This window comes from Bacteroides togonis (assembly GCF_900130135.1).
GTDB classification, from domain to species: domain Bacteria; phylum Bacteroidota; class Bacteroidia; order Bacteroidales; family Bacteroidaceae; genus Bacteroides; species Bacteroides pullorum.
Window position 1 is genome coordinate 2,613,255 of record NZ_LT670820.1, and the last position, 115,343, is coordinate 2,728,597.

Sequence of the window (115,343 nt, forward strand, 5' to 3'; positions counted from 1 at the left end):
CATTACTCCAGCCACGGATGTGCTGCACGAATTGTCCAAGCACAAGTCACTGGGCGTAATGACCGTGCAGTGTGAAGACGAAATTTCAGGCTGCGCCACCGCCATTGGAGCCTCGTTTGCCGGCGCACTGGCCGTAACCTCCACCTCAGGCCCCGGTGTATGTCTGAAGTCCGAAGCCATGAACCTAGCTGTCATCACCGAGCTGCCGCTCGTGGTGCTCGACGTACAGCGCGGCGGTCCTTCCACAGGTCTGCCTACCAAGTCGGAACAGACCGACCTGCTACAAGCCCTCTTCGGTCGTAACGGTGAAAGTCCCATGCCAGTCATCGCAGCCACATCGCCTACCAACTGTTTCGACGCCGCCTATATGGCCAGCAAGATTGCCCTGGAGCACATGACCCCCGTCGTGTTGCTAACCGACGGCTACGTAGCCAACGGCTCGGGTGCCTGGAAGTTACCCAAGCTAGCCGAGTACCCGGCCATCAACCCGCCTTATGCGCCCGCCGACATGAAAGACAACTATACACCCTACCGCCGCAATCCCGAAACCGGTGTCCGCTATTGGGCTATCCCCGGTCAAGAAGGCTACACGCACATCCTGGGTGGTCTGGAAAAAGACAGTAATACGGGTGCCATCTCCACCGACCCGGAGAACCATAACCTGATGTGTCACCTGCGCGCCGAGAAGGTAGCCAAGATTCCCGTGCCCGACGTTCAGGTACAAGGTTGTGCCGACGATGCCGACCTGCTTATCGTAGGTTTCGGCGGTACATACGGACACCTCTATTCGGCTATGGACGAAATGATCAAAGCCGGCAAAAAGGTAGCCTTGGCGCACTTCAGCTTCCTGAACCCGCTACCTAAGAACACAGAAGAGGTACTGAAACGCTACAAGAAAGTAGTGGTAGCCGAACAGAACTTGGGACAGTTTGCCGCCTATCTGCGTATGAAGGTAAACAATTTCACTCCTTACCAATTCAACGAAGTGAAAGGACAACCCTTCGTCGTAGCCGAACTGGTAAAGGCATTCAACGAAATCATTAACCAATAAAATCGAGGAGGACACAATTATGAACGAATATACAGCTAAAGACTTCAAGAAAGGACAACCCCGTTGGTGTCCGGGCTGCGGCGACCACTTCTTCCTGGCCTCCCTGCACAAGGCCATGGCCGAAATAGGCAAGGCTCCGTGGGAAACAGCCGTCATCTCGGGTATCGGATGTTCCAGCCGTCTGCCCTATTATATGAATACGTATGCCATGCAGACCATACACGGCCGTGCAGCTGCTATCTCGACCGGCGCCAAAGTCACCAATCCCAATCTGGCCGTCTGGCAGATTTCAGGCGACGGTGACGGACTGGCCATCGGCGGCAATCACTTCATCCACGCCGTACGCCGCAACATCGACCTGAACATGATTCTGCTGAACAACCGCATCTACGGTCTGACCAAGGGACAATACTCGCCGACATCGCCCCGCGGCTTTGTCAGCAAGTCATCGCCCTACGGCACCGTGGAGGATCCTTTTCATCCCGCTGAACTGTGCTTCGGCGCACGCGGACGTTTCTTCGCACGCGCCGTTGCCACCGATGCTGCCGGCACGGTAGAAATCCTGAAAGCAGCCTACAACCATAAAGGTGCCGCCGTCTGCGAAATCCTCCAGAACTGCGTCATCTTCAACAACGGTACGCACGACTCTGTTTACAACAAGGAAGGACGCGCCAAGAACGCCATCTATCTGGAACACGGCAAGCCGATGATTTTCGGTGAAAACCGCGAATATGGCTTGATGCAGGAAGGCTTCGGCCTGAAAGTGGTGAAGCTTGGCGAAAACGGAATCACCGAGAAAGACATTCTGGTGCACGACGCCCACTGCATGGACAACACCCTGCAGCTGAAACTCGCTCTGATGGAAGGGCCGGACTTCCCCATCGCCCTCGGTGTCATCCGCGATGTGGACGAGCCGACCTACGACGAAGCCGTACATGCCCAAATCGAGGAAGTGAGCGCCAAGAAGAACTATCACAACTTCGAGGAGCTGTTGATGACCAATGATACTTGGGAAGTGAAATAAAATAGCGATCCATTCTCTATTTCTCAGGCACGAACGCATATATGCAGTTCGTGCCTGATCTGTTTTCATGAGTGTGGAATATTTCCACATCAAAATCACCGTTTTCTACAATATCTATTATAAAAGCCAAGTTTTAGCATTACCATATCAATCTATATATCAACGAATTAGAAAACACAAGCATTATTTGGTACATGATTTGTTGTTACCCCTATATTCAACCATATCAACAACATATATGAAAAACCAAATAATCAAAAAAATCAGATGGGCAGCAGTAATTGTTGTGATTTCATCACTTCCCCTTCATCTGCCCGCACAGAGAGCCGCATCTTCACAAGCGGATGAATACACAGTACAAACTCCACCAGACGAGAACACTCCACCAGACGGTGTGAAAAAGAAAATCGAAGGAACCGTAACCGATGAACAAGGTATCCCCATCATCGGTGCCACAGTGAGTGTCAAAGGACATCCGGACATCGGCGTGACAACCGACATCAACGGTAAATTCGCACTGGAAGTGACTCCACGTACCATTCTGGTCATCGCCTACCTGGGATATAACACCCAAGAGACCAGAGTCGGACAACGAAATTCCACCTACAACATTATCCTGAAGGAAGACAACCAAATGTTGGAAGAAGTGGTAGTAGTGGGCTATGGCACCGTAAAGAAAAGCGACCTGACCGGATCGGTATCGACTGTAGGTTCCCGAAGCTTTGAAACCCAACCGGTAAAAAGTGTATCCCAGATTCTACAAGGAAGAACGGCCGGTGTAGAAGTGACAAACAGCAGCGGTATGCCCGGTGCCGGTGCAAAGGTACGCATCCGAGGCACCACCTCTATCAACAAAAGCAGTGATCCGCTTTACGTCATCGACGGTATCATCTCATCGAGCGGCCTTGACGGACTGAACCCACAAGACATTCAGTCTATGGAAGTATTGAAAGATGCATCCTCCACCGCCATCTACGGTTCGCGAGGAGCCAACGGTGTCATCCTCGTAACAACCCGTAACGGACAGGAAGGACGGGCCAAGGTGACCTTTGACGCTCAAATTGGACTGGCAGCCGTCAGAAAAGACTACGACCTGCTTAGCCCTTACGAATACGCACTGGCCCTGAATGACATCCGAGGATCACAAACCATCTCGGCCGCCGATCTGGAGGCCTATAAGAACGGAACGAAAGGAATCAATTGGGTGGACCTCATGACCCGTACGGCCCTGACCCAAGATTATAGTATAGGAATCTCGGGAGGTACGGAAAAGGTAAAATACCTCCTTTCGGGTAATGTACTCGACCAGGAGGCAGTCACCATCAACTCCAAATACAAGCGCTATGGTTTCCGTGCCAATATCAACGCAGACCTGCGCCCCTGGCTATCCATCTCAACCCGCTTGAATACGGCCATTATTCATCAAGAGAACGGAGCACCAAGCTGGTTCCACGTACTGAATTTCTCACCTACCATGGAGCTGCGCGATCCTGAGACTGGTATTTATAACAACGACCCCTACAATATCGGAACCGGTAACAACCCGTATGGCGTGGCAATGGAAAACTACAGCGACTCTTACAGCTATAACGTCAACGCCAACCTGACACTGCTCTTCAAGATTGCCAAGGGACTGACATTCTCCGTACAAGGCGGATACGACTACGACCATAGTCCTTCCTATTCGTTCAGTTCCAAGCTGGTAGCTCCGGGTGCCATCAACAGCATGAACAACAGCAGCAGCCTGCACCGCTACTGGCAGAACACCAACAACCTGAGCTACCAAGGAGAATTCGGTGATCATACCCTGTCGGCCACTGCCGTATGGGAAATCAGCCACAGCACCGACACGGGCCTCAGTGCCGGAGGTTCGAACCTGAATAACGAAAGCGTAGGCTACTGGAACATCGGCAATGCCGCTGTACGTACCGAAAGCAATTCATACGTCGAATCTTCCCTGGCATCGGGTATCTTCCGACTGGGCTACGACTATAAAAAGCGCTACTTTCTGACCGCCTCCCTTCGTGCCGACGGTTCGTCGAAATTCCAAAAGAACCACCGATGGGGTTGGTTCCCCTCGGCTGCAGTGGCATGGGATATCGCCCAAGAAAAATTCATGGAAAACCAACATATCCTGAAACAACTGAAACTGCGTGCCAGCTACGGTGTCACTGGTAACGAAGCCATTTCTGCCTACAGTACCTTGGGTATGCTTTCAAGTACCACCTATGGCTGGGGAACCACAACCGGATACACAGGTTACTGGGGAAATCAATTTGCGACTCCCGACCTTACATGGGAAAAAACTTATCAGTATGACGTAGGTCTCGACTTGAGTCTTTTCGGCGTGGACCTCACGGTGGACTGGTTCAAGAAGCGTACGGTCGATCTGCTCTTCCAAAAGCAAGTCCCCCGATACAACGGCGGTGGTACCTACTGGGTGAACCAGGGTAAGCTGAACAATACCGGTGTCGAATTCTCATTGAGTACTTTCCCGGTGAAAAGTACCGTCGTATGGGAAACCAGTTTCAACGCCGCCTATGTAAAGAATGAAGTCATAGACCTGGCCGGCAACGACTTTGTACTCAGTGCCAACTACAGCGATCTGGGCGGTGCCATGCAGATTATGAAACCCGGCTATCCGTTAGGCTCGTTCTATGTATATCAATGGAAAGGCTTTGATGAAAACGGCGCCAACCTCTACCAGAAAGCCGATGGTACACTGACCACCTCTCCCACCTCAGACGACCTTGTCATCAAGGGACAGGCCAGCCCCAAATGGACACTGGGATGGAACAACACCATCACGTGGAAGAACTGGACACTGAACTTGTTCTTCAATGCAGCTACCGGATATAACCGTCTGAACATAAGCCGTTTCACGACGGCCTCCATGAGCGGTGTGTCACGTTTTATCACTCTGCGCGATGCCTATTTCAAAGGATGGGACTACGTTACCGACAAATCCGAAGCCCTCTATCCCAGCATCAGCAATACCGATAACAAGAGTTATGCCAATTCCGACTTCTGGCTGGAAGACGCTTCGTTCATCAAACTGAAGAATATCAGTCTGTCCTACAACATTCCGCGTAAAGTGGCCAAATTCGCCGGCATACAATTGACGGTCAGTGCACAAGACTTGTTGACCATCACCAAGTACAAGGGTATGGATCCCGAAGTATATTCAAGCTACGACGGACTGGACTACGGTGCCTATCCCATACCACGAACATTCACCTTTGCCGTGAAACTCAGATTCTAACCACTCACTAAAAGAATAAGAACATGAAAACTCATCTGTATATCAAAAACATACTCCTGGCAGCCACAGTAGCTCTCAGCCTCTCGGCCTGCGAGGATTTCCTGACCGAAAAACCTTACGGACAATTGACGACCGAAGGTTTCTTCAGTAGTAAGGAAGACTTGGACGCATCGCTCAACGCTCTCTATTCCGTCGTAGCCACTTCACAGGGACAAAACAACTACTGCGGCACCAATTTCTTGGCCGGTGACGACATCTCCACCCATCCCGCCAGTAACAAGCAGCCTCTGCGCGAGCATGACCAATACAGCGTCAGCGACAACAACTCGTGGCTGGTAAGCATGTGGGAACAGCGATACAAGGTCATCAAGGCCGCCAACTTCATCATCAACAATGCCGAACGTACGCCCGACGTCAGTGCCGAGGACATCAAGCAGGCACTTGCACAAGCTCATTACTGGCGGGCCTACTCCTACTTCTATCTGGTAACTACTTGGGGTAAAGTACCTGTCATGCTGGAAGAGGAAATAGACTACAACGCTCCCCTGAAATCAATAGAAGAGGTGTACGAACTTATCCTTTCAGATCTGAAAATTGCCGAAGAAGGATGCCCTGCCATGTATAGTAGCGAACCCTACGCCCGCAATGGGATCAACATTGCCGTCAGCCAAGGAGCCGTTAAAGCCACCATGGCCTATATATATATGTGTATGGCCGGCTGGCCGCTCAACAAAGGAACGGAATACTACGACCTAGCCGCCCAAAAAGCTGAGGAAGTGATAGACGGAGCCGAAAACGGGACCTATTACTACAAACTGCTGGACCAGTACAGCCAAGTCTATTCAATGGCCTACAACGAAAACAATCCCGAAGTGCTGCTCGGTGTATATTATAACCGTGACCGTACCGCCCAAATGATTCCACTGACTGACTTCCTGCTTGACATGAAGCAAGGCGGATGGGGCGACACCAATGGCGAAATCAAGTTCTGGAAAGAATTCCCCGAAGGGCCGCGTAAAGATGCCACTTATTTCCCCAAAATAATGTTGGCCGACGGGGAACTGCACGACTGGTGGTACGACACAGATCCTCCTTCACGTGAAGTGGTGGCTCCTGTCTTTATGAAAACAGCCGAAAGCTCGGCAAGAGGTATGGAATTTGACTACACCGACCCGACACCTCTTTCAGCAAACGGTGAAAAAACCGTGCAAATCATCCGCCTATCGCAAGTATATTGCTGGTATGCCGAAGCAATAGGACGTTCGGGAAAAGTAACCGCCAAGGCAGTGGAGATGCTGAACCGTGTACGTAACCGCGCCGACGGAGAAGCTTCCAATATCTATTCAACCTCCATGACACCCGAACAATTGGCCGAAGCCGGATACAATGAACATGGATGGGAAATAGCCGGATATTATTGGGCCGGACTGGCCAGCCGCGCCCGCGACATGTTCCGCATGTACCGCTACAAGGAACATTTCGAATTCCGCAAGGAAAATCCCGAAATCGAGGTTGCACCGGGTATCTTCCGAAAAGAAGCCGTAGCGGTCAGTGGTACGTGGGACGACAGCCGTATGTATTCGCCCTACCCCTATGAAGATGCAATATTAAACCCGAACTTGAAACAATAACGTATTCTTAGGAAATAACAATTCCAGGAAATAACGGGTCACCCCATATTCCGTTATTTCCTGGAATTGTTTGCATACAGCAGAAACTATCCAAGGGAAATAGCTATATTTGCCTCATCATCCAACATCTGTATGCCATGAAACAAACATTTTCAGCACTCTACGCTCTTTCTATTTTCCTTCTGTCGGCCATCAGTGCCGATGCACAAACCATCCAACCCGTCGAACCACCAATCATGGGTTGGAGTTCGTGGAACACTTACCGCATCAACATCAACGAAAGCCTCATCAAACGGCAAGCCGAAGCCATGGTATCGCTCGGACTGAAAGATGTAGGCTATCGGTACATCAACATCGACGACGGCTTCTTCGGATACCGCAACGAAAAGGGGATACTGCAAACCCACCCCAAACGTTTCCCAAACGGCGTCAAGTGTGTAGCCGACCACATTCACCGCCTCGGACTGAAAGCCGGTATCTACTCCGATGCCGGAGCCAACACCTGCGGTTCACTTTGGGATGCCGATCCCAACGGGGTAGGCGTTGGTCTGTACGGCCACGAAAAGCAGGATGCCGACCTCTACTTCAACCAATGGGGCTTTGACTTCATCAAGATAGACTATTGCGGTGCCGGACAGCAACTCGATTTGGATGAACGTGAACGTTATACAGCCATCAGCAAAGCCATTCGAGAAGTGTGTCCACGTGACATCTCGGTCAACATCTGCCGATGGGCCTTTCCCGGCACCTGGGCACGCGGCCTGGCCCGTTCGTGGCGCATCAGCGGCGACATATCCCCCCACTGGAGTTCCGTGAAGTCCATCATCCGGAAAAACCTCTACCTCTCTGCTTATGCCAGAAACGGACACTACAACGACATGGATATGCTGGAAATAGGCCGAGGCCTTACACAAACGGAAGAGGAGGTACACTTCGGGATGTGGTGCCTCATGAGCTCTCCGCTACTCATCGGGTGTGACCTGACGACCATTCCCGATTCCTCCCTGAAACTACTGAAAAACGAGGAACTGATAGCGCTCAACCAGGATCCACTAGGTCTCCAGGCCTATGTAGTACAACACGAAGGCGAAGGATATGTATTGGTGAAAGACATCGAACAGCTACGCGGCAATGTGCGTGCCGCTGCCCTTTACAATCCGTCGGACAGCACATGTGCCTTCCATGTTCCGCTGGACCTACTTGAATTGGACGGGAAAGTGAAAGTACGCGACCTCGTGAAGCAAAAAGACGAAAAAGCAATCCGAGAATATCTGTCGTATACCTTACCGCCGCACAGTGTAAAAATTCTGCGCCTCGAGGCAGAACAACGCCTCGAACCCACCCGCTATGAAGCCGAATGGGCTTACCTTCCTCTCTACAATGACCTGGGCAAACAGAAACGCATCATCAGTCCCCAACCCTTTGAAGGAGTTTCGGGACGAATGATTGTAACCCACATCGGCGGAAGCAAAGACAACTACATGGAATGGAGCAACGTCCATAGCGACAAAGGGGGCAGCTACACACTGACCATCGCCTACCTGCCTCCCGAAGCGGGAAAACGCGAAGTGAACGACCGTCTCATCGAGGTAGAAGTAAATGGACACGCCTACGCTCCCATTAAGAAGTTGGCGAAAAACCGCTCCGAAGGTATCTGTACCGTCAGCTTACCCGTCCGATTGGAACCCGGCCGCAACACCATACGTCTGGGCAGCGCCTACACCTGGACACCGGACATCGACTGCATCACGCTCGAACCACAATCCTAAAGGATGATAATGAAAGAAGGCTGCGTTCGTAAACGCAGCCTTCTTTCATTATATCATCTGTCTTTCCATCAGGGCAATGTCACCTTGAACAACTCACTTGGGCGATGTTCCCGATGAATGATGTCCACCATCTGATTAACAATATCGGGATGTTGGGCAGCTAGGTCATGATCTTCGTGAATATCTGCAGCCAAGTCGTAGAGATGAGGTTTTCCTTTCTTCACAACCAGTTTCCAGTCACCCATACGCACACCAATCTGGTCTGTTTCATGGAATTCCCAATACAGGAAGTCATGCTTCTGCTGCTTGTCGTCCTGCCCCAGCATCGTCGGAGCGAACGAGATACCGTCGAAGCAATCGCCTTCCAGCTTCTTGTTCAGATACTTTTTAGGGAACTTCTTGTCGCCTATCAGCTCGCAGAACGTAGGCATCACGTCGTAAAAGGCCAGCTGGTGGTCGTTTACCGTACCGGCAGGTACATGTCCCGGCCAGCGTACGATGAAGGGAATGCGAATACCGCCTTCGTAGCACTGACGCTTTAAACCGCGCAACTTACCGTCGCGCCCGAAGAACTCTGGATCGGCACCACCTTCCTCGTGAGGACCATTGTCGCTGCTGAAGATTACCAATGTATTTTCGTCCAGCCCCTTCTCTTTCAACTTGGCCAAAATCTCGCCCACATAGGCATCCAGACGGGTAATCATGCCTGCAAACTCGGCATGTGTATGCACCACGGCATTATAACGCGAACCTTCATCTCCTCCCCAAGTCTTGTCCACGAAGAACTTCTTCTTATAAGCCTTTAGAATCGAATCATTAGGCTGAGCCAGTTCTGCATGAGGCAATGTATAGGTGAAGAAGCCATAAAAAGGTTGTTTGCCGTCCTGCTTGTCGAGCCAAGCCAAAGCCTCCTGATGAATCATGTCAGCCGAATATTGGGGACGCTTCTTGTACTCGTCGCCATACATCGGATATTGGATGTTTTCTTCCATCGTGATGCGAATAGTAGCCGTATCGCCTTTCGACTTGCTATAACGGTTCAGGAAGTTCGGATAGTATAGATGGGCCTGGAACTGGCAGATGAAGCCATAATACTCGTCGATGCCGCGCTTGTCGGGCGTAGAGCACGAACCTTCGTAGCCGCCCGCCCACTTGCCGAACATGCCGGTGGTATAACCGTTCTTCTTCATGATCTCAGGCAGAATAATGTGACCAGGATCGTAGGGTTCCTGTCCCACAACGGTATATTCATCATTGTCACCGTATTTCATCAAAGGAGCATTGGTCCAATATTCTTTGTTTCCACGCACATGCCCATGGCCTGAGTGCTGGCCAGTCATCAGTGAGGCACGTGACGGCGCACTAACAGGGCTTCCTGCATAAGCTTGCGTAAAAAGCATACCCTCGGCTGCCATACGATCCAAATTGCGAGTTTGAATATATTTCTGTCCGTAACAAGCCAAGTCACCGTAACCCATGTCGTCACAGAGAATGAAGATAATGTTCGGACGGTCCGAACTATTGCCTGACTTTTCTGCCGCCACAAGCGGCAACGCCATCGTCAGGAAAGAAGCGGAATACAAAAGAGGAAATACTGGATTAGATTTCATAAGGTCACTATTAATTAATAATTGAAAATAAAAGATTTAACATCACAAAAGTAACTTATAAAAAGTCACAAACAAAACTTTCTGCTACAGCATTGCATTTGGGTTAACATTCATTTAATACAACAACCGCCAAAGAAAGCGATCAAAATCGCAACAGAGTACTCACCGCCGCCTGATAAGCATCAAGCCTGGAAGCCTTATGGATGGCTTTGTGTGCCTTGCGATCACCTTCGGGCAACAGATATTCCCAAAAGCTCTTCATCTTCATCAGCAACTGACGGTCGCCTCCCTGCAACAGCTCGGCATAGCGACAAAAAACATCGGAATGCATCAACCTGATTCTCTCAAGTTTCTCTGCCTCGGAAAACTCACTGCCACGTGCATATTCCAAACCCAGAGCCGGATTGGCCAGCAAGCCACGCCCGACAACGACACCTGCCAAACGGGGAAAACGCTCGCGAACACGACTAATATCAGCAACCGTCAGCAGGTCGCCATTATAGAAAAGCGGCTTCTCACACCCTTCGTAAAACGCACTGAAAGCCTCCATATCCACCTCTCCCTTATACTGCTGCTTGCCAAGCCGCGGATGCAGGATAAGGTCCGACAAAGGCAAACGGTTGAGCAAAGGCAACAGAGCCAGGCATTCATCCGCCTGCTCCCATCCCAATCGCAACTTGACAGACAAACGCATCTGGGGGAACTTCTGACAGAGCGTAGTCAGCAGGTTTTCCACCTCCTCGGGATAGGGCAACATGCCTGCCCCGTTATGTCGTTTAGCCAGCAAGGGGAAAGGGCAACCCAAGTTCAAATCTGCCTCGCGATAGCCTCTCGATACAAACAGTTCGAGAACCCGCTCCGCCTTCTCCAGATCGGGAGCGATGAGCTGGGGCACCAACCGAAAGCCTTCGTTATTCTCAGGCTCGATATCGCGCACGTCTTTCCGCCTGATTTCACCATGTTCCACTCTGACAAACGGCGAATAATAGCACTCAACGCCGCCAAAGAAACATGCATGAGCCTGCCTGTAGATGGCGTCGGTATACCCCTGCAAGGGAGAAAAACGGATGGAAAATGTTGGTTGCATGGTTGTCAGTCGGTTGTTTCCGACAAATGTAAGGATATTCTTGGGCTTTTGCAAATGCCCCAGCGAAAAGCCTTCTTTCTGCTCATGAAAAACGAGGTAGCGACCTGCCAAAAGAAAGCTATGTTTTCGACTAAAGAAAACTATGTTTTAAGACAAGAAAAGCAATGCTTTCTATCAGAAGAAACTATGTTTTTCCACCCGTTAATTATACCGAAAAAGAAAAAAGAAGAACGAAAAGGACAAACAGTTCCTACAAATATACGTTACTTTTGTAGTAAAACCCACCTTAAACAAGAAAGGAGCAAGAATATGAAAAAGTCAATTTACACCGCCTTCCTAGCCTGCACACTGGCATCTGCCACTCCCATACAGGCACAGACGGACAAAGAGGCACAAAAGGCACGCACTGAACAGACCGTCAAGGAGGCACTCGAGGCCCGTCGCTACCGCATCGAAGTAAATTACATGACACCCATGCGCGGACGGAGCCGTGCCCTGACCGACAACTATTCGCTGACCATACATGGCGATTCCGTCCTCTCTTACCTGCCCTACGTAGGCGAAGCTTACAGTGCGCCTTATGGCGGCGGAAAGGGACTGAACTTCGACGCCCTTATCCAGACCTACGAAGCGAAGGACGGCAAAAAGGGGCGCAAGGAAATCCGATTTACGACTACAAACGACGAAGATTCCTACACGTACCATCTGACCATCTATCCCGACGGTACCACACAAATTCGCATCCAACCCACGCGACGCCAATCCATCTCCTTCAATGGAAAGATGGATACGGATGAGTGATTCTTTTCTCACCTTCTGAAGTGCGATGTACATCACCTGTTTTTGCTTTTCTATTGATATACAATAGTTTGCTAAAAACAGATGTACATCGCACTTTCTTGTATTCCCTCCCCATACCCGCTAACTTTGCCGCCGAAAAAAATAAATGCATGAAAAAAACTAAACTCTTCATACTCTTCATCTGCGCCTGCATGGCTCTGCCTGCCCAAGAGAAGGGAAAACGCTCGCTTTGGAAAGTAGAGCTGGCAGGCGCTCTCAACAATTACGACGCTTGGGAAGTGGAACCATCCGTCGCCTTCCTGCCATTGGATTATGTCGGAGCCAGTCTGGGGCTGATGTTCATCCGTCCCTATCACGACAATACGCCTGCAGGAACATCGCAGGACAAACAGCTCCGATGGAGCTATACAGACGATTATGCTCCCAGCTATTTGTTAGCCCTGCGGCCCGCCCTGCAACTGAATACGCCGAAATGGTGGGTGGGGCGTGATAAGGACTATGCACTCTACCTCAGCCTGTCACCTGGTCTTACTCTACCCTTGCCCGCCAACCGTGGTTTCAACATCGACTATTATCCCAACAAGCCAGGCATGTGGACTACCATCCGCCGCGAATACATCCAAAATCAAGGAGCCCGCACCGTCTATTACCACCTGCGCACGGCGCTCTCATTGGAGATAGACGGAGGATTCATTTTCTCGCTCGGCTATACCTGCTCGGATTTCGACCTCTATGGTGGTAGTCGTAACATCACCATCGAAGGACGGAAGCTGTCTTTGCCCGCTCACAAGCTGATGCACTCGATATCCATTGGCCTTGGATACCGGTTCTAACTGGAATCAGCCAACACAAAAACACGTCAACAAAGGACATTTTCCCTACAAATCATTGCAAAAAGTCAAAGTTTGTTTTACATTTGCACACACTATACATTGAAATTATTATCACTTAGAACGAAAAACATACTTACCATGGACACAAGCAAGATTGTAGGCGAGAAAATCAAATCGCTTCGCGAAAGCAAGAACATCAGCCGCGAAGAGCTGGCAGAACGCTCGGGCCTGGCCATCGAACAGATTGAACGAATCGAAAACAACATCGACCTGCCCTCGCTGGCACCGCTTATCAAAATAGCCCGCGTATTAGGTGTACGCCTCGGCACCTTCCTTGACGATCAGGACGAAATGGGACCCGCCATCTGCCGCAAGTCGGAAGCAAGCGACAGCATCAGCTTCTCAAACAATGCGATCCAAAGTCGCAAGCACATGGAATACCACTCCCTGTCCAAATCGAAGGCCGACCGCCACATGGAACCATTTATCATCGATGTAGCTCCGACAGACGACAACGAGTTCGTCCTCTCCTCACACGAAGGCGAAGAGTTTATTATGGTGATGCAAGGCACCATGGAAATCTGTTACGGAAAAAACACTTACCTGCTCGAGGAAGGCGACAGCATCTACTACGATTCCATTGTCCCTCACCACGTACACGCTTATCAAGGACAGGCTGCCAAAATACTGGCAGTAATCTACACCCCCGTATAACACATGCATCTACATAAACTCGTATCGGGCACGCTACTGCTTATGGCTGTGGCGTGTACACGTGTTTCCGCCCAAGACGCCGAGCTGACTCGCATCAAGCAGAATTTCAGCCAACTGATACTGCCGACGGAAACGGATGAATTTCATCTGAACGCTACGCTGTCATCCCTTTCGCGTACCGAGAGAGGGTCTGACCAGGTTGTGGTGGAACTGTTCCAACGCTATCCTTCAGATCCCGACATCATCCGCACCTTCCTAACCACACAAACTGCCGAAGGTACCTGGCCCGACATCAACTACCAGGACAAGAAGCGTTCGGGATGGGAACCACGCATACACACGGAACGTATCCTGGAGCTGGTGAAGCTTTACTCCACCCCAGGCAGCTCCTACTATCATTCTGCCGAGATGGAAAAAGTCATACACAAGGCACTCGGCTGGTGGTTTGCCACCAAGCCTGTCTGCCTGAACTGGTGGTACAACCAAATAGGTGTGCCCAAGACCCTGGGCAACGCCTTCCTGCTCTTCGAACCACAGATGACGGACGAAGAACGACGGGGAGCCATCGAAGTGATGGAACATGCCCGTTTCGGCATGACGGGACAAAACAAAGTGTGGCTGGCAGGCAACGTCCTGGTACGCGCATTGTTACAAAACGACATAGATTTGGTGCGTCAAGCACGCAACAGCATCGCTTCGGAAATCGTCACAGGACAGACCGAAGGCATCCAGCCCGACTGGAGCTTCCACCAGCACGGCACACAACAACAATTCGGCAACTACGGATTGTCCTTCCTGGCCAGCATGAGTTTCTACTCGGGCGTCTTCGCAGGGACCTCGCTGGCCTTCAGCGACGAGCAGCTGGAGATTGTCCGCCGCCTCACCGACGAAGGCTACCGCTGGATCCTATGGAAAGGCAAGATGGACATCAGCGCCCTGGGCCGGCAGTTCTTCCAGCAATCGCAAGTGCATAAAGGCCTGGGAACCGCCTTTGCCGCTACCGAACTGGGAGGCGGCGCGTCCGAATCCTGCAACGAAACGGCCCGCGCCCTGTGTCGCGAGAACTTCGGCCCCAACGCCACGAACGGACTGACGGGGAACAAACATTTCTTCTGCTCCAACTATACCGTGCACCGCCGCCCCACGTGGATGGCTACGGTGAAGATGGCTTCGCGGCAGGTCATCGGGACCGAAACGCTGAACGGCGACAACATGAAAGGCTTCTACTCGGCCGACGGAGCTACTTATCTCTATCGGGACGGACGCGAATACCTCGACATCTTCCCCTTGTGGGACTGGCGCAAGCTGCCGGGCGTGACAGCCTTCGCCACCGATGCTCCCATGCCAGTGGTCAAGGGCGACCGACCGCGCAACAGTAGCGACTTCGTGGGCGGACTGTCGGACGGAAAGCAGGGCATGACGGTGATGGACCTCGACCGCGCCGGCCTACGCGCCCGCAAGGCGTGGATCTTCACCGACCGCTTTATTCTCTGCCTGGGAGCAGGCATACAGGCTGACAGCAGTCTGGCCGTAACCACCGCCATCGAGCAGTGCCACCGCCACGGCGACCTCTTCGTCCTGCTGCCCGGCAAACACTGGAAAACAGCGGAAGGCACCGTAACAGCCAGTGGCAAAGAAGTACGCTTCCACCACAACGGCGTAGGCTACATCGCCTGGGGAGACGGCCTGAGGGCGACAGCCACCACCGAACGACGAACAGGCGACTGGCACGACGTGATGCAGATGTACCCCGAAGGTACGACCGTCAGCGGCAACGTGGTGCAGCTCTGTCTAAACCACGGCACGACTCCAAAGGATGCCTCCTACCGATACGTCATCCTGCCCGATGCCGACCGCGAACAAACCGCCGACTTCGACCTCGGCACCATCCGTGTGTTGCTCAACGACCGCACGGCGCAGGCCGTCCTGCTGGCCGACGGTAGCTGCTGGCTGGCCGCCAGCGAACCCGCCACACTGACCCTGCCCGACGGCACAGTAGTGAAAGCTACCACTCCCGGCATCTACCGCATAGCCAAGGGAACCGACGGAAACTACACCGCCCTGTGGACCTCGCCCTCGCGACAGCATACGCAAGCCGGACTGAGCATCGGCGTCCAAACCCTGAAACTGACAGATACCTACCATTATACAAACAACGAATAAAGGAAAAACGCTTATGTTATACGAACGCACCCTCGGCCAGTGGCTGGAACACTGGGCCGAAACGACACCCGACCGGGAATACATCGTCTACTCCGACCGCAACCTGCGCTTCACCTGGAGCCAATTCAACCGCCGTGTGGACGACATGGCCAAGGGCCTCATCGCCATCGGCGTGGAGCGCGGCACGCACGTGGGCATCTGGGCCGCCAATGTACCCGACTGGCTCACCCTGCTCTACGCCTGCGCCAAGATAGGCGCCGTCTACGTCACCGTGAACACCAACTACAAGCAGTCCGAGCTGGAATACCTCTGCCAGAACTCAGACATGCACACCTTGTGCATCGTCAACGGCGAAAAGGACAGTGACTTCGTACAGATGACCTACGCGATGCTGCCCGAGCTGCGCACTTGCCAGCGCGGACACCTCAGGAGCGAACGCTTCCCCTACATGCGGAACGTCATCTACGTCGGGCAGGAGAAGTACCGCGGCATGTACAACACCTCCGAAATCCTCCTGCTGGGCGACAACGTGGACGACAGCCGCCTGGACGAAATGAAGGCGAAGGTGACCTGCCACGACGTGGTGAACATGCAGTACACCAGCGGCACGACGGGCTTCCCCAAGGGCGTCATGCTGACCCACTACAACATCGCCAACAACGGCTTCCTCACCGGCGAGCACATGAAGTTCACGCAAGACGACAAGCTCTGCGTCTGCGTCCCCCTGTTCCACTGCTTCGGCGTCGTGCTGGCCACGATGAACTGCCTCACCCACGGCTGCACCGAGGTCATGGTGGAGCGTTTCGACCCGCTCGTCGTCCTGGCCTCCATCCATAAGGAACGCTGCACGGCGCTCTACGGCGTGCCCACCATGTTCATCGCCGAGCTGAACCACCCCATGTTCGACATGTTCGACATGTCCAGTCTGCGCACTGGCATCATGGCCGGCTCGCTCTGCCCCGTCGAGCTGATGAAGCAGGTGGAGGAGAAGATGTTCATGAAGGTGACCAGCGTCTACGGCCTGACCGAGGCCTCACCGGGCATGACTCACACGCGCATCGACGACCCCGCCGAAGTGCGCTACACCACCGTGGGCCGCGACTTCGAGCACACCGAAGTGCGCGTCATCGACCCCGAGACGGGCGAAGAGTGCCCCGTCGGCGTGCAGGGCGAAATGTGCAACCGCGGCTACAACACCATGAAGGGCTACTACAAGAACCCCGAAGCCACGGCCGAAGTGATAGACAAAGACGGCTTCCTCCACTCCGGCGACCTGGGCGTGAAGGACGAACAAGGCAATTACCGCATCACCGGCCGCATCAAGGACATGATTATCCGCGGCGGCGAGAACATCTACCCCCGCGAAATCGAGGAATTCCTCTACCAGCTACCCGGCGTGAAGGACGTGCAGGTGGCCGGCATCCCTTCGAAGAAGTACGGCGAAGCCGTGGGCGCCTTCATCATCCTCCACGAGGGCGTCACGATGGACGAGAGCGAGGTGCGCGACTTCTGCCTGGGCAAAATCTCGCGTTACAAGATACCCAAATACATCTTCTTCGTCAAGGAATTCCCCATGACGGGCAGCGGAAAGATACAGAAGTTCAAATTGAAAGATGTGGGCCTGCAACTGTGCAAGGAGCAGGGAATAGAAATAATCTGACGGGAAAGGAAAATCCCGGATAAATAGTTAGCCGACCTATGTCGGGAGCCTGTCCGAGGCCTAGGACGCTCAGCCGACATAGGTCGGCGGCATTTCTGAGCCCTCCGACAGCCAGCTGATATAGGTCGGCGGCATTTCCGAGCCCTCCGACGGCCAGCCGATATAGGTCGGCGGCATTTCCGAGCCCTCCGACAGCCAGCCGATATAGGTCGGCGGCATTTCCGAGCCCTCCGACAGCCAGCCGATATAGGTCGGCAGCATTTCCGAGCCCTCCGACGGCCAGCCGATATAGGTCGGCGGCATTTCCGAGCTCTCCGACGGCCAGCCGATATAGGTCGGCTGACTCCACACGGGAATTACTCCGCCTTCTCGGGATAGCGCATATTGGCGGCAGTCATGTGTTCCAGCACCTCGCACAGGTATTTGTCCGCCTCCCAGCGGGCCATGGGCAGGTCGTGGAGCAGCCAGTTGCCGCAGTCCTTCGGAGCGGCGCCGGGCACTTCGCCGTCATACTGGGCGATGAAGCGGAACGTGTCCTGCATGAGCAGCAGGATGTCCTGCGGCTCCAGGTTGCCGCGCATCAACAGGTAGTTGCCCGTCAGGCAGCCCATGGGGCCCCAATAGATGATGCGGTCTTTCCACTGCGGCTCGTTGCGCAGGTAGGTGGCCGCCAGGTGCTCGATGGTGTGCAGCGCACCCTGTCCGAGGGCAGGTTCGCGGTTGGGTTCCTTCATACGGATGTCGAAGGTGGTGATAATTTCGCCGTTCACCTCGTCCTTGCGTGAAACGTAGATGCCGCGCAACAGGCGGAGGTGGTCGATGGTAAAACTGGGAATCTTGTTCATATCGTTTCTTGAGTGGTTAATATTCATTTTTCAGGACGGATTATGATTTCAGGCGTTGCCAAGCCTTTCGAGGAACGCCCACGTCGTCTGGAACGACCGTTCGGCCATGGTGGCCCAGAAGTCGCGATACTGGGCGAAGTTGTCGTCGTGCGCCCCCGGTGTGTCGCTGACGATGCGGAAGCTGAGAAAGGGCACACCGTAGACGAAACACGTCTGGGCGATGGCAGCGGACTCCATGTCGACAGCCATCCCCTGGGGGAAGTGGCGCTTGATGGCGGCCAGCTCGGCGGCGTCCTCCACGAAGCGGTCGCCCGTGCAGATGAGTCCGCCGTGAATGCGGCTCTCCAGTCCGGCGCCTTCGTTCAGCTCCAGCGCGTGGCGCATCAACTGGGGAGAAGCCTCGTAGTAAAGGGGCATACCCTGCACCTGGCCGTAGCGGGTGCCATCGTTGCCGCAGTAGACGTCGTGATAGACCAACCGGTCGCTGGCCACTACATCGCCCACGCGCAGGCCTGCGTCGATACCTCCCGCCACGCCGGTGCTGACAATGCAGTCCGGCCGATGACGGCGGATAAGTTCGGCAGCTCCCACGGCGGCGTTCACCTTGCCGATACCACACTGGGTGAGCACGACGTCGTTGCGGCCCAAGATGCCTTCCACGTAGCGGAAACGGTCCTCGCCGCTCTCCTTCTTCTGCGACAGGCGGTCCGCCAGCTGGCGGTGCTCGCTGTCCATTGCACTGATGATGCCTATCTTCATATTCTGATTGATGCTTAAAAAATGTGTGCAAATGTACGACATTTCCCCGAAATACGTCTGCAGGGAGCGTGGAAAATGGGAGGAATGTGCTATCTTTGTCCGCATAAACAAGACCAAAGAATTATGACACTGAAAAGAATACTCCCCGACCTGGTGGCGATTGTCCTGTTCGCCCTGCTATCGTTCGTTTACTTCTTCCCGGCCGACACCGAAGGCCGCGTGCTCTTCCAGCACGACACGGCGGCAGGCGTTGGCATCGGACAGGAGGCCAAGGAATACTACGAGCAGACGGGCGAACGCACTCGCTGGACCAACTCCGTCTTCGGCGGCATGCCCACTTACCAGATTTCGCCCTCGTACGATTCCAGCCGACCGCTGCAATGGGTACAGAAGGCCTACCAGCTGTTCCTGCCGCAGTACGTACAGCTGACATTCATCCTCATGCTGGGCTTCTACATCCTGCTGCGTGCCTTCGGCCTGTCTGTGTGGCTGTCCATGCTGGGAGGCATCCTGTGGGCGTTCTCATCCTACTTCTTCATCCTCATCTCGGCGGGGCACATCTGGAAGTTCATCACCCTGGCCTACATCCCGCCCACGCTAGCGGGCATCGTGCTGGCCTACCGCGGACGCCTGCTGGCGGGCGGACTGGTGGCAGCAGTGTTCGTGGCCCTGCAAATCGCGTCGAACCACGTGCAGATGTCCTACTACTTCCTGTTCGTCATCCTCTTTATCGTGGGTGCCTACTTCGAACAGGCCTGGCGCGAGAAGACGCTGCCGCAGTTCTTCCGGGCCAGCGCCGTATTGGTAGTGGCAGCCCTCATCGGCGTGGCGGCCAACCTGTCGAACCTCTACCACACCTATACCTATAGCAAAGAAACCATGCGCGGCAAAAGCGAACTGGTGCAGACGGGCGAGGCGGCTAGGCAAGCCAGCAGCGGGCTGGACCGTGACTACATCACGCAGTGGAGCTACGGCATCGGCGAGACGTGGACGCTGCTTATCCCCAACTTCAAGGGCGGCGCTTCCGTGCCCCTGAGCCAAAGCGAAACGGCGATGGAGAAAGCCAACCCGATGTACAGCAGCCTCTACAGCCAGCTGACGCAGTACTTCGGCGACCAGCCCATGACAGCAGGCCCTGTCTACGTGGGTGCGTTTGTGCTGTTTCTCTTCCTGCTGGGTTGCTTCATAGTGAAGGGGCCGCTGAAGTGGGCTCTCATCGGCGCCACGCTGTTCTCCATCGTGCTGTCATGGGGCAAGAACTTCATGCCGCTGACCGACTTCTTCATCGACTACGTGCCAATGTACAACAAGTTCCGCGCCGTGTCGTCCATCCTCGTCATCGCCGAGTTCACCATCCCCCTGCTGGCCGTCTTCGCCCTGAAGAAGATACTGGAAGAGCCCACCGTACTGCGCGCCAACCTAAAGGCCCTAGGCATCAGCCTGCTGCTGACAGCCGGCGTGGCCCTGTGGTATGCCGTACCCTCGTCGGGCGGTTCCTATGTGCCTGCCCAAGAAGCGCAGATGCTGCAACAGGCCGTCGACGGAGGCATGATACCCGCCAGCGAGCTGAACGGCATCCTGGCCAATCTGGGTGAGATGCGCGCCGCACTGGTACAGGCCGATGCCCTGCGCAGCTTCCTCATCATCGCCATCGGCCTGCTGCTGCTCATGCTCTACACTACGGGCAAGCTGCGGCAGTCATTCACCATGGCCGGCATCGCTGTGCTCTGCCTGGTGGACATGTGGAACGTGAACAAACGCTACCTGAATGATGCCCAATTCGTGCCGAAGAGTATCCAGACTACTACCTTCAGCAAGACGCCTGCCGACGAGCTGATCCTGCAGGACACAACCCTGGACTACCGCGTGCTGAACCTGACAACGAGCACCTTCAACGAGAACAACACCTCCTACTGGCACAAGAGTGTGGGTGGCTACCATCCTGCCAAGCTGCGCCGCTACCAAGAGATGATCGAGCACCACATCGCCCCCGAAATGCAGGCTGTTTACTCCGCGATAGCCCGTGCAGGCGGCAAGATGGACAGTGTAGACGCCTCGAAGTTCCGCGTGCTGAACATGCTGAACACCCGCTACTTCATCCTGCCCGCTGGACAGCAGGGACAGACCGTGCCCATCCTGAACCCCTACGCCTACGGCAACGCGTGGTTTGTCGACCAGGTACAGTACGTGAACAATGCCAACGAAGAGATTGACGCCCTGGACACAGCCGATCCTGCCGTAACAGCCGTGGTAGACTCCCGCTTCAAAGATGCCCTGAAAGGCCTGGTCGAAAGCCACCGCGACAGCCTCTCCACCATCCGTCTAACCAGCTACGCACCCAATCGCTTGGTGTATGAAACCGACAACAGCGGCGACGCCGTAGCCGTCTTCTCCGAAATCTACTATCCCGACGGCTGGCAGGTGAGTATCGACGGGCAACCTGCACCGCTGGGCCGCGCCAACTACATCCTGCGCGCCCTCCACATTCCTGCCGGGAAACACACCGTAGAAATGCGTTTCGACCCGCAGAGTCTACACGTCACCGAAGGCATCGCCTATACGGCCCTGGCCCTGATGGTCATCGGCGTGATAGCAATCGTATGGAGAACGCAACGACAAAAGAAACAAAAAGAATAAAGAAAACCGTCCCTACCTTCACAGGTAAGGACGGCCCAAGTCAATAATACATGAAAAAACGCTATTTAGAGAGAGTTCTAACCCTTCATTAGGGTAGCGATGCAAATGTAAGGATGAATCGGGATGTAAAAAAATCAAATCGACCAAAAGGCCGATTTTACCGACGGATTTCAGATTAGCCTAGCAATCTTTTACTCAAATAACGCACTGGATACCAAACAGAAAGAGAACTTACAACAAGCACCGTCGCAAACACGAGCACCACGTCGGACACATGAACACTGACAGGATAAGCGGTAACAATAAAGTCGCCATTGCCTCCGCCCAAAGAAATAAATCCAAAGGTACGTTGAGCCCAACACAACAGTAACCCGGCTACAATACCGGCAACCGCTCCAAAAAGAGAAATCAGCCGGCCTTCAAACAAAAAGATGCGAACGATGAGAGAGTCGTCGGCTCCAAGATTGCGCAATGTCAACACATCCTCCCGCTTATCCAAAATGAGCATGGAAAGGGAGCCAATCACATTGAAGCACGAAACGACCAGAATGAACGTTAGAAAAAGATAAGAAATGAATTTCTCTATTTCCATAATACGGAATACGTCGGCCTGCTGTTCGTAACGGTTTTGTACAACAAACCGCTCACCCAGTAAAGAGACAATCTGTTGCCGGACAACTTCCGTATCTGCATCAGGCTTTAGCTTTAGCTCAATAGCAGAGACCTCGCGCCCGTAACCAAAGAGACGGCGAGCAAAATCCAGCGAGGTGACAATATAGTTAGAGTCGTATTTCTCCTGATTGACCACAAACACAGCACCGGGCGAAAACAGGTATTCACGATTAAAAGCTGCAGAAGGATTGGCCAGATTAACCCGTACATTGCGACGCGGTGCATAAACCTGTAAAGGGTCGACAAACTGAATACCTGTACCCAATCGTGACATCAACTCGATGCCTAAGAAACCATAGTCCACGATATTATCTTTCAGGATAAACCGCCCCGTACCGTAGAGCAAGCTGTCAATGGAGGTCAGTTGTTCGAAGTTGTCTTCCACCCCCTTGATGACAGCCATCACCTGACGATCCTTGTACTGCACCATAGCATTCTCCTCAAGCGTCTCCGTCCACACCTCTACCTCAGGCAAGGCACGAACCTGTCGGAAAGCTGGCTCGTCGGGTAGAAACACCTTTCCCTCGCGAACGGTTATCTTCAGCTGGGGATCGAAGGCAGTAAAAAAACCGGCCACCATGTCCTGAAAACCGTTAAATACCGACAGGGTGCACACCATTGCCAATGTTGCCAGCGCCACTCCGCAGACCGAAATGCCGGAAATGATGTTGACCGCATTGTGCTTCTTCCTAGAGAACAGGTAACGGCGGGCTATGTAGAACGACAGGTTCAAAGGATGACCTTATTTAAGCAATTCGTCAATGCGCTCCAGATAGTCTAGCGAATCGTCCAAGAAGAACTTCAGTTCAGGAATAATGCGAAGCTGAAAACGTACACGGGTACCCAATTCGTATCGGATGGACTTCATGTTGGCATTGATGTTTTTAATGAGTTCCTCACCCTTCTCAGAGGGGAAGATACTGAGATAGACACGAGCAATGCTCATGTCGGGGCTGATACGTACAGCACTGACCGAAACCAGCACGCCGTGCATGCTCTTGGTCTGCAACAAAAAAATGTCGCCCAGCTCCTTCTGGAGCAGGCGGGCTATCTTATTTTGACGGGTTGTTTCCATATTAAGCGTAATGGTTAATAATTATTTTCAAATTGTGGGATTTTCCGAATAAGAGTCAATCCATCTCGCAGAGGAAGAATAACTTTTTCCACCCGACGGTCACGAGCCACGAAGTCGTTGAACTCCTTGATACGAATAGTCTGCAGATCTGAACTGTGCGGATGTTCTTCCAACACATGACCATCCCATAGTGTATTGTCAGCAATGATATATCCACCGTCAGTCAAATACGTAAGTGCCATCTCGTAGTAATCCAAATACTTACGTTTGTCTGCATCTATAAAAACGAGGTCGAACATCAACCCCAGCTGTGGTACTCGTTCCAAAGCGTCGCCGATATAAAAGCGAATTTTATCAGCATACGGCGAACCTTCAAGCCAAGGACGAGTGAAATCTTCCTGCTCGTCGTTAATTTCGAAAGTGTGCAGCATGGCTCCCTCAGGCAATCCTTCAGCCATACAGAGAGCTGAATAGCCGCTGTAGGTACCTATCTCGAGTACCTGGTAGGGACAAATCATCCGTACGAACATCTTCAACATCCGCCCTTGCAGGTGCCCCGAAGCCATGCGAGGATACAGAAGCTTAAGGTGTGTGTCGCGGTAGAGTGCTCGTAAGTAATCACCCTCCGGATCGATATGCTGCAATATGTATTCGTCTAAATCCAATTGATAATTGAAAATTGATAATTAAAAATGAAAAAAAATGGATGAAATCACTGTCCATTCTACATTCTCAATTTTCGATTAATTTATAAATATCGGTTGCTATTGGGCAATACACTGTCTTCAGCATGTTTCAGGGCATCTTCGACCACGTTGATTTCGAGGAACGAAGTCTGCGTACCCTCCTTACCACTACTCAAATAACCCACCATATCAGTAGGTTGTAGCTTACCGTCTTTCAACAGACGACGCAGGGCAGCAAAATAATACTCCTGTCCGTTGGCCAGCTCGGGCATGTAAATAGCCTCCACTCCATAGGAAAGAGCCAAGTGGCGCATAGTCTTCTCCTTGTAACAAATAGCCAGCACGGGATACTTGCCGCGGAAAGCAGCCAAATTACGTGCTGTACGACCACTATAACTATCAGTAATGATAGCACGAATTTTCAACTTAGTAGTGGCCTTCACAGCCTGCTTGGCCAAAAAAGCCGTCACATCGTTGCTGTTCTCGTCCAACGGGATACGGATGTCATTCTCGGTCAACTTATCCTTTTCGGCCTGTGCGGCTACCTTGGCCATGGTCTTCACAGCCTCTACCGGATACTTGCCATAAGCCGTTTCACCACTCAACATCAAAGCGTCGGTACGATAATAGATGGCGTTGGCAATATCTGTCACCTCGGCACGAGTAGGACGAGGATTATTGATCATGGTATGCAGCATCTGTGTAGCCACAATTACCGGCTTCTTAGCCAGAATACACTTGCGAATGAGTACGCGCTGAATACCAGGAATGCGTTCCTGAGCTACCTCAATACCCAAATCACCACGAGCCACCATGATACCGTCAGCCACTTCCAGAATTTCGTCGATGTTATCCACACCCTCCTGATTTTCTATCTTGGCAATGATACGAATGTCGCTATGATGTTCATCCAATATAGCTTTAATATCAAGGATATCCTGCTTGTTGCGCACAAAAGAATGAGCAATAAAATCGATATCTTTTTCAATCGCATATAAAATATTATTACGATCTTTCTCAGTCAGCGATGGCAGATTGATGCGTACGCCAGGCACATTTACACTCTTACGGTTACCCAATGTGGCCTCGTTCTGTACTTCGCAATAAAGATAGTCGCCATCCTTTTCCACCACAACCAATTCCAAATCGCCGTCGTCAATCAAGATATGCCCACCGACATTCACATCGTTCACAAAATGAGAATAAGAAACGGAGATACATTCGCGTGTGGTCGGCTGTTCGGGATTTCCTGTCACCTTCACCTTGTCGCCTACCTTGAACGGGATGGGGTCGCTTGCCAAAGGAGTTGTACGCACCTCAGGACCTTTTGTATCCATCAATATAGCGATCCGGTTAGAGACCGTACGTACGTTGGCTATCAGCTTCTCGAAACCTTCGCGTCCAGCATGGGCGGTATTCATACGAACTACGTTCATACCTGCCTTAAACAGTTCTCTGATAAAGTCAACCTCACAACGTTGGTCAGAAATCGTTGCAACAATCTTCGTTTGTTTTAATAACATACTCTTATACCTTATTATATTTATATTACCTATTCTGTTTAATAACATCCGCCAAAGCTTCCAACGCCAGCCGATAGGAATTCAAACCGAATCCACAGATAACTCCCAGACAAGCGCAAGAAATCATTGAAACATGACGAAATGCCTCACGGGCATGCACATTAGATATATGAACCTCCACAACCGGTGACTTCACAGCACGAATAGCATCCTGCAAAGCAATAGAAGTATGTGTATAGGCTCCTGCATTCAGAATGATACCATCGGCATCGAATCCCACCTGCTGTATCTTGTCAATCAACTCCCCCTCAATATTAGACTGATAGTAATCAATCTGCACCTCAGGATACTTTGCACGAAGTTCCGCCAGATAATCCTCAAAAGAAACACTTCCATAAATGGAAGGTTCACGTTTACCCAACAGATTTATATTGGGGCCGTTTATTATTTGTATCCACATAATCGTTTTTTATTTATCTTTGCCGGCCAAAGAACATTTATTCAAGATGCAAAGGTAGAAAAAAGAAATGAAAACAGAAGAAAAATCGAGGAATAAGGAAAAACTGGCACTGATTATCAGGAAATACCAACAATACCTGCGACTGGAAAAAGCCCTTTCCCCCAACACACTCGATGCCTACCTGACCGACTTGGAGAAGCTATTACATTTCCTTGAGGGCGAAGAAATAGATATCCTAGACGTCACCCTCGACGACCTGCAACACTTCAGTGCCGGCCTGCACGATATTGGCATACATCCGCGCTCACAAGCACGAATACTGTCGGGCATCAAGTCGTTCTTTCATTTTCTCGTTCTGGCAGATTACCTCGAAGGTGATCCAAGCGAACTACTTGAAAGTCCCAAAATCGGATTTAAGCTACCAGAAGTTCTCACCGTGGCAGAAATCGACACGATCATTTCCACAATAGATCTGAGCAAGCCCGAAGGGCAACGCAACCGAGCCATCCTTGAAACGCTATACAGTTGTGGCCTACGTGTATCTGAACTTTGTACTCTAAAGTTGTCCGATCTCTATTTCGAGGAAGGATTTATCAAAGTAACAGGTAAAGGCAACAAACAAAGGCTTGTTCCCATTTCCCCTCGGGCTATCAAAGAGATTCGATACTGGCTGGAAGACCGTAAACGCTGGAAGATCAAACCAGGATTTGAGGACTATGTATTCCTTGCCAGATGGGGTAACGGAATATCACGCATTATGATTTTCCACCTCATCAAGGAACTCGCAGAACAAGCCGGCATTACCAAAAATATCAGCCCACATACATTTCGACATTCATTTGCTACTCACCTGCTGGAAGGAGGTGCCAACCTGCGGGCCATCCAATGCATGCTGGGGCATGAAAGCATTGCTACTACGGAAATCTATACTCACATCGACCGCCATATGCTCCGCAGTGAGATTATAGAACATCATCCACGCAATATAAAGTACCGCAAAGAGCAAGAAATTCATTAAATTATAATAAATATCCCCTTCCAGTTAACAAAATGTAGAAAGATTTAATAACTTTGCGACGCCGTATCCTGTGTTGAACAGAGTAGGTAAACATATAAAGAATAGGCAAATCAATTACAAACTATTAATTTATACCTAAAATGACTAAGAAACTGTATTTGCCATTATTAATGGCGTTAGTTGTTGCATTGTCATCATGCAGCAAGAAGATGGGCGAACTGTCATCTGACTATTTCACGGTGACTCCGCAGGTATTGGAAGCCGTAGGTGGTAAGGTTCCCGCTACAATCAACGGCAAATTCCCTGAAAAGTACTTCAACAAGAAGGCCGTAGTAGAAGTAACTCCTGTCCTGAAATGGGACGGTGGAGAAGCCAAAGGTCAGCCTAGCGTATTCCAAGGCGAAAAGGTAGAAGGTAACGACCAGACAATCTCTTACAAGATGGGTGGTAGCTATACCATGAAGACTTCTTTCGACTATGTACCCGAAATGGCGAAGTCTGAACTGTATCTGGAATTCAAAGCCACTATTGGCAAAAAGACAGTTGAAATTCCTGCTGTAAAAATTGCTGACGGCGTGATTTCTACTTCTGAGTTGGTTAAACAAACTGCAGGAAGCGCAAACACTGCTACAGGTGAAGATGCATTCCAGCGCATCATCAAAGAAAAGTATGACGCTAACATCATGTTCTTGATCCAACAAGCTAACGTTCGTTCTAGCGAATTGAAGACAGCCAAAGCCTTCAACGAAGAAGTGAAGAACATCAACGCTACCGAAAACAGAAAGATCTCTAACATCGAAGTTTCTGCATATGCTTCTCCCGATGGTGGTCTTGATTTGAACACGAAGTTGGCTGAAAACCGTCAGGACAACACAGCTAAAGTAATCAACAGAAACCTGAAGAAAGACAAGCTGGAAGTTAACGTTGACACCAAATATACAGCTGAAGACTGGGAAGGCTTCCAAGAACTGGTTAGCAAGTCAAGCATCCAGGATAAAGAACTCATTCTCCGCGTATTGTCTATGTACTCTGATCCTGAACAAAGAGAGCAAGAAATCAAGAACATCTCTTCTGTTTATAAGACACTGGCTGATGAAATCCTGCCTCAACTGCGTCGTTCTCGTCTGACTTTGAACTACGAAATCATCGGTAAGTCTGATGAAGAAATTGCTAATCTGGCTGCTACAGACGCTAAGCAACTCAACATCGAAGAACTGCTGTATGCTGCTACACTGACTGACGATGCTGCTAAACAAGAAGCTATCTACACCAAGGCTACTCAAATCTATCCTGAAGACTACCGTGCATACAACAACCTTGGCGAACTGGCTTATGAAGCCGGTAACCTGGACAAGGCTGAAAGCTACCTGAAGAAGTCTCTGTCTATTAAGAACTCTGCAGAAGCTAACATGAACATGGGTCTTATCTCATTGGTTAAGGGTGACAAGGCTGCTGCTGAAACTTACTTGGCTAAAGCATCTGGAGCTCCTGAGCTGAACGAAGCATTGGGTAACTTGTACGTAGCACAAGGCCAGTATGAAAAGGCAGTCAACGCATTCGGTGATACTAAGACAAACAGTGCTGCTTTGGCTCAGATCTTGGCTAAAGACTATAACAAAGCAAAAACTACATTGGCTGGTATTGCAAAACCCGACGCTTATACAAGCTATCTGAGCGCTGTATTGGGTGCAAGAACTAACAATGATTCAATGGTTATCAGCAGCCTGAAGGCAGCTGTAGCTAAAGACGCTACGCTGGGCAAGAAAGCCGCTACCGACCTGGAATTCGCTAAGTATTATACAAATGCTGACTTTATGAGCATTGCAAAATAAAAAAGCATTCATACACAAAAAAATGTCCGGCATAGAAATATGTCGGACATTTTTTTTTATTCACGCCAAAAAGAATTACATTCGCAGCCGAAGTTATAGAAAAAACGAGCAATGAAGAAACTATATCCACTACTATTTCTGGCAGCATGGCTGCTAGCCGCTTGCAGCAACCACGAAAAGGACATTGTCAGCATCAGTGGCATCATCAAAGGTCTTGGGAATGACACTCTCTATATATGCGGTACAGACAGATTGTATAACCGCCTGGATACACTGACCGTCAAAGAAGACAAAATCTCAACCCAGCTAGAAATAGACACACTGATTTCGGCATGGCTGCGGTTCTCCGACGGGACGGAAATACCCATCTACATGAACAAAGGAGAAAAAATTGAAATCAACGGATCGGCTACTTGCCTGGACTCGCTCTATATCAAAGGAAACACCGCCAACGAAAAGTTGTCACTCTTCCGCCAAAAGATAGAAAGAGATACTACCCTCACGGCTCAAGCACTCGAAGATTCAGCTAAAGTCTTCATCCAAAACAATCTGACCTCACCTGCATCGTTATATGTATTAGACAAATACCTGGTACAAAAAACGTCACCCGATTTTCCGGAAATCAAGAAATTGATAGAAGGAATGACCGGAGAACTTAAAGAGTACCTCTATGTAGAAAACCTTCTGAGGCAAATAGAAACAGCGGAAAAAGCAGAACCGGGAAAGATGGCTCCATATTTCCAACTACCCAGTAGTGAAGGCAAAGATCTTAAACGAACGGACTTCAAAGACAAATACTTGTTACTACATTTCTGGGCATCATGGGACGAAAAGTCCAAAGCGAGCAACCAGATGCTACGCAAGATTTATAAAGACAAGAAAAAACATAAGGATTTTGAAATACTCGGCATCTCACTCGATACTGATAAAGACTTATGGAAAAAAGCTATTGAAAACGACACACTGACATGGAAACAGGCTTGTGACTGCAAAGGCTGGAACAGTGACATTATCGAACAGTTCAACATTCAGGCGTTACCGACGAACATTCTGCTCACTCCGACGGGGAAGATTGAAGGACGCAACCTGACTCAGGAGCAACTGGAAGCAAAATTGAAAGAAATCGCCAAAGAGAAAAAACAAACTAAAAAATAATCCCGTGCTTGTCAAAGTTTTCGCAGCGGCTGTCCAAGGAATAGACGCCACGCTCATCACCATCGAAGTCAACAGTACACGCGGCTGCATGTTCTACCTCGTAGGACTGCCCGACTCGGCTGTCAAAGAAAGCCACCAGCGCATCATCTCCGCCTTGCAGGTGAACGGCTACAAGATGCCCACGAGCAACATCGTCATCAACATGGCTCCCGCCGACATCCGCAAAGAAGGTTCGGCTTACGACCTGCCGCTGGCCATCGGCATGCTGGCCGCCAACGAGACCATCCAATCTGATAAGCTGGACCGCTACCTGCTGATGGGCGAATTGAGCCTCGACGGCAGCCTTCAGCCCATCAAGGGCGCCCTGCCCATCGCCATCAAAGCGCGCGAACTCGGTTTCGAAGGCATGATCCTACCCCAGCAGAATGCTCGCGAAGCAGCCGTCGTGAATAATCTGACCGTCTACGGCGTGGAAAACCTACGGGAAGTAGTCGAATTCTTCAACGGTAACCAGGAGCTGGCTCCCACCATAGTCAATACCCGGGAGGAATTTTATGCCCGGCAAAATACATTCGACCTCGACTTCGCCGACGTCAAGGGACAGGAAAACGTGAAGCGCGCTCTCGAAGTAGCCGCCGCCGGAGGCCACAACGTGCTGCTCATCGGTTCGCCCGGCAGTGGCAAATCCATGCTGGCCAAGCGCCTGCCCTCCATCCTTCCGCCCCTTTTGCTGGGTGAAAGCCTCGAAACCACCAAGATACACTCCGTAGCCGGCAAGCTGGGCAAGGATGGCGGCCTCATCTCTATCCGCCCCTTTCGCGACCCGCATCACACCATCTCCAACGTCGCCATGACCGGAGGTGGAAGCTTCCCTCAGCCCGGCGAAATCAGCTTGGCACACAACGGTGTCCTCTTCCTGGACGAGCTGCCCGAGTTCAGCCGTAACGTCCTCGAAGTGCTCCGCCAGCCACTGGAAGACCGTAAAATCAGCATCTCGCGTGTGAAGTGCAATGTGGAATACCCCGCCAGTTTCATGCTCGTAGCCAGCATGAACCCCTGTCCCTGCGGCTACTACAACCACCCGACAAAGCCCTGCGTGTGCAGTCCCGGCCAAGTACAGAAATACCTGAACCGCATCTCCGGTCCGCTGCTCGACCGCGTCGACCTGCAGATTGAAGTAACGCCTGTCCCCTTCGAAAAGATGTCCGACATCCGCCCCGGCGAACCAAGCGTCGTTATCCGCGAACGCGTGGTACGTGCCCATCAACTACAACAGGAACGCTACGCCCAAGTACCCGGCGTCTACTGCAACGCGCAGATGAACAGCAAACTGTTATCCCTCTACGCGCGACCCGACGAGCGCGGCCTCGCCCTGCTGAAAGGCGCCATGACGCGCCTCAACCTCTCGGCCCGCGCCTACGACCGCATCCTGAAGGTAGCCCGCACCATTGCCGACCTGGAAGGCTGCGAATCTATCCAGTCCGCCCACCTGGCCGAAGCCATCGGCTACCGCAACCTAGATCGCGAGGACTGGGCGGGATAAACTTCGAACCCATCTACCAAAAATTCCCCAGTCAGCCGATTATTTTTTGTTGACTGGGGAATTTTTATTTCCTAACTGGGGAAAAATCCTTGAAAGGCTCCAGATGGATATAGCTCCCGTCACTGCTGCGTAACAGTGAAATACTGCCAGTTGCTCGTAGCCTGCTGCTTCATTTCGTCATCGAAAATGGCGCAATAATACTTTAAAGAGAATTTTCCTTTCCTCAGATGGAGTTCATCATAAGGCATGAAGAGAGTACTTGACATGGCAACGTCATCATAGCGGGGAGTGAACTGTTTACCAACAACCACACTACCATCATACGTACCATAACAGGGCACGCTGCTCTTGTTGTCGTCCTTTAGCGGCGTACCATCCTCAAAATAGAAATAAGCGTTCAAGTCACCCGTTTTGCCCTTCATGCCTTCTACGCTATAATTGACGATGATGTTCATCCCCTTTTGCCCGTTCTGCACCACGTTATGTTGGGTTTCCACCGATTTGATGACGATGCTCTTTTCCACTAAGACCGAGTCTATTTTTTCTTCGTCATCATCCGAATCGGAAGAGATAGACTTTTCAGATAAATTGGAGGAAGAACTGCCTTTTGTCAACAGTTTGCCGAAATGTTCATCTGATCCCAATTTTTTCTCTATATCATTCAATATCGCATTAACAGTAGCCGCCGAATTAAACTTATCAAACTTAAATTTAAGAACCTCTTTAAACCTATTTTCGCCTATCCAACAATATGCAACAGTTTTAATATCATAACTCCTTAACATGGAAGCAAGATGGGCTGATCGTTGTTCAGGGCTCCATTCAACAATCAAATCATTATCAGATATGCCACTATAACAATCACAACAAAGAATGTCCAAATTAACTATAAATGCCACATCATCATCATCAGCGAATTCACAATCAGTACTATCCCACAAGTCGTCAAAAAAGAATTTTTGACCATTAGAAAACTCAATCAACACAACTTCTTCATAACCCCAATCTACGTCTTCATTTTCATCAAATAATAAAGCTGTACTTGGAACAATAAAACCGAACGATAAATAATAATAATAAGTATTATACTCCATAACCATGTATTCCATATCAAAAGGAGTAACATTATTTCCCGAAACCTTAACAGGTGAATTCACCCTATACATATACCACGGATCATCTTTTTTTACCTCAAACGGATAAGGCTCCTTCTCCCAATCCTGTTTTCCATCGCCCCGCACCAGGGCCAAGATTCCGCATACTACCGCTACCAGCAGCAGACACATTACCACCATTCGTTTCATCGTCATACGCTCTTTAAAATCCAGCATGTATTTCTGCAACTCATGCCACTTGGGAACAAGGAACTGTTTTGCAAATTTCACCATGTATTTCTGTAATTCACGCAACTTGGGTACGAGGAACTGTTTTACAAATTCCACAACTGATTTCTGCAACTTGTACCACCTGGGTGCAAGAAACTGTTTGATTTGCTCGAGGACCGGATGCATAGCGTAAGTATTTTAAAGGACATCCAAATTTAATCAAAATGCGGCAGGAAAGGAAACACCCATCAACCTCTGCAAAGGACAAACGGACGGTAAGCCGCACCAAACGGCCGAAATAAAGGAATAAGCGGAACAAAAAAATACACGCCCGGCTCGAAAGATACGAAAAACATACGACCTTCTGATGCAAAAGAAGCAATGTTTCGCATCAGAAGGTCGTATGTTTTTAAAGGAATGGAAGTCACTGTCCACAAGCCCCCTTCAACCGTTGCAGGTGGCAGAAGAGGAGGTGACCGTCGCCGTCGTGCAGATGCATACCGTTACCCTCGCAATAGCGGAAGAAGGAACAGTCGGCACACACACCTTTTTTCATCCAGCGACGATTTCGGAAGGGCTGGAAGCGGTGTTGCCACACGTCCATGAAGTCGTCGCAGTAGATGTTGCCCTGGTGGTAGTCGGCACGGATGCTGGGGCAGGCGGAGATAGAGCCGTCCGCCAGAACGGAGGCGACACTGATGCCGGCGTTGCAGGTGTAGAAGCCATCGCGCACCTCGCCCTCGTAGCTACCGAGGAAACCTTCGCAGCCGTAGCTGACGCGCAGTTTGCCTTCGCGGCGGGTACGACGAATGAAGTCCATCAGATCCTTGAAGTCGCGGTCATCCAACTGGAACTCGGGATAGCGGGCAGCACGCCCGACGGGGAAAATGGTGAACAGGCGCCAGCGGCGAACGCCAGCCTCGTAGAGCGCGTCCTTCAGCTGCTCCAAACGGGCATAATTGCGGCGATTGACGCAGGTAACGACATCCCACTTCACGTCCCGCTCCTGTGCCAGCAGGCGGATGGCGTTCATCGCACGGTCGTAGCTGTCAGGATGGCCGCGCAGCCAGTTGTGGTCGTCGGCAAAGCCGTCGAGGCTGACGGTGATGGCATGGAGCCCCGCAGCCAGAAGGCTCTGCAGGCGTTCGGCGGTGAGGTAGAGGCCATTCGTCACCATGCCCCAGGGATAGCCGCGGCGGTAGAGGGCGAGGCCCACCTGCTCCAGGTCGTCGCGCACCAGCGGTTCGCCGCCGGTGATGATGATGTTCACTTCGTGCGGATCGACGTGAGGCGTCAGACTATCCACCACTCGCAGGAAGTCTTCGGCGGGCATGTCAGGGATTTCGGTCGTGCGCTTGCAGTCGCTGCCGCAATGCTTGCAGTGGACGTTACACCGCTGCGTGCACTCCCAGAAGAGCTGCTTCAGTGGATGCAAGGCCTTCTGGTTCTCGCGCATCCGGCGGAAGACTTCCAGCGCCAATCGCTTGCGCAGGGAAAGCCGTTCTACGGGCGTCTTCATGGCTCCTGCTTCTTCAGTTCGAAGTCCACTTCCTGACTGTCGCTGCCCTGATACCAGCCTTCACCGCCCTGCGGGTCCATCTTGATGGTGGCGGAGTCGGCCTTGAGCGCGCCCGAAGGGTCTTCGCATACCACGCGGAAGCGGTCTATCATCGTCATCTCATTCTGGTAGAGGTAATTGCCGTCCTTGTCGGTCTGCAAGGTATCAAAAGCCTGCGGAGGGAATGTCTCGTCCGACTTCCATTGCATAGGTTTCACGATGATACGGGCGCCTTCGATAGCAGCCTTCGTGTCCCGATCCGTGACCTTGCCCTTGATTTCATACTTGGCATAGGGAGTGCCGTATTCATCGGGCGTTTCACCCAAAGAGTCGCAAGAGGTGTAGCCCAGCAGGGCCAGAGCACCAGACAGGAGGCCGTTGCAGGCCTTCAACAAACTGACTTTGTGTGTCGTTTTTTTCATGTTATCATTGTTTTTAGGTTTACATCTTAATAAATGCACGCCGCCGGGCTTTTACTGCACCGGCCCGCGACTTTTTTCGATGCGGATGCGCGCATCCACCGCGATAACATGCTTGTCCGTGGCAAGCAGGGGGTTGATATCCATCTCCTTGATCTCCGTGGCAAAGCGCAGGAGGGTGGAGAGGCGTACAATGATTTCGGCAAACTTGTCCTCGTTGACGCCCTGCTGGCCGCGCGTGCCCTTGATAATCTTGTAAGCGCGGAGCGAACGGATCATGGAGTAGGCTTCTTCGTAGGACAGCGGGGCAAGGCCGGACGATACGTCCTTCAGTACCTCGACGAAGATACCGCCCAAGCCGCAGAGCACCACGTGGCCGAATTTCTCTTCGTACTTGGCGCCGATGAACAGCTCCGTACCCTTCAGCATGGGTTGCACCATGACGGCAGTTACTTCGGGCAACTGCATCATGCGGTCGAATTCTAGTGCCAGATGCTGCTCGCTCTTGATGTTGAGCACCACGCCGCCGATGTCCGACTTGTGGACGGGACCTACCACCTTGGCCACCACGGGGAAGCCCGCGCGGCGGGCGAAGGCCAGCACCTCTTCCTTCTTCGAGGAGACGAACTCGTCGACCAGCGGGATGCCCGCCGAGCGGAGCAGCGCCTGTACCTGATGGGGCGGGATGTAGCCGTCGTCGGCGATGGAGTCGATGATGCGGCGGATGCGCGGCACGTCCACGCCGAACAGCTCGATTTCGTTGGCCGCGGGACGGGGCACGTTCATGATGCGCGTCAGCATGGTGCCCAGCGTCACCTCGTCGGCAAAGTTCACGTGGCCCTTCTTCAGGAAGTCCGCCACCTCGGCACCGGCTGTGTTGATGGAAGGCAGGATGGGGAAAATGGGCTTGCGGCAGGTCTGCATCGCCTCGTGCAGCACGTCGTACATCTCGAACATTGTCACCAGCCCCGGCGTACCGAAGATGGCCATCACGGCGTCGATGTCCTCAAACTTGTTCTCGCAGTAGTCCAAGCAGAGTTTCAGGTGCTCGGGCGTGCCCGTGGCAAGGATATCAATGGGGTTGCCCACGGAGGCGCCGGGATAAAGTTGTGCTTTCAGTTCGTCCGCCAAGGGGCCCGAGAGGCGCGGCACGTTCAATCCGCCCTTGCTCAGGGCGTCGGTCAGCATCACGCCCGGCCCGCCCGCGTGGGTGATGATGGCGAAGTTCTTGCCGCGCAGCTCGGGCAGGGTGAAGATGCAGCCCACGGTGGTCAGCTCCTCGCGCGAGTGGCAGCGCACGATGCCCGCCTTGCGGAAGAGCGCCTCGACGGCGGAGTCGCTGCTGGCAATTGCGCCCGTGTGCGAGCTGGCCGCACGGCTACCGCTCTCGCTGCTGCCGCTCTTGATGGCGGCGATGCGGCAGCCCTTCTTGATGAGCGACGAGGCGTGGAACAGCAGGCGGTCAGGGTCGCCGATGCTCTCGATGTAGAGCAGCTTGATATGTGAGTCGCGGTCAGGATCGAAGTGCTCGTCCATATACTGCAGCACGTCCTCCACGCCTATCTGCTTGGCGTTGCCCACCGACCAGACGGAGCAGAAGGGCAGTCCCTTGGTGACGGCGCTTTCGAGGATGAACACTGCCGTAGCGCCCGAGCTGGAAATGAGGTCCACGCCCTGCGGATGGAGCTGCGGGATGGGCTGGCTGAAGACGCTGTGGTGCCACGCGTTCATGTAGCCGATGCAGTTGGGGCCGATGAGCGAGGCGCCGTAGCGGTTGACGGTCTCGAGGATGCGGTCCTCCAGCAGCGCCCCCTCGTGCGTCTCCTCGCCGAATCCGGCGGAGAGGATGATGAAGGCGCGCACGTGCTTCTCGGCCGCCAGCGTCTCCACCGCGTCGGGGCACAGCGGGGCGGGGATGGCCAGGATGGCCAGGTCAGTATCGGGAATATCCTTCACGTCGGCATAGGCGCGGATGCCCTGCACTTCCTGTTCTTTGGGGTTGACGGCGCGCAGCTCGCCTGTGTAGCCGCCACTAATGAGGTTTTTCAGGATAGCCCCTCCGGGCTTGTGCACATTATTGGACGCACCGACCACGACGATGCTCATGGGGTGCAGCAGTTGACTTGTTATCATAACCACATGTTTTTATTGGTTTCACCCGCAAAGTTAATAATTAAACCGAAATAGCCAACCATCAACACTCTTTCTGCTTAACTTCAGTTCCGTCACAGCTTAACTTCTCTGCCTTCACGCTTTCACCGCTATCTTTCACGGGAAGCTACTCATAGACAGCAGTTTGTACACCTGTGAAAGCGTGAAGGCAGAAACAAACAAACTGCTTTCTTTGTTTATCCCGGCTTCTCCAACAATCAACTTTAGCCCGCTAACTATCTACTTTGGTCTGCTAACTATCCACTTTAACGCTCTAAAGTCCATAGTTAGCGAGTTCAAACTGCCCAGGTGGAGAAATCATTTTCCCTAACTGGGAAAAAATCTGTTTTCTAGTGATGTCACGCTACGCTTCGTGATTCCGCAACGGAAAAGTTTATATCAGAAAGTGCCACCGGAGTTTGGGATTGATCCCTTACTTTAGTTTTTGAGTGAGGATTATCAAGGTGCATATGATACTTTCTTGTAATTATGAGATATTAACCAATAAATGTTGCTTTTATCAATGTTGTTGTCTAAATTTGAGAAATTCTAGTTTAAGAGCCATGAAAAACAATGATATTCTCGCAATGGAAACGGACGTAGTACGTAAATTGTGTGATTACATCCTATTGAATGCCTATTCTGTAAACTCTACCGGTTTGTATAATGGGAAAGCGGGATTTGCCTTGTGTCTGTTTGATGTGGCATACAAACTGCACGATGAGTATCTGGAAGAGCAAGCATATGAATTGTTACAGGAAGCTTTATTAAGTCGAAACGAAGATATAAGTTTTGAAAACGGATTGTCAGGTATAGGGTATGTGTTACTTTACCTAATGAGGCAACAGTATGTAGAAGCTGATTTTGAGGAAGTCTTTGGAACGATACTGAATCGGATTGTAGAAAAAGCGACTAAAGAACAGGTGGCTGTAACGGTATGCATCAGGATGATTTGCTTTTTTCAGGACTTAAGCAGACATGGCATTTACCAAGCAGAAAGATTATTATATACATTCCTGAAAGTAGCCACAAGATGGATAGAGCAACTATTTACTCGAACAAACAATAGGCAAGTTATTTCTATTTGCGAAAACCTTCCTTATGTTATTGCTTATTTACAAACACTTTGTTATTGTTTACCCGAAATAAAGATAAACAGTTATCGCAATGCAGTGGACGCTTATACATCTTTTTACACTGTGGAGAAAAGTGTATCCAATCTATTCATAGGACATTATTTGTATCTCTTAGCTCGACATGAAGAGATAGCGGATTGGGAAAACGTTGCATTGCAAAACATGGAGGCAGGAACTGCCAATTTACGACAGATTCCTCTATCACTGGCACAAACAATAGATACATTATCTGTGTTAAAATATTATTCTCAAACCCATACGAAACTTATTACCCAACTTGAAAAGCCTTTTTTCGAAATAACCGCGATGGAAACGTTGCAAACCAACATCGTGAACCGCATCGGAAAAAATTGCCTGATGTCCGGTTATCAATACGGCATAGCCCGCCTGCTGCTATATTGGGCACATCGGGACAATCCTGTCACATTATTATAATGCCCTCGAATATCATGAACGAAATAACCCATATTTATCTGATGGATATGACCTATGCAGGAAACACGTCCGGAGTAGACCGATATATGGAGGAACTTATACAGGCCTTGAAATCATGTAAAAACATCCATCTTTATCGGATACAATTGAGATATGACAAAAATTTGATATTCCATCAGGAAGAATGTACGAATGGAGTAACGGAAATAACGATCCCTATACCACAACAAAAACAGGAAATCATCAGAGAAAGATACTGGTTACGAAAATACAACATACAAGTATTCCGGCTGATTCACCACCTGTTTATAGGAAAGAACCGTTGCCTGCTCCACCTGCATACGGTAAACCTAATAGATCTTGCTCTATTATAAACAAGGTCTCTTAGACGGACTACGTTTAGGCTGGAAACATAAAACAAATTAGGAAAATAAAACAAATAAATCAAATGAAAAAAACAGTCAGTATATGCTGCTTCATCCTCTTCCTTATTTTCTGTTCTTCGCGGGCAGGAAATAAAGACAGCCTTACCTATACGCAAGCATACAACCTGAACTTTCGGACGGGGCTCCATGAACAGGCGGTTTATCCCTGGATGGAGCACGCGGCGTTTGCCCCCTATAGCCTTGCGTTTGCAGGGGAAAAGGACGGAAAAACTTATTATACGAAAAAGTATTTCCCCGGCACTCCGGGCATGGACCGACTGAAGTTTGAAATCATGCAACGCATCGCGCTTCCCGCACACGAACCACAAGAAGGACGGCTCACTCTCGTGTCAAAAGGCGAAAACATCGAATGGATAAGAATCACCGTCAGAGGAATCGACAAGCGGGAGGAAGAGAAAAGCCGGGATACCTTACGTTTCATGCCCGGCATGGAAGAAGAGGCACATACCTTGGACTTCGCATTGGGAAGAAGCGAAATACTGGACATCCAGATTCATGCGGAAGGAGAAAAGGGAAAGGAAGCAACCATCGGCTTAATAGAGGTACGTATAAAACTGGGGGATACGCCACTTGACGCTTATCCGCTACGCATCCCGTCGGATGTACCCCGACCAGTTCGGGCGATACCTGTCGGGAATCTGAGAAACTTCTCTCCCATAGGGAACAAGAAAATTACAGCACTGGGAGAAAGCCTGCATTACGACAAGGGAGTAAAGAGCGTGGCACACGAACTGTTGTACGGGATGGGTGAACAGGGGAAAGCCCGTCTGTTACTGGTGGAAATGCCAATGGAACTCGCCCTGTTGCTGGACCGTTATGCGCAAGGCGGAGAAGTTCCGGACAGTGTTTTAGTCCAACTGGCCCATCATGAACTGGCTGAAAGACTCCGCAGCTTCAATCAAGGGAAGAAAGCGACAGAGAAAGTTCATCTTTCAGGCGTAGATTATGAATATACCACAGGAAGCGCACAGGGTACGGATATTTCCCTTTTCGATTTTGTGGTGTTGGCAAACCGGGAAGCGAAAACGCTCGCGGCAGATCAACTGGCGGTACTGTTGATGGAAAGGCAGGAGTGGCAGAAGATTGTCGGCTTCATCGATGACAATGAGGAAGCGCTGTCCCGGGTCTTCACGCCCGACGAACTGGCCTGTATCAGGCATATCCTTGCCTTGTCGGGCAAGATGGGGAAAGACAACATTCGCAGAAAGACAGCACGCGACTCGGTCATGGCGGTCAATGCCCGTTTCCTGATTGAACGTTTCGCTCCCCGTCTCGTGGATGGTGTGGGGATATATGCCCATGCCGCGCATGCTAACATGCTTTCCACTTATCCGGCCATTCCCTGCAAACCGTTCGGAGCTTATATGCGCCGCTTGTATGGCGATGATTATGCCTCATGGTTGTTGCTGACTGACAATCCCATACAGCCGGCTCCCTCCCATAGTGTGGAAAACAGTTTTCGGGATACCCCATCCAAGCTATCGTACCTGTCGTTGACTCCAGCGTACGATCGTCTGCTGTTCTCGCGCTTCGAAGGGGCAAGTGTATCTCCACAGACATTCTTCTTGTTCAATTTGTACCGCCGTTATGACCATATCCTTTTCATCCGACAGGATGCCCCTGTGTCCGAAAGGAAACGTCTGACCAATAAGGAATTGATGGACCGTCATATCCGCGTAGTAAAACAGCGCGCCTCCTTACTGAAAGAACTGAAAATGCGCATTCAATCGGAAACGGCCACGCCAGACTTAATCTGATTTACTTCTATATGAATATGAAAAAAACATTTATCATTAGTTTAGCATTGTGTACTTCCCTTTATGCGAAAGCGCAGTATGTATCTGTTGACACAACGAAGTTGGCTCAGGCCTATGCCGCATGGCAGCAGGAGAGCTCACCAGCCAACCAACGGGTCTTTTTCGATGCCTTCCCCAAAAATTGGATGGAGTTCATCGCGACCTATCAATACGGAGCACCTTTCTATGACAGGGCCAACAAGCATGTACACGCTTTGGGGGAAATGGCAAAGGCGATACCGACGGATGAATACTGCGAACGTCTGGTAAACCTTTGCATCGGCGGCGAATTGGATGCAGATGCCCCCAACTATCTTAGAGAGTTGGTGGGTGAGGCATTGTCTGCCGACGGCGAAAGCCGGAAGGGGATTTTCACCTGTTTATCCCGACTGCGTATCGGGCATCGTTTTCAGTTCTGGTTCTTTTACTGGTCGAACATCGTCCGTTCACGGACATTGGAAGCGGAGTTCGCCGATCTGTATGCGTATGCGAAGGAGGCGTATCCCGCAGAAGCCGTTATCATGGCTGATGCGTATAAGTATGCGTATAACGGCGTGAACTTTATTTCAACTGGTTATCGGAAGTAGCGGAAAATCGCTTTCCCAACGTTTGCAAAAAGCGAACATTTTCTTTGACAGCCCCAGGAAGTATCTCGAAGAACAGCCGTATTTTGCAGAAAAAGCTTATTTTTGCAGCATGATAAATAAATATAACTGTGAAAAAAGTCAGACTACTGTTTCCCATATTGTTACTGATGTGCATTTGCGCCTGCACCAACAAGCCCTATCCGCAAAGTCTTCGGGTTGCCGACTCGTTAATCCACAATAATCCAGACAGTGCGGTCATCTTGCTGGAAGAACTTAAAAGAAGTATGGCGTTTGAACCCCAAGCCACACAAATGTACTACCAGCTACTGACAATCAAGGCCAAGGACAAAGCATACATTACACATACCTCTGACAGCCTTATCAAGACTGTTGTGAAATATTACGAAGAGAGAAAAGACCGGGAGCGATTGCCGGAAACATACTACTATGCAGGGCGGGTATATCGAGATTTGGGGGATGCGCCGCAGGCACTGGAATATTTACAGAAGGCTATAGATGCGTCTTCAGACCAAAACGGTAATTACCAACTAAAAAGCCGTATATACAGCCAAATGGGGTATCTTTATCTATACCAAGATATATACGATAAAACGCCGGAAGTATTCAAAGAAGCATATAAGTATAACCAACTGTCAAACGACAGCACGGGAATGGTCTATGACCTGCGCGATATCGGACGTTCATTTAGTACACTGCAACAAACAGACAGCGCCATATATTATTACAAGCAAGCGGATTACTTGGCAAAGACGATCAAAAGCAACCATCTACAAAGCATGGTCAACAGTGAACTGTCGGGATATTACAGCAAATTAGGCATGTATCAAGAAGCATACCAAACCTTGCAAATCGCCGGGCGGGACTTTGAAGCTCATAATCGTCCTCCATACTGTGCCACAACCGCCCGTTATTACTATTATACCAACCAACTGGACTCAGCAGAATACTATTATTCCCAACTATTGTCTGTAAATAGCACCCTTCACAAGGCAGGAGCCTATCAAGGATTAGCCAATATAGCGCAACGTAAAGGGAAATACAAAGAAGCCTTATTATATTTCAAAGATTTCTTGGCATACTCGGATACACTGCAATCCATCACCCAGTCGGAAACCGTCAGGAAAGTACAAGCCTTGTACAATTATCAACTAAAAGAGAAAGAAAACAGCAAATTACAACATCAAGCAGCCAACTACAAACTGTGGAATATTCTTCTTATTTTCTCACTTCTATCTCTTGTTTTCCTTTTCATTGCCTATCACCAATTCCGCAAAAAGAAAGAGCAACAACAACTTGTCAAACAAGAAAGGATTAAACAAATACCTCAAATCCGCAACCTATAGGGTTTAGTGGGATTTTGCTTGCAAAGCGACAAAATTCATTTTATTGTACATATTTCTTGCACAACAGAAATGTCGCAGACACAAAATCCCCTTACCCCATAAAGCGACTTGAGGTAATACGCTGGTTTAACCAGAAAAGCATGGTCTTTAACCAAAGTCTGTCTTGAACAGGTTGGCATAAGCATTGTTGTCTGAGTAAATATTCAATACATGCCTACGTGATGTCTTAATCCATTTCGCAGGAACAGAGATGAACTTGAAAACAAAGGTCTTGATTCTGCTGGTGGCACGCAATCCAAATTCATGGGTTTTCAATCTCTGCATAATAGCTTTGTAGAAGTTTCTGATGAGAGCTGTCATAAGCAGGAATACAGTATTCTGTGCCATGAACGATTTTGGCAATCGATTCCAGCCAAAGCCATTGTTCATGTCATCGAAGATGCGTTCCTTGCCACCACGAAGATTGTAGAATTCCACGATGTCTCTTGCACTCGACTTGTAATCGTTAGTCAGTATACATCTGTAGGTATATTCGCCTTCCCAAATGTCAAGGTCTCCATCTATTCGCCTTTGTCTCTGTATGACAAGACGATACGGTTTTCCTTTCCATTTCTCAACAAGGATGGAATTCAGCTCAAATTCAATACCGTTGATTTCAACAGTTTTCCATCCAGTCAAGGCAAACATGGAATCGTAGAAGGAAGAGCATCTGTTGGCACGAATATAAAAATGCCTGCAATGAGCCTCTACCATATCTACGATTTCCTCCGAGCATGAGCCGCAATCCATGCGGGCACGGGATATATATACTTCTGATGCCTCCAGTCGCTTGAAGATTCTTTCCAAAGTCTCTCTTTGGTTGAAGCGCACGTTTGTGTTGCCGTCTCTATTTTCAATACCGACAATCATGTCGTTAATGACTGCCACACCTGGACTATAGCCCAGGAACTTCTTGTAGGTTGGTTTTGCATCATGCTTCTCTGTTTCAATGAACTGATGGTCAAAGTCAAAATCATACTCTTGACCGGATTTCAATTGACCAGTAGCAAGCAGGGCTTTGATCAATAAGCAGTTCATCTTGTCTGCAGTATTGAAATCATAGGAGTTGCCAGAAGCAGATTTATAGGTGATGTTCTTACAAGTCAGTTCTTCGATAGCACGCAATATGGTGTCTGCGCTGCAAGTGCGAAGAGTTGGATGAAGAGACAAATGTTTCATCAAGTGAGTTGTAACATCCTCAATACATGAGCCGCCACAAAGATATACGCACATCAGAGAGCGTAGAATTTCGCTATATTGATAACCAAACATAGTGCATCTCAATCCCAAGGTGGAATCTATGGTTTGAGCTAAAAGAGCATCAAATTGCTCCATAATAGAAAAAATTCCTCCAAAAGGAGTGAGTTTCTCAGATTTTATTTGTATCTTTGCCATGTCATATTAGAGTTTTGCTTGTCTTCTTTTCGCAACACTAAGGTAAGTGAAAATTCTGACATGGCAAAATCCTGGGCAACTTTTTGTTGCTCAGGCACTTATAAATAATGTTAAACTATAGTGTTGCGGAATTAAGGAAATACAAAAAGAAAGATATGCGCAAAGCAACACGTATCTGGAAAAATATAAAGAACAGATCAAGGAAGTGGAACTTTCCCTGCACAAAGCAGAAATAGAGAAAGACCAGTTACGGCAAGACTTGCTAAAAGCTCAAAAATCCTTGATAGAAAAAACCAATGAACAAATAACAGCTACCCAAAGAGTGCAGAAACAATCGGAATTAGCCTTAAAACACTCCGACATTTACAAAAAGTTTCATTTTGCAGTTCAGGGAAGCGATGAAAAGATTGGCAATGACGACTGGAAGGAATTAATGTGTGCCGTTGACGAGGCATACAATCAGTTTACCACGCGTCTCCTCGAACTTTACCCGATGAAAACAATAGAGATACAAGTTTGCGTCTTAATCAAAATAGGTTTGTCTCCAGCCCAAATCGCATTTATCACCATACGCAGCAGGCAAGCCATCAGTTCTATCCGCAAAAGACTGTATAGCAAAGTAATGGGGAAAGATGGCACACCGGAACAGTGGGATAACTTTATAAGCACATTTTAAGGAAGCGTACTTTTTGCGTACACCCGAAAAGTACGATAACCAAAAGCGTACAATTTGCATATTGCATTTCATCCATAAACAAAGGCAACCCTCTTACATTTGCGGCAAATCAATCATTCATGATGTCATGAAAAAAAATTATTTGTCGCATTTGTAACAGACCGTTATGCAAGAACGCCAACACAACAGAGAGCTATACTTCAAGGAGCTTGCCTTGACGAGCCGGACATATTACCTGCCTTACATTGCCCGCTTCAAACGGATGGAAAGGGGAATGAACGTATTGGAAGTGGGATGCGGCGACGGCGGCAACCTGTTGCCCTTTGCCGAAATAGGATGCAACGTCACCGGAGTGGACCTGTCTGAGAACAGGATAAAAGATGCCATCCGCTTCTTTGCCGGGCAACAAGCACAAGGTACGTTCATTGCTTCGGACATCTTCCTGCTGAAAGGACTGGAACATTCGTTCGACCTGATTCTTTGCCACGACGTCATCGAACATATCGAACGGAAAGCAGCTTTCCTGTCCGACCTGAAGCACTATCTCAAGCCCGGCGGCATTGTCTTCATGTCTTTTCCGGCTTGGCAGATGCCCTTCGGCGGACATCAGCAGATATGCAGGAACAAAGTAATATCCCACCTGCCCTTCATCCATCTGCTGCCTTCCCCAGTCTACAAGGGCATCCTGAAAGCGGGAGGCGAAACCCAGGCACGCATCGAAGAACTGCTTTCCATCAAACAAACACGGACACCGATAGAGCTGTTCGAGAAGCTGGCGAAGCAGGAGTTTACCTTCGCAGACAGGCAGCTCTACTTCATAAATCCCCATTACGAAGTGAAATTCGGGCTGAAGCCCCGCAGGCTGCCGGCACCCATTGCCAGCATTCCCTACGTGCGGAATTTCTTCACAACTTCCTGCTTCTATCTGTTGAAATGAACTGGGCTTTCTACATAAAAAAAGGTTGTGTCGGAACTCCGACACAACCTTTTGCCTAAAGCGTACACTTGTCAGTCGTCATTCCGGTCTTGACTCTGCGACACGTACTCGAATTGGGCATTGAAACGCATGTCCCAGTCGATGCCGTCGGCATCCGTCACTTCCACTACATAACCGCCCAGCTCCTTTTCGACACCGTTGATATACGCCTCGGGGTGCAGTTCTTCTACCTTCGTTATCACGTTTGCCGGCAGGATGCCCGTCGGCAGCGGACTGAAATAACACTCGATGTTCGTCCATTCGCCGTCTTCATCAAATTCCATGTCTGTACCGTTGGACAGTTTCACCTGATATTCCTTGCGTCCATCCTCCTTCTCCTGAACGATGGAAAGGATGTCGGCACTAGGGAAATAGTTCTCAATAAAAGAACGGGCTTCACTGGGCAGGTCGCCGAAATCGATTTTCTTTTCATCGTCGCAACTTGACAACATCCATACTCCCAGCAAAATGGGGAAAAACGCTAATAACTTTCTTACATTCATAATCATTCTCTTTTTTAAATTCAAATATTCTCTTTTATACTTCTCTGACTTACAATATGCGAAAGAACTCTGAATGCACCATCCTTCGTCTTTCGAATTGTTTTACACCACAAAGATAGAGGGGTAAATCTGGAAAGAATTGGGAAAATGATGGAAAAAACGTATCTTTGCCGCATATTATTCAGTCACATAAAGAGAAACAACAATATGGAGAAAAAGTTTAAACGTACTACCGTGACATCGGCCCTGCCCTATGCCAACGGCCCTGTCCACATCGGTCACCTGGCCGGCGTCTACGTCCCCGCCGACATCTACGTGCGCTACCTGCGCCTCAAGAAGGAGGACGTCATCTTCATCGGCGGAAGCGACGAGCACGGTGTGCCCATCACCATCCGTGCCAAGAAGGAAGGCTGTACACCCCAAGACGTGGTAGACCGCTACCATACGCTGATCCGCGACTCGTTCAAGGAGTTCGGCATCTCGTTCGACGTCTATGGACGTACTTCTTCGGAAATACACCACCAGACGGCTTCCGACTTCTTCCGCAAGCTCTACGATAAAGGCGAATTCATCGAAAAGACCTCCATGCAATACTACGACGAGGAAGCTAAAACTTTCCTGGCCGACCGCTACATCACCGGCGAATGCCCCCGCTGCCACGCCGAAGGTGCCTATGGCGACCAGTGCGAGAAGTGCGGCTCCACGCTGAGCCCCACGGAGCTCATCAACCCCAAGAGCGCCATCAGCGGCAGCAAGCCTGTCATGAAGGAAACCAAACACTGGTACCTCCCGCTGGACAAGCACGAAGGCTGGCTGCGCCAGTGGATTCTGGAAGACCACAAGGAATGGCGTCCCAATGTCTACGGCCAGTGTAAGTCGTGGCTCGACATGGGATTGCAGCCGCGCGCCGTGAGCCGCGACCTGGACTGGGGTATCCCTGTGCCCGTAGAAGGTGCCGAGGGCAAGGTGCTCTACGTGTGGTTCGATGCTCCCATCGGCTACATCAGCAACACCAAGGAGCTGCTGCCCGACTCGTGGGAGAAGTGGTGGAAAGACCCCGAAACACGCCTCGTTCACTTCATCGGCAAGGACAACATCGTATTCCACTGCATCGTCTTCCCCGCCATGCTGAAGGCCGAAGGCTCGTACATCCTGCCGGACAATGTGCCCTCCAACGAGTTCCTGAACCTGGAAGGCGACAAGATATCGACTTCACGCAACTGGGCCGTGTGGCTGCACGAATACCTGCAGGACTTCCCCGGCAAGCAGGACGTGCTGCGCTACGTGCTCACCGCCAACGCACCCGAGACGAAGGACAATGACTTTACGTGGAAGGATTTTCAGGCACGCAACAACAACGAGCTGGTGGCCGTCTATGGCAACTTCGTGAACCGCGCCCTGCAGCTCACCAAGAAATACTTCGACGGCGTGGTGCCCGCCTGTGGCGAACTGACCGACTACGACCGCGAGACACTGAAGGAGTTCGCCGACGTGAAGAGCGAAGTGGAGAAGCTGCTCGACGTATTCAAGTTCCGCGACGCACAGAAGGAAGCCATGAACCTGGCCCGCATCGGCAACAAATACCTGGCCGATACCGAGCCGTGGAAGCTGGCCAAGACCGACATGGGCCGCGTACAGACCATCCTGCACATCGCCCTGCAGCTGACGGCCAACCTGGCCATCGCCTTCGAGCCATTCCTGCCCTTCAGCAGCGAGCGCCTGCGCCACATGCTCTGCATGGAGAGCTTCGACTGGGCAAACCTGGGCCGCACCAACCTGCTGGCTGCTGGACACAAGCTGGGCACGCCCGAACTGCTGTTCGAGAAGATTGACGACGAAGCCATCCAGGCACAGGTGGACAAGCTGCTCGCTACGAAAAAAGCCAACGAGGCAGCCAACTACAAGGCCAACCCTATCAAGCCGACCATCTCGTTCGAAGAGTTCGAAAAGCTCGATATCCGCGTAGGTACCGTGCTGGAATGTTCGGCCGTACCCAAAATGAAGAAGTTGCTTCAGTTCAAGATAGCCGACGGTCTGGAAAACCGCACCATCGTCAGCGGCATCGCCCAGCACTACAAACCCGAAGAACTGGTGGGCAAACAGGTATTGTTCATCGCCAACTTGGCTCCGCGTCAGTTCAAGAACGGCCTCGTCAGCGAAGGTATGATTCTCTCTGCTGAGAACTACGACGGCTCGCTAGCCGTAACCTCCTTGCTGCGCGAGGTGAAGCCGGGTAGCGAAGTGAAGTAATCATGTCTCAACCGTCACTGAAAGAAAAAACCGCTAAAGGCTTGCTATGGGGCGGGATTGGCAACGGCGCACTGCAGTTGCTCAATCTCGCCTTTGGCATTTTTCTGTCCCGACTGCTGACACCCGCCGACTACGGCATGGTAGGCGCGTTGACCATCTTCTCCGCCCTGGCGGGTATCTTCGCCGAGAGCGGGTTCATCCTGGCCATCGTCAACAAGAAGGAGGTGCGCCACGACGACTACAATGCCGTGTTCTGGTTCAACATCACCGTGGGTGGGACACTCTACCTGTTGTTGTTTGCCTGCGCGCCGCTCATTGCCCGCTTCTACCACACGCCCGAACTGGCGCCCCTGGCCCGCTTCCTGTTCCTCAGCTTCCTGGTGGGCAGCACAACGGCAGCACCGCTGGCCTACTACTTCCGCAACCTGATGGTGAAGGAGCGCAGCCAGATACAGATTACCGCCATCATCGTGTCGGGTATCGTGGGCGTCACGTGTGCCTACCGAGGCTGGGGCAGTTGGGGTATCGCCGTGCAGACAGTTGTATACTCGGGCATGAACGCGTTGCTCATCTGGCTGCGCTCGCCCTGGAGGCCGACATTCTCGTTCAACAGGAAAGCACTACTTGACATGCTGCCCTTCAGCAGCAAGCTGCTGTTCACGTCCATCTTCACGCACGTCAACAACAATATCTTCTCCGTACTGCTGGGACGCTTCTATACGTTGCAGCAGGTGGGCTACTACACGCAGGGCAGCAAGTGGACGACGATGGGCTACTCCACCGTGTCAGGGATGGTCAACAGCGTCGGTCAACCCGTCTTCCGCGAAGCCTCGGACGACCCGGCACGCCTGCAGCACATCTTCCACAAGATGCTGCGCTTCACGGTGTTCGTCAGCCTGCCCGCCATGTTCGGCCTGGGGCTCGTGGCGGAGGAGCTGATTGTCATTGCTATCACGGACAAGTGGCTGCCCTGCGCACCGGTGATGCAGATTCTCTGCGTCTGGGGTGCCTTCATGCCCGTGTCCACGCTCTACTCGAACCTGCTCAACAGCCTGGGACGGCCGAACATTTACATGTGGAACACCATCTGCCTGGGTGCCTTCCAGCTGCTGTGCGTCTGGGCGAGCTATCCCTACGGGCTGCACACGATGCTCGTCGCCTTCACCGCGGCCAACCTCCTGTGGCTGGGCGTGTGGCAGCACTTCGCCCGCAAGCACGCCGGCATCCGCCTGCGGGATGTGCTGAAGGACATCTCGCCCTACCTGCTGGTGACGCTCGCCGTGATGGCCGCCACGTGGACGGCCACCCGGGGCATCGGCAACCTGTACCTGCGCCTCGGAGCCAAAATCGCGATGGCCGCCGCGCTGTACGTGCTGCTCATGTGGCGCCTCCGCTCGAAGATATTCTACGAAAGCATCCAGTATCTGTTCAAAAAGAAGAAAATCGTATGAAAGACTGCCCCAAAGTCAGCGTCCTGATGCTGACGTACAATCAGGAAGACTACATCGACGAAGCCATCCGCAGCGTCATGCTGCAACAGACGGACTTCGACTTCGAACTGGTCATCGGCAACGACGCCAGCACCGACCGCACGGCCGAACGGTGCCAGGCGTGGAAACTGCGCTACCCGGAACGCATCATGCTCGTGGACCGCGAGCAGAACCTGGGCCTCATCGGCAACTTCATGGCCACCTACGACCTGTGCCGCGGCACCTACATCGCCATCTGCGAGGGCGACGACTTCTGGACGGACAAAACGAAGCTGCAACGCCAGGCCGACTTCCTGGACGCGCATCCCGACTTCTCCACCTGCTTCCACCGCGTCGTCAACTACTACGCCGACAACGGCACCAAGAGCCTGAGCAACGGACACCAGCAGACGGACACGGACATCTGCGACCTGGCCCGGAGCAACTACATCTCGAACGTCTCCGCCCTGTTCCGCCGCGGCCTCTTCGGCCGCCTGCCCGACTGGTTCCCCCAGGTGAGCACCTACGACTACGCCATCCACATGCTCAACGCCGCCCACGGACGCATCCACTACATGAAGCGCCCGATGGCCGTCTACCGCCAGCACAGCCGCGCCATCTGGAGCCGGACCGAGGCCTACGCCAAGCTGGATATCGGCCTGAAGGTGCGCGAACTGCTCATCGAACACTTCCGCGAGACGCGCCCCGACGTCAGCGAGCTGCTGCGCGACGCCCACACCCGCTTCAGCCTGAACGAGCTCTACCACTGCCGCCAGGAGGGAAGGACCGACGAGGCCGAAAGGCTGGAACGGCGCCTACTCGCCCTGCGCCCCGAGTGGGACCACGCCGAAGTGGAACGACGCCTCCTCGCCCTGCGGCCCGACAGCCGGACGCTGTGGAAGCGTCGCGCCTTCGGCCTGCTGAAGAAAGCCCGCGCCGTCTGCTCCTATTTCGTCCCCCTGCCCCGCATCCGCTGAACGGCGAAACGCGATTTCCGACCGGAAAACGCATTTCTGAAAACAAAAAGCCCGATTTCCACACGGAAATCACATTTTCTGAAACGGAAAAATGCAATTTCCGACCGGAAAATGCACTTCTGAAAACAAAAAGCCCGATTTCCACACGGAAATCGCATTTTCTAAAACGAAAAAACGCAATTCCCGACCGGGAAATGCACTTTCCGAAAAAAAAAGCCCGTTTCCCGACCGGGAAAACCATTTTCTGAAACAAAAAAATGCATTTCCCAGCCGGGAAACGCATTTCCGAAAACAAAAACCACCCTTTCCGCTACAGGAACGAGGCGCCCGTCTGCTCCAGCACGCCGTTGTCGGCCAGCAATTTCTCCACAAACTCGCGGAAAGCGCCCTCCCCGCCGCGGACACGCGTAACGTAGTGCACCTCGCGCTTCACGTAGTCCGGTGTATTGGCGGGCGACGCGCTGAAGCCCACCTTGCGGAGCAGGGGTAGGTCGTTGAGGTCGTCGCCGATGAAGGCCGCCTCATCGAGACCTATACCCAGCTCTCGGCACAGCGCCTCGGCCTGCGCCACCTTGTCCTTCACGCCCAGGTAGCAGTGTGCAATCCCCAGTTTCTCGGCTCGCCGCCGGACAATCTGCGTGTCCTCGCCCGTCAGGATGGCCACGGGGATGCCCAGCCTGCGCAGGAAGCTGACACCCCAGCCGTCTTTCACGCTGAAGCGCTTCATCGCGTCGCCCTCGGCCGTGTAATACATGCCGCCGTCCGTCCAGACGCCGTCGATGTCAGTCATCACTAATTTCGGTAACATAATCTCCTGATTCTATTTCACAATTTACAATCCCTTTCTCTCACCCAGCCTTCCCCGGCGTCCGTCCAGCCATCCCAGCCACAAAGCCCTCAGCTTGGCCCACTTCCGGTCTTCGTACAACACGACAAAGACCACACGCTTGTACAGATGATACCGCAAATGCGCCTTCAGGTTGATAGCCTCGGGATAAAGCCCGTGGAGCACGATGCCGTTGCGCACATTATAATAAGTCCGCGCAGGGGGATATTCATTGGGGAAAACCTCCTTGCCCAACAGCCGGCGCCGGCGCTTCTGATATCCCAGATCGTGCTGAAGCAAAATGTTCCTGAAACACAACGTCGGAACCTGATGCCGCGCCGCCCGCCAGCAAAACTCGCAGTCGATGCCCCACACAAACAGGTCGGACATGAATCCGCCCAGCTCCTCGAAAAGGGAAAGCGGATAAAGGCTCCCTGAAGTCATGGCCGAAGGGACCTCCGCGACCGCATCCTCCACCGGATACAACGGAGCCTGCTGCGACTTGATAAAGTAATTTGTCGAAAAGATGGCACGGGCATCCGCCCCCCAATTGCGGACAGCCTCCAGATAGCGCCCGAAGTCATCGGACGCAAAACGACTGTCCTGGTCGAAAGTGATCAGATGGGTAAAGCCATGCTGCCGAGCATAATCGACAGCCGCATTCAAGGCCTCCCCTATGCCCACATTCTCGCCCTTGCCCATATAGACGGACTTCTCAAGGGCCTGGAGCGCCCCCAGCCGCTCACGGTCGATGCAATCGCGGGGCGTGTTGTCCCACAACAGCAGACAATCCACCCCCGGCAAATAAGTCCTGATATTAGCCAATACGTCCCCATCCGGATGGTAGAGAACAACGACAGCCAGTAGTTTCATGAGGAATTCAATTAAGTCGGCCTATACAGTCAGCCGGTCATTCAATGTCTTTCGGATACACAATCTCGTTGCGAGGGATGAAGTTCTTCACCCGGCGGCCCGTCACCCGGTCGCGCTCGACCCACTTAAAGCCATCGCCGGGGCTGAGCAGATGCAGGTCAGCCTCGGTGATGACATCGCCCGGATGCAGGTCGCGGCGCGTGGCAATGGAGCGCTCCAACTTCACCTTGGCAGCTGAGACAGCAGGATCAATGTAGAGTTCCTCGCGGCCCATCCAGCGCTCAGCGATGCGAATGTCACGGATCATGCGGTTCACACCGTCCGGTCCCAACGAACCTTGCTGGTCGGTGCCCTTCATGCGGCGGTCGATGGTAATGTGCTTCTCGATGATTTCCGCCCCCATACCGACAGCCACCACGGGCGCAGCGATGCCGATGGTGTGGTCGGAGAAACCGATGGTGTATTGGCCATAGTGTTTCTTCAAATAAGTGATGGTACGCAGGTTCAGATTATCCGGCGCGGTGGGATATTGCGACACACAATGCAGGATGGCTATGTTGTCGTGGTAACGCGTGATGACCTCCAGCGCATCGTCCAACTCCTTGCAGCCCGCCATGCCAGTGGACAGGATGATGGGAATCTTCGTCTCCGCCATCGCCTCCAGCAGGGGCAAGTTCGTCAGGTCGCGGCTAGCCACCTTCAGGCGGTCCGGCGTGAAGAGCTTCAGCAGCGACAGACAACCCACCGAGCAGAGCGTCTCCACGAAATCCAATCCCAGAGCCTTCGCATGCTTGTAGACCTCGAAATGCTCCTCGTCAGTCAGCTCCAAAAAGGCGCGGTGCTCGCCGTAGGTTCGACCGAAAGAATGGGGCGAGTCATATGGACGGTTCATCTGTGAATCAGTCAGTTCTTCGTTCAGGTCGCGCTTAGTCATCTTCACGGCGTCCATCGGACGCAGGTCGATGCCGAAGACCTCCTCGCGCACGGGGCGCGACACCAAGTCGACAATCAGCTTAGCAATGTCGACAGAGCCATTGTGGTTCTGTCCGATTTCTCCAATAATATAAGTACTCATTGTTTCATTATTTTTCGTTACGGGCTATATTCTCCAGCATCTTCTCGCGATATTCGGGATGCGCCTCCACCAGTCGGAGCAGTGCATGCAGGCTACGGTCTGTCTGCTCGAACCACTCGGCATAAAGACGCTGAAGCAACAGGAAATCGTCCATTGTATCCAGCGTGAAACGCAAGTCGAATCGTCCTTCCAATTCTTCGGGCAGAGGCAGCAATCTGACGTGAAAGTCGGCGGGATGAGTATAAAGATAGATCGTGACGTGTTCGATATAGAGTTTTTCCTGCGTAAGCAAGGCAGCGCGACGCAACGCTTCTGTCGTGGTGAGCTCAGCAAACAACCCCAAGTGAGACTTGATGGTAGGCCGCCCATCGGCAAAGCCATAAGCAATGTAATCGGCAGGTTCTTTATCGAAAGCGTCAAAGAACGTCTGGAAAGTATCGGGACGCAGGAAAGGATTGTCCGAGCAGACTCGAATGAAGCGGTCGAGTCCGAACGCCTCGGCGGCACGGATGAAGCGATCGAGCACGTTATCCTCATCGCCGCGGAAGCAGTCAATCCCAGCCCCACGTGCCACCTGCTCCAGCACGTCGTCCTGTGGACGAACGGTCGTTGCCAGTATCACCTGCTTGTCAGGACAAGCCCGTCGGATGTTTTCAATAAGAATGTCAATAATGCGCTGCTCGCCATAGAAAGGGAGCAATATCTTGTTGTGCAGCCGGGTAGAGCCGGTACGTGCCTGGATAATAATTCCGTCTTTCATATCTTCATTCGTTTGAAGGCGTCAATATAACTGCCTGGGGTAACGTTAATGATTTCCTTGCCCAAACTACGCGAATAGGCCTCGAGCACAAAGTAGGACTTGAAAGCCACATACATGTGATAAAGGATGGTATAGAGCCGTGCGCTATGCAGGTTTTCTTGAGTCACGGTAGCCGCCTGAGACTTATTCTGGTCGTAGAAATGCTTTTGATGCATCAGTACCACGTTGTCGTCCGTCACGTGAATTTCGGGCAACCACGAGTGATCTGCTCCCGCCAGATAGATGCGCCGGAAGGGCAAACGGAGAGCGATGGCAATAGACGGTATCAGCACATTGTGCGGACGAGGTACGCCCCATCCCTTACGGAATACCCAGTTACAGAAAGGCTGGAAACCCTCGATGGGCGTGGTATTGTAAATGCAGAGTTTAATGTGGGGATTGCCGGCCAGAAGCGGTTGCCATTCCTTGTTTTTCAACGCCCGTGAAGGAACGAAGAAGTACATGTCCCACGTTGTCTTCTCGGCCAGGGTACCAAAGAGCTGCTCACGCTTCTCGGGCACAATCCAGAAAAGCGGATCGGCAATCAAATAGAGCTGGGGACGCAATTGCTCGAACATAGGCGAAGTGACACAAAAGTTGACTGCCAACAGCGTTTTCCCTCGCATAAACTCAGCCGACTCTTCTACGGTTTTCTTCAATGAAGGGCCGTTGGCCAGTATCAACAACTCGTCCGCCCCTCCAAAATCTGATGGAAGCGGTGTGCTCCGCCTCGATTGCAACACGATTTTCACCAGGCTCAGAAAGCACTGCCAAAGCGACTCCAACCATTTCAATCCTTTTTCACCCATATTACATCATGTTAGAATAAGTGGTGCAAAGATACAGAGTTTGCCATTTACAGGCTAAAAAAACGGGGACTTTTATATCCGAAATCACCATAAAAGCACTACTTTTGCCACAACAATTCGGAAAAGTCACATGAGAGTCCTGCTAATCAATACATCCGAGCGTATCGGTGGAGCAGCCGTAGCTGCCAGCCGCTTGATGGAAGCCCTGAAGAACAATGGCATCAAGGCCAAACTGCTCGTGCGCGACAAGCAGACGGAACAGATTACGGTCGTTGCCCTGCGCCGTAGCTGGAAACTGGTATGGAAGTTTGTATGGGAGCGTATCGTCATCTGGAAAGCCAATCGCTTCAAAAAGAACAACCTTTTTGCCGTGGACATCGCAAACGCAGGCACTGACATCACCTCCCTGCCCGAATTCCAACAGGCCGACGTCATCCACCTTCATTGGATCAACCAAGGCATGCTCTCGCTGAAGAACCTCGAAAAGATACTGGCCTCAGGCAAACCTGTCGTCTGGACAATGCACGACATGTGGCCCTGTACAGGCATCTGCCACCACGCGCGCGAATGCGAAGGCTATCGGCAGGAATGTGGTTCATGCCCCTTCCTTTATGGAAACGGGCATCGGCATGACCTCTCCTATCGCGTCTTCCGTCGGAAACAACGGCTCTACCACGACTACCCACTGACCTTCGTCACATGTAGCCATTGGCTGGAGGAAAAAGCCCGCCAGAGCGCGCTGACCACAGGGCACAAGATCGTCTGCATCCCCAATCCACTGAATATCAACCTATTCAAGCCGCATAACAAGGTTACTGCCCACGAACGTTTGAGACTACCTTCGGATAAGAAGCTCATCCTCTTCGGCTCTGTCAAAATCACAGACAAACGCAAAGGTATCGATTACCTGATCGAATCGTGCAATATATTGGCAAACAAGCATACCGAACTGAAAGAGCAACTGGCCGTCGTTGCTTTCGGCAAACAATCCGAACAGCTGGCCAATCTGCTCCCTTTCAAGGTCTACCCGCTGGACTTCGTACAAGACGAACACCAACTGGTAGATATCTATAACGCCGTCGACCTCTTCGTCACCCCTTCACTAGAGGAAAACCTGCCCAACACCATTATGGAAGCGATGGCCTGTGGTACGCCTTGCGTAGGTTTCAACGTGGGTGGCATCCCCGAAATGATAGACCACCTGCATAACGGCTATGTAGCCCAATACAAATCGTCCGATGACTTCGCCAACGGTATCTATTGGGCCCTGACCGACCCCGACTACCCCAGCCTCTGCGAACAGGCCTGCCGTAAGGCTGTCAGCCACTATTCAGAAAGCAGCGTGGCCAAACGATACATCGATCTCTACAACAAAGTGACTGGAAGAAATGCATAATCACCCTACCCCGAAATTCAGCGTCATCACCGTCTGCTACAACGCCGAGGCAACCATCGAAGACACCATCCAGAGTGTCATCTCGCAGACCTACCACCACGTGGAGTACATCATCGTGGACGGTGCCTCGAAAGATCGCACGATGTCCATCGTAAACCGCTATCGCGAACATATCGCCATCATCGTCAGCGAACGTGACAAAGGTCTTTATGACGCCATGAACAAGGGAATCGGCCTGGCCACGGGCGACTACCTGTGCTTTCTCAACGCAGGCGACAGCTTTCACGAAGACGACACCTTGCAACAGATGGTGCACTCTATCCACACACCCCAACTGCCCGATGTGCTCTATGGCGAAACGGAGCTGGTAGACCATGAAGGCCACTTCCTGCGTATGCGCCGCCTCTCGGCCCCCGAAGTACTGACATGGAAAAGTTTCCGCCAGGGGATGCTCGTCTGCCACCAGGCCTTCTTTCCCCGACGCGACCTCGTGATGCCTTATGACCTGCGCTATCGCTTCTCGGCCGACTTCGACTGGTGCATCAAGATTATGAAAAAGTCGAAGGTTCTCCACAACACCCACCTTACCCTCATCGACTATCTCGCTGAAGGTATGACGACGCGCAACCACAAGGCTTCTCTCAAAGAGCGTTTCCGCATCATGGCCCGCCACTACGGCTGGACGAGCACCTTGGCCTTCCACCTGTGGTTCGTTCTTCGCCTCTTATTAAAGAAATAAAAAGAGAACCAGCAATCCGTTCGTAAAAAGCAGGCAATGTTCCCTTTCAAGGAAAGCACTGTTTTACACGAAGAAAAGCATTGCTTTCTTTCAAGGAAAACAATGCTTTTCCAGCAGCCAATGTCCGATACGAAAAAGAACCCTTTTTCCTAAGCTTATAAAGAAGAGGCGCAACCCAACAGCGCACGTAACTCCTTTACTCCCTCAGAAGCTCCCTTCTGGATAACATGTATTGGGTGCGCACTATGTGTATCCACAGGCTTGGGGTCTATAAGATAGACTTCGGCACGGGCAGGCACGTAGTGAAGCAACCCCGCGGCAGGATAGACATTCATCGACGTACCGATGATAACAAAAATGTCTGCCTGCTCCACATAGCCGATAGCTGTCTCAATCTCGGGCACGGCTTCGCCAAACCACACAATGAAGGGACGCAAGGGACTGCCATCACCCGCACGATCAGTAGCGCGAGTTTCATATTCCGCAGGCTTCAATTCCTTGATGTAGCGCGGATTGTAGGGATCGCGGCTGGAGCACATTTTGGTCAGCTCACCATGCAGGTGGATGACCTTCGTACTGCCTGCCCGCTCGTGCAGGTTGTCAATATTTTGCGTGACAACCGTCACATTGAAATCTTTTTCCAGTTGCGCTACGCCGATATGCCCTTCATTGGGTTTCACGTCAAGCAGTTGTTTGCGCCGCTCGTTATAAAAGTTGATGACCAATTCAGGATCGCGCGCATAACCTTCGGGCGTAGCCACCTGCTCCACAGGATAGCGATCCCACAAGCCACCTGCGTCGCGAAAAGTACTGATGCCGCTTTCGGCGCTCATACCCGCGCCCGACAATACTACCAGATTTTTCATAACCGACTCCTTTCTTTAAGCATTTGTACACCAAAGATAGAAAAAGAATATCCAAGTTATCACATAAATAAGAAATTTTAAATACTGCAAACTGTTAACATTCAAATAAAACCCGTACTTTTGCGACTCATATAAAAAGAACTATGGACAAATTCAGTTATGCAATCGGCCTGGGTATAGGTCAGAATCTTTTAAGCATGGGTGCCAAGGGCATCTCAGTAGATGATTTCGCACGCGCCATCAGCGACGTGCTGAACGGAAATCCAACAGAAATCACACATACCGAGGCACGTGAAATCGTAAACAAATACTTCGAAGAAATGGAAGCCCGCATCAATGCCGAAAACATCGAAAAGGGCAAGAAATTCCTGGAAGAAAACAAGCAGCGTCCAGGCGTGGTAACCCTGCCCAGCGGCCTGCAATACGAAGTGATCAAGGAAGGCAACGTAGGCCACTATGCCAAGATAGACGACCAGGTGCAATGCCACTACGAAGGAACCCTTGTTGACGGTACCCTCTTCGACAGCTCCATCAAGCGCGGCCAGCCTGCCACATTCGGTGTCAACCAGGTAATCCCCGGCTGGGTGGAAGCCCTCCAACTGATGCCCGAAGGTGCCAAATGGAAACTCTACATTCCTAGCGAATTAGGCTATGGCGCACACGGCGCTGGCGAAATGATTCCGCCCCACAGCACACTGATCTTCGAAGTGGAACTCTTGAAAATTTTATCTGACAAAAAATAAATTAAGTAAGAGAAAAACATGAAAAAAGTAACATTTATGATGACGCTGGCTGCCGCAGCAGCCTTGACGTCTTGTACGGCTCAGGCTCCTAAAGCCAATCTGTCAACAGACATCGACTCACTTTCTTATGCTATCGGTATGGCCCGTACTGAAGGTCTGGATCAGTTCCTGATGCAACAGGGTATCGACAGCACCCAGATGGCTGAATTCATCAAAGGCTTCAACGAAGGTGCCGCTAAGATCGACAAGAAAGATGTAGCCTATATGACAGGTCTGCAGGTAGGCCAGATGGTCAGCAAGCAGTGGGTAGAAGGCTTCAACCAACAGATCTTTGGCAACGACTCTACACAGAGCCTCAGCCGCGAAAACCTGCTCGCAGGTTTCATTGCCGGCGTAGTAGGTAAAGGCCAGATGGACAAAATGTTCGCACAAGGCTATATGCAAAGCCAGATGGAAGTGGTAAGAGAAAAAGCACTGAAAAAACAATATGCTGACGTCATCGCTGAAGGAGAGAAATTCCTGGCAGAGAACAAGGCTAAAGAAGGCGTGGTAACGACGGAAAGCGGCCTGCAGTACAAGATCCTGACCAAAGGTACAGGTGAAATTCCTGCCGACACCAGCTATGTACAAGTAAACTACAAAGGTACACTGATCGACGGTACCGAGTTCGACAGCTCCTACAAGCGTAAAGACAAAGACGGCAAGTCACAGCCCGCTACCTTCCGTGCCAACCAGGTAATCAAAGGCTGGACCGAAGCACTGACCATGATGCCTGTAGGCTCCAAGTGGGAACTCTATATCCCCTACGACCTGGCATATGGCTCAAGAGCTACTGGTGCAGACATCAAACCGTTCTCTACTCTGATCTTCGAAGTTGAATTGGTAGGTATCGGCAAAAAGAAATAAAGATTAGAAAGCATTCGTGTCAAAATGACAAATAAAGCGGATGGAACAAATGCTGCAAAACAGCGGTTCCATCCGTTTCTTTTTTTACTTTTCCCTATTTTTCCCATCCTTTCTATAGATAAAATTAAAATAAAGTCCTATATTTGCTTACTATTTGATAACAACAAGTAATTTACAAACGTATATTATGGAGAAAATAGACAATCTGGACCGTCAAATTTTGGAAATCATTTCCCAAAATGCCCGTATTCCTTTCAAGGACGTGGCTGCCGAGTGTGGTGTATCACGCGCCGCTATCCACCAACGTGTACAGCGCCTGATTGACTTGGGTGTCATTGTTGGCTCCGGCTACCACGTAAATCCCAAATCGCTGGGATATCGCACCTGCACTTACGTGGGAATCAAGTTGGAGAGAGGCTCCATGTACAAAACCGTAGTAGCCGAGCTGAACAAAATACCTGAAATTGTTGAATGTCATTTCACCACAGGTCCCTACACCATGCTGACCAAAGTATATGCCCGCGACAACGAGCACCTGATGGACCTGCTGAACAACAAGATGCAGGAAATACCTGGCGTCACAGCTACTGAGACACTGATCTCACTGGAACAGAGTATCAAGAAAGAGATTCCTATCTGCCAAGAATAATCTACTATACGTCTCCATGGCAACGGGTAGTACGGACTATCATGTCAGCTCACTCCCTTTGCCATGGAAACTCTAGCTTCCGATTTGCATATGGAGTTTCTAAGCGAACTTGGCCTGTCAGGCCTTTTTATTGGCATCTGTACCTTTTTGATCATCGGGCTTTTCCATCCCATTGTAGTGAAAGCCGAATATTATTGGGGGACACGTTGCTGGTGGATATTCCTATTACTGGGCTTAGCAGGTGTTGCAGCTTCCATTTGCGTAGACAACATTCTGTACTCTTCCCTGCTGGGCGTATTCGCTTTCTCCTCTTTTTGGACGATCAAAGAAGTATTCGAACAGGAAGAGCGCGTCAAGAAAGGTTGGTTTCCTAAAAATCCAAAACGAAAATACAACTTCTAGACTCAAAGGGAACGCATTTTTCCCTCAATCCCTTGCATAATTCAACGGAATGTGCTAATTTTGCACCGCTATCCCCGAAAGGATACACCGGACTTGTAGCTCAGTTGGTTAGAGCAACAGACTCATAATCTGGAGGTCCCAGGTTCAAGCCCTGGCTGGTCCACTTTAAGAATCAAGCACTTACGAGCAATCGCAAGTGCTTTTTTCTTTGTCTGCGTAAACAATGCGTAAACAAACGGTTTGAGTTGGCTCTGTTCACGCATAGAACTTCCGTGAAACTCCGTGCAATCCTATAACACCTTTATTAAGGTATGTTGTTAATATGACGATGATTGGCGGTTAAATAAGCTCAAATATATTCCATTTATACCTTGATTTATAGAATAATATCGTACTTTTGTATCGCGTAATGCATTTGTGGCAAGCCATGACCTTGGTGGTGCTCTTTCTTGAAAAAGAAAAGTGAGTTTGCCTAACCGCCGTGGGAGGGTTATCCCATTCCGATGAATCAATGCGTAGAGGGAGTGCCAGTCGGAGGGTACTCTATGACAAACGAAACGCGAGAGTTGCTTCAGGGGTTGAGACCGATTAGCATAAGCCCGGTTACCAGTCAGCGACAGAAGACGACGAGATTGCACCGCTGCATATAACGACAATGTTTTTATCCGCCTAAAGGATAGGGACTCTGTGGTTATATGCAGTGTTTTGTATATGTATGCCTCACATTGCAAAGCGTCTGTATTCAGAGGTTATGTTGAACATAAACAATGAATGCAATGGAAAAACTGACAAAGTCCCTGTCGCTTTTCAAGGAACGGAACTGTTCTGTTTCTGTCGTGTTGGACTCACGTACTCGCAGGAAAAACGCGTGCGAGTTTCCGTTATCTCTCCGTTTCACGATAGACCGCAAATTCTTTTATCTTACTGTCGGAAGTTCTTTCACTGAAAGAAAGTTCTCAGACATCTGTAATGCGACTAAATGCAAGAGCGAGAACTACAAACTTCAAAAAGAGTGGAAAGATAGCTTTGTCCCCAAATACAAAGAAATTCTGATGAACCTAAACAAAGGTGGTATCCTGACATTTGAAATGGTACGCCAATGTATCATGGGTGAGGGAGTGATGCCATCCAAAGAAGATACGACCAAGGCACAAACCTTTGTTGGTGTATGGGAACAAATCATCCATGAATTACGGACAGACGATGGTGGCGCACGTTTTACCACAGCAGAGAGCTACGAATGCGCACTCAAATCATTCAGAAAAATTCTCGGAAGCAATATGATTAGAGGATTCTGCATCAGTGCTGCAGAAATTCAGAAGTGGAAAGACGGAATGCATGATGGAGTAAAAGACGAGAATGGGGCGATAGTCGGGAAAATCAGCGATACTACCGCCGGGATTTATCTCCGTTGTTGCCGTGCTGTATGGAACAGGTGTATACATGAAGGCTATCTCAAAGATGTTCCTTATCCTTTTTCTAACAAGAAGGAGAAAGGGCTTGTGAGCATACCCAAGAGTGCAAAGCGCAAACAGAGCTTCCTGAATGTCTGTCAGATGACGGAGCTCTACAACCTTTTTGTCTCAAAGAAATATCCCGAACATTGGTCGGAAGAATATACCCAACGTGCCCACTACTCATTGGGGTTGTTTCTTGCCCAGTACCTGTGCAACGGCTTTAACATGGCAGATGCAGGACGATTGACTTACGATAGTTATTATTATCAGACAGATGGCAAGGCTTTCCGTTTCAACCGAAAGAAAACTTCCCGAAGAAGTGCTGACGGTTCAGAAGTAATCGTTCCCATTATCCCTCCTTTACAATATGTGTTAGATGAAGTGGCGGCACCTCCGACTCGGGGTGGCTTTGTTTTTCCTCATATCATTAGTGTCCCGTTAAAATGGGACGAGTTAAACAATTAATCAAAAAGCCCCGGAATCAGGGGATCATTTAGATCTTTGACATCATTGAAATTAGTCTTGTCGAACAGGTCACGCAAGTGGGTTTTGTCAGTCAATGATATACTGAGAATTTGCAAAACTTCATAGGTTGAACGTTTCAACTTCATATCATGTTGGACAATAGCCACAAGACAGTACGTGATAATAGCCACACTGATTTGTATGCGAACAGCGTTCTCTGTTGTGCCCCAGAATTTCTTTATCTTGAGATGCTGCTTGAGCCATTTGAAGAACAGCTCGATTAACCATCTTTTCTTATAAAGATTGGCGACATCCAGTGCAGAAAGTTGTTTTGCATTCGTCAAGAAAGTGAACTCACGGTCATCCTCTTCGTCGTAATATCGGACGAGTCTGAATGACTCCGGATATTTCTTCCCGGAGAGATAACCGGTCAGTTTCACTTCTGCATCTGTCATTATGTTCTTTGGCATTCTCCGCTTCCATTTGACTGTCTTATACTTTAAGTTCGTCTTGGCCCTGACAACAAAGAAAGAGTCTGTAAGATGTATCCTATAGAGCTCTTTAAAAGAATCATAAGCCCTGTCGAATATATAATAAGCATTTGGTTCATAATGGATTGAAGACATCGCTGTAGAATCATGCTTTGAGGCAGTGGTTACAGTATAGAAGGCAGGAACTTGTGCTTCAATGTCGTATAAGACATGAGCTTTCACTCCTCCTTTCTTGCTTCGGAACTTTGCCCACGGGAATGTTGCAAGACATAACGGAATCGTTGTTGAATCAAACGCATATTTCTTTCCGGAAATGTCAAGGATGTTGGTCGTCCGCTTCTCGCAGGCTTCCTTCATCATATAGAAAGCAAAGTCTTCGAAGATTCTGTAATCGCGGTTCTGGTTGGCTGTGGCAAGAGTTGTCTTGGCTATCGGTTCACGACCTAACCCAAGATGATATTGCTTGCCCCTATGCGCCTCGAAAGCAACGATTAAGTCTCGCAGGCTCTCACGGTTACTCAGTTGCCCAAACATCATTGCAAGCATCTGATTCCAGCAAGTGAAATGTTTCACATACCGGTTGCCATCATACTTGCGAACATAGTTGTTGAACTGAGTCCTGTTCAGAAAAGCGGTTAATTGAGAGAATACGTATTTGTCTTGGAACATAGCAGCCATTTGTATTAGACTGCAAAGTTGCAAAATCAAGTCCGTTTCATCTCAAGAAACCACGTAATTGACTATATTTCAATAATTTCAAAGAACTATTTATCCACTTTTACGGGACAGTAGTGTCCTCATATATTAAAAGGTGCGGAAACAGAAGAGTTGCGCCGTAAATATACCATGCAGGAAAACTCAAACGTAAAAGACCGTGTTATCAGGATATGCCATGAAGCATTGAATTGGGACAAGTCCATCTGTCCGTCCGGTACATGGTGCCGGCACTCGTTTGCCACCAACCTGCATAATGCCGGAGTGGATATGGATTATATCTCGGAGAGCATGGGACATGCTTCTTCAGACCATGCCATTACTCAAATCTACATCGAGCATTATCCTATCGACATACAGATGCAGAACAATTCAAAGCTACTAAACCTGGGTAATACTTCTGAAAGGGATGCTCTGTTGGCAAAGCTGGCAAGCATGTCCACAGAAGAATTGCTCAAACTGTTCAGACAACCTTAATACCATAAGACAATGAAAAATTTCATAGAAAGGATAAAATCCTATTCCAAGAGAAAGGACACTGCAGATATGGCTATCCGTGCATGGAAATCAGTCAATGAAGAAGTATATACCAACTTTTGTAAGCGCATAGATGCTGTGGCTAAAGGAGGTATAACTGTTCTGATGGACATGTACCAGATGATGCGGGACTGCACACCACCCGAAGCCTTGATGATGTACAATTGGCTTTCAGATTTTGCCAACGGGAAGGATGTACCAGACATCGCAAACCGACAATGGGCTGGCCAATATACCGAAACCATCGCCCAATGTATTACAAACAAACGGTTGTGGATAGGTATCAACGTAAAAACGGGGACAATTGAACTGCTTACTTCTCCGAAATCAGGGCTGCTGATGGTTCATTCTGAAACGCCTATTGAAATCTGGAATCACCTGCCATTGGCAATGAGAACCTACTTGACTGTACAGTTGGATTTGCTTATGAGAAACAGCAAAGGTTGTTATCTGTTGAGTAAACTGGAAAGAAAAATGGTCTATCAGTTCCTGGCCTATATCTCTCAAATTGTTTTCCTCTCCCATGCGGTGTTTATTGGTGGATTTATGGCTAACCTCTATGACCGTGTGATGGAAAAGAAAGAAGACTTGGCTTATTGCGTGTACTATTTCGTGGTATTTGACCACGGTCTTTCACGTATGGCTAAGTTACTTGACCATCTGCTGAACAGTGAAGAGGTTGACCATGGTGATATGCTTTTGGTAAAGTCATGCGTTACCATGCTTGTCAATGGAAGTATAGAGATGGGCACAGAAACCAAAGCGGATTGGGAAGATACTGTAGAGAAGTGTAACCCTGAAATATGGAAGGAAGTTATATTTGCCTTGCGAAAAGTCAAAGGTAGACGTGGGAACAAAAAGGTTATGCAATCATTGGATGATATCCTCATTGGGGACAAGGAACGCATCAAGCAAGGAATCTGTTTATTCCTTGAAGAGAACACCGAAGACTTAAGTCTCGCCTATCTGTTGAAATCATTGGTAAAGTCCGGCAAGATAAAAGCGTCCACAAGATACATGACATTCCACCGTGCCATAGAACAGTTCTCCCAACGGCATTATGGGCACGATATACCACAGAAGCGATACGGGGAAATCAAGGAACTTACTTTGAACTCACCCCAAAGAGGAAGCAGTTACACCAAAGCAAAACGAATAATAGACCGATGGACGGATTATTTTATCAGTAACGGGTAGTTGGGAAATCCAGCTATCCGTATTTATTTTGCAAACAACTGTTGTAATTCGGTCGGCAAAATTAAGATATAAATAAACCGACCAATACACAGAGTTTCACACACTACCTTTGCTTGCGAAATCGGTTTCACAGAGTTGAACCGAGGCTTAAAGTATTTAATCACCAAACAAGTAAAGGTATGGAAGAAAAACTCAATCTCAACCAATTACTCCAAAAGCCTATCGCCATGATGACGGGTGAGGAGCTTTGTTTTCTCATCACTAAAAGTGTGGAGAGTACAGAAGCGGCCACTCCCCAAGTGGCATCCAAAGGCAACTACTATGGCATAGAGGGTATCGCCCGTGTATTCGGTTGTAGCGTACCCACCGCCAACCGCATTAAGAAGAGCGGCATCATAGACAAAGCCATCACGCAGATAGGACGAAAAATCGTAGTGGATGCAGACCTTGCATTGGCTTTGGCAAAGGAATCTGGTGGCATCCATATCAAAGAATAGCGGTATGGAAGAGAATTGGAAAAAGAATCTGGTAACAGACAGTTACGGGAATCCGGTTCGTTCCATCAGTAATCTCCGGTTTATTTTCACATTGGATGAGAATCTTAGTCAGATAAGGTACGATACCTTCTGTCAGGACGATGTATGTTTCTGCCCTTTGTTCCGCAATGTCAACGGAAACAAGATAGATGAAGAGTCGGTAGGAAAGATACAGGATTATTTGGAAAGGACATACAGAATACGCCTGACGCAGAACAAGGTATTTGAGATACTGAAGACCACTTCTTCTGAACGGAGTTTTAATCCTGTACAGAAATTCATTACACAAGAAACATGGGACGGACAACCTCGCATAGCCACAACCATCATAGATTATCTTGGAGCAGAGGACGCTCCGCTTGTCAGGGAACAGACAAAACTTTGGTTTGTGGCAGCAGTAACCAGAGTATTCAATCCAGGTTGCAAGTTTGACAACGTACTAACCTTGCCCGGTCCGCAAGGCATTGGGAAAAGTACCTTCTTCAAAGCCATCAGTGGGAGATGGTTCAACGATTCGTTCTCTTTCGCCAGTGGTGACAAGGAGAAAGTGGAGACCATAACCAACGGTTGGATTATTGAAATCAGTGAGTTGAATGGTTTGAAACGGGCGAATGACGCGGAAGCTGCCAAGGCTTTTCTAAGCCGTTGCAGTGATTATATGCGTCCGGCTTATGGGCATAAGGTGGTGGAGTTCATGCGGCACAATGTTTTTGCGGCTACCACCAATGAGGCAAACTTCCTGCAAGGAGATAATGGAAACCGCCGATGGTGGATTATCCCTGTCAAAGGCAACGGTCATGTGTCAGATTGGTTGGATGATTTGCAGTGTTCCGTTCCTCAACTTTGGGCAGAGGCATATACATATTATAAACAAGGTATGAAACTCTATTTGTCACCGGACATGGAGAATGAGGCCAACGAAGTGCAGATGCAACATTCCAACATTCTTGTTGACCCAATTATGGAGGACATAGAAATGTATCTGGAGCGTGAGGTTCCCATTCAATATGCAAATTGGATGATTCCGACACGACTGGCTTATCAGAAAGGAGCATACTCAGAACCAAATTCCACAATGACCTCACTCAATATGGTTTGTGCCCGACAGATTATAGAGGAACTGCCCAATGATTTGGTCAGACGAAATCCGTCCAAATACACTTCGCAATACATCAACCGCCTGATGTCCATGATTCCAAATTGGAAACGAAGCGAACAGGAGAAGGTCAAGGGGCTGCATCCCGCCTATTGCGACAAGACGGGACGGACGAAGCACCCATGGGTAAGGGTGGACGCTCCAAGTGAAGTTTCTGGTACAGCACTGCCAAGTGAACAGGATTTGCCATTCTAATTTCAAAATAAGGGAAAAGAAAAACTGTGTCCTATGTCCCCTTGTCCCTTTTTCCCTCGAAAAAAGAATAAAAACATAAAGTGAGCAAAATAGAAAATTATAAGAAACGCTTAGGACACGGGACAATATAAACCAACAACATGAGAAAAGAAGAACTTATCAGACTGCTACAAGAGCGTGACCCGCTGCTGGCAAATGCGGTCAGCCACATGGTTGCGTATGTTCAAGACCGTTATCCTTCCACTTTTCCGAGCAAGGAACAGACCGAGGCGGTGAACAATTACCTGCGAAGTGTCCATGCCGATGGAGACGGAAGTGCATCAGAACGGAATTGTGAACACCGTCGTATCGCTTCACAGAACATTACCATTGCTGCCATCCGTGTATTGGACAGCCAACAACTGGACAGGCTGCAAAACGTACTTGACCACATCGCATACGACAAGGAGTATTATATGCCGGAGAGAGGTTACGGTATGCACCGCTGACTTTCTCTTTTGGCTGCACCATTTATAAACCATCTTCAAAATAGACAGACGATGAAAACAAACTTGAATTATTGTATTGTGCTTTCGTCAGAGCAGCTTGCATATCTGGCAGGGAGCAAGTACGGCATTGACCGCATGAAGATTTTGCACCAACTTATCGAAGCGGCAGTGCTGGAAGAAAACGATTATGCCATAAAAGGATTTTCCACAACCTTACAAGTGGGGCAAGCCATCCTTTCGGAAGTGGATTTATCCTGCAAGTTAGGCTATGACAAGAAGACCATATCCCGTGTACTTGACAAGATGAACCAGTTGGGAATTGTCGCATCCACACAGGGCAACCGAACAAGCGTCCACACGCTGAAATGTATATCGGCATGGATGTTGGATGGCAACCGAATAGACAATCCGTTCTATGTTCGATTAAAAGACCGGCAAGAAAAAGGAGCAAATGATTACGCACAATCTGATGATATGGTAACCGTCTTACCAATGACTCCACAGGAGAATTCGGATAGCCGTATGGAGGGAAATTTACCCAACTCGAATGAGTGTAGACAAACAGAAGTAATGAATGAAACCTACGTTTCTGATGCAGTTTTTTCCTTCGTAGGCAAAATGCCTATTATATCAGACGAAGGCGAACTGCTCTCTACATTTTCTTCTGTTCCTACCAATTCGGATCCTCCACAGCCTACGGTAGGGGAAGAATCTAATGAGGATATTTCGGCAGATAGTCAGATTTAGTCATATTGGATATGGCGATGATGCCTATGTTTTTGTGTGGGGTCTTACAAGAAGTTCCTATGTCGCACAAATTCGCTACGCTCATCCGTACCACATAGGCATATTCCAGCAGTCGCAAGCTCCCACCGTGCTGTCCCTTTTTAGATTGATGTCTCATCCATAACATAACAAAACATGAAGAAGAAAAAGAATATCAGCAATGAAGCTGACGAAGAAAATGACAAGAAAGTTATAAAACGCACCCTACGGCTTGAAGCCAGAGTAACGGAACAGGAATATGCCAAAGCGAAAGAACTTGCCAAGACCTGCGGTTTGTCCATGAGCAACTATGTGCGCCGCACTGCTTTAGGGCAGCATCCACGGCAACGGCTGTCTGAGCGTGAGGTAGAAGCCTTATGCAGTCTGACGGATGCGAGAGGCGACCTTATCCGTATTGCGGCAGCAGTAAAGTCCATTCAAGCGGATAAACGTGCAATGTATTTTAGCGATACCCGGTTTGTGGAACAATGGATGAGAGCTGCCACGCAACTAATCAACCGCTGGAGCCAAATAGAGAATTATCTTACCGAATAAATTTCCTTACCCGTTATGATAGCAAAAGCCAGTACCATACCGCATGGCGCAAATGCCATAAGGTATTCCGTCAATAAAGACAGGGCGGATATAGTCAAAGCCAACCTGTTGCCCGATGACATTTCACCGGAAGCGATGTACGGTCGTATGATGCTCGTGCAAAAGATGTTTACCGAGAAAATTAACAAGGGCAGACCTCTTGGCAGAAACGTGATAAGAATTGAAATTTCCCCATCCGAGGAAGAGAGCCGAAACTGGACAATGGACGACTGGGCACGTTTGGCAGATGAGTTCATCCGGGTATTCGATTCCATAGACCTTTCCCAAAAGACCAAACGAGCATCCTCAAAGCAGACTAACCTCAAAGGTTCGCAATACATAGCCGCTCTGCATCGTGATTCTAAAAGTGGCATTCTACACCTGCACATTGATGCCAACCGTGTGGATATGAATGGAAAAATAAATGATAGCCATAAGATTGGTGAGAGGGCTGTCATGGCTGCGAACATCATCAACGAGAGACGTGGCTGGGTGCAGTCTAAAGAAATAGGTATACGGCACAGGCAGGAAATCTCAAACTGTTGTATGGAGATACTTCGTGCGATGGACAAATTCTGTTGGCGACAATACAAAATAGAACTGACAAAACGGGGGTACAAAGTACATATACAAGAAAATGATAAGGGAAAAGTTTATGGTTATTCAGTCAAACGGGATAACTCAAATTATAAATCATCCGTGTTGGGTATCGGGAGAAATCTGACTCCATCAAAGATAGAGGCTACTTGGGCAAAACTGCATCAGCAGGAAAGGAAATCCGAGCCAACAAAATCTATTCCTCAACAAACACAGACAGCCAACGCTGATTCTGTTGTACAACCCAAGATGGCTCCACAGCCTGTTATAAGGTACTATGATATAGCGACAGACGAATATCACAGCTACCATGTGGAGATACCCGAAGCCGCTGACAATATCATCCGACAGGAGTGTTCTTTGGAGGAAGCCCATCCGTTAGCAAAGATTGAAGAGATACAGCACACGGCTCTTTTACTCTTTGCAGGATATATGGATGCTGCCACAAGCATGGCGGTTTCAAGTGGAGGTGGCGGTTCTGACACAGAAGGCTGGGGACGAGACAAGGATGAGGATGAACTTGAATGGGCACGCCGCTGCGCAAGAATGGCAAACAGCATGTGCAAGCGCAGGAGAGGACTTCGCAGATAATTCACCTTTTATAATAACAAGAACATGAGTATAGGTAAATCAAGGGGCACATCGCCCATAAATGTCAATGACATGCTGGAGAAGGTTGAAATCAACCGGCAAATTGAAACAGAGAAATCAGAAGTGGATAAACTTCTCGTAGAAATAAGAGAGGCAAAAGAAACGCTGATAAAGTTCAACGAGGATTTGGAGAAGGCCATCGCTGCCGAATGTCATATTGAAGCTGCACTCAAAGCAGCCGCTGGCAGTTGTGATAATATAGTCAGTGGCATCTGCAATGCCATCGTGAAAGCAGAGCGGGACACGAACTTCAAGGCAACCATCACCTCCGAACAGCTTGCCCAACTTAGGCAACTCATAGACCGCTCTATAGATAGTTGGACTTCGGTATTGGCTAATCATCGAGCCGAACAAACAAAGCTTATCACTGAGCATGAATCCAATATGCGCAAAATCCTCAGACGGAATGAAGGTGTTTGGTACTCCGATTTCTGGATGAAAGTCTTGGTGATATTCTTGCTCGTTTATACGGTAGGGTTGGGACTGGTTGTATATTGCGCAACTTGAAGCAAATAGGGACGGTTTTTCGCCTCTATTATCGTTCGTTTCCAGAAGTCATTATACTTTCCAGCAAGTTACCAACAAGTTGAATTTCCAACAATTTGTGTTGGAATTCAACCATTTACATTTATTTTACACCTCAATAGCAAGTTGCCAGCAAGTTAAATTAAGCCCCAACAGGGATATACTTCATGTACTTTGGTGCTGTATCAGAATCGACAGTCCCAATGATAGCTTGTTGTTTACCGAATCAAAGAGCAACTCTAGACGGAACTACTCTTTGATTTTGTAATTCGCTTTATATCGGAAACTGTAATGAGAAATTAATTATGCTATTCTTGAATAACGACCCAATGTCCAGCACTTGTGTTACCTTCTCGTATCAAAATACCCATTTTCTGCATCGTTGAAAGATCTCGTTGAATAGTACGATGAACTACTGACAAAACTACAGACATTTCTTGTGCTGATATAAAAGGATTTTCTTTTATGAGATTTACAATTTTATGCTGTCTGTCAGTTAGTTGAACTTGCGACAAACTTACGACATCACTTGCGACATCACTTGCGACATTTGTCATTTGCGCAAACTTCGTCCGCTTAATCGTAACTTGTACCCCGCCACAGAAATTCTCGACTTTGGGCATGGGCATACCTACCTTTTCAAACCCTTCTCGGATTTTTCTGAAGCCACGTCCCCATGTATCGATAAAGCCAGCCTTGAACATAGTGTTAGCAATGTTTCTGTTTCGTGGCTTAGAAGAATGTTTGCCATACAGTACTATTTCGTTATATCCATCCGGCAGTTCACCTTCGTTCCAGATTTCAATGTAGTCATTATATACGTGCATTTGAATATCAGGCCCCGTATAATCCTTATGAGCGATGGCGTTATATAGTATTTCACGCATAGCCTCCTTGGGAATTTCCAAAGTCTCATAACGTTGCATTCCTTCAAAGCGTACAGGTGACACAAGGTACTTAGACTGTAAAGCCTCCATCACGCGATCTGCCATCTGAATTATGTTATCTTCAATGACATCTTGAAACATTAAATCGGCTTCATCCTTTCCAAACCTACCGATCTTAAACACTGCACTCGGATAGAACTTCTGAGGCTTCTTGCCAAACAGGAGGATGGCAGCATTCTTTAAGTTCCCGTTGTCATCAAGTAAACCTAGGCTGTCGAGTATGTCCTTCGTGGAAGCGTTGCGCTCACTTTCAGGAATACGCTGTGCCTCTATACCCTTCTTGAGAAAATAGTCTATAGCCTTGCGGTCAATGTCCTCCAATGTAGCACGCTCGTTAGTGATGTCATCCCACGAGCGTCCCATTTTCTTCAACAGAAACTGCTGCAAGGCTATACCGTTAAGCTCCTGCATCGTGCTGCCACTGCGATAGTAGTACTTGCCCTTAAAGCTGATGGCCACATTACTCGGTTCAACCACCAATTCCATGTAATCCAAACCATCCTGCTCATAGAGGTTAACATCCACCACCAGCCCCATGTAGTTGACCGCCTTGTTTGGAATGTCCTCTAACAACTTCTTGCTGTCCCTCAGTCCATAGACCTCATGGTTATCATCTACACCGAAATACATGATGGCTCCTTGTGCATTTGCAAAACCGCAAATCCACTTTAGGTACTCGTCTTTCCAGATTCGTTTGAATTCAACGTTCTGACATTCTTTTGGTTTTATTTTACTCATATATAAAATTGAAGCAACCTTTCAATTCATTCTTAACCTTTTCAACTCTGTCGTATAGCTGTTTGTTTTTAGTAATAATATAATGACTACAAAGTAATTGTTGTAGAACAAATTTATATTCTTACATCATAAAAATTGGGCAAGTATTTATAATACTTTTTATAACGCTCAATTTCATCTTTTTCTATAATAGAATTGTCAACAAAGTAACTCTCCCTTTCATTTAAATTTAATATTTGATTTAATGCACTAGCCTCTCTATATGTTAGATTGGGAATGTCAACCTCATAAGGTTCATCTGTATTAATGAAATCAAGATCCCAAATGTTGAGAGTCTTTTCATCAAAAGTTTCATGCAATACGATACCTCCAAACGTATACATTCTCGCTCCTCTATATTCTTCATAAACAAGGTTAAACAATGTCTGAAATTTTAATTTTGATGTTTCTGTTTTATTCCTATCTGAAATCACATTTGCACAATCGGCCTCAAGCATCTTCTTTATTGTTGTTGGTGCCTTAGTATTACAACAGCAATCGTTTTCTAATCCAAGTGGGACTAAGTTCCCGAATAATGCCGATAAATCTGCTAAGGAATAGGGGATTTTTTCCTTTCTCAATTGCCTATTGCATGACATTAAGTAGATGCTTCCATGAGGTATCTTCATCAGAACTTGCTCTAAATCCCTAAAAACATCCATAGTTAGGCATCCATCATAATCCAACCATATTATACTTGATTTAGACAAATCTATAGAAGACAACATGTTTGATGAATCACCACACAAAATCTTTATGCAGGAATATGGCTTATTAAATTCAAGCTTTTGTTCATTATATCCGCCTTCAATACTATACATAGTATTAATATGGAGTTCTCTATGAAATAATTTGAAATCGGTGAATGCTAATCCTCCAAAACCAATATACTGATAATTTACATTAAATCGTGGTATAATACGCATAAATGCAGATAATAACATTCGGCGTTCTACAAATTTACATGGGCGTACCTCATAATTTAAATTGGTTGGACTTTTCATTCTTCGATACCCTCCATTTTAGTATAATAATCAAATGTTGTACTTCCTAGCTCTTTATAACTACTAGCATCGGCATACGTTTTGGCAATATCTGCGATTTTTTTGTTCGCATCATAGGATATACGCACAGTATTTTTCTTTTGAGAAATTATATCCTCATCCAACTCTGGTGGTAAAAAAATCCTCTGATTATGTGAAACACCATTCTGAACAAATTGCGTTGATTTCAATTCAACAGCAGAATATTTAATCATATTTTCACATAAGGATTGGCGATAACTATTTGCTTCATCTCCCATCTTTGTTACTTGACGAAGGAAATCAATAACATAAAGCATAGCTTCTTTCATATACGGGAGCGCAGCTTTATACACATCAGAAGTCGTGTCAACTCCTTTTTTAGTAGTAGTTAAAGGCAGGTTGAATGTTTCTTCTGAATCAAAATATACTATGCCTCTAAACATGACAAGATCAGGATGCCATTTTCTAACAGAGGAAGTACCCCATCCGGTTATAGAAGATTGCTCTGCTTCTACAACTAATCTATCATTACAATATATATACCATCCAGATTTTTTAGGTTCTCCTATATCACCTAGACCTGCGATTATCCTATATGAAACATCATTCAATCTACCATCCAAATAGTATGGTTGACAAGTCTGAGAAAGCAACAACTCAACTCTTTCTCCTTCAAGGATAGAATTATTAAGCGTAATTTTCAGTCCTTTTAAAAGGCTAAAATTCAGTAAACGTTGAATATCGTTTGCTAAACTGCTAATGAAGCGACTATCCGAAAATAAATCTTTAACTTCTTCATTAAGATGGGTGACCTTTATAAATGTTCCGTCGGAATTTAAATTTTGATTGTCATCAACATCGCTGTAAATAAAACTCCAGTCATCAATTTCAGTAGTTACGTTATCTTCAAGAGTAACAATTTGCTTTTTATGTTCCCATCTTTCAACATCAACATTAATTTTAAAATGATCATATTTACATTTGGTTTCAACATCAAAGATTTTTCCAATTTTAAACAAAGATCTTTTCATTCCAATACCGAAACGTCCAACAGTATTATTATGCATTCTTGGTGCATTGTCTGGTCGGCCAAATCTAAAAGCATATTTCTGAGCTGTTTCAAGTGAGAAACCGCCACAATTATCTCTGATAATAAATTCATTACCGTTTACAGTCAAATCTATATAAAGATTTGAATAATCATTTTGATTAATTCGATTGGCACCATCAATTGAATTATCTAATAAATCAATAATGGCATCTTCTATTGAGATATCTCGAGTTATCATCTCAATGAAAAACTTTTTTGTAGGATTACCTTCAATTATATTAGTAGTCATTTTTCTTTTCTATTTATTAAGATAAGATATTATCTAGTGCATTTATGTAAATGGGCATTTCTTCATATTCTATTCCGAAATGCTTATCAATCATGAAGTCTACAATCATATCTCCGTCAATGAGGATTATGGGGACTGCACCTCGTTTGATAGAGCTATCTTCTGCTTCTTTAGAAAATGAAGATGTTGTAAAAAATAGGCCTTGTTCATATTCGCCTTGAACTGCACCACGAAATGCATCAATTTCTTTTCTGCCAATCTTATTGGAACCCCATCTTTTACACTGAAAGGCTACATTCATATAAGCTAAACCGATTTTGAGCTTACCATGACCATCAATGCCTCCATCGCGACTTTTTTTAGTGACAGTCAGATTGTGAAAACCATACCTCTCTAATAAATTTTTGCAAAACAATTCAAAATCATAAGGATTCAACCCTTTTAGTTGACGAAGAGTTTTTGCTTTAAATTCATGTGTGTACTTATTATGAAGTTCTCTAAGTATAGATAATGGAGTCGCTTCTTTTTTCGTATTATTATGTTTTGTTTGTGCGTTAACAAGTCCGAAAGTGCGACTTCCTTCATCATATAAAAAGTACTTCTTTGAAGATGCGGAAGGATAATCAATACCAACAGAATGCCCCCTAAGTTCAACTCTTAGGACTGACAACGGATCTTGTGCATGAAACTCATACAAAGATTTTTCGATTATTTTTGCATAAATTTCAGAAACAGATAATGTCTCGTCTGAATGTTTTAAGACCTCTATTGCGGCTTCAATAATTGTCCTTCTTTTTTTCATAATCAACTACTTTTCTTTCCAATATTGTACAACTTCAAACAAATCGCCTTTTTGCAACTCTTTAATATTAGATACACATTGCCCGTTATCTAATTTTTCAAGATTCCGCATAGTTCGAGATCCATCCTTTTCACTTAGGCCAAGGAATTTGTTTATAGCTTTTGTGTTGTTAAGGTCGTTTATCGGCAATAGGAATGCAGTTTCACATTCTTGTGAAAAATCGAAATTGCCTTGATTATACTCTGATATACCTTGAGAGAGAAGAACTATAGAGACTCCATATGAGCGAATTTTTCTAAGTAAAACTTCCAAAATCTCCAAAGACTTTTTTTCTCGGAATAAATCGTGAGCTTCATCAATCATTAACACATAACGCATGCTTCGGTTACCATCAATGACTTCTGTGCCACCCATATTTGTGAACACATTAAAGATGTAGTTAATGATGAGGAAGATTGACGTGAATCGAACCGTACTATCCAGCTCACCTGATAGAGAAAAATAATAATTGTTATTTAAGAAGATACTTGGATCATTAACTCTTGACGCAAAGAGTTCATATTCACTAAGACGTTCCATAATTTCAGTAAGAGTGTCACGGTTATCACCTACTGATTCTATCACTAAATCGTAAATTTCCTTTAATGAAGGGTGTTTTCCATCTTTATGTTGAACAAACGCTTCTTTCGTAGCATCTTTTAGTGTTTGCTGTTGTTTCTTGCCAATATTGGAGTATTTAGCAATAATATCAACAAATTTATTTATACCTACAAGTTTGTTCTTTTCATTAACATTATCAATGAATGAAACTGGATTCAATGGAAATGGTGTATGAGGCGCATTTATACATTCTGTATGAGTTTCTGTAAAGAAATCCCTCATTTTATTCCTGTCATCTTCACTTAGTCCCTTAAAATCAAGGAACAGAAAATTGACTTGACCTTGCGTCTGTGTATACAATTGGCGAAGAAATTCAAGTGCAAATTGAGTCTTGCCAGAACCAGATTTTCCTGCTACGGCAATGTGTTGATTGTTGTAGCGAGTAGAATCGTTGAAGCAACAATATATATCCTCTCTTGTTTCGATATTATATCCCACTTTGATTTTAATAGGACCAGAAAACACACTTTTTGTGATGTGTTGATTTCTATTCTCAACACAATCGAATCTTTCGGGAGAATCTTCAATCATATCAATTCCCTTTCTGAAATATTCAGTTAAGAAATCGAAGAAAGTATATTGTGGATTATTTTCAAACAGGTAATTTATCTTTTCTAATCCATGATCAATATGTAGTTTTATGTACTTGGGGATAAGCTCGTCATTTTTAGTTATTCCATATGCCTGACAAATTAAGGCAATATAGAAATCTCTATACTGTCCATCAAATAGGATATGGTCCTTGTATTCTTTTCCTTGTGAATCGTATGCAGAAAATTCCTGTTGTGTAAAGCGTTTACCTGTAGACAAAGAATAGCCTAATGCAATACGAGCTATCACATTTTCTTTTGTACCCCCAGTAAGTTTTTTTGTTAATTGGGTTACAATGGCTTGGTTTTCGCCAGATGTTTTGATGTTAATTTGCATATCCGCTATTGTTATATTCTTCAAAAAGATTCTCTGGTTTCACTTCAACAAAGTGCGAACCATCTTTTTCATTGTTTATCAAATAGGATTTATTTACGATTGGTTGAATATATTGATATTCTTCTTCCGTCAATTCTTTTTTAAGAAGAGGAAATAGAATCACTTGTTTTGAAACATTTGGATAGAACTTCGTGAGTACATTCTTTGTATGTTGCGGGTCAAATTTCTGCATTGGGCTATCTATGAAAACAGGAAACTCAATTTCTGTTTCATCAACCAAAGCACTTAATAGTGCAGATGCAAACATCTGACGTTCCCCCATGGAAAGAATGCTATTATCAATTTTCTTATCATCATATCCAAATAGGCAAATGTCAACATCATCACCATTGCCATTGATGTCAACAATTACCTTTTTAACAAGATTGGTCTTGTGCAAATATGATTGAAGCTTTACTTCCAGTTTCTTCGCAAGTGCCTTTTTCTTTTCTTCCTTAAAACGAATAAGGAATTTTTGTATTGTATTGATTAGGCGCGCAGCTTCATTGTCAACTGCACGGTTCTGATCTGAAACATTTATTTTTTTAGAGAGAATCTCCTTTTGCTTTTTATGAGCAATCACTTGTTCTTTAAGTAACTCTATTTCACTTTGTCTTTTCCCGATTTCTACACCGATGGAATCTATCTGACGATCGATATTTTCTTTTCGGGTTCTCAAATCCTGAACATAATCACTCTCTGCTTTTTTCTCAGCCTCTCGAATATTCTTTTCGATTGTGTATAATTCAGATTTGGCTTTGGTATATTTATTAATTAGATTCTCAAAAGAAGATTTACTATCTTTGATTTTCGCAATAAGATGCATAAACTCTTCAACCTGTCCCTGACTAAAGTCATGCAATGTACTGAAGTGTTCAAACTTACTTTCATCAGAAACGTTATAAAAATGCTTTTTGATGAGTTGCCTGATTTGAAGTTCATAGAAATCTCTGGTCTTTATATCAATTGAGAAATGGAGATCCTTCTTTGCTTCTTCAATATCGCCGAGTATGACATCAGTTTTATCATTAACTCCTTCCAGTTGAAGTTTATTCTGTTTATACGCTTTTTCTGTTTCTAATTGTGTTGAAAGTTCAGACATAATACCTCCTGCCAAGCCAAATGGAATAAGGCTATATAAATCTTTAAGGCTGTCATCTGCTTCCCTTAGCACTATGTCAAGTTCCGCCTTCCTACTATTTAATTTCTGCAATTCGTCTACAGACATAGTATCGCCTTCACGAATCAATTTTGATTGAAGTTCGGCTGAATTATGACGTTTAAAAACTCGGTCTTCTTCCAAATTACTAATTTCCTCAGTCAACCTATCAATTTCACCCTCTTTGAAATCAATATCTGCGATTAGTCCATTAAACTCGCGTTTCTCTTGAGGTTTAGCAGATGACTTTCTATAGTCATCCTGGATTCTGACCAATTCATTTTTTAGATCTTCATATTTTTGTATGCCAAGAACTTGAGAATATGCAAGACTTAAATCCTTTCGTTGTTCTGGAGTATTTATTTGAGCAAATGAAACTATCTTTTCTGCATCAAAGAAAAAGAATTTTGCAATCTCTATTGGAAGTATATAATCCCGAATAAATATTTCCTCTTCTTTTGCAATTTCCTCTTTTGATCCCGTGAACAAATCGTTCTTCCGGCCATCAATCAGAATTTCTAACTCGTCATCATAATTTGTTGCACTATCATAGGAACGAACAATTGTTATCTCGGTGCAAGGCGTATCTGGAATTTCTACATCCGTAAATGTAACGGACACAGAGAACCGAGTTTCGCCTTCTTTCTGTGCAGCAAAGTTGAGACTATTACCAATGTATTTACTATAACCTCCTTTTTCGTCAATTTCTTTACGGTATAGTTCATCAACCTTCCCCATGTTCTTACCATATAGGCACCAAACTAATGACATGAGAAAAGTTGTTTTGCCGAAACCATTATTACCACTGACGATAATCAGATTCCTATTCCCATCGGGAAAAAGTTCAATCTTATTCTTTCCTTTATAAATTCGGAAATTATTAAGTTCAATTTCGCGTATCGTCATGATTTCTTTTTATTTACAAATTCCTCTAAACGAGACTCAATTTCTGTTTTCAAGCCACGGCGTCGCTGCATGAGTGACTTGCTTTTCTGAAGCATAAGAAGTTGCTCTATCAATTCACCTTCTTCAAGGTTTTCTTGGCAAATTTCTTTCATCAAATCTGCTTCCAATTTGTTTTTTATCTTGCCCTCTTCCATATTTAATGAGGAATTATAGATTTTGTTATATATTTCTGATACTTGATGTGCAAAGTTAAAATCTCGATACCAGTTCACTTGAATTGCAATCAATTCTTGATCAGTAATGAGTTTTATTTCAGGATTATATTGTTGCAATTCATGTTGAACATTTAACAGTCCTTCCAACATTTTCGCTCTATATGTGAAAGTGTAGGGTCCCATATCGTTTACGGCTCTTCTCCCATCCCGGCGCAACGGGAACCGATTCTCAATGATATTCCGTTCTTGATCCAGCTTTAACCTAAAATCATAAAGCGGTTGCATCCATTCTCGGCCATTTTTTATAAGCGAACGCATGGACTTATCATCCTTCACAACAGTGCAAGTCCAACAGCCGAAACGACTTTGACCACAAGAACCATGACTTTTGTCTGTTACAACGGTTGGACATTCGTAATCGTCCGCACTTGCATCAACATAAATGTTAAACAGGATTTTGTTATCAAATCCCCAGGGTGATGGAATGGTATTTATTATATACCAGACTTCTTCCAACATCAATTCTTTGATTGGTGCATAGACATATGTATTTGCCAACAGAGTATGATTGGTAAGTCGCTTGCCATGAATTTCATGTTTCTTGATGGAACGAGCGCGAGTCGCACTTTCTGCTTTTCTTGTTCCAATTAAAATTATAGCTTCCCCACACTCGTCAACTTGTTCTATTATAAAACGAGCTGTAGGCTTAATCTTCATTTTCTCAGTACACCATCTAAATGCTGTGTTTGGAACAGGATAACCTTTCCCTATAACATTCACCCAAAAAGAATCTTCCAATCGAGGCGTAGTCTTCCGAACAAAAATAGGCAAGTCTTCTTCTCTTGCTTTTTTTTCTATCTGTTCAAGAACTTGGTCAACATACGATGCAATTATAGGATTTTCAACCATTGTATCATTACATACGACATATATTGGTCTACGAAGTTGAAACGGCCCCGGTAGTTCTTTTAATTTTTCAAGCGCAATCCATACAAGCATTAGTAATACAGTAGAATCCTTTCCCCCACTGAATCCTATAATCCATGGTCGGGTAGACTCATCAGCATACGCATACTGGTCAAGAATTTCATCTATTATATATTCAATACGTTTATTCCTCATTTTGGATTTTTATCATAAATCTGACATCCGATTTATAGGCTAAAAAGTTTTGAAGTCCTTATTTACCAAATCGTTCAATTCTACATCTAATAGGTGTGATATTTTAATTAGGGTTTCAATATCTGGCTGAGAACTATTCGTACACCATTTTGAAACGGTGGATGGATTGACATTTAATTGCTCACACAGCCATTTATTTGTCCTCTTCTTTTCTGCTAAAACTACTTTCAGACGATTTATATCTGTTTCCATATTGGCAAAATTTGTTATTTGCCCACAAAAATAGTGATTTTATTTCACTTGACAAAAGAAATGATTGAGTTTACGGTAAAACTGACCCAAAATACTGATCTGAATCAGTATAATTAACGTTATAAAGTATCTGTAGAGATTTTGCTTTGCCTTCTACTTATGTGTTACCAATATGCTTAGTGTCTGAGTTAGTGTCCAAGTTGGTGTCTAAGTCGACATATAAATGACAAGTTTGGTGTCAGAGTCAGTATCAAAAGTGTTAGAGTGCCCTTACTATATTTAGAGTGACAATACATTTTTGCAATGGCATGATGCCTTATGCATCATACAATGGAACTTCATTTAGCATAACTCCGGACGGGTAATCTGACAGTTTTCTGCGTAAACAATGCGTAAACAAACGGTTTCAGTTAGGGGGATTTAGTGAGTTTCATTGTAAATGACGGATTTCGCAACTGACTGATAATCAACAATGATTAACGAAATAGACTATCACAGAATATCATCTTATCGTTCTCATAATCTGGAGGTCCCTGGTTCAAGCCCAGGCTGGTCCACAAAAGAAGAAGCGTTAATTGCACAAAATCAGCAGTTAACGCTTTTTCTTTTTGTTCTTTTTCGTGAGTCATGATATAATCAATAGAATCACATCCCTCTTCAAGGCGATATAGATGTATGCAGTAGACGTCAAGCATTCTCCCAACTTACCTGTTTCAACAAACTCAAAGCAACTTAACAATGAATTCCCCAGGAGGCGTAATACAATAGAGCAAACTGACATCAAAGTTTCATTGTTTACACATACCAAAATCTGAGATTTTCTGATGTGAATTCACAACAAACCGCTGATAACAAGCAAATTGCATTGAAACATCCGAATAAGACCGAATAAAATATTGCCGTAGACCACGAAAACAGCGAGCACCCACCGTGAAACTTCATCTTTCAACCTACTTCCTTTTCTTCCAACGGATTACGCTACAAATGAAGGGTTGAAAGCAGATTGGGACAATCAATCACTCATCAGCCACACGCCATTCCTAAAGACCTACTTTAACCCGCTAAACACCAACTTGGCAGACGTAACTACGGACTTGACGAATGGAAAGAAGAACTTTATATCTGACTCATTTCCTCATGTGACGAATTAATTGTACATTTGTACGAAGCATTGAAGGAACACTTTAAGATAACTTATGACACTGACCGAAGCCACCCTCCGATTTATAGCCGAACACCGCCGCGACGATGTGCGTGTGCTAGCCCTGCAAGCAGGCAAGTATCCCGACGTGGATATGCCGACTGCTCTGACACAGATAGCGGGCAGGCAGACGGCCGAAACAAAAATACCGACGTGGGCCGCTACAGAAGGCATACTCTATCCACCCCACCTATCCATGGAACAATGCTCGTCGGAGGTGACGGCGCGCTATAAGGCTTCTGTTGTAAGTGGATATAATAGCCCATGCCACTCACTGGCCGACCTGACAGGCGGTTTCGGTATCGACTTCTCTTTCCTGGCCCCGCATTTCGGACAAACCACCTACGTGGAGCGACAGGAGGTGCTGTGTCAGGCAGCCCACCATAACTTCCCGCTGCTGGGACTGAGCGCGACCCACGTGATCCATGCCGACGGAGTGGATTATCTGCGGCAGATGCCCGCCGTAGACTGGCTCTACCTCGACCCCGCCCGGCGGAACGGACACGGAGGCAAGACGGTAGCTATTGCCGACTGCGAACCAGATGTAACTGCTCTCGAAACCTTGTTACTGGAGAAGGCAGTCCATGTACTGGTGAAGTTGTCACCCATGCTCGACCTGGCACAGGCCTTGCACACGTTGAAACATGTAGTGGCGGCGCACGTGGTTTCCGTGGCAGGCGAATGCAAAGAGCTGTTGCTGGTATTGGCACGTGGCGAAGCCCCACAGGCGGACGACGTACCCATCCGTTGCGTCAACCTCTCAACTACCGACGATGCCTTCACCTTCACCCGCCATGAAGAACAGGAGGCCTCCTGCCGCTATGCCGACGCTCCCCGCTCCTACCTCTACGAGCCCAATGCCTCGCTGCTGAAGGCGGGTGCCTTCCGAAGTCTTTCCTATATATATAATATAGAGAAACTACATACCAATAGTCACCTTTATACCTCCGATGAAGCGTTGCCATGTTTTCCCGGCCGTATGTTCCGCATCGACGGCTGGTGCGGATTCGGCAAGCACGAAGTGAAGGAACTGCTGGACGGCATACGAAAGGCCAATCTAACAATACGCAATTTCCCCGCCACCGTAGCCGAAGTGCGCAAACGGCTCAAGTTAGGCGAAGGAGGAGAAACTTATCTCTTTGCTACAACCTTGAATGACGGTCGGAAAATACTCCTGAGATGTAGCAAAACCTAACAAACTGCCCACTTTGTTTGTAACCGCTTTGCAACATCTTTGTTACGTCTTCTTCAAAAACCTGTAAAGATTGCGTAACGCCATGCCTGTACTTTTGCGGCAAAATAATCACAGAAAAAAACAGGTATGAAACAGATTGTAAAAGTATTGATTTATTCTTTTCTATTTTTAACCGCTACCGCTACTCCCGCAGTGGCTGACGAAACTGCAAATGAGGCCAAAGGAGCTATCCGAGGCCGCATCATTGACAACACCAAGCAAACTCTCCCGGGTGCTTCTATCTACATTGAAAAACTACACACAGGCGTCACAAGTGACGTCAACGGCTTTTACACTTTCCCCAATCTTGACCCGGGAACTTATACAGTTAAGGTGACCTACGTAGGCTATTCGCCTGTAGAGCTGAAAATCACCATTCCCGAAGGCAAAACGCTGGATAAGGACGTTATCCTGAACGAAGGACTCGAATTACAGGAAGTAGTTGTGGGCGGTGCCTTCCAAGGACAACGCCGTGCCATCAACTCACAACGCAGTAATTTAGGAATCACCAACGTCGTATCCGCCGACCAAGTGGGCAAGTTCCCCGACTCGAACATCGGCGACGCCCTGAAGCGCATCAGTGGTATCAACGTACAGTATGACCAGGGTGAAGCGCGTTTCGGACAGGTGCGCGGAACGAGTGCCGACCTCAGCTCCGTGACCATCAACGGAAACCGCGTCCCCTCGGCCGAGGGAGAGACACGCAGCGTGCAGCTCGACCTTATCCCCGCCGACATGATCCAGACCATCGAGGTAAACAAAGTTGTAACTCCTGATATGGATGCCGACGCCATCGGAGGCAGCATCAACCTCGTCACCAAGAACTCGCCCTACAAGCGCACCATCGCCGCTACGGCCGGTACGGGATACAACTGGGTGAGCGGCAAGGCGGCCCTAAACCTGGGCTTCACCTACGGCGACCGCTTCTTCAACGACAAGCTGGGCTTGATGGTATCGGCCTCTTATCAGAACAATCCCGCAGGAAGCGACGACGTGGAGATGGCCTACGAACGGAACGAAGACGGTGAGGTTGTGCTCGACGAATACGAAGTGCGCCAATACTACGTCACCCGCGAACGCCAAAGCTATTCGCTGGCCCTGGACTGGGAAATCAACGCCAATCACAAGATTGACTTCAAGGGTATCTTCAATAACCGCAACGACTGGGAAAACCGCTACCGCCACACCTACAAATGGGACGACGAAACACCCAATGAATACGAAGTGATCTACGAAACCAAGTCGGGCGGCCCCGACCAGCGCTATGCCCGCCTGGAACGCCAGCGCACAATGGACTTCACCCTGGGCGGCGAGCACCTTTTCGGGAAGCTGAAGTTCGACTGGAAAGCATCCTACGCACAGGCCGGTGAAGAACGCCCGCACGAACGCTACCTGGCCTTCAAGAAGGAAGGCGTGGCCATGAACACCGACTGGAGCGACATTCGCCGCCCGTACATGTCGCCCGTAGACGGACAGAACATCTTGCTGGACAAGAACAACGACAACGGCTTCGAGCTGGACGAACTGACCGAGCAGTTTGAGGACATCAACGAGAAAGACCTCAAGTTCAGCGCCAACTTCGAATTGCCGCTCGCCAAGGGAAAATACAGCAACAAGCTGAAATTCGGCGCCAAAGTGGTGGACAAGAACAAAGACATGTGGATCGATTTCTATGAATACAGCCCGACTGACGAAGATGCCTTCATCGCCGACGCCTTCGGACACCTGAAAAACGAAAACCGCGACGGATACATGGGCGGCGACCGCTATCAGGTAGGAAACTTCGTGGAGAAGGAATATGTTGGCGGCCTCAACCTGACCGACGCCAACAAGTTCGAACAGGAAATCAAGTACGACGAGATGTGCGAGAACTACGAGGCACACGAAACAGTCAGCGCCGGTTACATCCGCTTCGACCAGCAGTTGGGCAAGAAATGGAACCTGATGGCTGGTCTGCGTCTGGAGAATACCCACGTCACTTACAGCGGCTATGTCTACGACGACGGCAAGGAGAGCGGCAAGGACGAGAGCTACACCAAGACGCCCGAAGAGTCGCAGAGCTACATCAACGTGCTGCCGTCGGTGCTCGTCAAGTATGACGTGAACAACGACCTGAAACTCCGCGCTTCGTTCACCAACACGCTGGCACGACCCAAGTATGCCAACCTCGTGCCCAACGTCATCATCGACAAGGAAGACATCGCCTTCGGTAACCCCGACCTGGACCCGACACTCAGCTACAACCTCGACCTCAGCGCCGAATACTACTTCAAGAGCATCGGTCTGGTGAGCGCCGGCCTGTTCTACAAGAAAATCAACGACTTCATCGTGGACTACCGCCAAAACAACTATGAATACAAAGGCGTCACTTACGAAGAGATGAAGCAGCCCCGCAACGCCGGCGACGCCGACCTGCTGGGTGTCGAACTGGCCTACCAGCGCGACTTCGGCTTCATCGCCCCCGTCCTGAAGTGCATCGGCTTCTACGGCAACTACACCTACACGTACAGCAAGGTGAAGAACTTCAACTTCGAAGGCCGCGAACACGAAGACCTTCGCATGCCCGGCTCGCCCGAGCACACGGCCAACGCTTCGCTCTACTTCGACAAGGCGGGCTTCAACCTCCGCCTCAGCTACAACTTTGCCAGCGACTTCATCGACGAAGTGGGTGAGGAAGCCTTCTACGACCGCTACTACGACAAGGTGAACTACCTCGACCTGAACGCCAGCTACACGTTCGGCCGCAAGTTCAAGACCACCTTCTACGCCGAGGCCAACAACCTGCTGAACCAGCCCCTGCGCTACTATCAGGGTACGCCGGACCGCAGCATGCAGGCCGAATACTATGGAGTGCGTGTCAATGCCGGCTTTAAAATCAACTTTTGACGACAGAAAAACGTTTAAACATTAAAGAAGAGATATATGAAGATGAAAAAACTGTTTCTACTGCTGACCGTGGCCCTGCTGGGCCAGTGGGCCATCGCCCAAAACAAGATAGACTACTCCGTCTACGAAGACAAGCTGAACCTCTACGTGGCCAACGACTTGGGCCGCAACGGATACTACGACCAGAAGCCCATCGCCGAGCTGATGGGCGAGATGGCCGAGGAAGTGGGCCCCGAATGTGTCATCGCCGCCGGCGACGTGCACCACTTCGAGGGCGTCCGCTCCGTGGACGATCCCCTGTGGATGACCAACTACGAGCTGATCTACAGCCATCCTGAACTGATGATCGACTGGTACCCCATCTGCGGCAACCACGAGTACCGCGGCTCCACGCAGGCCGTGCTCGACTATGCCCGCGTCAGCCGCCGCTGGGAGATGCCCGCCCGCTATTACACCAAGACCTTCAATGAAGAGGGCACTACCGTGCGCGTCGTCTGGCTGGACACCACCCCGCTCATCGACAAATACCGCCAGGAGAGCGACAAGTATCCCGACGCCTGCCTGCAGGACATCGACGCCCAGCTGCAGTGGCTGGACGGCGTGCTGGCAGCCGCCAAGGAAGACTGGGTCATCGTCGTAGGCCACCATCCCATCTACGCCGAGACGCCGAAGGACGACATCGAGCGCCTGAACATGCAGCAGCGCGTGGACCCCATCCTGCGCCGCCACAAGGTGGACATGTACGTCTGCGGACACATCCACAACTTCCAGCACGTCCGCGTCAAGGGCAGCGACATCGACTATGTGACCAACTCCAGTGGCTCGCTCAGCCGTAAGGTCAACGCCATCGACGGAACGGTGTATTGCAGTCCCGAACCGGGCTTCTCCATCATCTCCGCCACGCCCCGCACGCTGGAGCTACGCATGATCGACAAGACGGGACGGGTGTTGCACACGGTGAAGCGCAGCAAGTAACCCTTTCCCCACAGGGCAAAACTCCCGAGTTTCGAGCCTTCCGAGATGTCGGACAGGGCAAAACTCCCGAGTTTCGGGCCTTCCGAGACGTCGGACGGGGCAAAACTCCCGAGTTTCAGGCCTTCCGAGACGTCGGACGGGGCAAAACTCCCGAGTTTCGGCCTTCCGAGACGTCGGACAGGGCAAAACTCCCGAGTTTCGGGCCTTCCGAGACGTCGGACGGGGCAAAACTCCCGAGTTTCAGGCCTTCCGAGACGTCGGACGGGGCAAAACTCCCGAGTTTCAGGCTGTCCGAGACGTCGGACGGGCAGAAAATCCCGATAGCCGGGGCGTCCGAGGTCTCTCAGGACGTCCCGGTTTACTTTTCCTTCGGCCTTCCGCTCAAGTCGTCCTTCGGCATGGCAGGGTCGTTGCCGTCGCACATGGCCATATAGTGGGGCGACATGATTTCCACGCCCTCGGCGTTGAAGCGGTCCTGGATGTTCTGGTGCAGGTCGGAATAAATCTGCGCCAGGCGGTCGGCCTCCTTAATGTAGGCGTTCACCTGGTAGACGGGATACCAGTCGCTCAGCGAGGTGGAGAGGACGAAGGGCCTCGGGTCGTCCACTACGCCCGGCGTGTTCAGTGCCGCCTCGATCAGCAGCTTGTTCACCAGGCGCCAGGGCACGTCGTAGCCGATGGTCACCTCGGAGTGGATGATGAGCCCGTATTCGCGCGCCGACTGGCTGAAGTTCACCGTATGCGACGACATGATGAACGAGTTGGGGATGGTCACCACCTCGTTCTTCGGCGTACGGATGCGGGTCACCAGCGGCGTCTTCTCCACCACGTTGCCCGTCGTTTCGTTCAGCTGGATGCGGTCGCCCAGTTTGAAGGGGCGCATGTAGGTGATGACCAGCCCCGCGATGATGTTGCCGATAACCGTACTCGACCCGAGCGAGACAATCAGACCCACGAACACCGAAATGCCCTGGAACACACCCGAATCGGCACCCGGCAGGTAAGGATAAATCATCGCCACCATGAAGGCGTAGAGCAGGAAGCGGATGATGTGGTAGGTGGGCATCGCCCAGTCGGGGTAGAAGCCGTTCAGCTTGAGCCGCTCGGACTGCACCTCGCCCGCCAGGTAGCGGAACAGGCGTACCAGGTACTTGATGGCCAGGCAGATGACGAAGATGGTGAAGAGATTGGGGATATAGGCCAGAATGCCGTAGAGGATGCTCTTCACGGGGTCCCAAATGTAGAAGAAGAGCTGATAGGCCAGGTTCTTGGTCTGCGGGAAGATGGCAAACAGCATGGGCACCGTCAGCAGCAGCTGCAGCAGCATGAAGGCGTAGCGGAACAGGTTGGCGACGAACACCAGCAGCCGGACCTGCTTCTGCGTGTCCAGTAACTCAAAGTCCTGGATGGAGAAGGCCTTCAGGCGCGTGTTCCTCAGCCGCAGGATGCGCACCTTCAGCTTACGGAAAAGCCAGTTGGTAAGCTTGAACAGCAGGAACTGGCCCACAAGCACCAGCACAAAATAGGCAATGCGCTTGAACAGCTGTAACAGGCCGTGTTCCTCCTTCATCACCTTCAACTTCTCCACGATGACCGTGCGCTTGGCGGCAGCCAGCTGGTCGCGCGTGCAACTCTCCCACAGGCCGTCCTGGTCGGTAAAGGAGACAATGACCTTGTCCCCGTACATCACGTCAGTCACGATGTCCGTGCTTTCGATATAGACTGAGTCGGGATGCAGGTTGAAGCGCTTGCCCAGGGTCGTAATCTCGTGCGACACGTTCTCGGCCCGCTGCTGGGGCGTGAGTCCCCCGCGCTTGGCGTAGAAATAAAACAGAGTGTCCTCCTCTACCACGACGGGCATGCCCTTAGTCTGGTGCCGCAGGGAGTCGATGCGCTGTTTCTGCCGGGCCAGCTTCACCGAGTCGGCAGCATACGTCACCAGCCTCATCTGCTCAATCTCCATGCGCAGGTTGGCCTCGTTCAGACGAGCGGCGGCCAGCTCCTCGCGGACTTTGTCCAAGGTTACCGAATCCGTATCGGTTTACACTCCGGCAACGGCGGACTGGCTGTCCGTACCCAAAATATCAAGCACTTTGTCCATGACCTGGGCCGACACGCCGACCGCAGGCAAGCAGAGCAGACAAAGGCAGAAAAGACGGAATTTCTTCATGTTTCTATCTGTTTACGTTTGAACCATTCACCAATTATCATTTACCGTTTATCATTCACCATTAATTCCTATCTTTGCACCGTAAAACTTAAATTATAGACTCGTCATGGATATACTCTTCCTCATCGGAGGTCTCCTCCTCATCCTGCTGGGCGCCAACGGCCTGACCGACGGCGCTTCGGCGGTAGCCAAACGATTCCACATCCCCAACATCGTCATTGGACTGACCATCGTAGCCTTCGGTACATCGGCTCCCGAACTGGCCGTCAGCGTATCTTCAGCCCTGAAAGGCAGTGCCGACATCGCCGTGGGAAATGTCGTGGGCAGCAACATCTTCAACGCCCTGATGATTGTAGGCTGCACAGCCATGTTCGCCCCCATCGTAGTACAACGCAACACGTTGCTGAAAGAAATCCCACTCTGCATCCTGGCCTCACTGGCCCTGCTGGTGATAGGCAACGACATGCTGCTGGACCATGCGGCGGAGAACGTGGTCAGCATCACGGACGGTCTCATCCTGCTCTGCTTCATGGCCATCTTCCTGAGCTATACGTTTGCCATCGCCAAAACGAACCAGGCTCCCGCCCCCTCTCCAACAGCGGAAGTAGAAAACGACAGTCCGACCGTTACCGCAGAAGACGGAACGGAAATCAAGGATATGCCCCTGTGGCGGTCGACGCTTTATATCATAGGCGGACTGGCAGGCCTCATCTGGGGGGGACAGCTCTTCGTGGATGGAGCCAGCGGAATAGCCCGGTCGCTGGGCGTCAGCGAGTCGGGCATAGGGCTGACACTCGTAGCCGGCGGCACCTCGCTGCCCGAACTGGCCACCAGCATCGTAGCGGCGCTGAAAAAGAACCCCGAAATAGCCATCGGCAACGTGGTAGGCAGCAACCTGTTCAACATCTTCTTCGTATTGGGCTGCTCAGCCTCCATCACGCCTCTGCACCTAACGGGCATCAACAATTTGGACCTGCTGGTACTTGTAGCCTCCAGCATTCTGTTGTGGATTTTCGGCGTGTTCTTCGGCAAGCGCACCATTACACGTATTGAAGGCAGCCTGCTTATTGCCTGCTATGTGGGATACACTGCCTGGCTTATCTGCCACGCCGGCTAAGGCGGCTTCCGCTGTGCATTCTTCATCCCCATTCTTCATTCTTCATTAAAAAAACATTATCTTTGCCCCCAAAAGAAAAAGGACTTGACAACATGGCTGTTACAATTAAAAAAGTTACCACAAAACGGGAATTGAGACGCTTCATCCGCTTCAACTATGAACTATACAAAGGAAATCCCTACTCCGTGCCCGACCTCTACGACGACATGCTGAACACGTTCAACCGCCGGAAGAACGCTGCCTTTGAGTTCTGCGAGGCTGAATACTTCCTGGCATACAAAGACGGACAACTCGTGGGCCGAGTAGCCGCCATCATCAACAATCGGGCCAACCAGACATGGGGCAAGAAGGAGGTCCGCTTCGGCTGGATAGACTTCACTGACGACGCCGAAGTGTCCGAAGCCCTGATACGCACCGTGGAGCAATGGGGCAAAGAACGCGGCATGACGCATATCGTAGGACCGCTGGGCTTTACCGACATGGATGCTGAAGGTATGCTGGTCGAAGGTTTCGACCAACTGGGTACGATGGCCACCATCTACAACTATCCCTACTACCCGCAGCACATCGAGCGACTGGGTTTCACGAAGGACGCCGACTGGGTGGAATATAAGATCTACATCCCTGACGCCATCCCTGACAAGCATAAGCGCATTTCCGACCTTATCCAGCGCAAGTACAACCTGAAAATTAAGAAATATACTTCGAGCCGAAAGATTGCCCGCGACTACGGCCAGGCCATTTTCGAACTTATCAACGAAGCCTATACGCCCCTCTATGGATACTCCGCCCTGACGCAGCGACAGATAGACCAGTACGTCAAGATGTATCTTCCTATTCTCGACTTACGCATGGTGACACTCATTACCGACCAGGATGACCAGCTTGTAGCTGTGGGCATTTCCATGCCTTCACTCTCCGAAGCCCTGCAGAAATCGCACGGACGTCTGCTTCCTTTCGGCTGGTACTACCTGCTCAAGGCTCTGTTTTTCAAACGCCGTGCCAAGATGCTCGATCTGCTGCTCGTAGCCGTGAAACCCGAATATCAGAACAAAGGAGTCAACGCACTGTTATTCTCTGACCTCATCCCCGTCTACCAACAACTGGGCTTCGAATATGCTGAAAGTAACCCCGAGCTGGAACTGAACGGCAAGGTACAGGCGCAATGGGAATACTTCCGCACCGAGCAACACAAGCGGCGACGGGCGTTTATCAAGGAAATAGGATAAGACGGATTCCCCCAATAAAAAAGACGAAAATTTGTTCATGCCCTGCAAAACCGCTATTTTTGCAAGATAACAATAGAAAGGGAGTAGTCAAACCATGGAAGAAGAAGAAAAAAAATACGACAACTTGCAATTTGCGGAACAGCCGGTAGAATATACTGACGACAACATACGCCATCTGGACGACATGGAGCATATTCGTGTCCGTTCAGGTATGTACATCGGCCGTCTGGGCGATGGTTCGCAAAGTGACGACGGTATCTATGTGCTGCTGAAAGAAGTGATGGATAACTCTATCGATGAGTTCAAGATGGGCGCCGGCAAGAAAATCGAAGTGACGATCGAGGACAACCTTCGTGTCAGTGTACGCGATTACGGTCGCGGTATTCCACAAGGTAAACTCATCGAAGCTGTCAGCAAATTGAACACAGGTGGTAAATACGACTCCAAAGCTTTCAAGAAGAGTGTCGGCCTGAACGGTGTGGGTATCAAGGCGGTGAACGCCTTGAGCAGCCGTTTCGAAGTATGCAGCTATCGAGAAGGCAAAGTACGCAAGGCTGTATTTGAGCGAGGCGTTCTCCTGAGCGACACGACTGAAGAATCGCAAGAAGAAACAGGCACTTACATCTTCTTCGAACCAGACAACACTTTGTTCGTAAATTACAGTTTCCAAAACCAATTTGTAGAAACATTATTGCGTAATTATACTTACCTGAATACAGGTCTGACCTTTATTTACAACGGCCAGCGCATTGTTTCACGCCATGGACTGGAAGATCTGCTAAAAGACAATATGACCAGTGAAGGTCTTTACGACATCGTCCACCTAAAAGGTGAAGACATTGAGATAGCTTTCACCCACACCAACCAGTACGGCGAAGAATACTACTCTTTCGTTAACGGACAACACACCACACAAGGCGGTACACACCAAAGTGCCTTGAAGGAACACATTGCTCGTACTATCAAAGAATTCTATAACAAGAATCAGGATTATGCCGACATACGAAATGGACTCGTAGCTGCCATTGCAATCGACGTAGAAGAGCCCATGTTCGAAAGCCAGACCAAGACTAAGCTTGGCTCCAATAACATGTGGCCTGCCAACCCACAGGAAGGTATCCCCGCAGGTCCTACGGTAAACAAGTATGTAGGGGACTTCATCAAAACCGAGGTAGACAATTTCCTGCACAAAAATCCCCTGGTAGCCGATGTCATGCTCCAAAAGATACAAGACTCAGAAAAGGAGCGTAAAGCTATTGCCGGCGTCACCAAACTGGCTCGCGAACGTGCCAAAAAGGCAAATCTGCACAATCGCAAACTACGCGACTGTCGCTACCACCTGAACGACGGGAAAGGTAAAGAACAGGAAGCCGATTCGTGCATCTTCATCACCGAAGGCGACTCTGCCAGCGGCTCCATTACGAAAAGTCGCGATGTGAACACACAAGCCGTCTTTTCCCTCCGTGGAAAACCGCTCAATTCTTACGGTCTGACTAAGAAAGTCGTCTATGAAAACGAGGAGTTCAACCTTCTACAAGCTGCCCTCAACATTGAAGACGGCCTTGACGGGTTACGCTACAATAAAGTCATCGTAGCTACCGATGCCGATGTGGACGGCATGCATATCCGACTGCTCATTATAACCTTCTTTTTGCAATTCTTCCCTGATCTCATCAAAAAAGGACACGTTTATATCCTGCAAACACCTCTTTTCCGTGTACGCAACAAGAAGAAGACCAACTATTGTTATACAGAGGATGAACGCCTAAAATCCATTGAAGAATTAGGTCCTAACCCTGAAATCACCCGTTTTAAAGGACTGGGGGAAATCTCGCCCGACGAGTTCCGCCATTTCATCGGCAAAGACATGCGTCTGGAGCAAGTAAGCCTCCGCAAGACCGATCTTGTCAAAGAACTACTTGAGTTCTATATGGGCAAGAACACTATGGAAAGGCAAAGTTTCATCATAGACAATCTGGTAATCGAAGAAGACAGAGTAAACTAAGTTTTAGGTATTCGACACATTTATGACCAAAGCAATCTTTCCAGGGACATTCGACCCCTTTACTGTCGGGCACTATTCTGTAGTAAGACGTGCATTGACATTCATCGATGAAATAGTTATCGGTATCGGTATTAATGATAACAAAAATACCCATTTCCCCATTGCCGAGCGCGAAGCTATGATCCGCGACTTGTATAAAAACGAACCCCACGTCAGCGTACAAGCATACGACAGCCTGACCATCGACTTTGCCCGCCAAGTGGGGGCCAACCTTATCATCCGCGGCATTCGAACGGTCAAGGACTTCGAATACGAAGAAACCATTGCCGACATCAACCGCAAACTGACTGGCATCGAGACCATCCTCCTCTTCACCGAGCCAGAACTTTCCTGCGTCAGCTCCACGATAGTTCGCGAGCTGATGGGCTACGGAAAGGATGTCAGCATGTTCCTGCCCGAAGGAATGAATACATCTCACGAGTAAGCAACCATTAACAATATGAAAAAGATACAACTACTCTTTTTGTTCACCATCTTGTATGCGGCCCAAGCCGTAGGTCAGAAACAGAACGAAAGCCCCCTGCGTAAGCTGCAGATGGCAGAATTTGCCATCAGCCGCCTTTATGTTGATTCTGTAAACGAAACTAAGCTGGTAGAGGATGCCATTGTCGGTATGCTCGAACACCTCGACCCGCACTCCACCTATAGCAATCCTGAAGAAGTAAAGAAGATGAACGAACCTCTGCAAGGCAATTTCGAAGGTATTGGCGTCCAATTCCAAATGATTGAAGACACGCTCCTCGTCATCCAGCCCGTCAGTGGTGGCCCTTCAGAGAAAGTCGGTATCTTGGCAGGTGACCGTATTACTGCTGTTGACGACACCGTTATTGCAGGTGTCAAAATGAGTACTGAAGACATCATGAAGCGCCTGCGAGGCCCCAAAGACACACGAATAAAACTTACTGTAGTACGCCGTGGCGTAACCGATCCGCTCCAATTCGACGTCATCCGCGACAAAATTCCACTCTTTAGCCTCGATGCCTCTTATATGATAGATGGCCGCATAGGCTACATCCGCGTCAACCGCTTCGCCGCCACTACAGCAGAAGAATTCTCCAAGGCAATGAAAGAACTCCAGCAACAGGGAATGAAAGACCTCATCCTTGACCTCCAAGGCAACGGCGGAGGTTACCTGAACGCCGCCATCGACTTGGCTAACGAGTTCTTGGGACAAAAGGAGTTGATAGTCTACACCGAAGGGCGTGCTTCACGTCGGGCTGAGTTTGCCGCCAAGGGAAACGGTAGTTTCCGCGAAGGACGGCTGGTGGTATTGGTAGACGAATATTCGGCTTCGGCCAGTGAAATCGTGACTGGTGCCGTACAAGACTGGGACCGAGGTGTCGTCGTAGGCCGCCGCACTTTTGGCAAGGGCCTCGTACAGCGTCCTATCGACCTACCCGACGGCTCCATGATACGTCTTACCATCGCCCGTTATTACACTCCTTCGGGCCGTTGTATCCAGAAGCCTTATAATGGCAAGGGGGACGACATGCAGGAAGCCTATGCCAAGGACCTGCTCAACCGCTTTGACCACGGCGAGCTCATGCACGCCGATAGTATCCACTTCCCCGATTCGCTGAAGTACCGCACTCTGCGCTTGGGCCGCACCGTTTATGGCGGTGGTGGTATCATGCCAGATTTCTTCGTACCCATAGACACCACGCTCTACACCGACTGGCATCGCCAGCTCGTAGCCAAGGGCATCATCATCAAAGCCACCACGGGCTACATCGAGCAACATCGTGAAGAACTGAAAAAGAAATATAAGACCTTCCACGTCTTCAACGACAAATTCGAGATAGACGATGCCTTCATGGCTGATATCCGTTTGGCAGCGGACAAGGAGAAAATCAAGTTCGATGAAGAGCAGTACAATCGCGCCCTGCCCCTTGTCCGTACACAGCTCAAGGCCCTCATCGCCCGCGACCTGTGGGACATGAGCGAATACTATCAGGTGATGAATGCCACAAACGAGAGCGTTCAGCAGGCACTCAAGGTACTACGAGAAGGGAAGTATCTATTTTAATGGTGGGCGGTAGACTACCGCTCGCCGAACAACCATTTGTTCAGCCAACGGTTTACATAAACATTGACCACGGCACAACCTGCGCCAATGGCGGCTCCCGCCAACACATCTGACGGGTAATGAACGCCTTCGTTCATACGTGACACACCCACCGAACAGGCCCATAAGGCCGAAGGAGCGATGACATACCACTTGGGATAAGTGATACTCAAGGAAGTGGCCAAGGCAAAAGCTGTCGCCGTATGCCCAGACGGAAAAGAAGGACTGCTTTCGCGACTATAAGCGTGCACACGATCAGGCCAACGGTCATAGGGGCGCTCGCGGTCTACCAGATACTTCATTCCATAGGTCACCACAAAGGCTCCCGCTACGCTAGTACCCACGTAGAGAGCATCCTTCAGCAGATCCTTGTCGTGCCTGATCCAGCCGGCTACGGCCATGGCCACGGGTACTCCGATAGCCACATAGGGTTCCGACTTTGATATTACTTTATTATAATTACGAACAAACTTGTTGTCCCAGCCGTTCACTTTATGTAAAACATTGATATCCCAATTCTGCGCTCCCAAAGCTGAAGCAAACAAAATTACTACCATTCCTAAAAGCAGTCTTTTCATACCACATCCAGTTTAACGTGAGTTCGAAATAAGAATAAATATATTTTGCTTATAATTAGGAACATAGCGATAAAAGCATTAAATTTATAGTACCCAATTATAACATTTAAACGATTACCACTATGTTCTCAGAGGCTAAAGTTACGAAGATTTATTGTATGGCGGATGATTTTTGCAAGGAATTTGCGTTGCAGCAGGAAAAATATATGATCGAGGACAAGAAGACCAGGCATCGTAACAAACCCAACCGTATGAGTGATGCGGAGATTATGGTTATTCTTATCCTGTTTCACTCCGGTGGTTTCCGTTGTTTCAAGCATTATTACAAGGAGTATGTCTGTAAACATCTGAAACATCTTTTTCCGCGTCAGGTTTCCTATAACCGTTTTGTAGAACTGGAGAAGGAAGTATTACTTCCCATGACCATCTTCATTAAAAAAGTACTGCTGGGAACCTGTACCGGCATCAGTTTTGTTGACTCCACTCCTTTACGTGTTTGTCGCAACCAAAGAATCCTGATTCATAAGACATTTGAGGGACTTGCCGAGCGTGGAAAATGTTCTATGGGATGGTTCTTCGGATTCAAGCTGCATCTGATAATCAATGACAAAGGAGAGATCCTCAATTTCATGTTTACTCCCGGGAATGTGGATGACCGGGAACCGTTGAAAGGAGGAAAGTTCCTGGAAAACATCAAAGGAAAACTATGTGCAGACAAGGGATATATAGGTCAGGCTCTGTTTGAGAACCTTTTCCTTAATGGCATACAGCTTGTTACTAAAGTTAAAAACAATATGAAGAACTCACTGATGAGTATTGCCGACAGAATCTTGCTCCGAAAAAGAGCCTTGATTGAAACGGTCAATGATGAGTTGAAGAATATCGCACAGATAGAACATTCCAGACATCGTTCATTCAATAACTTTATAGCCAATTCTTTGTCGGCTATAGCAGCATACTGCTTTTTTGAAAAGAAGCCCGCCATTGACGTTAACTTTGTCAATGACGGACAACTTGCTATTTTTTGATTTTATTTCGAACTCACGTCAGTTTAGATTCCGTGCCAAAGATAAGGCAAATCCGTCAGGTACACAAAAATTCTTATAAAACTGCCCGCCCAGCAAAATTTGTATGGTTAGAAAAGCATAAAGAGATGACTCCAGCAAAGCAATGCTTTCTTTAGCGGAAAACAATGCTTTCTTCTCCAAAAAGCATTGCCTTTTCTGAGAGAGAACATAGCCTCTCATTCTATAGTTGCAAGCCACCCTTCCTGCCACAAACATCCGCGTAGATTACGGAAATATTTCTTTAATCCCTTGCTAAATCAATGTATTTCCTTTATTTTTGCAAGGAAATATCGTCCACAGACAATCAAAGGATATATTTACAACTATTAAATAACTTAAATTCAATCATTTATGTGGTTAAGTAATTCATCTGTAGGAAGGAAAGTGGTGATGAGCGTTACCGGCATCGCCCTTGTCCTGTTTCTGACGTTTCACATGGCGATGAACCTTGTTGCGCTTGTCTCAGCCGAGGGCTACAACATGGTTTGTGAGTTCCTGGGAGCAAACTGGTACGCACTGGTGGCAACAGTCGGTCTGGCCGCCTTGTTTGTCATCCACATCATCTACGCTTTCTGGCTGACGATGCAGAACCGCAAGGCACGCGGTACGGAACGTTACGCCGTAACGGAGCGACGCAAGGAAGTGGAATGGGCATCACAGAACATGCTCGTTCTGGGTATCATCGTTATCGTAGGTCTGGGTCTGCACCTGGTGAACTTCTGGTCAAAGATGCAGCTGCCCGAACTGATGCACAACATGGGCATGCACGCTGACACGCTGACGCTGGCTTATGCCGCCAACGGCGTTTATCACATCGAGAACACGTTCGCCAACCCTGTATTCGTCGTTCTGTACCTCATCTGGCTGGGTGCCCTGTGGTTCCACCTGACCCACGGTTTCTGGAGCTCCATGCAGACACTGGGCTGGAACAACAAGACTTGGATCAGCCGCTGGCAGTGCATCTCCAACATCTACTCTACCATCGTAGTGCTCTGCTTCGCCCTGGTAGTGGTTGTGTTCTTCATCAAATCTTTGATGTAAAAACGCGAAGCTTGCAAATTTGTAGATTGTAAATGACTAAATTGTAAATTCATTATGACCAAGATAGATTCAAGAATACCGGAAGGACCGGTAGCTGAGAAATGGACGAACTATAAAGCCCATCAGAAATTAGTAAACCCCGCCAACAAGCGTCGTCTGGACATCATCGTGGTTGGTACAGGTCTGGCTGGTGCCAGTGCTGCTGCCTCGCTGGGCGAAATGGGTTTCAAGGTATTCAACTTCTGCATTCAGGACTCTCCGCGCCGCGCACACTCCATCGCCGCTCAGGGTGGTATCAATGCAGCCAAGAACTATCAGAACGACGGCGACTCTGTATACCGTCTGTTCTACGATACTGTAAAGGGCGGTGACTACCGTGCCCGCGAAGCCAACGTTTACCGTCTGGCCGAGGTATCGAACAACATCATCGACCAATGTGTGGCACAGGGCGTTCCCTTCGCCCGCGAATACGGCGGTACGCTGGCCAACCGTTCATTCGGTGGTGCACAGGTATCACGTACCTTCTACGCCAAAGGTCAGACTGGACAGCAGCTGCTGCTGGGTGCCTACTCTGCACTGAGCCGTCAGGTAAATGCCGGTACTGTAAAACTCTATACCCGCTACGAAATGGAAGACGTCGTTATCATCGACGGTCGTGCCCGTGGTATCATCGCCAAGAACCTGGTAACAGGTAAGCTGGAGCGTTTCGCCGCTCATGCTGTAGTTATCGCAACTGGCGGTTATGGAAACACTTACTTCCTCTCGACCAACGCTATGGCATGTAACTGTTCAGCTGCTATGGCTTGCTACCGTAAGGGTGCCTGGTTCGCCAACCCGGCTTACGTACAGATCCACCCGACCTGTATCCCTGTTCACGGCGACAAGCAGTCCAAGCTGACTTTGATGTCCGAGTCTCTGCGTAACGACGGTCGTATTTGGGTTCCGAAGAAACTGGAAGATGCCAAGAAATTGCAGGAAGGTACGCTGCAAGGCAAAGATATCCCCGAAGAAGATCGCGACTACTACTTGGAGCGCCGCTATCCGGCCTTCGGTAACCTCGTTCCGCGCGACGTTGCCAGCCGTGCCGCCAAAGAGCGTTGCGACAAGGGCTACGGCGTGAACAACACTGGTCTGGCTGTGTTCCTCGACTTCTCCGAAGCCATCAACCGTTTGGGTAAGGACGTTGTGGCTCAACGCTACGGCAACCTGTTCGACATGTACGAAGAAATCACCGACGTATCGCCCTACGAAAACCCGATGATGATCTATCCGGCCATCCACTACACCATGGGTGGTATCTGGGTTGACTACGAACTGATGACCTCTATCAAGGGTCTGTTCGCCATCGGCGAATGCAACTTCTCTGACCACGGCGCCAACCGTCTGGGTGCTTCCGCTCTGATGCAAGGTCTGGCCGACGGTTACTTCGTATTGCCTTACACCATCCAGAACTATCTGGCCGACCAAATCACCGTTCCTCGCTTCTCTACCGACCTGCCCGAATTCGCAGCTGCTGAAAAAGCCGTTCAGGACAAGATTGACCACCTGATGAACATCAAGGGTAAGAAGTCTGTAGACTCCATCCACAAGGAACTGGGCCACATCATGTGGGAATACGTTGGTATGGGTCGTACAGCTGAAGGCTTGAAGACCGGTCTGGCCAAGCTGAAAGACATCCGCAAGGAGTTCGAGACCAACCTCTTCATCCCGGGCAGCAAGGAAGGCATGAACGTAGAGCTCGATAAGGCCATCCGTCTGAACGACTTCATCACCATGGGTGAGCTGATTGCCTACGACGCACTGAACCGCAACGAATCGTGTGGTGGCCACTTCCGTGAAGAATACCAGACAGAAGAAGGCGAAGCTAAGCGCGACGACGAAAACTTCTTCTACGTAGCTTGCTGGGAATACCAGGGTAGCGACGACAAAGCTCCGGTATTGCTGAAAGAGCCGCTGGTTTACGAAGCCATCAAGGTACAGACTCGTAACTACAAGAGCTAATCGGGAATGTTGAACAATTAAAGAACTAACAAAAATGGATAAAAATATATCATTTACACTGAAAGTATGGCGTCAGGCAGGTCCTAAAGCCAAAGGCGCTTTCGAAACCTATCAGATGAAAGACATTCCCGGCGATACTTCTTTCCTGGAAATGCTGGACATTCTGAACGAGCAGCTGATTTCTGAAGGTAAGGAACCGGTTGTATTCGACCACGACTGCCGCGAAGGTATCTGCGGTATGTGTTCACTCTACATCAACGGACATCCGCACGGACCTGCACAGGGTGCAACAACTTGTCAGATCTATATGCGCCGCTTCAACGATGGCGACACCATCACTGTAGAACCTTGGCGTTCTGCAGGTTTCCCCGTTATCAAGGACTTGATGGTAGACCGTACGGCTTATGACAAGATTATGCAGGCCGGTGGCTATGTAAGCGTAAATACAGGTGCTCCTCAGGACGCTAATGCTATCCTTATTCCGAAAACCATTGCAGATGAGGCTATGGACGCTGCCAGCTGTATTGGTTGTGGTGCCTGTGTAGCCGCTTGTAAGAATGGTTCGGCAATGTTGTTCGTATCAGCCAAGGTAAGCCAGCTCAATCTGCTGCCTCAAGGCAAGCCAGAGGCTCTGCGCCGTGCCAAGGCCATGTTGGCTAAGATGGACGAACTGGGCTTCGGTAACTGTACCAATACTCGTGCCTGCGAGGCTGAATGTCCGAAGAACGTCTCCATCAGCAACATCGCCCGCCTGAACCGCGATTTCATCCGTGCCAAGTTGAAAGACTAATCAGACTCCTTTCTACATTTGATTAATATCAACACGAACTCCTCTGCTAAAAACTCTTGGCAGGGGAGTTTTTTATTCCCCGAAACAACAAAATAGACCTCCTCATTTCAAAACCGCCTCCCACCAGATTAATGAGAAACACCCCGATAGAATCGATTTACAACTTGATATCTATCATGCTATATTTACTCCAAATCTTAAATCCGTGTACGCGAACGATAAAACAAAGGCACTCCGTGCACGCAAACAATAAACAATAGTGAAAGTAGTTTAAAATAAAGTGTAAAAAAGACATTTATTTTGGTAGATAAGAAAAGAAGCTATACTTTTGTGCAGTGATTTTTTTCATAGTATTAGATTTAAGGTTAACAAAGGTTGGGCTCGGCGGAGCCCATTTTTTATATCCATATGTTCCAAATGCACTCTCTTCAAGATATAAATCTCTGAAAAATCATTCAACTTGAAGATAATTCCAGTTTCTTTCCCAATTTGCCCTATTTCTTTGTGGTGAGAAAAGATAGGCTCGACAGTCTTATTTTAAAGCAAACCGATTATCAACCCAAAAACAATTAATTATGAAAAGAATCTTATCATTATGCCACATTTTACTTACAGGTAGCTTCGTCCTGATGACATCCTGCAATGACAACGATGATTTGCACTCCAATCCTGTCCCCGAAAATATTCCTGAAAAGGTTATTCTAGAATTCAATGCCAAATATCCCAATGCCACCAACGTAACCTGGAGTACCAAAGATACATACGCCGTTGCCAATTTCTACTTGGCCAGTACTCGTACTGGAGGCCATGAGCCCAATAATACAGCCTGGTTCAATATGGCAGGGCACTGGAATATGACAGAAACGGAGATTAGTTACCAGCAATTACCCGAAGCCGTAAAAACAGCCTTTGAGGCAAGCCCGTATGCAAGTTGGCGAATGGATAACGAAATAGACAAGTTACAACGTAGTGACAACAACGAAACGCTGTACATCATTGAAGTAAGCCAAAAAGAAGGAAATGTGGAAACAGAAGTCGACCTGTATTATACAGAGGAAGGTATTCTCGTGAAAGAAATCGTAAATGCGGAAGCTGATAACGACTACCACGAATACCTGCCGCAACAACCGGAAGGAAACATACAGACCTGGCTCGACCAGAACTTTCCCAACGCGCGCATCGTGGATTACGACTGTGAGCAAAACGGCACGGAAGTGGAAATCATTGCCAATGGACTGAAACACGAGATCCTGTTCGACAACCAGCAGCAGTGGGTTTACACCAAAACCGAATATGAGCGCAGAGACTTGACACAAATTCCGACCAGCATCCTGAACCATCTGCGCACCTCGCCTTACTACACCAGCGATAATGCTATCGACGACGTGGAAAAATACACCACACGTGACAACGGAACCTACTACTGCTTCAAACTCAAAACTGCATACGACGATGATGTAAAAGTATATGTGAACGAGACCGGCATCATCAGTCGTCCACAGAATGGAAGTGATGGAGGGAACAGCAACGTACCCGTAGAGGACGAACTTCAAAACTTCATCGACCAAAAGTACCCCGGCGCAATCATCTTGGAAAAGGATTACGACCATGGCTATCTGGAGATAGATATCCTACACGATGGCATAGAAAAGGAGGTTAAGTTCAGCGGGCAGAATCAGTGGGTACGCACGGAATGGGAAGTGCGACAATTGCCTGATGCTGTCAAGAACACAATCACCGCCCAAGGATATACGCTGGACGACAATGAATTCGGTTACGTAGAAACGGCTGACAGTATCTGGTACGAAGTGGAAGTGCGCAAAGGACGTGATGAACTGAAGCTGTACATCAGCCCCACAGGCGAAATCCTACGCACGGAATATGACGACTAAATGATCCGTTTCGTCGGTCTCTCACGAAGTGCTTCGTGAGGGGCTGACGAAGCACTGCATGAGGGTGTCAGGAAGTGCTTCATGAGCCCCTGACGAAGCACTGTGTCAGAAGGCCAGGAAGCACTGTGTCAGACCACCATTTACCAGAATTGTCTGACACCCATGCAGGGGTTTATGCCAACAGATGATACACTCCACCCACCAGCGCCTTCACTACTCCTTTCATTTCCAACTCAAAAAGAATGGCACTCATACGGTTTACAGGGATATTAGCCTCAACAACCAGCGTATTAATGTGCAAATCATCACGACTCAAAATCTTGACCACACGCATCTCCTCCTCCGTCAGTTCAGGAAAAAGACTACGTTGGACAGCGGCTGTCTTGCGACATTCCTCACCATGTCCCCAATTCATAGCCTTCACGAAATCTGACGCATCGTTTATCAGAGCTGCTTTGTTGTCACGTATCAATTGATTGCAACCCATCGAATATTCGTCTGTTGCCCGACCAGGCACAGCAAAGCAATCACGATGGTAACCCTCGGCCAACTCCGCCGTAATGAGCGAGCCTCCTTTAGCCGCTGACTCCACGACAATAACAGCATCACTCATGCCGGCCACGATACGATTGCGACTGACAAAATTGTGACGGTCGGGATTAGTATCTGTAAGAAACTCAGTCAGCAAACCGCCCTCAGCCAGCATATCGACGGCTGTTTTCCGATGGACAGCAGGATAGATGCGATCCAGACCATGGGCCAATACTCCTACAGTAGAAAGCCCGTTGGACAGAGCTGCACGATGGGCATGCACGTCAATGCCGTAAGCCAGACCACTAACCACCAGTACATCGGAACACAGCTCGGAAAGGTCTCGGAGGAAATCGGTACAGAAGCGTTTACCGTAATCTGTCGCCCGACGCGTACCTACCATGCTAACTACCCGCAGGCGGTTCAAGTCGGCATTTCCCTTAAAAAACAATACGATGGGGGCATCTTCACAATCGCGCAAACGTGAGGGATAGCGTTCATCAGACAGCGTCAGGCAGTCCACTCGGTTCTTCTCGGCCCACTCCAGTTCCTTCTCGGCCTGAAGAAAAGCAGCTGGATTGTCGAGCGCAGCCACAACAGAAGTATGGAAGATGCCCGGATAACGCTCAGGCAACTCCGTACGAAGACCGAACACATCGGCCGCACTACCTACGGTATCCACCAACCGTTTGGCACCGATGTGTCCAATGCCCGGACAAAGGGTCAGGGCAATACTACAAAGTCGTTCATCAGTATTCATGGTATTCAGATTTAAGTATAAGAAGCTTCTTAGTCTGCCGTAGATGCCAGATAAGGAGCAAAGACACGATCAAACAACTCGCTCTCGCTCAACCGTCCGTTCACCACACAGACGGCCTCGACCACACCCTTCAATGACACCTTGCCGTCGCTCTTACGGAAGATATCCTGATAAAAGACGTATTTGATACCTTCTTTCTTCATGTAGAGCTTCGAGACAAACTCGTCGCCACTCTTCAACGGCGTCTTGAAGGCCATGCTGATGCGTGCCACTACGGGGTCAACACCCTGCTCGTGGAGGGCGGCGAAGCTAATGCCCACGGAGGTGAGAAACTCGTGACGCGTATGTTCCAAATAGTGCTGGTAGTTGGCATTGTTCACAATGCCCTGCAGGTCGCACTCGTAGTCGCGCACCTTCATTTCCAGCTCGTAGATGTATTTTTCTGCCATAATATTGAATTTATTATCCTCGCTGATGCTCCACGTCCAGTCCCTTGAACCGCTTCAGCTCCTCGAGGCTGACCAGCTTGTAGAGCTTGTCGCTGGGGCGTATCTTGACGGACTTCATGGAGAAGTGTTCACCCTTGTGGACGGTCTGAACAGGTTTCAAATCAACGCGCGCCTCCTCCAGCGTGACATACTCGGCACCGGTCGTGGGGCCGGTGATAAGCAGCTTGTCGCCCACATTGATTTCGGCCGCCTCCACGAGGAACTCGGCCACACCGATGTTGGAAAAATAACGGATGCCCTTGCCCACGTATATCTTGCGCTCCGTGGCCGCCGAACCATAGTTCTTCGTCCATTCACCCAAACGCTGCCCCAGGTAGTAGCCGTCCCAGAAGCCGCGATTGAAGACCGTAGCCAGGCGACGGTTCCACTCTTCTATCTTCTCGTCCGTGAACGTATTGTCCAGATAGGCACGGATGGCTTCCTTGTAGCACTCCACCACGGTACGCACATACTCGGGGCCGCGCGCACGGCCTTCTATCTTGAACACACGCACGCCCGCATCCATCATCTTGTTCATGAAGTGAATGGTCTTCAGGTCCTTAGGCGACATGATGTACTGGTTGTCAATCTCCAGCTCGGCGTCGGTCTCCTTGTCGCGCACGATGTAGGAGCGGCGGCACACCTGCATACAGGCACCGCGGTTGGCTGAGTTGTTCATCTGGTGGAGCGACAGGTAGCACTTGCCGCTGACGGCCATGCACAGGGCGCCGTGGCAGAACATCTCGATGCGGATGCGTTGACCCGACGGGCCGCAGATATTCTCCTCGCAGATGTGGCGGTAGATTTCAGATACCTGCTCCAGATTCAGTTCACGCGCCAGCACCACCACGTCGGCAAACTGGGCATAGAAGCGCAGGGCCTCGACATTACTGATGTTGAGTTGGGTGCTGAGGTGCACCTCCTGCCCTATCTCTCGTGCATAGGTCATCACGGCCACGTCGGCAGCGATGATGGCCGAGATGCCGGCCTCCTTGGCGGCACGCACAATGGTGCGCATCAGGGGAATGTCCTGGTCGTAGATGATGGTGTTCACGGTGAGGTAGCTCTTCATGCCGTGTTCGTCGCACGTACGGGCTATCTCGCGCAGGTCGTCGATGGAGAACGTATTGGCCGAACGGGCACGCATGTTCAGGTTCTCGATGCCGAAGTAGATGGAGTCTGCTCCGGCCTGTATGGCAGCGGCCAGCGACTCACGCGAGCCGACGGGAGCCATTATTTCAAAATCTTTCAGTTCCATGTCTTTTTATCAGTTATGTGGCAAAGGTAGATATTTTTCCGTACTTTTGCAGCCTAAATGCAACAGAATATGAAAATAGCCAACATAGACCTGGGTCCGCGCCCCGTGCTCCTCGCCCCGATGGAGGACGTCACCGACCCCGCCTTCCGCTTGATGTGCAAGCGCTTCGGCGCCGACATGGTATATACCGAGTTCGTCTCGGCCGACGCCCTGATACGCTCCGTCAGCAAGACGGAGCAGAAGCTCAACATCAGCAACGAGGAACGTCCCGTAGCCATCCAGATATACGGACGAGACACGGCCACGATGGTCGAAGCTGCCAAGATTGTGGAGCAGGCGCGCCCTGACATCCTCGACCTGAACTTCGGCTGCCCCGTGAAGCGCGTAGCGGGCAAAGGAGCCGGAGCAGGCATGCTCCAGAACATCCCGCTAATGCTCGAAATCACCCGCGCCGTGGTCGATGCGGTGAAGATACCCGTCACCGTGAAAACCCGCCTCGGCTGGGATGCCGAACACAAAATTATCGTCACCCTGGCCGAGCAGTTGCAGGATTGCGGCATCAGCGCCCTGACCATCCACGGTCGTACCCGCGCGCAAATGTACACAGGTGAGGCTGACTGGACCCTCATCGGCGAGGTGAAGCGGAATCCGCGCATGCACATCCCCATCATCGGTAACGGCGACGTCACCACCCCACAACGCGCCCTCGAGTGCTTCGAGCGCTACGGCGTAGACGCCATCATGATAGGCCGCGCCAGCTTCGGACGGCCGTGGATATTCAAAGAAGTGAAACATTATCTGAAAACGGGCGAGGAGCTTCCTCCCCTCACCCCCGAATGGTGCATGAACGTGCTCCGCCAGGAGGTGGAAGACAGCGTCAACCTACTGGACGAACGCCGCGGTATCCTCCACGTACGCCGCCATCTGGCCGCCAGCCCTCTGTTCAAAGGCCTGCCCAACTTCCGCGACACACGTATCGCCATGCTTCGTGCCGAGACGAAGGAAGAGCTCTATACCATCTTCGACGAGATAGGACGGAAGTTCTTCGGCCTCTAAGCCGAACTACCCACTGAAAAGGTTGTATCTTTTGCTCCGAAAGAAACAATGTTTTCCTGCAAAGAAAGCAATGTTTTAAGGCAAAAGATACGGTCTTTTTTTATGAACGCCCGAAACGAACAAATTCATAGGAAGCATGCAATTAGCGGAACAGGGGTTGTGCAAACCAGCGCTTGAACATCCACGTGGTGAGCACATACAGTCCAAAAGCCGTGATGAAGCCTGCTATAGCATCGATGAGGTAGTGCGCCTGAATATAGACCGTGGCACAGCAGAGCAACACGTAGAAAGGCAGGAGGCAAGCAAAAAGCCAGCGGCTGCCACGCCAGGCCATAATCATCAGGATGGTCGACACACCGACATGCGACGAAGGGAAGGCGGCCGTAGGACGCTCACCCACCTGCTGCGAACTCTCCACCAGATTATAGAAGAAACCATGCTCATAACCCGGCCCCGGCAGCAGCTCCTGATTGTGATTGAAGTAATCGCCGATAGAGGGAAAGACACCGTTCAGAACATTCTCCATGCCGATGGCCGGAAAGTAGAACTGAGGTCCTGCCACAGGTACGAAGATGTAGATGAAATAGTAAAGGAAGAAGGAGGAGATAATAACAAAAGATACCTTCTCCAGCAAGTCGAAACGGCGGATGAAGTACCACAGCACGATGACCAGCATCATGGGATAGTAGAAGAAGTAACCCATGTTGAGCGGTTCGCTCACCCAGATATAGGGCAGGCGTTCGGCAAACCAGATGGCGGGCTGCCCGCCGAAGAGCCACTGCTCGGCCGAAGCGAACACATGGTCCAGATTGGGGAAGAGGCGGTTGAACTCATACGTGTCGGGATACCAGTAGGACAGGAGCGACATCTGTATCGTGACACGCACAAAGGCAGAAAACTTGCAGGGTGCCAAGCGGTAGAGATACATCAGCAGAAAGGTCACGGCAGCTATCAGCGCACGATCGCCCAGCATCCGCAGGGGATGGTCCATACGCTGATACAGAAACAGTATCAGGATTGATGTGAGCAGGTTGTAGATGAGCGACACCTTCTCTATCGCAAACAGCCCCTTACGGGTATCCACCATCTTGAATATATCTAAAGCCATCCTTCTTTCTTGTACCAGGCAATGGTTTCCTTCACGCCGCGCTCCAGGTCGTATTCAGGCCGGTACCCCAGCTCACGGACGGCGGGCGTGATGTCACACTGCCAGTTGCGTTGTTTCATTATATTATACTTGTCGCGGTTGAGCGTACTCGTCGTCTTCCGCAGGGCAGCCCACCGTTCGGCCAGCAAAGATACAACTTTTAATAGAAACAGCGGGCATTTAATGCGAATAATCAGCGGATTGCCCAATTCGCGGCGTATCAGGTCGGAGAACGTGCGGCTGGCATATACCTGCCCGTCGGACAGGAAGTAAGCACGTCCCTTGATACTCCGCTCGATGCCGAGGAACACGGCCTGCACCACATCCTTCACATAGACAAACGTCAGGTCCTGGCGCCGGTAGCCCACCGACATATCCACGTGCCGCTTGATAGATTCGGCCATCAGGAAATAGTCGCGTTCGCGGGGACCATAGACACCCGTGGGGCGGTAAATGACGCAGGGGAAACCGTCCATGGCCAGCAAGGCCTGCTCCGCCTTCAGCTTGCTCCGACCGTAAGCCGTGTTGGGCTGGGGCGTGTCGGTTTCGCGGATGGGCTCGTAAGTATTCTCGTGGACAGGCCCAAAGACACTCAGCGTACTGATGAAAGCAAACTGGCGGGGCGTCATGTCGAGACTCCGAAGAGCATTGGCCAGGGCGCAGGTCTGCCCACAGTTCACGCGGTCGAAGTCGGCAGGGTCGATGCATTTCGTCACGCCCGCGCAGTGCACCACGTAGTCGAAAGCCCCATGCGCTTCGCGATGAGCCTTGAGCTGTTCGAACAGACGGTCGGTGTGGGCAAAGTCCAACTCCAGGAAGTGCAGGCCGGGCTCTTGCAGATACTTGCGACTGCTCGACGCGCGAACGCCTGCCCACGTCTCGAATCCACGGCACAGAGCCTCTTCTACCAGAAAGCTGCCGATGAAACCGCTGGCGCCCGTTATCAGGATACTCTGTTTCATGCTCTGTCTATTTTACAGGTTCTACATGTATATTAATGTAAGTCCGACTTCCGAACTCGCTCTTCAGGCGGTTCTCGATAGCCGTGGCGGTATGATGGGCCTCCTCCAGCGTTATCTGCCCGTCCATGCGAATATGCACCTCAATGGCATAGCTGCTACCTATCCGCCGCGTGCGCAGGTGGTGAGGCGAAGTAACGCCAGGAAAAGCTAGAATTTCCTGCTTGATTTTCTCCTCGACCTCGGCTGGGAGCGACTTCTCCAGCAGCTCTTCGACACAGGGCACCAGCAGCTGGATGGCCACCTTCATGATGAACAGACTCACCACCACGGCCGCCAGCGGGTCCAGTACGAGCCACTGCTCGCCCAGCAAGATGGCACCGCCGATGCCGACAGCCGTACCGATGGACGAGAGCGCGTCGCTCCGATGATGCCAAGCATTGGCCACCACGGCCTGCGAATTCAGCCGGCGGCCTTTCAGCACGGTATATTGGTAGAGCAGCTCCTTGAAGAGGATGGATGCCAGTGCCGCCCACAAGGCCAGCATGCCCGGTTCTTTCAGTTCGCCTCCCTGCCAGAAGTCCCAGATGGACGTGGCTCCGTTCCACAGGATGCCGAAGCCCACGAACAGCAGTATCAGGCCGATGATGGCCGTAGCCAGCGTTTCATACTTACCGTGGCCATAGTCGTGCCCCTCGTCCTCGGGCTTCGACGAAATGCGCACGAAGACGATAACGATGATGTCCGTCACGAAGTCGGACAACGAATGGACGGCATCGGCCAGCATAGCAGCACTATGCCCAAGGATGCCTGCCACAAACTTGAATACGAGCAGCAACAGATTGACCACGCTGCCTACAAGGGTTACTCGATAGATACCGGCCTCACGGACCGCCTCTTCAGACTTTTCTTTTTTTTCTTTCATTTTACAAATCTATTTCTGAAAGGAGAAGCAAAGATACGACAAATCTGTTATCACTCTCCTTTTGACCTGCAAATTCTGCACAAAGACAAGAATTTAGAGACTGTCTGAACTACCGAATACAAAAGTTTGTTACCTTTGCAAGGGTTCATCCCACCAAACCTGATAAAACAACCTACCATTATGGGAAAGAAAAAAGAAAAGAAAGAGAAAAAGGCCGGCAAACGCATGACCAAGAAGGAACTCGTAAAAGCTCTACTCGACTTCTTCCACCAAAAACAGGGCGAAGTGCTGCCCCTGAAATACATCTTCGACCAGCTTCACCTGACTACCCATCCGCTGAAAATGCTCTGCATGGACGTGCTCCACGAGCTGCAGGACGATGACTACATCAACGAAACGGAAAAGAACAAATATAAACTCAACCTCCACGGTGTGGAGATGACGGGTATCTTCCAGCGCAAAAGCAACGGCAAGAACTCCTTCATCCCCGACGGCGGAGGCGACCCCATCTTCATTGCCGAACGCAACTCGGCCCACGCCATGGCCGGCGATCGCGTGAAGATAGCCTTCTATGCCAAACGCCGCGGACGCAGCGCCGAGGGTGAGGTCATCGAGATATTGGAGCGGGCCAACGACACCTTTGTGGGCACGCTCGAAGTGACCAAGTCGTATGCCTTCCTCGTCACCGAAAACCGCACGCTGGCCAACGACATCTTCATCCCCAAAGACAAACTGAAAGGCGGCAAAAGCGGCGACAAGGCCGTGGTGAAGGTCGTCGAATGGCCGGACAAGGCCAAGAACCCCATCGGGCAGGTCATCGACATCCTGGGCCGTGCGGGCGACAACACTACCGAAATGCACGCCATCCTGGCCGAATACGGCCTACCCTACAGCTATCCGACAGCCGTAGAGAAGGCAGCCGAACGCATCCCCGACGAGATTCCCGCCGAAGAGATAGCCCGCCGCGAGGACTTCCGCTCCGTCACGACTTTCACCATCGACCCCAAGGACGCCAAAGACTTCGACGACGCCCTCTCCATCCGCCGCCTGAAGGACGGCTTGTGGGAAGTGGGTGTACACATTGCCGACGTGACCCACTACGTCAAGGAAGGCGGCCTCATCGACAAGGAGGCCGAGAAGCGCGCCACGTCGGTCTATCTCGTGGACCGCACCATCCCGATGCTGCCCGAACGCCTCTGCAACTACATCTGCTCCCTCCGCCCCGATGAGGAGAAACTGGCCTACTCCGTCGTCTTCCAGATGAACGACAAGGCTGAGGTGAAGGATGCCCGCGTGGTGCACACCGTCATCAAGAGCGACCGCCGCTTCACCTACGAAGAGGCCCAGCAGATTATCGAGACGGGTGAAGGCGACTACAAGGAAGAAGTGCTCCAGCTGGACCGCCTGGCCAAGCAGCTGCGCGAACGCCGCTTCGCCGCCGGAGCCATCAACTTCGACCGCTACGAGGTGAAGTTCGAGATAGACGAGAAGGGCAAACCCATCAGTGTCTACTTCAAGGTGTCGAAGGACGCCAACAAGCTGGTCGAGGAGTTCATGCTGCTGGCCAACCGTACCGTGGCCGAGAAGATAGGCCGCGTGCCCAAGGGCAAGAAGGCCAAAGTATTCCCCTACCGCATCCACGACCTGCCCGACCCCGAGAAGCTCGACACGCTGGCCCAGTTCATCGCCCGCTTCGGCTACAAGCTGCGCACCACGGGCACGAAGACCGACGTATCCAAATCCATCAACCACCTGCTGGACGACATACAGGGCAAGAAGGAAGAGAACCTCATCGAAACCGTTTCCATCCGCGCCATGCAGAAGGCACGCTACTCCGTGCACAACATCGGCCACTACGGCCTGGCCTTCGACTACTACACGCACTTCACCTCGCCCATCCGCCGCTACCCCGACATGATGGTGCACCGCCTGCTCACGAAGTACCTCGACGAGCACGGCCGCACGGTCAGCGAGAAGAAGTACGAAGCCCTGTGCGAACACTCCAGCGCCATGGAGCAGCTGGCCGCCAGCGCCGAACGCTCCAGCGTGAAGTACAAGCAGGTAGAGTTCATGACCGAACGCCTCGGCCAGGTGTACGACGGTGTCATCTCAGGCGTCACCGAATGGGGCCTCTACGTGGAGCTCAACGAAAACAAGTGCGAAGGCATGATACCCATCCGCGACCTCGATGACGATTACTACGAGTTCGACGAGAAGAACTATTGCCTACGCGGCCGCCGCAAGAACCGCACCTACAGCCTGGGCGACCCCATCACCATCCGCGTGGCTCGCGCCAATCTGGAGAAGAAGCAGCTGGACTTTGCCCTCGAAGAATAAGGAGATACCGCCTGTCCAAGGCAGGCGGAGCTGTATCCCCTATAAGGTAACGGTCGTTACCATTGAAGGGAACGACCGTTACCATTTAAAGGAAACGCCTGTTTCCTTTAAGGGGAACGGGCGTTTCCTAGTATAAGAAACAGGCGTTTCCTGCGCGGGGAACTGAAGTTCCGCCGTAGGAAGCGCCTGCTTTGTCTGTATTCCTCAAATCGGCTGACCGATTAGTGTTTCAGCATCAGGCCGCGCGGACCGCAGTCGGATACGGAGAACGGCAGGTCCATCGGACCGTCGGACACGGCTTTTGTGCTCAGGTAGGCGCGTGTCTGCTTCGGACCCGGAATCATGGGGCTATAGTCCAGCACGTGGCGAACGCGCAGACGCTGGTCGGCCGTAAACTCATCCAGATAGCTGTAGGCATAGTCCATGATGTTGTGCGAAGTGAACTCTTCGCCGGTACGGCAGTTCGTACGCTTGAAGAGGCTCTCCCAGTCGAAGCTGGCGGCATAGCCTTCCTCGCCCATCTGCTGGTAGATGCCTTGTACAAACATGGTGTAGTCCTGATAGTTGTAGCTCGGCGTGTCTCCGCAGAAGTCTGTATCCAGGCATCCGACGTTTGCCTCGGAGAAGGCGTGGCGCAGACCGAAGTAGTGTCCCAGCTCGTGAGCCAGCGTGATGCCGTCGTCTACCTGCTTCGTGATGATTTCCTTATAGCTTTCAGGAGCATAGGGAGTCAGAGCATCGTCCACATTGCCTACGAAAGAGCTGTTGATGGACACGCCGCGCACGTAGGTAAGGTTGGCCAGCGAGATGTTCATGTCGGGAAGCACATCGGTTCCGTCCATCGGATGCGAAGCCGTCGTATAAGGGAAAGTAGAGATACCCAAGATGTTGTTGGCCGTAAAGCGGTATATCAGCACGTTGACGTAGTCGTTGGGCTCCCACAGGAAGTGCACATACTTGCGTGTATTGTCTTCCATCACGTCAGCCGGATCGAGTTCGGCAGTCAGCCACTTCACACGGTCGATTCCCGGCTCCTTCAGCAGGTTGCCCTGAGGGTCGGTTTCAGCCAGAACGAATTCCATGTTCAGGTCTACCGTATTGGTACCGCCTGCATTGCGGTACATCTGGTTCACATCGTCGAGCATTGCGTAGATGGTCGATGCCGGAATGTTCTGAGTTGAATCTTTCTCGTCGGCATAGATAATGTGGAAGACGATGGGAATGCGGTATTTCAGTTCCTTTCCTTCTTCCAGTCCCTGCTGGCTGATGGTGATGACATAGTCAACACCCAGCGAGCTGACGGTCACCTGGCCCGTACGAGCCTCTCCCAGGTTGCCTTCAACATCCACGACCAGCGTGTGGCTCAACACGCCCTCTTCCTTCGACACCTTGCACCAGTCGTTGTCGCTGGTGGCAGTCCATTCGTTAGCGGTCGAAATCTCGATCTTGCAGACACCTCCTTCGCTGGCGATTTCCTTGAATTCGGTCTGCGAAAGTACCAATGCGGGATCGTCATCGCTACACCCGGCCATGAGCAGGCAGAAGAATGACAACAGATATATCAGTTTAAGTTTCATTTTTTCTTGTTTAAATGGTTGTACACGTTTATTTCTTCACAGAGTTGACTACCGGCAGAT

Annotated in this window: 95 protein-coding genes, 1 tRNA gene and 3 pseudogenes (2 of these 99 cut by a window edge); 57 read left to right on the forward strand and 42 right to left on the reverse strand. The window is 49.5% G+C overall.

Annotation, left to right across the window (positions count from 1 at the left end):
• From BQ8005_RS11125 to BQ8005_RS11145, 5 genes are all read left to right on the forward strand, one after another.
• On the forward strand, positions 1–1,051 hold the 3' portion of the coding sequence (locus BQ8005_RS11125; RefSeq protein WP_075318089.1) for a 2-oxoacid:acceptor oxidoreductase subunit alpha. It extends 800 nt beyond the left edge of the window; the window shows 1,051 of its 1,851 coding nt (coding positions 801–1,851); the start codon falls outside the window, past its left edge; it ends in the stop codon at positions 1,049–1,051.
• A gap of 19 nt (positions 1,052–1,070) precedes the next feature.
• A complete protein-coding gene (locus BQ8005_RS11130; RefSeq protein ID WP_075318090.1) occupies positions 1,071–2,075 on the forward strand; it encodes a 2-oxoacid:ferredoxin oxidoreductase subunit beta in 1,005 nt (334 codons plus the stop codon).
• Between the two features lie 238 nt (positions 2,076–2,313).
• Positions 2,314–5,337: a SusC/RagA family TonB-linked outer membrane protein gene (locus BQ8005_RS11135; protein ID WP_021847343.1), complete on the forward strand. Its 3,024-nt coding sequence runs from the start codon at positions 2,314–2,316 to the stop codon at positions 5,335–5,337.
• Positions 5,338–5,360: 23 nt separating this feature from the next.
• Complete coding sequence (locus BQ8005_RS11140) at positions 5,361–6,968, forward strand: RagB/SusD family nutrient uptake outer membrane protein (protein ID WP_021847344.1); 1,608 nt, start codon at positions 5,361–5,363, stop codon at positions 6,966–6,968.
• Between the two features lie 137 nt (positions 6,969–7,105).
• Positions 7,106–8,737 (forward strand): alpha-galactosidase D, encoded by a 1,632-nt coding sequence (locus BQ8005_RS11145; RefSeq protein WP_075318091.1) that lies wholly within the window; start codon positions 7,106–7,108, stop codon positions 8,735–8,737.
• A gap of 68 nt (positions 8,738–8,805) precedes the next feature.
• On the opposite strand, the gene BQ8005_RS11150 is transcribed toward BQ8005_RS11145, so the two are convergent.
• Positions 8,806–10,296: an arylsulfatase gene (locus tag BQ8005_RS11150; RefSeq protein WP_394334120.1), complete on the reverse strand. Its 1,491-nt coding sequence runs from the start codon at positions 10,294–10,296 to the stop codon at positions 8,806–8,808.
• Positions 10,297–10,489: 193 nt separating this feature from the next.
• Positions 10,490–11,434, reverse strand: a complete 945-nt coding sequence (locus BQ8005_RS11155; RefSeq protein ID WP_075319155.1) for a tRNA-dihydrouridine synthase family protein — start codon at positions 11,432–11,434, stop codon at positions 10,490–10,492.
• A 309-nt stretch (positions 11,435–11,743) separates the two neighbouring features.
• Here BQ8005_RS11155 and BQ8005_RS11160 point away from each other — a divergent pair, with 309 nt between their 5' ends.
• The 5 genes from BQ8005_RS11160 to BQ8005_RS11180 all read left to right on the forward strand — a co-directional run bounded on the left by BQ8005_RS11160 (position 11,744) and on the right by BQ8005_RS11180 (position 17,605).
• Positions 11,744–12,235, forward strand: coding sequence for a DUF4251 domain-containing protein (locus BQ8005_RS11160; RefSeq protein ID WP_075319157.1), 492 nt, complete (start codon positions 11,744–11,746; stop codon positions 12,233–12,235).
• 149 nt (positions 12,236–12,384) lie between these two features.
• On the forward strand, positions 12,385–13,068 hold the full coding sequence (locus BQ8005_RS11165; RefSeq protein ID WP_021847349.1) for a hypothetical protein: 684 nt from the start codon (positions 12,385–12,387) through the stop codon (positions 13,066–13,068).
• 138 nt (positions 13,069–13,206) lie between these two features.
• Positions 13,207–13,782, forward strand: a complete 576-nt coding sequence (locus tag BQ8005_RS11170; protein ID WP_021847350.1) for a helix-turn-helix domain-containing protein — start codon at positions 13,207–13,209, stop codon at positions 13,780–13,782.
• A 3-nt stretch (positions 13,783–13,785) separates the two neighbouring features.
• Positions 13,786–15,945: a polysaccharide lyase 8 family protein gene (locus tag BQ8005_RS11175; RefSeq protein ID WP_075318093.1), complete on the forward strand. Its 2,160-nt coding sequence runs from the start codon at positions 13,786–13,788 to the stop codon at positions 15,943–15,945.
• A gap of 13 nt (positions 15,946–15,958) precedes the next feature.
• Positions 15,959–17,605, forward strand: coding sequence for an AMP-binding protein (locus BQ8005_RS11180; RefSeq protein WP_075318094.1), 1,647 nt, complete (start codon positions 15,959–15,961; stop codon positions 17,603–17,605).
• A gap of 69 nt (positions 17,606–17,674) precedes the next feature.
• Here the strand turns inward: BQ8005_RS11180 and BQ8005_RS11185 are convergent, their stop codons facing one another.
• From BQ8005_RS11185 to BQ8005_RS11195, 3 genes are read right to left on the reverse strand one after another with little or no spacing between them, the layout of a single operon-like run.
• The gene (locus BQ8005_RS11185) at positions 17,675–17,908 is read right to left on the reverse strand and encodes a hypothetical protein (RefSeq protein WP_159436244.1); all 234 of its coding nucleotides are present in this window, start codon (positions 17,906–17,908) and stop codon (positions 17,675–17,677) included.
• Positions 17,909–17,961: 53 nt separating this feature from the next.
• Positions 17,962–18,450 carry an S-ribosylhomocysteine lyase gene (locus tag BQ8005_RS11190; protein WP_075318096.1) on the reverse strand — a complete coding sequence of 163 codons (489 nt, stop codon included), beginning with the start codon at positions 18,448–18,450 and terminating at the stop codon, positions 17,962–17,964.
• A 48-nt stretch (positions 18,451–18,498) separates the two neighbouring features.
• On the reverse strand, positions 18,499–19,209 hold the full coding sequence (locus BQ8005_RS11195; RefSeq protein ID WP_075318097.1) for a 5'-methylthioadenosine/adenosylhomocysteine nucleosidase: 711 nt from the start codon (positions 19,207–19,209) through the stop codon (positions 18,499–18,501).
• 123 nt (positions 19,210–19,332) lie between these two features.
• On the opposite strand from BQ8005_RS11195, the gene BQ8005_RS11200 reads away from it, so the two are divergent.
• Positions 19,333–21,846, forward strand: coding sequence for a YfhO family protein (locus BQ8005_RS11200; RefSeq protein WP_075318098.1), 2,514 nt, complete (start codon positions 19,333–19,335; stop codon positions 21,844–21,846).
• A gap of 175 nt (positions 21,847–22,021) precedes the next feature.
• Here BQ8005_RS11200 and BQ8005_RS11205 read toward each other — a convergent pair whose 3' ends face one another.
• The 5 genes from BQ8005_RS11205 to aroQ all read right to left on the reverse strand — a co-directional run bounded on the left by BQ8005_RS11205 (position 22,022) and on the right by aroQ (position 26,262).
• Positions 22,022–23,251: an FtsX-like permease family protein gene (locus BQ8005_RS11205; protein WP_075318099.1), complete on the reverse strand. Its 1,230-nt coding sequence runs from the start codon at positions 23,249–23,251 to the stop codon at positions 22,022–22,024.
• A 9-nt stretch (positions 23,252–23,260) separates the two neighbouring features.
• A complete protein-coding gene (gene rbfA / locus BQ8005_RS11210; RefSeq protein ID WP_021847358.1) occupies positions 23,261–23,593 on the reverse strand; it encodes a 30S ribosome-binding factor RbfA in 333 nt (110 codons plus the stop codon).
• 14 nt (positions 23,594–23,607) lie between these two features.
• Positions 23,608–24,258, reverse strand: a complete 651-nt coding sequence (locus BQ8005_RS11215; RefSeq protein WP_021847359.1) for an O-methyltransferase — start codon at positions 24,256–24,258, stop codon at positions 23,608–23,610.
• Positions 24,259–24,341: 83 nt separating this feature from the next.
• Positions 24,342–25,802 carry a pyruvate kinase gene (gene pyk, locus BQ8005_RS11220; protein WP_021847360.1) on the reverse strand — a complete coding sequence of 487 codons (1,461 nt, stop codon included), beginning with the start codon at positions 25,800–25,802 and terminating at the stop codon, positions 24,342–24,344.
• A gap of 25 nt (positions 25,803–25,827) precedes the next feature.
• On the reverse strand, positions 25,828–26,262 hold the full coding sequence (gene aroQ / locus BQ8005_RS11225; protein WP_021847361.1) for a type II 3-dehydroquinate dehydratase: 435 nt from the start codon (positions 26,260–26,262) through the stop codon (positions 25,828–25,830).
• Between the two features lie 67 nt (positions 26,263–26,329).
• On the opposite strand from aroQ, the gene xerD reads away from it, so the two are divergent.
• The 4 genes from xerD (at position 26,330) to BQ8005_RS11245 (ending at position 31,810) form a co-directional block, all read left to right on the forward strand.
• On the forward strand, positions 26,330–27,280 hold the full coding sequence (gene xerD / locus BQ8005_RS11230) for a site-specific tyrosine recombinase XerD (RefSeq protein WP_021847362.1): 951 nt from the start codon (positions 26,330–26,332) through the stop codon (positions 27,278–27,280).
• Between the two features lie 140 nt (positions 27,281–27,420).
• A complete protein-coding gene (locus tag BQ8005_RS11235; RefSeq protein ID WP_075318100.1) occupies positions 27,421–29,112 on the forward strand; it encodes a tetratricopeptide repeat protein in 1,692 nt (563 codons plus the stop codon).
• Between the two features lie 111 nt (positions 29,113–29,223).
• Positions 29,224–30,267, forward strand: a complete 1,044-nt coding sequence (locus tag BQ8005_RS11240; RefSeq protein ID WP_075318101.1) for a thioredoxin-like domain-containing protein — start codon at positions 29,224–29,226, stop codon at positions 30,265–30,267.
• Positions 30,268–30,271: 4 nt separating this feature from the next.
• Positions 30,272–31,810 carry a YifB family Mg chelatase-like AAA ATPase gene (locus tag BQ8005_RS11245; RefSeq protein WP_075318102.1) on the forward strand — a complete coding sequence of 513 codons (1,539 nt, stop codon included), beginning with the start codon at positions 30,272–30,274 and terminating at the stop codon, positions 31,808–31,810.
• 119 nt (positions 31,811–31,929) lie between these two features.
• Here the strand turns inward: BQ8005_RS11245 and BQ8005_RS11250 are convergent, their stop codons facing one another.
• The 4 genes from BQ8005_RS11250 to BQ8005_RS11265 form a co-directional block, all read right to left on the reverse strand.
• A complete protein-coding gene (locus BQ8005_RS11250) occupies positions 31,930–33,198 on the reverse strand; it encodes a hypothetical protein (RefSeq protein ID WP_234984036.1) in 1,269 nt (422 codons plus the stop codon).
• A gap of 361 nt (positions 33,199–33,559) precedes the next feature.
• Positions 33,560–34,654: a TIGR04133 family radical SAM/SPASM protein gene (locus BQ8005_RS11255; protein ID WP_075318104.1), complete on the reverse strand. Its 1,095-nt coding sequence runs from the start codon at positions 34,652–34,654 to the stop codon at positions 33,560–33,562.
• Entirely contained in the window at positions 34,651–35,115 is a 465-nt protein-coding gene (locus BQ8005_RS11260; RefSeq protein ID WP_075318105.1) for a radical SAM-associated putative lipoprotein, read from the reverse strand. Before BQ8005_RS11260 ends, BQ8005_RS11255 begins: the two co-directional genes overlap by 4 nt.
• 51 nt (positions 35,116–35,166) lie before the next feature.
• Positions 35,167–37,245: an acetate--CoA ligase family protein gene (locus BQ8005_RS11265; RefSeq protein WP_075318106.1), complete on the reverse strand. Its 2,079-nt coding sequence runs from the start codon at positions 37,243–37,245 to the stop codon at positions 35,167–35,169.
• A 581-nt stretch (positions 37,246–37,826) separates the two neighbouring features.
• Here BQ8005_RS11265 and BQ8005_RS11270 point away from each other — a divergent pair.
• The 5 genes from BQ8005_RS11270 (at position 37,827) to BQ8005_RS11290 (ending at position 43,027) form a co-directional block, all read left to right on the forward strand.
• Positions 37,827–38,834, forward strand: a complete 1,008-nt coding sequence (locus BQ8005_RS11270) for a glycoside hydrolase family protein (RefSeq protein WP_075318107.1) — start codon at positions 37,827–37,829, stop codon at positions 38,832–38,834.
• Positions 38,835–38,848: 14 nt separating this feature from the next.
• Positions 38,849–39,208 carry a hypothetical protein gene (locus BQ8005_RS11275; protein ID WP_021847373.1) on the forward strand — a complete coding sequence of 120 codons (360 nt, stop codon included), beginning with the start codon at positions 38,849–38,851 and terminating at the stop codon, positions 39,206–39,208.
• 74 nt (positions 39,209–39,282) lie between these two features.
• On the forward strand, positions 39,283–41,037 hold the full coding sequence (locus BQ8005_RS11280) for a TraB/GumN family protein (protein ID WP_075318109.1): 1,755 nt from the start codon (positions 39,283–39,285) through the stop codon (positions 41,035–41,037).
• Positions 41,038–41,054: 17 nt separating this feature from the next.
• Positions 41,055–41,663, forward strand: a complete 609-nt coding sequence (locus BQ8005_RS11285; protein ID WP_159436246.1) for a hypothetical protein — start codon at positions 41,055–41,057, stop codon at positions 41,661–41,663.
• Positions 41,664–41,791: 128 nt separating this feature from the next.
• The gene (locus BQ8005_RS11290) at positions 41,792–43,027 is read left to right on the forward strand and encodes a tetratricopeptide repeat protein (protein ID WP_075318111.1); all 1,236 of its coding nucleotides are present in this window, start codon (positions 41,792–41,794) and stop codon (positions 43,025–43,027) included.
• A gap of 147 nt (positions 43,028–43,174) precedes the next feature.
• Here the strand turns inward: BQ8005_RS11290 and BQ8005_RS11295 are convergent, their stop codons facing one another.
• On the reverse strand, positions 43,175–44,461 hold the full coding sequence (locus BQ8005_RS11295; RefSeq protein WP_055235773.1) for an IS1380-like element IS942 family transposase: 1,287 nt from the start codon (positions 44,459–44,461) through the stop codon (positions 43,175–43,177).
• 205 nt (positions 44,462–44,666) lie between these two features.
• On the opposite strand from BQ8005_RS11295, the gene BQ8005_RS11300 reads away from it, so the two are divergent.
• Entirely contained in the window at positions 44,667–45,137 is a 471-nt protein-coding gene (locus BQ8005_RS11300) for a hypothetical protein (RefSeq protein ID WP_075318112.1), read from the forward strand.
• A 166-nt stretch (positions 45,138–45,303) separates the two neighbouring features.
• Positions 45,304–46,074, forward strand: coding sequence for a class I SAM-dependent methyltransferase (locus BQ8005_RS11305; protein WP_075318113.1), 771 nt, complete (start codon positions 45,304–45,306; stop codon positions 46,072–46,074).
• 71 nt (positions 46,075–46,145) lie between these two features.
• On the opposite strand, the gene BQ8005_RS11310 is transcribed toward BQ8005_RS11305, so the two are convergent.
• Positions 46,146–46,616 carry a PepSY-like domain-containing protein gene (locus tag BQ8005_RS11310; protein WP_075319159.1) on the reverse strand — a complete coding sequence of 157 codons (471 nt, stop codon included), beginning with the start codon at positions 46,614–46,616 and terminating at the stop codon, positions 46,146–46,148.
• Between the two features lie 207 nt (positions 46,617–46,823).
• On the opposite strand from BQ8005_RS11310, the gene metG reads away from it, so the two are divergent.
• From metG to BQ8005_RS11325, 3 genes are read left to right on the forward strand one after another with little or no spacing between them, the layout of a single operon-like run.
• Positions 46,824–48,866 (forward strand): methionine--tRNA ligase, encoded by a 2,043-nt coding sequence (gene metG / locus BQ8005_RS11315; protein WP_075318114.1) that lies wholly within the window; start codon positions 46,824–46,826, stop codon positions 48,864–48,866.
• 2 nt (positions 48,867–48,868) lie between these two features.
• Positions 48,869–50,317, forward strand: coding sequence for a lipopolysaccharide biosynthesis protein (locus tag BQ8005_RS11320; RefSeq protein WP_075318115.1), 1,449 nt, complete (start codon positions 48,869–48,871; stop codon positions 50,315–50,317).
• Positions 50,314–51,312, forward strand: a complete 999-nt coding sequence (locus BQ8005_RS11325; RefSeq protein WP_075318116.1) for a glycosyltransferase — start codon at positions 50,314–50,316, stop codon at positions 51,310–51,312. Before BQ8005_RS11320 ends, BQ8005_RS11325 begins: the two co-directional genes overlap by 4 nt.
• A 310-nt stretch (positions 51,313–51,622) precedes the next feature.
• Here BQ8005_RS11325 and BQ8005_RS11330 read toward each other — a convergent pair whose 3' ends face one another.
• The 5 genes from BQ8005_RS11330 to BQ8005_RS11350 are packed head-to-tail and all read right to left on the reverse strand — an operon-like array spanning position 51,623 to position 55,694.
• Positions 51,623–52,120: a KdsC family phosphatase gene (locus BQ8005_RS11330; RefSeq protein WP_075318117.1), complete on the reverse strand. Its 498-nt coding sequence runs from the start codon at positions 52,118–52,120 to the stop codon at positions 51,623–51,625.
• Positions 52,121–52,144: 24 nt separating this feature from the next.
• Positions 52,145–53,011 carry a glycosyltransferase family protein gene (locus tag BQ8005_RS11335; RefSeq protein WP_075318118.1) on the reverse strand — a complete coding sequence of 289 codons (867 nt, stop codon included), beginning with the start codon at positions 53,009–53,011 and terminating at the stop codon, positions 52,145–52,147.
• A 37-nt stretch (positions 53,012–53,048) separates the two neighbouring features.
• Positions 53,049–54,086 (reverse strand): N-acetylneuraminate synthase family protein, encoded by a 1,038-nt coding sequence (locus BQ8005_RS11340; protein ID WP_075318119.1) that lies wholly within the window; start codon positions 54,084–54,086, stop codon positions 53,049–53,051.
• Between the two features lie 7 nt (positions 54,087–54,093).
• Positions 54,094–54,846 (reverse strand): cytidylyltransferase domain-containing protein, encoded by a 753-nt coding sequence (locus BQ8005_RS11345; RefSeq protein WP_075318120.1) that lies wholly within the window; start codon positions 54,844–54,846, stop codon positions 54,094–54,096.
• Positions 54,843–55,694 (reverse strand): hypothetical protein, encoded by an 852-nt coding sequence (locus BQ8005_RS11350; protein WP_021847386.1) that lies wholly within the window; start codon positions 55,692–55,694, stop codon positions 54,843–54,845. The genes BQ8005_RS11345 and BQ8005_RS11350 overlap by 4 nt, the downstream gene beginning before the upstream one ends.
• A 130-nt stretch (positions 55,695–55,824) precedes the next feature.
• Between BQ8005_RS11350 and BQ8005_RS11355 the strand changes: the two genes are divergently transcribed.
• Both BQ8005_RS11355 and BQ8005_RS11360 read left to right on the forward strand, forming a co-directional pair.
• Positions 55,825–57,090: a glycosyltransferase family 4 protein gene (locus BQ8005_RS11355; RefSeq protein WP_075318121.1), complete on the forward strand. Its 1,266-nt coding sequence runs from the start codon at positions 55,825–55,827 to the stop codon at positions 57,088–57,090.
• Entirely contained in the window at positions 57,083–57,829 is a 747-nt protein-coding gene (locus BQ8005_RS11360; RefSeq protein WP_075318122.1) for a glycosyltransferase family 2 protein, read from the forward strand. The genes BQ8005_RS11355 and BQ8005_RS11360 overlap by 8 nt, the downstream gene beginning before the upstream one ends.
• 155 nt (positions 57,830–57,984) lie before the next feature.
• Here BQ8005_RS11360 and BQ8005_RS11365 read toward each other — a convergent pair whose 3' ends face one another.
• Positions 57,985–58,695, reverse strand: a complete 711-nt coding sequence (locus tag BQ8005_RS11365; RefSeq protein WP_075318123.1) for an SIR2 family NAD-dependent protein deacylase — start codon at positions 58,693–58,695, stop codon at positions 57,985–57,987.
• Positions 58,696–58,838: 143 nt separating this feature from the next.
• Here BQ8005_RS11365 and BQ8005_RS11370 point away from each other — a divergent pair, with 143 nt between their 5' ends.
• The 6 genes and pseudogenes from BQ8005_RS11370 to BQ8005_RS11395 form a co-directional block, all read left to right on the forward strand.
• Positions 58,839–59,438, forward strand: a complete 600-nt coding sequence (locus tag BQ8005_RS11370) for a BamJ family beta-barrel-assembly machinery protein (RefSeq protein WP_021847390.1) — start codon at positions 58,839–58,841, stop codon at positions 59,436–59,438.
• 18 nt (positions 59,439–59,456) lie between these two features.
• Positions 59,457–60,344 (forward strand): BamJ family beta-barrel-assembly machinery protein, encoded by an 888-nt coding sequence (locus tag BQ8005_RS11375; protein ID WP_075318124.1) that lies wholly within the window; start codon positions 59,457–59,459, stop codon positions 60,342–60,344.
• Positions 60,345–60,531: 187 nt separating this feature from the next.
• Positions 60,532–60,993 (forward strand): Lrp/AsnC family transcriptional regulator, encoded by a 462-nt coding sequence (locus BQ8005_RS11380; protein ID WP_021847392.1) that lies wholly within the window; start codon positions 60,532–60,534, stop codon positions 60,991–60,993.
• Positions 60,994–61,083: 90 nt separating this feature from the next.
• Positions 61,084–61,395: a DUF4491 family protein gene (locus tag BQ8005_RS11385; RefSeq protein ID WP_075318125.1), complete on the forward strand. Its 312-nt coding sequence runs from the start codon at positions 61,084–61,086 to the stop codon at positions 61,393–61,395.
• A gap of 89 nt (positions 61,396–61,484) precedes the next feature.
• Positions 61,485–61,558: transfer RNA gene (locus BQ8005_RS11390), tRNA-Ile, on the forward strand.
• 613 nt (positions 61,559–62,171) lie between these two features.
• Positions 62,172–63,281: pseudogene (locus BQ8005_RS11395) on the forward strand (phage integrase SAM-like domain-containing protein); the annotation flags it as partial.
• A gap of 32 nt (positions 63,282–63,313) precedes the next feature.
• Here the strand turns inward: BQ8005_RS11395 and BQ8005_RS11400 are convergent.
• Positions 63,314–64,477, reverse strand: a complete 1,164-nt coding sequence (locus tag BQ8005_RS11400) for an IS4 family transposase (protein WP_075318825.1) — start codon at positions 64,475–64,477, stop codon at positions 63,314–63,316.
• A gap of 126 nt (positions 64,478–64,603) precedes the next feature.
• Between BQ8005_RS11400 and BQ8005_RS11405 the strand changes: the two are divergent.
• The 9 genes and pseudogenes from BQ8005_RS11405 to BQ8005_RS11445 form a co-directional block, all read left to right on the forward strand.
• A pseudogene (locus BQ8005_RS11405) lies at positions 64,604–64,999 on the forward strand (tyrosine-type recombinase/integrase); the annotation flags it as partial.
• Positions 65,000–65,011: 12 nt separating this feature from the next.
• Positions 65,012–66,256 (forward strand): DUF6043 family protein, encoded by a 1,245-nt coding sequence (locus tag BQ8005_RS11410; RefSeq protein WP_075318127.1) that lies wholly within the window; start codon positions 65,012–65,014, stop codon positions 66,254–66,256.
• Between the two features lie 179 nt (positions 66,257–66,435).
• Entirely contained in the window at positions 66,436–66,753 is a 318-nt protein-coding gene (locus BQ8005_RS11415) for a DUF3853 family protein (protein ID WP_075318128.1), read from the forward strand.
• A gap of 4 nt (positions 66,754–66,757) precedes the next feature.
• Positions 66,758–68,143, forward strand: a complete 1,386-nt coding sequence (locus tag BQ8005_RS11420) for a virulence-associated E family protein (RefSeq protein ID WP_075318129.1) — start codon at positions 66,758–66,760, stop codon at positions 68,141–68,143.
• Positions 68,144–68,283: 140 nt separating this feature from the next.
• Complete coding sequence (locus BQ8005_RS11425; protein ID WP_075318130.1) at positions 68,284–68,631, forward strand: hypothetical protein; 348 nt, start codon at positions 68,284–68,286, stop codon at positions 68,629–68,631.
• 51 nt (positions 68,632–68,682) lie between these two features.
• Complete coding sequence (locus BQ8005_RS11430) at positions 68,683–69,378, forward strand: hypothetical protein (protein ID WP_075318131.1); 696 nt, start codon at positions 68,683–68,685, stop codon at positions 69,376–69,378.
• 174 nt (positions 69,379–69,552) lie between these two features.
• Positions 69,553–69,951, forward strand: a complete 399-nt coding sequence (locus tag BQ8005_RS11435; protein ID WP_075318132.1) for a plasmid mobilization protein — start codon at positions 69,553–69,555, stop codon at positions 69,949–69,951.
• 15 nt (positions 69,952–69,966) lie between these two features.
• On the forward strand, positions 69,967–71,178 hold the full coding sequence (locus tag BQ8005_RS11440) for a relaxase/mobilization nuclease domain-containing protein (RefSeq protein ID WP_075318133.1): 1,212 nt from the start codon (positions 69,967–69,969) through the stop codon (positions 71,176–71,178).
• 24 nt (positions 71,179–71,202) lie between these two features.
• The gene (locus tag BQ8005_RS11445; RefSeq protein WP_075318134.1) at positions 71,203–71,745 is read left to right on the forward strand and encodes a hypothetical protein; all 543 of its coding nucleotides are present in this window, start codon (positions 71,203–71,205) and stop codon (positions 71,743–71,745) included.
• Between the two features lie 326 nt (positions 71,746–72,071).
• Here BQ8005_RS11445 and BQ8005_RS11450 read toward each other — a convergent pair whose 3' ends face one another.
• The 8 genes from BQ8005_RS11450 to BQ8005_RS11485 all read right to left on the reverse strand — a co-directional run bounded on the left by BQ8005_RS11450 (position 72,072) and on the right by BQ8005_RS11485 (position 81,934).
• Complete coding sequence (locus BQ8005_RS11450; RefSeq protein WP_075318135.1) at positions 72,072–73,448, reverse strand: ATP-binding protein; 1,377 nt, start codon at positions 73,446–73,448, stop codon at positions 72,072–72,074.
• A 113-nt stretch (positions 73,449–73,561) separates the two neighbouring features.
• Complete coding sequence (locus BQ8005_RS11455) at positions 73,562–74,491, reverse strand: O-methyltransferase (RefSeq protein ID WP_075318136.1); 930 nt, start codon at positions 74,489–74,491, stop codon at positions 73,562–73,564.
• Entirely contained in the window at positions 74,488–75,852 is a 1,365-nt protein-coding gene (locus BQ8005_RS11460) for an ATP-binding protein (protein WP_075318137.1), read from the reverse strand. Before BQ8005_RS11460 ends, BQ8005_RS11455 begins: the two co-directional genes overlap by 4 nt.
• A gap of 16 nt (positions 75,853–75,868) precedes the next feature.
• Positions 75,869–76,654: a restriction endonuclease gene (locus BQ8005_RS11465; RefSeq protein WP_075319161.1), complete on the reverse strand. Its 786-nt coding sequence runs from the start codon at positions 76,652–76,654 to the stop codon at positions 75,869–75,871.
• Between the two features lie 6 nt (positions 76,655–76,660).
• Positions 76,661–78,241, reverse strand: coding sequence for a DndE family protein (locus BQ8005_RS11470; protein ID WP_075318138.1), 1,581 nt, complete (start codon positions 78,239–78,241; stop codon positions 76,661–76,663).
• Complete coding sequence (gene dndD, locus BQ8005_RS11475; RefSeq protein ID WP_075318139.1) at positions 78,231–80,345, reverse strand: DNA sulfur modification protein DndD; 2,115 nt, start codon at positions 80,343–80,345, stop codon at positions 78,231–78,233. The genes BQ8005_RS11470 and dndD overlap by 11 nt, the downstream gene beginning before the upstream one ends.
• Positions 80,342–81,682, reverse strand: a complete 1,341-nt coding sequence (gene dndC, locus BQ8005_RS11480) for a DNA phosphorothioation system sulfurtransferase DndC (protein WP_075318140.1) — start codon at positions 81,680–81,682, stop codon at positions 80,342–80,344. The genes dndD and dndC overlap by 4 nt, the downstream gene beginning before the upstream one ends.
• Before the next feature lie 39 nt (positions 81,683–81,721).
• Positions 81,722–81,934, reverse strand: coding sequence for a helix-turn-helix transcriptional regulator (locus BQ8005_RS11485; RefSeq protein ID WP_075318141.1), 213 nt, complete (start codon positions 81,932–81,934; stop codon positions 81,722–81,724).
• A 1,196-nt stretch (positions 81,935–83,130) separates the two neighbouring features.
• Between BQ8005_RS11485 and BQ8005_RS11495 the strand changes: the two genes are divergently transcribed.
• The 3 genes from BQ8005_RS11495 to BQ8005_RS11505 all read left to right on the forward strand — a co-directional run bounded on the left by BQ8005_RS11495 (position 83,131) and on the right by BQ8005_RS11505 (position 88,230).
• Positions 83,131–84,330, forward strand: a complete 1,200-nt coding sequence (locus BQ8005_RS11495; RefSeq protein ID WP_075318143.1) for a THUMP-like domain-containing protein — start codon at positions 83,131–83,133, stop codon at positions 84,328–84,330.
• A 126-nt stretch (positions 84,331–84,456) separates the two neighbouring features.
• Positions 84,457–87,255 (forward strand): TonB-dependent receptor, encoded by a 2,799-nt coding sequence (locus tag BQ8005_RS11500; RefSeq protein ID WP_075318144.1) that lies wholly within the window; start codon positions 84,457–84,459, stop codon positions 87,253–87,255.
• Between the two features lie 42 nt (positions 87,256–87,297).
• Positions 87,298–88,230 (forward strand): metallophosphoesterase, encoded by a 933-nt coding sequence (locus BQ8005_RS11505; protein WP_075319163.1) that lies wholly within the window; start codon positions 87,298–87,300, stop codon positions 88,228–88,230.
• Positions 88,231–88,588: 358 nt separating this feature from the next.
• Here BQ8005_RS11505 and BQ8005_RS11510 read toward each other — a convergent pair.
• Positions 88,589–90,400, reverse strand: a pseudogene (locus tag BQ8005_RS11510) (mechanosensitive ion channel family protein).
• A gap of 106 nt (positions 90,401–90,506) precedes the next feature.
• On the opposite strand from BQ8005_RS11510, the gene BQ8005_RS11515 reads away from it, so the two are divergent.
• From BQ8005_RS11515 to BQ8005_RS11535, 5 genes are all read left to right on the forward strand, one after another.
• Entirely contained in the window at positions 90,507–91,517 is a 1,011-nt protein-coding gene (locus BQ8005_RS11515) for a calcium/sodium antiporter (RefSeq protein ID WP_075318145.1), read from the forward strand.
• 92 nt (positions 91,518–91,609) lie between these two features.
• A complete protein-coding gene (locus tag BQ8005_RS11520) occupies positions 91,610–92,746 on the forward strand; it encodes an N-acetyltransferase (RefSeq protein WP_075318146.1) in 1,137 nt (378 codons plus the stop codon).
• A gap of 94 nt (positions 92,747–92,840) precedes the next feature.
• Complete coding sequence (locus BQ8005_RS11525; protein WP_075318147.1) at positions 92,841–94,751, forward strand: DNA topoisomerase IV subunit B; 1,911 nt, start codon at positions 92,841–92,843, stop codon at positions 94,749–94,751.
• Positions 94,752–94,773: 22 nt separating this feature from the next.
• Positions 94,774–95,235 (forward strand): pantetheine-phosphate adenylyltransferase, encoded by a 462-nt coding sequence (coaD, locus tag BQ8005_RS11530; RefSeq protein ID WP_021846981.1) that lies wholly within the window; start codon positions 94,774–94,776, stop codon positions 95,233–95,235.
• Positions 95,236–95,250: 15 nt separating this feature from the next.
• Positions 95,251–96,837 (forward strand): S41 family peptidase, encoded by a 1,587-nt coding sequence (locus BQ8005_RS11535; RefSeq protein ID WP_075318148.1) that lies wholly within the window; start codon positions 95,251–95,253, stop codon positions 96,835–96,837.
• A gap of 14 nt (positions 96,838–96,851) precedes the next feature.
• On the opposite strand, the gene BQ8005_RS11540 is transcribed toward BQ8005_RS11535, so the two are convergent.
• On the reverse strand, positions 96,852–97,454 hold the full coding sequence (locus tag BQ8005_RS11540) for a phosphatase PAP2 family protein (RefSeq protein WP_021846983.1): 603 nt from the start codon (positions 97,452–97,454) through the stop codon (positions 96,852–96,854).
• 122 nt (positions 97,455–97,576) lie between these two features.
• Here BQ8005_RS11540 and BQ8005_RS11545 point away from each other — a divergent pair, with 122 nt between their 5' ends.
• Positions 97,577–98,482 (forward strand): IS982 family transposase, encoded by a 906-nt coding sequence (locus BQ8005_RS11545; protein WP_075318149.1) that lies wholly within the window; start codon positions 97,577–97,579, stop codon positions 98,480–98,482.
• Positions 98,483–98,500: 18 nt separating this feature from the next.
• Here BQ8005_RS11545 and BQ8005_RS11550 read toward each other — a convergent pair whose 3' ends face one another.
• Positions 98,501–98,662, reverse strand: a complete 162-nt coding sequence (locus BQ8005_RS11550; protein WP_159436247.1) for a hypothetical protein — start codon at positions 98,660–98,662, stop codon at positions 98,501–98,503.
• Positions 98,663–98,872: 210 nt separating this feature from the next.
• Between BQ8005_RS11550 and BQ8005_RS11555 the strand changes: the two genes are divergently transcribed.
• From BQ8005_RS11555 to BQ8005_RS11570, 4 genes are all read left to right on the forward strand, one after another.
• Positions 98,873–99,562, forward strand: a complete 690-nt coding sequence (locus tag BQ8005_RS11555) for a b558 family succinate dehydrogenase (Or fumarate reductase) cytochrome B subunit (RefSeq protein WP_021846984.1) — start codon at positions 98,873–98,875, stop codon at positions 99,560–99,562.
• Between the two features lie 54 nt (positions 99,563–99,616).
• Entirely contained in the window at positions 99,617–101,563 is a 1,947-nt protein-coding gene (locus tag BQ8005_RS11560) for a fumarate reductase/succinate dehydrogenase flavoprotein subunit (RefSeq protein ID WP_075318151.1), read from the forward strand.
• Between the two features lie 34 nt (positions 101,564–101,597).
• A complete protein-coding gene (locus tag BQ8005_RS11565; protein ID WP_021846986.1) occupies positions 101,598–102,353 on the forward strand; it encodes a succinate dehydrogenase/fumarate reductase iron-sulfur subunit in 756 nt (251 codons plus the stop codon).
• A 575-nt stretch (positions 102,354–102,928) separates the two neighbouring features.
• Positions 102,929–104,245, forward strand: coding sequence for a PepSY-like domain-containing protein (locus BQ8005_RS11570; protein WP_075318152.1), 1,317 nt, complete (start codon positions 102,929–102,931; stop codon positions 104,243–104,245).
• A 172-nt stretch (positions 104,246–104,417) separates the two neighbouring features.
• Here BQ8005_RS11570 and dprA read toward each other — a convergent pair whose 3' ends face one another.
• The 3 genes from dprA to BQ8005_RS11585 are packed head-to-tail and all read right to left on the reverse strand — an operon-like array spanning position 104,418 to position 107,282.
• On the reverse strand, positions 104,418–105,536 hold the full coding sequence (gene dprA, locus BQ8005_RS11575) for a DNA-processing protein DprA (protein ID WP_075318153.1): 1,119 nt from the start codon (positions 105,534–105,536) through the stop codon (positions 104,418–104,420).
• Between the two features lie 29 nt (positions 105,537–105,565).
• Positions 105,566–105,985 (reverse strand): acyl-CoA thioesterase, encoded by a 420-nt coding sequence (locus tag BQ8005_RS11580; RefSeq protein ID WP_021846989.1) that lies wholly within the window; start codon positions 105,983–105,985, stop codon positions 105,566–105,568.
• Between the two features lie 13 nt (positions 105,986–105,998).
• Positions 105,999–107,282 (reverse strand): peptidase U32 family protein, encoded by a 1,284-nt coding sequence (locus BQ8005_RS11585; RefSeq protein WP_075318154.1) that lies wholly within the window; start codon positions 107,280–107,282, stop codon positions 105,999–106,001.
• 69 nt (positions 107,283–107,351) lie between these two features.
• On the opposite strand from BQ8005_RS11585, the gene dusB reads away from it, so the two are divergent.
• Complete coding sequence (dusB, locus tag BQ8005_RS11590) at positions 107,352–108,338, forward strand: tRNA dihydrouridine synthase DusB (RefSeq protein ID WP_075319165.1); 987 nt, start codon at positions 107,352–107,354, stop codon at positions 108,336–108,338.
• Positions 108,339–108,480: 142 nt separating this feature from the next.
• On the opposite strand, the gene BQ8005_RS11595 is transcribed toward dusB, so the two are convergent.
• The 3 genes from BQ8005_RS11595 to BQ8005_RS11605 are packed head-to-tail and all read right to left on the reverse strand — an operon-like array spanning position 108,481 to position 111,369.
• Positions 108,481–109,446 (reverse strand): phosphatase PAP2 family protein, encoded by a 966-nt coding sequence (locus BQ8005_RS11595; RefSeq protein ID WP_075318155.1) that lies wholly within the window; start codon positions 109,444–109,446, stop codon positions 108,481–108,483.
• Positions 109,437–110,447 (reverse strand): NAD-dependent epimerase/dehydratase family protein, encoded by a 1,011-nt coding sequence (locus BQ8005_RS11600; RefSeq protein WP_075318156.1) that lies wholly within the window; start codon positions 110,445–110,447, stop codon positions 109,437–109,439. The genes BQ8005_RS11595 and BQ8005_RS11600 overlap by 10 nt, the downstream gene beginning before the upstream one ends.
• A gap of 7 nt (positions 110,448–110,454) precedes the next feature.
• Positions 110,455–111,369, reverse strand: a complete 915-nt coding sequence (locus BQ8005_RS11605; protein ID WP_075318157.1) for a cation diffusion facilitator family transporter — start codon at positions 111,367–111,369, stop codon at positions 110,455–110,457.
• Positions 111,370–111,549: 180 nt separating this feature from the next.
• Here BQ8005_RS11605 and rnr point away from each other — a divergent pair, with 180 nt between their 5' ends.
• The gene (gene rnr / locus BQ8005_RS11610) at positions 111,550–113,706 is read left to right on the forward strand and encodes a ribonuclease R (protein WP_075318158.1); all 2,157 of its coding nucleotides are present in this window, start codon (positions 111,550–111,552) and stop codon (positions 113,704–113,706) included.
• A gap of 221 nt (positions 113,707–113,927) precedes the next feature.
• Here the strand turns inward: rnr and BQ8005_RS11615 are convergent, their stop codons facing one another.
• Together BQ8005_RS11615 and BQ8005_RS11620 are read right to left on the reverse strand one after the other, a co-directional pair.
• Entirely contained in the window at positions 113,928–115,283 is a 1,356-nt protein-coding gene (locus BQ8005_RS11615; protein WP_075318159.1) for a zinc-dependent metalloproteinase lipoprotein, read from the reverse strand.
• 28 nt (positions 115,284–115,311) lie between these two features.
• Positions 115,312–115,343, reverse strand: the end of a protein-coding gene (locus tag BQ8005_RS11620; RefSeq protein ID WP_159436248.1) for a hypothetical protein. It continues 2,173 nt past the right edge of the window; only the last 32 of its 2,205 coding nucleotides appear in the window; its start codon lies beyond the right edge, outside the window; the stop codon is at positions 115,312–115,314.

Bases quoted from the DNA above. Each gene is read 5' to 3' on its own strand.
- BQ8005_RS11275 (WP_021847373.1), top strand. From the start codon at position 38,849: ATGAACGAAATAACCCATATTTATCTGATGGATATGACCTATGCAGGA.
- dndC (WP_075318140.1), bottom strand. From the start codon at position 81,682: ATGAGGAATAAACGTATTGAATATATAATAGATGAAATTCTTGACCAG.
- BQ8005_RS11500 (WP_075318144.1), top strand. From the start codon at position 84,457: ATGAAACAGATTGTAAAAGTATTGATTTATTCTTTTCTATTTTTAACC.
- BQ8005_RS11385 (WP_075318125.1), top strand. From the start codon at position 61,084: ATGGAGTTTCTAAGCGAACTTGGCCTGTCAGGCCTTTTTATTGGCATC.
- BQ8005_RS11335 (WP_075318118.1), bottom strand. From the start codon at position 53,011: ATGAAACTACTGGCTGTCGTTGTTCTCTACCATCCGGATGGGGACGTA.
- BQ8005_RS11585 (WP_075318154.1), bottom strand. From the start codon at position 107,282: ATGGAACTGAAAGATTTTGAAATAATGGCTCCCGTCGGCTCGCGTGAG.
- BQ8005_RS11545 (WP_075318149.1), top strand. From the start codon at position 97,577: ATGTTCTCAGAGGCTAAAGTTACGAAGATTTATTGTATGGCGGATGAT.
- BQ8005_RS11565 (WP_021846986.1), top strand. From the start codon at position 101,598: ATGGATAAAAATATATCATTTACACTGAAAGTATGGCGTCAGGCAGGT.
- BQ8005_RS11260 (WP_075318105.1), bottom strand. From the start codon at position 35,115: ATGAAAAAAACGACACACAAAGTCAGTTTGTTGAAGGCCTGCAACGGC.
- BQ8005_RS11175 (WP_075318093.1), top strand. From the start codon at position 13,786: ATGCATCTACATAAACTCGTATCGGGCACGCTACTGCTTATGGCTGTG.
- BQ8005_RS11145 (WP_075318091.1), top strand. From the start codon at position 7,106: ATGAAACAAACATTTTCAGCACTCTACGCTCTTTCTATTTTCCTTCTG.
- aroQ (WP_021847361.1), bottom strand. From the start codon at position 26,262: ATGTGGATACAAATAATAAACGGCCCCAATATAAATCTGTTGGGTAAA.
- BQ8005_RS11370 (WP_021847390.1), top strand. From the start codon at position 58,839: ATGGACAAATTCAGTTATGCAATCGGCCTGGGTATAGGTCAGAATCTT.
- BQ8005_RS11455 (WP_075318136.1), bottom strand. From the start codon at position 74,491: ATGAAAAGTCCAACCAATTTAAATTATGAGGTACGCCCATGTAAATTT.
- dusB (WP_075319165.1), top strand. From the start codon at position 107,352: ATGAAAATAGCCAACATAGACCTGGGTCCGCGCCCCGTGCTCCTCGCC.
- BQ8005_RS11380 (WP_021847392.1), top strand. From the start codon at position 60,532: ATGGAGAAAATAGACAATCTGGACCGTCAAATTTTGGAAATCATTTCC.
- BQ8005_RS11430 (WP_075318131.1), top strand. From the start codon at position 68,683: ATGAAAACAAACTTGAATTATTGTATTGTGCTTTCGTCAGAGCAGCTT.
- BQ8005_RS11200 (WP_075318098.1), top strand. From the start codon at position 19,333: ATGACACTGAAAAGAATACTCCCCGACCTGGTGGCGATTGTCCTGTTC.
- BQ8005_RS11410 (WP_075318127.1), top strand. From the start codon at position 65,012: ATGAAAAATTTCATAGAAAGGATAAAATCCTATTCCAAGAGAAAGGAC.
- BQ8005_RS11470 (WP_075318138.1), bottom strand. From the start codon at position 78,241: ATGCAAATTAACATCAAAACATCTGGCGAAAACCAAGCCATTGTAACC.
- BQ8005_RS11440 (WP_075318133.1), top strand. From the start codon at position 69,967: ATGATAGCAAAAGCCAGTACCATACCGCATGGCGCAAATGCCATAAGG.
- BQ8005_RS11525 (WP_075318147.1), top strand. From the start codon at position 92,841: ATGGAAGAAGAAGAAAAAAAATACGACAACTTGCAATTTGCGGAACAG.
- BQ8005_RS11165 (WP_021847349.1), top strand. From the start codon at position 12,385: ATGAAAAAAACTAAACTCTTCATACTCTTCATCTGCGCCTGCATGGCT.
- BQ8005_RS11540 (WP_021846983.1), bottom strand. From the start codon at position 97,454: ATGAAAAGACTGCTTTTAGGAATGGTAGTAATTTTGTTTGCTTCAGCT.
- BQ8005_RS11435 (WP_075318132.1), top strand. From the start codon at position 69,553: ATGAAGAAGAAAAAGAATATCAGCAATGAAGCTGACGAAGAAAATGAC.
- BQ8005_RS11365 (WP_075318123.1), bottom strand. From the start codon at position 58,695: ATGAAAAATCTGGTAGTATTGTCGGGCGCGGGTATGAGCGCCGAAAGC.
- BQ8005_RS11595 (WP_075318155.1), bottom strand. From the start codon at position 109,446: ATGGCTTTAGATATATTCAAGATGGTGGATACCCGTAAGGGGCTGTTT.
- dprA (WP_075318153.1), bottom strand. From the start codon at position 105,536: ATGAATACTGATGAACGACTTTGTAGTATTGCCCTGACCCTTTGTCCG.
- BQ8005_RS11310 (WP_075319159.1), bottom strand. From the start codon at position 46,616: ATGAATGTAAGAAAGTTATTAGCGTTTTTCCCCATTTTGCTGGGAGTA.
- BQ8005_RS11535 (WP_075318148.1), top strand. From the start codon at position 95,251: ATGAAAAAGATACAACTACTCTTTTTGTTCACCATCTTGTATGCGGCC.
- pyk (WP_021847360.1), bottom strand. From the start codon at position 25,802: ATGTTATTAAAACAAACGAAGATTGTTGCAACGATTTCTGACCAACGT.
- BQ8005_RS11295 (WP_055235773.1), bottom strand. From the start codon at position 44,461: ATGGCAAAGATACAAATAAAATCTGAGAAACTCACTCCTTTTGGAGGA.
- BQ8005_RS11250 (WP_234984036.1), bottom strand. From the start codon at position 33,198: ATGGTGAAATTTGCAAAACAGTTCCTTGTTCCCAAGTGGCATGAGTTG.
- BQ8005_RS11420 (WP_075318129.1), top strand. From the start codon at position 66,758: ATGGAAGAGAATTGGAAAAAGAATCTGGTAACAGACAGTTACGGGAAT.
- BQ8005_RS11425 (WP_075318130.1), top strand. From the start codon at position 68,284: ATGAGAAAAGAAGAACTTATCAGACTGCTACAAGAGCGTGACCCGCTG.
- BQ8005_RS11570 (WP_075318152.1), top strand. From the start codon at position 102,929: ATGAAAAGAATCTTATCATTATGCCACATTTTACTTACAGGTAGCTTC.
- BQ8005_RS11465 (WP_075319161.1), bottom strand. From the start codon at position 76,654: ATGAAAAAAAGAAGGACAATTATTGAAGCCGCAATAGAGGTCTTAAAA.
- BQ8005_RS11325 (WP_075318116.1), top strand. From the start codon at position 50,314: ATGAAAGACTGCCCCAAAGTCAGCGTCCTGATGCTGACGTACAATCAG.
- BQ8005_RS11460 (WP_075318137.1), bottom strand. From the start codon at position 75,852: ATGACTACTAATATAATTGAAGGTAATCCTACAAAAAAGTTTTTCATT.
- BQ8005_RS11340 (WP_075318119.1), bottom strand. From the start codon at position 54,086: ATGAGTACTTATATTATTGGAGAAATCGGACAGAACCACAATGGCTCT.
- BQ8005_RS11140 (WP_021847344.1), top strand. From the start codon at position 5,361: ATGAAAACTCATCTGTATATCAAAAACATACTCCTGGCAGCCACAGTA.
- BQ8005_RS11400 (WP_075318825.1), bottom strand. From the start codon at position 64,477: ATGTTCCAAGACAAATACGTATTCTCTCAATTAACCGCTTTTCTGAAC.
- BQ8005_RS11605 (WP_075318157.1), bottom strand. From the start codon at position 111,369: ATGAAAGAAAAAAAAGAAAAGTCTGAAGAGGCGGTCCGTGAGGCCGGT.
- BQ8005_RS11350 (WP_021847386.1), bottom strand. From the start codon at position 55,694: ATGGGTGAAAAAGGATTGAAATGGTTGGAGTCGCTTTGGCAGTGCTTT.
- BQ8005_RS11495 (WP_075318143.1), top strand. From the start codon at position 83,131: ATGACACTGACCGAAGCCACCCTCCGATTTATAGCCGAACACCGCCGC.
- BQ8005_RS11580 (WP_021846989.1), bottom strand. From the start codon at position 105,985: ATGGCAGAAAAATACATCTACGAGCTGGAAATGAAGGTGCGCGACTAC.
- BQ8005_RS11560 (WP_075318151.1), top strand. From the start codon at position 99,617: ATGACCAAGATAGATTCAAGAATACCGGAAGGACCGGTAGCTGAGAAA.
- BQ8005_RS11155 (WP_075319155.1), bottom strand. From the start codon at position 11,434: ATGCAACCAACATTTTCCATCCGTTTTTCTCCCTTGCAGGGGTATACC.
- BQ8005_RS11280 (WP_075318109.1), top strand. From the start codon at position 39,283: ATGAAAAAAACAGTCAGTATATGCTGCTTCATCCTCTTCCTTATTTTC.
- BQ8005_RS11445 (WP_075318134.1), top strand. From the start codon at position 71,203: ATGAGTATAGGTAAATCAAGGGGCACATCGCCCATAAATGTCAATGAC.
- BQ8005_RS11415 (WP_075318128.1), top strand. From the start codon at position 66,436: ATGGAAGAAAAACTCAATCTCAACCAATTACTCCAAAAGCCTATCGCC.
- BQ8005_RS11320 (WP_075318115.1), top strand. From the start codon at position 48,869: ATGTCTCAACCGTCACTGAAAGAAAAAACCGCTAAAGGCTTGCTATGG.
- BQ8005_RS11185 (WP_159436244.1), bottom strand. From the start codon at position 17,908: ATGCCGCCGACCTATATCGGCTGGCCGTCGGAGGGCTCGGAAATGCTG.
- BQ8005_RS11270 (WP_075318107.1), top strand. From the start codon at position 37,827: ATGAAAAACAATGATATTCTCGCAATGGAAACGGACGTAGTACGTAAA.
- BQ8005_RS11505 (WP_075319163.1), top strand. From the start codon at position 87,298: ATGAAAAAACTGTTTCTACTGCTGACCGTGGCCCTGCTGGGCCAGTGG.
- BQ8005_RS11615 (WP_075318159.1), bottom strand. From the start codon at position 115,283: ATGAAACTTAAACTGATATATCTGTTGTCATTCTTCTGCCTGCTCATG.
- BQ8005_RS11235 (WP_075318100.1), top strand. From the start codon at position 27,421: ATGACTAAGAAACTGTATTTGCCATTATTAATGGCGTTAGTTGTTGCA.
- BQ8005_RS11360 (WP_075318122.1), top strand. From the start codon at position 57,083: ATGCATAATCACCCTACCCCGAAATTCAGCGTCATCACCGTCTGCTAC.
- BQ8005_RS11130 (WP_075318090.1), top strand. From the start codon at position 1,071: ATGAACGAATATACAGCTAAAGACTTCAAGAAAGGACAACCCCGTTGG.
- BQ8005_RS11285 (WP_159436246.1), top strand. From the start codon at position 41,055: ATGAAAAAAACATTTATCATTAGTTTAGCATTGTGTACTTCCCTTTAT.
- BQ8005_RS11600 (WP_075318156.1), bottom strand. From the start codon at position 110,447: ATGAAACAGAGTATCCTGATAACGGGCGCCAGCGGTTTCATCGGCAGC.
- BQ8005_RS11195 (WP_075318097.1), bottom strand. From the start codon at position 19,209: ATGAAGATAGGCATCATCAGTGCAATGGACAGCGAGCACCGCCAGCTG.
- BQ8005_RS11450 (WP_075318135.1), bottom strand. From the start codon at position 73,448: ATGAGTAAAATAAAACCAAAAGAATGTCAGAACGTTGAATTCAAACGA.
- BQ8005_RS11345 (WP_075318120.1), bottom strand. From the start codon at position 54,846: ATGAAAGACGGAATTATTATCCAGGCACGTACCGGCTCTACCCGGCTG.
- coaD (WP_021846981.1), top strand. From the start codon at position 94,774: ATGACCAAAGCAATCTTTCCAGGGACATTCGACCCCTTTACTGTCGGG.
- BQ8005_RS11520 (WP_075318146.1), top strand. From the start codon at position 91,610: ATGGCTGTTACAATTAAAAAAGTTACCACAAAACGGGAATTGAGACGC.
- BQ8005_RS11355 (WP_075318121.1), top strand. From the start codon at position 55,825: ATGAGAGTCCTGCTAATCAATACATCCGAGCGTATCGGTGGAGCAGCC.
- BQ8005_RS11330 (WP_075318117.1), bottom strand. From the start codon at position 52,120: ATGTTACCGAAATTAGTGATGACTGACATCGACGGCGTCTGGACGGAC.
- BQ8005_RS11135 (WP_021847343.1), top strand. From the start codon at position 2,314: ATGAAAAACCAAATAATCAAAAAAATCAGATGGGCAGCAGTAATTGTT.
- rnr (WP_075318158.1), top strand. From the start codon at position 111,550: ATGGGAAAGAAAAAAGAAAAGAAAGAGAAAAAGGCCGGCAAACGCATG.
- BQ8005_RS11305 (WP_075318113.1), top strand. From the start codon at position 45,304: ATGCAAGAACGCCAACACAACAGAGAGCTATACTTCAAGGAGCTTGCC.
- metG (WP_075318114.1), top strand. From the start codon at position 46,824: ATGGAGAAAAAGTTTAAACGTACTACCGTGACATCGGCCCTGCCCTAT.
- BQ8005_RS11190 (WP_075318096.1), bottom strand. From the start codon at position 18,450: ATGAACAAGATTCCCAGTTTTACCATCGACCACCTCCGCCTGTTGCGC.
- dndD (WP_075318139.1), bottom strand. From the start codon at position 80,345: ATGACGATACGCGAAATTGAACTTAATAATTTCCGAATTTATAAAGGA.
- BQ8005_RS11555 (WP_021846984.1), top strand. From the start codon at position 98,873: ATGTGGTTAAGTAATTCATCTGTAGGAAGGAAAGTGGTGATGAGCGTT.
- rbfA (WP_021847358.1), bottom strand. From the start codon at position 23,593: ATGGAAACAACCCGTCAAAATAAGATAGCCCGCCTGCTCCAGAAGGAG.
- BQ8005_RS11515 (WP_075318145.1), top strand. From the start codon at position 90,507: ATGGATATACTCTTCCTCATCGGAGGTCTCCTCCTCATCCTGCTGGGC.
- BQ8005_RS11160 (WP_075319157.1), top strand. From the start codon at position 11,744: ATGAAAAAGTCAATTTACACCGCCTTCCTAGCCTGCACACTGGCATCT.
- BQ8005_RS11240 (WP_075318101.1), top strand. From the start codon at position 29,224: ATGAAGAAACTATATCCACTACTATTTCTGGCAGCATGGCTGCTAGCC.
- BQ8005_RS11265 (WP_075318106.1), bottom strand. From the start codon at position 37,245: ATGATAACAAGTCAACTGCTGCACCCCATGAGCATCGTCGTGGTCGGT.
- BQ8005_RS11485 (WP_075318141.1), bottom strand. From the start codon at position 81,934: ATGGAAACAGATATAAATCGTCTGAAAGTAGTTTTAGCAGAAAAGAAG.
- BQ8005_RS11375 (WP_075318124.1), top strand. From the start codon at position 59,457: ATGAAAAAAGTAACATTTATGATGACGCTGGCTGCCGCAGCAGCCTTG.
- BQ8005_RS11255 (WP_075318104.1), bottom strand. From the start codon at position 34,654: ATGAAGACGCCCGTAGAACGGCTTTCCCTGCGCAAGCGATTGGCGCTG.
- BQ8005_RS11150 (WP_394334120.1), bottom strand. From the start codon at position 10,296: ATGGCGTTGCCGCTTGTGGCGGCAGAAAAGTCAGGCAATAGTTCGGAC.
- BQ8005_RS11170 (WP_021847350.1), top strand. From the start codon at position 13,207: ATGGACACAAGCAAGATTGTAGGCGAGAAAATCAAATCGCTTCGCGAA.
- xerD (WP_021847362.1), top strand. From the start codon at position 26,330: ATGAAAACAGAAGAAAAATCGAGGAATAAGGAAAAACTGGCACTGATT.
- BQ8005_RS11180 (WP_075318094.1), top strand. From the start codon at position 15,959: ATGTTATACGAACGCACCCTCGGCCAGTGGCTGGAACACTGGGCCGAA.